Below are 113086 nucleotides of genomic sequence, written 5' to 3'. Positions count from 1 at the left end.
CGATGTTCATCACGCCACGGTTGCCCTGGCTGATCGTCATGATCAGGTCCGCCGGCTCGCGCGCCCCGGCGGTCAGGTGCGGGCCGAACGCGTCCTCGACGATGCCGGCGTCGAAGCCGCTCCAGGTCACGGGCAACATCACGGCCTGCACGCGTACGCTCTGCGCGCCGTCGCCGTAGGTCAGCCCGTCGAGCTGCAACGCGGACGCGCCGGACGGGTTGGACCGCCGGATCTCCCCGTTCAGCTGGTACGGGTCGAAGCCGCTCACCAGCACCCGCTTCACCCCGGGCCCGAAGGTCGTCGAGGAGACGCCGCGGGAGGCGTACTCGTAGGTCCGCAGCAGCGCGGCGCGGCCGGCGTCGTCGAGCGGGAACCGGGGCTGCCACTGGCGGAGGTCGCGGGTGCCCATCAGCCGGGTCCAGTAGAGCGGGCGGTCGTCGTACCGGTCGATCGTGCCCATGGTGATCCGGCCCTGGGCGCGGGCGACCGCCGTCTCCCACAGCCGCGCGCCGTGGCGTCGCAGGACGCGTTCCGCCGCGGCGGAAGTGCGCACCCGGCACAGCTCCGCGCGCAGCCGGTCCGGATACGCGCCGAAGCCGCCGGCCTCGACCAGCTCGTACGGCACCCGCGTGCCGCCGGGCAGCGCGGGCGTCTCGATCCGCCCCTCCTCGTACGTGACGGGCGCGGCGCGGTCGTAGCAGTCCGCCGGCGCGGTGGCCGAGGCCGCCTGCGGGACGCCGAGGAACGTGGCGCAGACGGCGATCACGGTGAACAGGCGCAAGGGGATACCCGCCTTCGTCGGATGACATCGACGGACGCCACTATATCGGTCAATCCAGGAGACCGTTGTAGTCCGCGATGGTCAGCGGGCCGTCGGCCAGGGAACCGTCCGCGCGGGGCACGCCCAGCGGCTCGCCGGCGGACTCGAAGGACACCGTGCCCACCTCGGTCTGGCTGGTCAGCGTGCACACGATCTGGCCGAAGGCGAGCACCTCGTCGCTGCGGACCAGCTCGTCCGGACGGTCGCCGATGGTGATCGTGGCGCGGCGGCCGGACAGCCGCAGGCCGGTCACCGTCATCGTGGTCACGGCGCTGGTCAGGCCGTCCCGGCGTTCCTCCGCGGTCGGGCCGGCGAGCAGCGCGTCGAGCTGCTGGCGCGGGCCGAGCGGCGCCGGCACCCGCCGGGGCACCCGCACCAGGCGGCCGTCGCGGACCATGAACAGCCGCAGCACGGCCGAACCGGCGCCCACCGGGGCCGGTTCCCCGGAGGTGCCCAGGCGCCCCGGCGTCTCGATGTCGCGGGGTTCGTCGTCCAGGGTGATGCCGCAGCCGGCCGGGCCGAGCGCGAGCCCGAGCGCCAGGAGCAGGAGGATCAACCGCCTCACGGGGCGCACCCCGGCAGCTCGACCAGGAACCTGGCCCCGCCGCCCGGACGGTCCAGCACGGTGGCGGTGCCGCCGTGCGCCGCCGCGTGCTGGGCCACCAGCGCCAGGCCCAGGCCGGCGCCGGCCGAGTCGGCGCGCGCCCCGGCGGAGCGGCCGCGCACGAACCGGCCGAAGATCACCTGCTTGTCGTCCGGGCTGACCCCGGGTCCCTCGTCGTCCACCTCGATCCGGCCCACGCCGTCCACCAGCGCCAGCCGCACCGCCACCGCACCGCCGCCGTACGCCTGCGCGTTGTCGAGCAGATTGCCGAGCAGCTGGCTCACCCGGCGCCGGTCCACCAGCCACGGCCCGGCCCCGTCGCCGCCGACGATGCCCTCGGGCACCTGCCGGTCGCGGCACACCTGGCGGGCCAGCGCGGGCACGTCCACCGCCGCGCGGGCCGCCGGGCGGTCGCCGCGGGACAGCTCCAGCAGGTCGTCGACGAGCTTCTGGAACCGGGCGATCTCGTCGGTGACCAGGCCCGCCGCGGTCGCCGTCCGGTCGTCGAGCCGGTCCCGCCGGCGCTCCAGCACGCTCGCGGCGGCGGCCAGGGTCTGCAGCGGGGAGCGCAGCTCGTGGCTCACGTCCGCGGCGAACCGGCGGTCGCGTTCCACCCGCGCGGACAGCTCGTCGACCATGTGGTTGAACGAGGTCGTCAGGCGCGCGAGATCCGGCTCCGCGGCCGGGTCGAGGCGGTACTTCGACGCCCCGCCGGCGATCTCCTGCGCCGCGTCGGCGACCCGGGTCAGCGGGCGCAGCACGTAGCGGCTCGCGTACCAGCCGAGCAGGGCGCCCAGGGCCGCGGTGCTCACCGCGACGGCGGTCAGTACGCCGGTGAGCACCCCGAGGGTGTGCTCCAGCTCCTGCATCGAGTCGACCTCGTAGAGGACGTCGCCGTCCGGCAGCGGCACCGCCACGACCAGGGTGGCCCGCCCGTCGGCGAGCACCCGCTGCACCGCCGGCACGCCCTCGGCCGCCCGCCGCTGCAGCGCCGCCGGGATGGCGTCGGTGACCCCGGTGTCGGCCTGCCGCGAATACCACTCGCCGTCGCGCTGCAGCACCGCGCGCCTGTTCTCGCCGGTGTCCAGCGCGCGTAGCAGACCGATGACCGTGTCCGGCTGCACGGCGGAACCGAGCCCGGAGCGGACCACCTCGGCGTCGTAGTACGCCGCGCGCACGGCGGTGCGCTCCCGCTCGTCCAGCAGCGACCGCCGGACCACCTGGAAGGAGACCAGGGCCATCGTCGCCGACAGGGCGAGGGCGCCGGCGGCGAAACCGGCGATGACGCGTACGCGAAGCCCGGCCCTTCTCATCTTTGCAGCTTGTAGCCCAGGCCGCGGACGGTGACCAGGTGCCGCGGCGCGCCCGAGTCGGCCTCGATCTTCTGCCGCAGGCGCCCCACGTGCACGTCGACCAGCCGCTCGTCGCCGGTGTCGTAGCCCCACACGCGCTGCAGCAGCTGCTGGCGCGACAGCACCCGGCCGGGATGCTCGGCCAGCTCGCACAGCAGCTGGAACTCCGTGCGCGTCACCGGCACCGGCCGCCCGTGCAGCCGCACCTCGCCGGCCTCGGGCGAGATCTCCAGGGCGCCGAAGCGCAGCACCGGCACCTCGTCGTCGGCGACGACCCGGGCGCGGCGCCGCAACGCGCGCAGCCGCGCGGTCAGCTCCTTCACGGCGACCGGCTTGACCAGGTAGTCGTCCGCGCCGGCCTCGAGCGCCTCGACGATGTCCTGGGTGTCGTCGCGGGCGCTGATCACCACGATCGGCACGTCGTCGGCGCGGCGCAGCTGGCGGATGCACTCGAAGCCGTCGATGCCGGGCAGCATGAGGTCGACCAGCACGGTGTCGGCGGGGCGGCTGCGCTGCGCGGCGAGGCCCTCCTCGGCGGTCGGGGCCCCGGTCGCCGCGTAACCCTCGTCCTCCAGCGCCAGCAGCAGCGACAGGCGGATCCGGTCGTCGTCCTCGATCACCAGTACGGCTGACATGCCCGCATTCTCCCCGCCGGGCGGGACCGGCGGCGAGCTTCCGGGCGCCCGGCCGCGCAGATGTCACGGAACCGTCATACGGCCGCGGAACGGCTGCCACACCCGTCCGCGAGTCTGGCCGGGTGAGAACGGAGCATCCGGTCCCCGAGGCGACGGTCGTCGTCACCGAGGCGCTGGACGGCCCCGCCGTGGAACGCTGGCGTGACCGGCTGGCCGCCGCGGCCGCCGCCCGCCCGGCGCGCCTCGTGATCGACCTGCGCAGCAGCCCCCGGATCGACGCCGCGGCCATCGTCCTGCTGCTCCAGCTGCACCGGGAGATGATCCGCGCGGACGCGCGGCTCACCCTGCGGGCGCCGGTGGCACGGGTACGCAGAATGCTCGGCCTGGCCCGCGTCGACCACGTCCTCGAGGTGGAGGAGGCCCGATGACAGCCACCCCGGTCGAACTCGACGACCGCCCCGGCGCCACGGTGGTGCACGTCCGTGCCTGCCTCGACGCCGCCGTCGCGCCGGACCTGCGCGAGGCCCTCGCCGCGGCCGTACGGCGGCACCCGCACGTGGTGATCGACCTGGCCGGCGTGCACACCCTCGACGACACCGGCCTCGGTGTGCTGGTCCGCGCGCACCGCACCGCCCGCCGCGACGGGGGCGTGGTGTGCCTGGTGGCGCCGTCCCGGTTCGTGCTCACGGTGCTGCACACCATGCACGTCGACGGCCTGTTCCCGGTCTTCGACGACTGCGCCGAGGCCCTGGACTGGCTGCGGGCCGGCACACCGTACGCGAGGAGCTGACCCCCGTGTCCTTCGACGACGACTGGATCTCCCGCGAGGAGCCGTACGGCCTCGACGGCGAGGAGGACACGTTCTTCCGCCCCGGCCCGGAGGCCACGCTGCTGCGCGAGGCGGCGCTGGGCCTGGCCCGCGACCCGCAGGTCCGGTGCCGCGAGCTGGTGATCGAGGTCCAGAACAACGTCGTCATCATCGAGGGCTACGCGGAGTCGCCGGCCGCGAAGGAGGCGGCGGGCCGCCGGGTCTGGTCCACCCCCGGCGTGCGCGACGTCTGCAACCGCCTCATCGTGCGCTGACCGCCCCCAGGAAGTCGAGCAGCAACCCGTTGACCACGTCCGGCCGTTCGAGGCTCGGCAGGTGGCCCGCCCAGTCGAGCTCCACGTGCCGCGCCCGCGGCAGGAAGCCGGCGAGGTGGGCCGCGATCTCCCGGAAGTCGGCGAAGTCGTGGGCGCCCGACACGAGCAGGCTCCGGGCGGTGATCCGGGTCAGGTCGGCGTCGACCTCCAGCGCCGGGGGCTCGTCGGCGGCGGCGAGCTGCACGTCGAAGGCGTGACGCTGCATCAGGCGCAGCTTCGCGCGGGCCGCGTCGTCGGCGTACGGCCCCAGCCACGTCTTCACGTTGAGCTCGGTCGCACCCGCCACGTCGCCGGCGGCGAGCAGGGCGTCCTCGCGATCGCCGTACGCCCGCAGCTCGGCACCGGGCTCGTGGCCGGCCATCGCCGTGCACAGCAGCGCCAGGGCCGCCACGCGGTCCGGCCAGCGCGCGGCCACCTCCAGCGCGATGCGGCCCCCGCCGGAGGAGCCGACCACCGCCGCCTCCTCGACGGCGAGCAGGTCCAGCAGGTCCAGCACGTCCCGGGGTTCGTCGTACGGCCGCACGGGCATCGGCGTGTCACCGAACCCGGGCAGGTCGCACCGGACGACGAGGTGGCCGGCGTCGGCGAGCACGGGCACCTGCGGATCCCACATCCGCCGGTCGCAGGCGGTGGAGTGCAGGAGGAGAACGGCGGCGCCGTCCCCGGTCACGTCGTAGGCGATAGTCATGGCTCGATCCTGCTATGCCGGGAGTCACCGGCGGGGGTCCGGGGTCCACAGCTCGTGCAGGTATGGACTACGGTCAGTTGATCAGGACGCCGGTCGAGGAGGCTGGATGGCAGGTGCCGACGCCCAGTTGCAGGCGCTGCGGGCCCTGCACGCGGTGACCAAGCGGGTGTACGCCAGCCGGGACCTGACCGCGACCCTCGACGCCGTGGCCTGCGGCGTCGTCGAGGTCGCCGGCTTCGGCCTGGCCGCGGTCAACCTCGCCGAGTCCAATGGCGACTACACCACCGTCGCCGTGGCCGGCCACGACGACCTGCGCCGGGAGCTGCTCGGCAAGACCGGCTCCGCGGAGAACTGGCGGGAGCTGTTCCGGCGCGCCGAGCGGTGGGGCACCCTCTACTTCGTCGACCATCGCACCGGCGTCCCCGAGGATCTGTACGTGTGGACGCCGGACATCGAGGAGACCGACGACCCGGCGATGTGGCACCCGATGGACTGCCTCTTCGCGCCCCTGATGGCGCCGTCGGGGGAGTGGCTCGGGGTGCTCAGCGTGGACCTGCCCGAGGGGTTGCGCAAACCGGGGCCGCAGCAGCAGGAGATCCTGGCGCTGCTGGCCGAGCACGCCGCGATCGCGATCCAGCAGGCCCGCCTGCACTCGGAGCTCGAACGCAGCCGGGCCGAGGCGCAGTACGCGGCCACCCACGACGGACTGACCGGGCTGGCCAACCGCACCCTGCTGAAAAGTCGCGCCGAGGCGGCCGGGCGACAGCCGGGCCGGCAGGTCGCCGTGCTCGTCATCGACCTGGACGGCTTCAAGAAGGTCAACGACGCGGCCGGTCACGAGGCCGGCGACGAGGTCCTCCAGCTCGTCGCCGACCGGCTGCGCGCGCACCTGCCCGGCGCGGAGGTGATCGCGCGGACCGGCGGCGACGAGTTCGTGGCCGTCCTGACCGGAGTGGACCTGGCCGCCACCGTCGCGGGCACCGCCGGCCGGCTGCGGGCCGCGATCGCGGAGCCGATCCAGGGCGGGACCGGCGTGCACCGGGTCGGCGCGAGCGTCGGCTGGGCCCTCGGCGGCCCCGGCGACGATGTCGAGGCCCTGGTGGCCCGCGCCGACCACGCCATGTACCGGCAGAAGCGGCGGGCCGGCGTGGTGGCGTGACCTCCGGCCCGCCCGGCCAGTTGATCAACGTGTGCGCCGACTCTCCGCGATCCTCGCCCTGACCTGCCTGCTCGTCCCGCTCGCACCGGCACCGGCCGGCGCGACCGTACGGGACTCGGCGGCGTCCACGCCCGCCTTCAACTCGACCGTCTGGTCGCTGGCGTTCCGCGGGGACGTGATCTACGCCGGCGGCTCCTTCACCGAGGTGACGTTCCGCGGCCGGACGTACGTCCGCAAGCGGCTGGCCGCGTTCAGCGCCCGTACCGGAGCGGTCCTGGCCTGGAATCCCACGGCGAACGGCACGGTCCGGTCGCTGGCGGTGACCCGCACCGGCCGCCCCGCGGTGTACGCGGTGGGCGACTTCGACGAGATCGGCGGCGTGCGCCGCGACGCGGTGGCCCGGCTCGACGCGGTCACCGGCCGGGTCGCACCCTTCTCGCACCGCGTCTCCGGCACCGCGTCCACCCTGGCCGTCGGCGCCGGCCGGATCTACATCGGCGGCTCGTTCGGCGCCGTCGACGGCGTCACCCGGCGCAACCTCGCCGCGTTCTCGCACCGCACGGGCGCCCTCGACCGCGGCTTCCGGGCGGCCACCGACGGCCGGGTCCGCGCCCTGGCGGCCACCCGCACCCGCCTCTACGCGGGCGGCGACTTCCACCGGGTCGGCGGCACCGCCCAGGCCCGCCTCGCCGCGGTGACCACGGCGGCCGGGGTCCCGGTCCGCGCCTTCCGCCCCAAGGCACCCGCGTTCGTCATGGACATCGCCGTCTCACCCACCGGCATCTCCACGTCCACCGGCGGGCCGGGCGGCCGGGCGGTCGGCTACACCCCGGCGGGCGCCATCCGCTGGACCCACCTCTTCGACGGCGACGTGCACAACCTCGCGGTGCTGCGCGGCATCACGTACGTCGGCGGCCACTTCGACCGCGCCTGCCGCACGACCAGCACGATCGCCCAGCTCGGCTGCCCGGCCGGCTACGCGCCCCGGGTCAAGCTCGCGGCCCTCGACACCCACGGCCGCCTCACCGCCTGGAACCCCCGCGCCAACGGCACCTGGGGCGTCCAGGTCGTGACCGCCGACCCGGCCCGCGCCCGCATCGCGGCGGGCGGCGCCTTCACGGCGGTGGGCGGGCGTACGCGCAGCCGCCTCGCCCTGTTCACGACCCCGTAGCGGCCGCGAGCATGCTGCGGTAGGCGGCCGCGGGCGGGGCGGCCCGGAGCGCCCGGCCGGCCGCGTCCGGCGGCAGGCCGGGCCACCGCTCTCTCGTCCGGGTCCTCAGCCGGTCACCCGGTCGGCGGTCCGGCAGGTGTCGGCGCGGCAGGTCGTCAGGGCCTTCAGGGCCCGGTGCAGCTCCGCCAGCCGCTCCGGCGGCAGCTTCGCGGCGATGTTGCGCAGCTGGTGCGGGTCCACCCGCCGGTTGTAGAACTCCCGCGAGCCGTCGACGTACTCCACGTAGGTGTAGGCCGGGGTCCGCAGCGCCGCGTACGACGGCGGGTTGCCGCTGCCGGGGCGGGGGCGGTCCGGGTCGGTGGGGTCGGCGTCGGGGCCGTGGTGCTCGATGAGGGCGGCGGTGCGCCAGGGCGGCTCCGGGCCGGCGAACAGCGGTGTGAGGCTGCGGCCGTCGGCCTGCGGTGGGGCGGGGATTCCGGCGAGGTCGGCGAACGTGGGCCGCAGGTCGATGTTCTGCACGGGGGCGGCGACGGTCCGGCCCGCGCCGACGTTCGGGCCGGCGATCACGAGCGGCACGCGTACGTCCGTGTCGAAGGCCGTCTGTTTTCCGGGGTTGAGGCGGTACTCGCCGGTGTGGAAGCCGTTGTCCGAGGTGAACACCACGACGGTGTTGCCGGCGACGCCGGTCCTGGCCAGGGTCGCCTGCACGGCCGCGAGCAGCCGGTCCACCGATCGCACCGACTGTGCCCGCTTGCGGAAGGTGTCGTCGATCCGGGCGCGCTCGCCGGCGGTGAGCGGTTCCCGGTCCGCCAGCCACTTCGGCGGGTCGGCGGGCAGCGCGTCGAAGGCCGGCCCGCGGGGCGCGGTCAGGCCGGGGAAGGCGCCGGCATCGCGCGGTGCCGGGGTGTACGGCGAGTGCGGCGCGAACGTCGCCACCTCGAGCAGGAACGGCGTACGGGCGGCGGCCGACTCCTCGATGAACGCCGACGCCCGGGCGCTGAGCACGTCGGTCAGGTAGTCGCCGGGGGCGTGGCCGTAGCGGCGCACGACGTGGTTCTCGTTGAGCGTGTAGCCGAACTGCGCGTACCCGTTTCCCGCCACGTGCCAGTCGCTCCAGCCGGGCGGCACGTACGGCGCCGCGGTCCCCAGCGTGTTCGCCGGCTGATAGCGGTTGAGGTACTTGCCGAGCAGCGCCGTGCGGTAGCCGGCCTGCTGCAGGTCGGTGGCGAACGTCGAGTTCTCGTGGCCACGGCGGTGGAACAGCACGAAGCCGCCGTCGATCCCGTCGTTGGTGAAGATGCCGGTGCTGTGCGGGTACCGGCCGGTGAGCAGCGAGGCGCGCGACGGGCAGCACAGCGAGTTCGTGACCGTGGCGTTGGTGAACGTGGTGCCGCGGCGCTGCAGGGCGAGCACGTGCGGCATGAACCGGACCAGGTTCAGCGACAGGTCGTCGGTGAGCACCAGCACGATGTTCGGCCGGGCGTCGCCGGCGGGGGCGGAGGCCGACGGCCCGGACGGCCCGGGTGCGCGTGCGGGCGTGCAACCGGCGAGCAGGACAGCGGCGCAGAGGGCCCCGGCGAGGCGGCGGGTGAGTGCGGTCATCGTTGATCGCAACGACGGCACGCCGCCGGGGGTGGCGGGCTCAGCCGAGCTGTTCCACGGCCCGCAGCACCTCGAGCGCCCGCTCGTACGGGTGGAACCGCGCGTCCCCGCGCCGCGCCTGCCCGGCCAGCGTCAGGGCGATCCCGCGCAGGCCCGGCAGCGCCGCGAGGATCTCGCCGGCGTTCTCCGGGGTGAAGTCCAGCCCGGCCACCAGCGGGCGTTCGCGCGCCAGCCGGTCGAGGTCGGCGATCTGGAACTCGTCGTCGAACTCGGGCGCCTTGTCGCGCAGGAAGGCCCACGACTGCCTGTACTCGGGCAGCACGTCGGCGTGGAACAGGACGGCGTTGAGGTCAGGGGTGTCGTCGTACTCGCCGAAGATCCAGCCCGGGTCGTCGTCGTGCGCGATCTCGATGCCGCCGTACACGATGCCGACGCCGGCCCCGCTGAGCGCCTCCCGCACGTCGGCCGGGGGGATCGTGCCCACCAGCGGCTGCACCATGCCGGCCCGTACGGCGGTCACGGTCCGCAGCACCCGCTCCGGGTCCCGCCCGAGCTCCATGGCGACCACGAGCGTCGCGCGCGCCAGGGCGGCCCCGATCTCGGCGGCCTGCTCGACGGTGACCGTACGGTCGTCGGCGAACCGGGGGTCGGCACCGAGCGAGACCCCGACCAGGTCCGCGCCGAGCTCCTCGACCTCGGCCGCCTCCCGCGCCGAGCGCACCCGGTCAACCTTGATCAGCTTATTCGTCATAGCGAATGACATTCCCGCCCAGATCGTCGGCGCCCCGGAAGTCCCCGGGGATGACCCAGGTCTTGCCGGACGTGTTCGTGGAGATCTTCCAGTATGCCGAGCCCTCCGGGGTGTGCCGGCCGCCGCCCGGGTGCACCTGGATGTTCGTGATCTCGGGGTGGTTCCGGACGCGCACCTGCACGGCGTTGCCGGACGTGCCCCGCCGGGTGCTCTGCTCGACGGCGACGTCGTAGCCCGCGGCCCGGAACTGGGCGGCGATGTCCTCGGCCGACCGGCCCGCCACCGAGCGGGGATCGGCGGCGATGTTGTCGACGAAGGCCCGCGGCGAGCCGGGCTCCGGACCGGTCGCGGCCAGCTCGGGCGACTCCGTGCCCGGCGTCCGGTCGTCCCCGTGCCCCGGCGTCCCGCCGTCACCGGGCCGCGCCGGCCCGCCGTCGGCGCCGGGCGCACGCCCCTGGTTCGCCTCGCCGCTGATGGTCTCGTGGGCGGCCGACACGTTGCCGCTGCCGCCTCGCGGATGACCCGGCCGTCCCGGGGTGCCGTCGCCGCCGTCACCCCCGTTGCCGCCGCCGTCGCCGCCGTCACCCCCGTTGCCGCCGCCGCCGCTTCCGCCGCCGTGCGGCCTCGCCCCCGCCATCCGCCGGTCAGCCGTTCAACAGGCGGGTCAGGTTGGTGATGCTGGTGATCAGCGCCGTGGTGTACGTCAGGATGCGGCCGGCCCACTTCACCACCGCCGCGACGATCTGCTCGGCGATGATCGGGATGGTCACCACGAAGATGGCCTCGGCCGCCCAGACGATCACGCGGGCGACCAGGTCGGCGATGAGGTCGCGGACGATGTCGCGGGTGAACTGGACGATGTTGCCGGCGGCCTCGGTGGCGGCGGCCATCGCGGCGGCGACCGCGCCCAGCCCGCCGATCGCCTCTACGTTGTGGCCCATCATCGACACGTACGCGTTCGCCGCCCGCCCCTGCCAGTCGGGCAGGTCGCCGTTGAGGTGCCCGCCCAGGGCGGCGGCCATGTCGCTGAGCTCGGCGGCCATGTTGCGCCACGTGGCGGCGTGCGAGGCCACCACGTCGGGCATGCCGGCGAGCTCGTCGAGCACCGAGCGCAGCGGCTCGAAGTACTCCATCGCCCAGCCGAGCCCGTTGGCGAGCAGCGCGCTGAGCGGGTCCATCGCGGTGGCGACCACCTCGACCCCGAACGCGGCGCCGGCGAGCAGGTCGTCGACCCAGCCCTCGCTCTCGATCGCGCCGACCAGGCCCTGGAAGCTGTCGGCCAGCCCCGCCCCGGTCCACGGCTCCCGGGTGGAGACGACGCCGGCGACCAGCGAACCGTCGCTCATCGTCCGAGCCCCTCGCCGGCCCGGCGGACCGCCTGGGCCGCGCCCGCGTCGGTCTCCTCGTACGCGTCGGCGACCGAGGCCAGCTCGTCCGCGGCGATCGACAGGTTCTCCGCCACGTACGCGACCAGCTCGTCCTGCCGCTGGTGGCGCCCCTGCAGCACGGCCGGCAGCCAGCTGCAGAGCAGCCCGTACGCGCCGTCGCCGCCGGAGATGTGCGCGCTGGCCGCCCGTACGGCGTCGAACCGGGCCCGGACCGCCTCCAGGTTGCCGATGTGCCGGCGGATCTGCGCCGCGTCGACCAGGAACTCCTCGGCCACCGCGCTCACCACCCGTCCCGGTCGCGGGTCCCGGCCTCGCCGGCGCCCGCGGTCCGCAGCCGGTCGGCGACCTGCGCGGCCATCGCCCGGGCGGCGGGCGACTCGGTGCCGAGCGTCTCCGTGATGATCTCCTGCGCCCGGTCCGCGGTCTTGCGCCGCGCCTCGCGCATCGTCGCCATGATGGTGCGGGCCACGGTCTCGGGCTCGACCTGCTGGATGCGGCGGCCGAGCCGGATGTCGACCAGGGCGCCCTGCGCGTCGACCGTCACCTCGACCATCCGGTTGTCGTCGGCCGCGGTGACCCGCAGCTCCCCGAGGCGCTCGCTCATCGCCCGGGTGTCGGCGGCGAGCTGGTCGATCCGGCCCTTCCAGGCCGCCAGCCGGTCCAGCGCCTGTCCCGGCTCGAGCAGCGGCTCCGTGGCCCCCGCGCCCATCGGCTCGCTCATCTCGCCCCCGCGATGACTGGACGTTTTTCAGCGTGGCGAGGCCGACGCCGGCCGCCACCGGGCGACGGCCCGGCACCTCCGGGCCCGATGCCACGCGGAAAAATGTTCACTGTGGTCGATGGGCCATCATAGCGATGCCTCGCCCGCGCGCGGCCCGGAGATCAACTGTTCGTCGATTCCTCAGCCGGGCCGCCGCCGCGCCGATACGGTCACCGATACCGGTACATGATGAGGAGCAGCGGTGACGGCAGGTCTGAGACGGGTCCGGATCAGTACGCGACTGGTGGCCGCCATGGCGATCCTGCTCGCTCTGCTGGGCACGGTCGTGGCCATCGGCCTGTCGGCGATCGCCAACCAGGCGGCTGCCACCACCAAGGTGGCCGACTACGAGCGGACCACCCGGATGGCCATGCAGGTCAAGTTCCGGTCCGGCGACTTCAACGGCTGGCAGACCGCGTACGCGTTCGACGTGAGCCGGGGGGTCCCGGACGCCGCCGCCGACACGGCCGGCGCCCGCAAGAGCTTCCTCGCCTCGGTCGCGGCCTTCCGGTCCGAGGTCGCCGCCCTGCGCGAGGGCCGGCTCAGCGCCGAGGAGCGCACCCACCTGGACCGCATGGAGGCGGCCTTCGGCGAGTTCATGACCCTCGACCAGCGGATCGTCGAGGACTACCGCAGCGGCGACCGCGAGCGGCTGGCCCGCGCCGACGGGCTCGTCGCGGTCGACGAGATCAAGATCTTCAACACCATCGCCGCCGAGGTCGACGCGCTGACCGCCGGCATCGACGCCGACGCCGCCGCGGCGACCCGGGACGCCGACGCCGCGTCGGACCGGGCCTCGGCCGTGATGGTGCTGGTCGGGATCCTGACCGTGGTCGTCGGGGCGCTGTTCGCGTTCGTGCTGATCCGGTCGATCATCCGCCCGCTCGGCACGCTGAACGAGCGGCTCGCCGAGATCGCCGACGGCGACGGCGACCTGACCCAGCGCCTCGAGGAGGCCGGCCGGGACGAGATCACCGTGGCGGCGGGCGGCTTCAACCGCTTCGCCGGCCGCATGCAGGAGCTGGTCGCCGCGGTGGCCGCCAAGGCGCGCGAGGTGTCCTCGGCCGCCGACGAGCTCAGCGCGGTCAGCACCCAGCTCGCCGGGGCGCCGAGCAGACCAGCGCGCAGGCCGGCGTGGTCAGCGCCAGCGCCGAGGAGGTGTCGGCGATCGTCTCGTCGCTCGCCGCCTCGGCCGAGCAGATGAACGCCTCCATCGAGGAGATCTCCCGCAGCGCCACCCGCGCGACCGGCATCGCCGAGGGCGGGGTACGCGCGGCGGCCGAGGCCAACGACACGGTCGCGGCCCTGGGCGAGTCGTCGGCCGAGATCCAGACCGTGGTCAAGCTGATCACCGACATCGCCCACCAGACCAACCTGCTCGCGCTGAACGCCACCATCGAGGCGGCCCGGGCCGGCGAGCGGGGCCGCGGCTTCGCGGTGGTCGCCGACGAGGTGAAGCAGCTGGCCCAGCAGACCGCCGAGGCGACCGAGGAGATCGCCGGCAAGGTCGAGGCGATCCGGCTGGGCAGCGGCGCCGCGGCCGAGGCGATCGGGAAGATCTCCGGCGTGGTCGCGGAGATCAACGGCACCCAGGTCACCATCGCGTCGGCGATCGAGGAGCAGACCGCCACCACGCACGAGATGTCGCGCAACGTGGGGGAGACCGCGATCGGCGCCGGCGAGATCGCCTCCACCATCGTCGGGGTGGCCGAGACGGCCGGGCACGCCAGCGAGGGTGCCCGGACGACTCAGGCCACGGCGAGGAGCCTCGCGGCGGCGTCCGGCGAGCTGGACCGCCTCGTGTCCACCTTCCGTTACCTCGTGTCCACCTTCCGTTACTAGGCTCAGCGCCAGCTGTCACTCCAGGTGGCGGAGCACGGCGCCGCCGAGGGCGTGGTGCGGCTGCGGTTCGGGTCGCTCTCCCAGACCACGGCCGAGCCCTCCTTCTTGATGTACTTGTACTGCACCGCGGTGCCGCCCGGCAGGGACACGGTGGCCGTCCACACCGGGTACGACGCCGACGAGAGCGGGACCGCGGCGGCCGGGTTCCAGTTGCCCAGCGCCGCCGTGTTGCCGGTGACGAAGACGTTCTGACCCCAGGTCGTGGTCGCGGTCGCGGCGAAGGAGACCGCGGCGGACGGGCACCCGTCCGGGGTGGAGCCGGTGCCCCGGGCGCCCACGTGCAGCGCCAGCGCCGAGTTCGCCGCCACGGTGGCGGTCACCTGGCCGGCGGCGTTCACCGTGTACGCCGGCCCGGAACACGACCCTCCCGCGTGGTCCCCGGCCATCACGTCGCAGTAGGTGCCCGCGGGCAGCGACGTCTGGAACGTACGGGTGAGCGCCGACCCGGAGCGGTTGAAGGCCACGTACGCCGCGCTGCCCCGCCCGAAGCCGATCTGGTTCGAGCCGTTGCTCCACCAGTTGGTGACCGCGGCGCCCGAGGCGGCGTTGCGCAGCGCCACCATGTTGGCGGTGGTCCGCGCGCGGTGCTCGCACTGCCACCCGTTTCCGCAGCTCACCGCGGTGGTGGTGCCGTTGCCGGCGGCCGGCGGACCGGCCTCGGGGTTGCTGAAGGTGAAGCTCGACATGACCTGCGGGACACCGTACGGCCAGGCGATCATGAACGCCTCGGCGAGCGCGTACGGGGCGCCGTCCTTGTAGGTCAGCTTCGCCCGGCCGTTGCGCTGGGTGTCGTGGTTGTCCACGAACGCCACCGCGTCCGCCGACCCCAGGCGCATCCGGGCGGCCAGGCCGTCGAGCCCGGACAGGTTCCCGTCCCGGAAGGCGCCGCCGACCACGTCGCCGTAGCGGAACTCGGTGACGTCGCCGAGGCCCGCGTACTCCTCGGGGGTGGGCTCGCCGCTGCCGCCCTCGATGACCTCGGAGAACACGTACGGGTCGCCGGCGACGGGGTCGACGATCGCGGCGAGGTCGGCGGCGGGCAGGTGCTTCGCCGCGTCCACCCGGAAACCGTCCACCCCGAGGGACACCAGATCGTTCAGGTACGCCGTGAGCTTCCCGCGTACGTAGGACGATTCGGTCTTCAGGTCCGACAGGTCGACCAGTTCACAGTTCTGGATCTCCCAGCGGTCGCCCCAGTTGGCGATGTCGTCGTTGCCGTTGCGCCCGCAGTGGTGGAAGTCCCCGCTGCCGTAGGGCACCGCCGGGTACGCGTACTGCGAGTATCCGGAGCCCCCGCTGCCGTTGCCGGTCGACGCGCCCCCGGCCATGTGGTTGACCACCGCGTCCACGTAGATCTTCACCCCGGCGGCGTGGCACGCCCGCACCATGCCGGCGAACGCGGCCCGGTCGCCGCGGCGGGTGGTGAGCTGGTAGCTGACCGGCTGGTAGTCCTGCCACCACGGGTATCCCGCGGAGGGCAGGACGACGTGTTCCTGCGGCGGGGAGACCTGGACCCCGCCGAAGCCCTTGGGGCCGAGCACGGTGGTGCACTCGTTCGCGACCGACGACCACGGCCATTCGAAGAGGTGCACGATGACGTCCTTGGCGCCGGGCGAGGCGGGGGAGGCCTCGGCGCGGTCGCCCCGGTGGGCGGCGCCGACGGCCAGCAGGGCCGTCGCGAGCAGGGTGGTCGCCGCGGCGGCGACGACCGGTCGGATACGCATGGGAAGCCTCCAGGGGCGCGGGGAGCGGATGAAACTTCTTGCGCAAGTGGAGGAAAGTTAGCAGCGTGTTTCGAACCCGTAAAGAGAAGTCGTTCGATGCGGGTGCGTCTTTGGCCCGGGATGTCGGGTATCGCTTCCAGCCCGGATCGGGGACGTTATCGCCCGGTCGGCGGAAAGTGCAGCTCACGGCGGCGAGCCCGCTCCGAGGGGCCCGCAATAACTTTCAAAGATCAACTTAACGATCGGTTCAGGCGGCCGGAACCGTCAGGCTGTCCGGCCCGCGGTCGCTCTTGTTGATGGCCGTCGACCCCCGGACCACCAGCTCGGGCGGGAAGACGTACTCCGACCGGGGCGCGCCGTGCCCGTTGATCTCGTCCACGAGCTGCCGGATGGCCGCGTTGCCCATCGCCGCCACGGGCTGGCGCAGGGTGGTCAGCGGCGGGTCGGTGAACGCGATCAGCGGCGAGTCGTCGAAGCCCACCACCGACACGTCCCGCGGCACGGTGAGGCCGCGCCGCCGGGCCGCCCGGATCGCGCCCAGCGCCATCAGGTCGGAGCCGCACACGATGCCCGTGACGCCGCGCGCCAGGAGCTGCCCGGCCGCCACCTCGCCGCCCTCGACGCCGAACAGGGTCAGGGCCACCAGGTCGTCGAGCTCCCGGTCGGGCACGCCGAGCTCGCGGCGCATGGCCGTACGGTATCCGTCGAGCTTGCGCTGCACGTTGAGGAACCGGTCCGGGCCGGAGACGAAGCCGATCCGCCGGTGCCCGAGCGCGACCAGGTGGTTGACCGCCAGCTCGCCGGCCAGCCGGTCGTCGCACGAGATGAACGGGGCGTCCAGGCCCTCGGCGTACCCGTTGATCAGCACGACCGGCAGCGGGCGGTCCACCAGCCGCCGGTAGCGCTCGTGGTCGGCGGTGGTGTCGGCGTGCAGGCCGGAGACGAACACGATCCCGGAGACCTGCCGGTCCAGCAGCATCTCGACATACTCGTCCTCGGTGACGCCGCCCGGCGTCTGGGTGCACAGCACCGGGGTGAAGCCGGACTGCGACAGCGCCGACTCGATGGTCTGCGCGAAGGCCGGGAAGATCGGGTTCTCCAGCTCGGGGACGATGAGCCCGACGAGGCCCGCACTGCGTTTGCGGAGTCTTTCGGGCCGCTCGTAGCCGAGGACGTCGAGGGCGGTGAGCACCGCCTGCCGGGTGTCGGCGGACACGCCGGGCCGGTCGTTGAGCACCCGCGACACCGTCGCCTCGCTGACCTCGGCCTGGCGCGCGATGTCGGAGAGTCGTGCGCGCATGGCCGTCACTGTAGACCCTGAAATCCCTTACGAAAGCCTCGCAAAGAATTCCACCCTCCGAAACCCCTTGCTCGCCGGCTCCCCGCTGCTGATCGGCCCGATGACGGTGGCAGGCTTCCCGGTCGCTTCGCCCTCGCCCGCCCCGCCGCCCGGCCGACCGCGAGCCGGGCGCCGGGAAGCCGGGCGCCCGGGTGGCCCGAGCCGGGACGTGCCGCCTCCCGGTCAGCCGCCGATCAGCGTGCGGATGCGGTCCGCGCCCACCGCCAGCAGCAGCGTGGGCAGCCGCGGCCCGGTCTCCTTGCCGATCAGCAGCCGGTAGATCAGCACGAAGAACGACCGCTGCGCGACCTTCAGCTCCTGCGTCGGCTTCGTGTCCGGCGGGAGGCCCGCCATGACCTTCGGTACGCCGTAGACGAGCGTCGTCAGCCCCTCCAGCGACCAGTTGGCGTCGAGGCCCGCCGCCAGCAGCCGCAGGGATTCGCGCTGGTCGTCGTCGAGGGTGGCGAGGAGGTCCTTGTCCGGTTCGGTGCGGACCTGGGTGCGGGCGTCCGCCGCGAGTTGGGTGTTCACCCAGGTCTGGGCCTTGTCGAGGCGGGGGCGGACCTGGGCCAGATCGGTGACCGGGCGCTCCGGGTCGAGGTCGCGCAGGATCCGCAGGGTCTGCTCGTCGTGGCCGGTGGTGATGTCCACGATCGAGGCGAGGGTGCGGTAGGCGACCGGCAGGGGGGTGCGCGGCAGGGTGACCGTGGCCGTACGGACGGCACGGTCGTGGGCGGCCTCGTCGGCGGGGGCCGCGGTGCCGGCGGCGATCTTCGCCTCGAGGGCGTCCCACTCGTCGTACAGGCGCTGGATCTCCGCGTCGAAGGCCACCTTGAACGCCTGGTTCGGGCGGCGGCGGGCGTACATCCAGCGCAGCAGCGGCGCCTCCATGATGGCGAGGGCGTCCGCCGGGGTCGGGACCGCGCCGCGGGAGCTGGACATCTTGGCCATGCCGCTGATGCCGACGAACGCGTACATGGGGCCGATCGGCTGGGCGCCGCCGAAGATCTCGGTGACGATCTGGCCGCCGACGACGAACGACGAGCCGGGCGACGAGTGGTCGACGCCGGACGGCTCGAAGTGCACGCCCTCGTACGCCCACCGCATCGGCCAGTCGACCTTCCACACGAGCTTGCCGCGGTCGAACTCGCTGAGCAGCACGGTCTCGGTGAAGCCGTCGGCGCACACGTACGTCATCGCGGTCGTCGCGTCGTCGTACCCGGTGACCGTCGTGGTGTCCTTGCCGCACTGACCGCAGTACGGCCTGTACGGGTAGTAGCCGGTGCTCGCCGTACCGTCGTCCTCGTCCGCGGCGCCGGACCCCTCGGCGGCCTCGGCGGCGGCAGCGGCGTCGGCCGCGTCGAGCTTGGCGTTCTGCTTCGGCGCGGGGCCGGTGCGGCCCTTGGTGCGGTAGCGGTCCAGGATCGCGTCGATGCGGCCGCGCTCGCGCATGGCCAGCAGGATCTGTTCCCGGTACGCCCCCGACGTGTACATCTCCGTCTGCGAGATGCCCCGGTAGTCGACGCCGAGCTCGGCCAGCGAGTCGATCATCGCGGCCTTGAAGTGCTCGGCCCAGTTGGGGAAGCGGCTGCCGGGCGGGGCCGGGACCGCGGTCAGCGGCTTGCCGATGTGCTCGGCCCAGGACGCGTCGATGCCGGCCGGCACCTTGCGGAACCGGTCGTAGTCGTCCCACGAGATGAGGTGCACGACCTCGTGCCCGCGCCGGCGGATCTCGTCCGCGACCAGGTGCGGGGTCATCACCTCCCGCAGGTTGCCCAGGTGGATCGGCCCGGACGGGCTCAGCCCGGACGCGCACACCACCGGCTTGCCCGGCGAGCGGCGCTGCGCCTCGGCGATCACCTCGTCGGCGAACCGGCTCACCCAGTCGACGGCTGCTGCTGCTTCTGCCACGATCCCCAACTTCCGTCCTCGTACGCTCGGGCCCATTTTCCCGGACCGCCCGCAACGGCCTGCAGGCCGGGGTGGCCCGGGACGGCCGGCGGGCCGCTGACCCCGGACGGTGCTGCGGGGCCGGGGTCAGCGGACGCCGCTCATCAGCCGGCCGATCGGCCTGGCGGCGAGCGCGAGCGCCGCCCCGATCACGATCGCGACCAGGCCGAGAAGGCCGAAGTACGCGGCCTCGTGGGATTCGCTGTAGTAGTTCGCCAGGCTGCCGGAGGCGGCGGTGCCGAGGGCCACCGAGAGGAAGAAGAGCGCCACCATCTGGGTGTGGAAGGCGGCGGGCGCGAGCTTGGTCGACAACGACAGGCCGACCGGGGACAGCAGCAGCTCGGCGACGGTGAAGACGAGCAGGATGCCGGCCAGCGCGAGCAGCGGCGCGCTGTTCGGGCCGCCGCCGGCGAGCGGCAGGAAGAGCAGGAACGCGACGCCCATGATCACGGTTCCGGCGGCGAACTTGATCGGCGTGCCCGGCTGGCGGGGTCCGAGGCGGGTCCAGAGGGCGGCGAAGACGCCGGAGAGCACGATGATGAAGACCGGGTTGATCGACTGGACCCAGGAGACCGGCATCTCCCAGCCGAACAGGTCGCGGTCCAGGCGCTGGTCGGAGTAGATCGTCACCACCGTGAACTGCTGCTGGTACAGCGACCAGAAGACGGCGCTCGCCACGAACATCGGGATGAACGCGATCACCCGGCGGCGCTCCACCGCGGTGATCCTGCGGCTGCTGAGGATCACCACGAAGTACGCGACCGCCGCCAGGGCGCTCAGCACGATCACCACGTTCGACAGGTATCCGGCCCGTAGCACCCCGGTGACGGCCAGGACCACGACGACCGCGACCGCGGCCGCGGCGACCAGCGCGACCGGCAGGAGTTTCCGGCGCGGCAGGGGATTCGGTACGGCGCGAGCGTCGCCGGTGAGCCGCTTGCGGCCGAGCGCGTACTGGATCAGCCCGGCGGCCATGCCGAGCGCGGCGAGCCCGAAGCCCCAGTGGAAGCCCCACGACTTCTGCAGCAGGCCGGTGAGCAGCGGCCCGACCAGCGCGCCGAGGTTGATGCCGAGGTAGAACAGCGAGAACCCGGCGTCGCGCCGCTCGTCGTGCTCGTCGTACAGGGTGCCGACCAGGGAGGTGGCGTTGGCCTTCACGCCGCCGCTGCCGATCGCGATGAGGATCAGGCCGGCCGTGACACCGGCGAGACCCGGCAACACGGCGAGGCTCACGTGCCCCGCCATGACCAGGATCGCGCTGAGGAACAGCACCCGTTCCGGGCCGAGGAGGCGGTCGGCCGCCCAGGCACCGAGGATCGTCGATAGATAGACCGCGCCGCCGTACGCGCCTACGATGCTCGTCGCGGTCGCCTCGGACAGCCCGAGGCCGCCCTCGGCCGCGCCGTAGTAGAGATAGATGAGCAGGATTCCCTGCATGCCGTAGAAGGAGAACCTCTCCCACAGCTCGACGCCGAAGAGGTTCGCCAGCACCGGTGGCTGGCCGAAGAAGGTCCGGTCGCGGCGGGGAGCCTGCTGCGTCGTCATCAGAGGGGACTACCCGCGGTGCGGAGAGCGGTAAACGGCGTTCGCGCGTACGGAAGGCGACTCAAGGTTTCCTCAAGCCGGCCGGGCCGCGGTCGATGGTCCGGCGTGACGAACAGGCGGGACCTCGGGGATCGTGCGGCCGACGCGGCCGTCGCCGGCAGCGGTGTGCTGCTGGCGGCGTTCCTCGTCTGGTACGTCGGCGGGTGGGGCAGCGAGACCCTCCGCGTGTACGTCGCCGACGGCATCTACCCGCCCCTGGCCCTGCTCTTCACCGTGCTGGGCGTGCGGGTGGTACGCCGCGGCACCCGGGACGCCCGCACCCGGCTGGCCTGGCAGTTCATCACGGCCGCGTTCTTCTGCCAGCTGGTCGCGCACACGTCCTGGTTCGTCGAGGACGCCGTCCTGCACACGTACTCGTATCCGTCGTTCGCCGACTACGGGTTCCTGGCCTTCGTACCGTTGCTGTTCACCGGCCTGCTCCTGCTGCCCGGCACCCGCCGCACCCGGCGGGACCGGATCAAGCTCGCGCTCGATGCGCTGATCGTCGGGGCCAGCTCGTTCATGGTGCTCTGGTACCTGCTGCTCGGTCAGCTCGTGATGGGCGTGGACGCCTCGCCGGCGGAGATCGCGTACTCGGCCGCGCTACCGGTCGGGGACCTGCTGCTGGTGGTGGCGCTCGCGACGGTGCTGCTGCGGCGTTCCGCGACCGCACAGGTGCCGATCCGGCTGCTGGCCGCCGGCGTCGCGGCGTACGTCGTCGCGGACGTGTACTACGGCTACGTCCAGGTGCACGCCGGGTTCGTGGGCGGCACGTGGCCGGACCTGTTCTGGCTGACCGGCTGCTACCTGTTCACCCTGGCCGCGCACCGCCAGCACCGTTACGGCCGGGTCGGCGGTGAGCCGCTGCCGGGCCGTCGCGCCCCGATCAACTGGCTTCCGTACGGCGCCATCGCGCTCGCCTACGGCCTGCTCGGGCTCCTCGCCCGGGAGCAGGGCATGTACCCGTTCGGCGGCATGATCATCGGGGCGGTGCTGCTGACCGCGCTGGTCGTCGCCCGGCAGATGTACGCCGTACGGGAGAACCGCCAGCTCGCGATCACCGACGTGCTGACCGGGCTGGCCAACCGCACCCTGGTCACCGAGCGCCTGGCCGAGCTCGGCGCCCAGCCGCTGCGCGAGGGCCGGCACACCGCCGTGATGGTCATCGACCTGGACCACTTCAAGCCCATCAACGACCGGTACGGCCACGACGCCGGCGACGCCGTGCTCTCCGCGGTCGCCGCGTCGCTGCGCTCGGTGCTGCGCGCCGGGGACACCGCCGGGCGCCTCGGCGGCGACGAGTTCGCGGTCATCCTGCACAACCTGCCCGACCGGGCGGCCGCGGCGCGCATCGCCGAGCGGCTGGTGGACGCGCTGCGCACCCCGGTGATCTTCGGTCCGCACGTGGTCGGCGTCGAGGCCAGCATCGGCGTGGCGGTCCGCGACGATCTCACCCCCGAGGGCGAGACGCTGCTGCAGCACGCCGACACCGCCATGTACGCCGCCAAGCGCGCCGGCCGGGGCCGCTACGAGCTCTTCACCGCCGAGCTCGACACCCGCGCCCGCGACACCGAGCTGCGCCAGGCGATCGACGACGGCAACCTGGTCGTGCTCTACCAGCCGGCCGTCGACCTCTCCACCGGCCACGTCGTCGCCGTGGAGGCGCTGGTCCGCTGGCGGCACGCGGAGCGCGGCCTGCTCGCCCCGAGCGAGTTCATCGACCTCGCCGAGGAGACCGGCGCGATCGTGCCGCTGGGCGAGTGGGTGCTGCGCGAGGCGTGCCGCGAGGCCGCCCGCTGGCGCGACGCCGTCCCGGACACCGACCACCTGCGCCTGAGCGTGAACCTGTCGCCGAAGCAGGTGCAGCAGGCGACCCTGGTCGAGACGATCCGCAACATCCTCCGGGAGACCGGCTTCCCGGCGGACCGCCTCGTCCTCGAGCTGACCGAGACGGTCATCCTGGAGCCGGACGCGCACATCGTCGCCCGGCTCGAGAGCCTGCGCGACCTGGGCATCAGCATCGCCGTCGACGACTTCGGCACGGGCTACTCGGCGCTGAGCTACCTGCGCCGCCTCCCGGTCGACATCCTCAAGATCGACCGCTCGTTCGTCACCGGCATCGCCGACGACCCCCAGGCCCGTACGGTCGCCGAGGCGGTCGTCCGCCTGGGCATGGCCTTCCGGATGAACGTGGTGGCCGAGGGCATCGAAACGGCCGACCAGGCCCGCATCCTCGCGGCCATGGGCTGCGGCTTCGGCCAGGGCTTCCACTTCTGCGAACCCGTGCACGGCAGCACCGCGGCCCAGGCGCTGCGCCGCACCTTCCGCGGCGTCCTCACCGACGAGTAGCCCGCCTGTTTCGACGGGGCCGGCCGGGGAACGTACGGGACATGGCGCGCCCGATCTGGACCGGAGCCGACCAACGTGACGGACCTGCTCGAGGTGCTGCGGCGCAGCGTGGAGGCCGCGAAGAAACGTGCCTCCTGACCGCGCCGGCCGATCCGCAGACCCGCCGCGCCGCCGTCAGCCGATGCGGTAGCCCGAGCGGTGCACGGTGTGCACCACGGGCGGATCCCCGAGCTTCTTGCGCAGGTTCATCACCGTCACCCGCACCACGTGGGTGAACGGGTCGGTGTTCTCGTCCCAGGCCCGCTCGAGCAGCTCCTCCGCGCTGACCACCCGGCCGCGCGCGGCGAGCAGCACGTGCAGCACGGCGAACTCCTTGGTGGTCAGGTTCAGCGTCCGGCCGTCGCGGGTGGCTTCGTGCCGGGCCACGTCCAGCACGACGCCGTCCTGCTCGAGCACCGGCGGCACCGCGGGCGACGAGCGCCGGGCCAGGGCCTGCACCCGCGCGGCCAGCTCGGCGAAGGCGAACGGCTTGGTCAGGTAGTCGTCGGCGCCGAGGCCGAGACCGTCCACCCGGTCGCGCAGGCCGGCGGCGGCGGTCAGCAGCAGGACCCGGGTCTCCACCTCGTCGGTGCGGGCCACCCAGCGGCACACGTCGTCGCCGGTACGCCCCGGCATGTCGCGGTCGAGCACGGCCACGTCGTACGTGTTCACCCGGATCCGGTCGAGCGCCGTCTCACCGTCGTAGCAGACGTCCACCGCCATCGACAGGCGCCGCAGCCCCTGCGCGACCGTGTCCGCCAGAAGTCGCTCGTCGTCCGCCACCAGCACTCGCATCCGGCCAAGTCTGCCAGCCGGAAGTTAAGGGTGTCGTCAAGAAGCCCGGGCGGTCCACTCCGGCGCGGTGATCGCCCACAGCTGGGTGTCGTGCCGCACCCCCCGGTACGGGAACTCGCCGCGCAGCACCCCCTCCAGGGTGAATCCGAGCCGCCGGGCCACCGCGACGCTGGTCGCGTTGTCGGGGCGGCACCGCCACGCCGCCCGCCACAGGCCGCGCTCGGTCAGGGCCCAGTCGAGCAGGCGGGTGACCGCCCGGGTGATCAGGCCGCGTCCGGTGCCGGCGGGCTCCAGCCAGCAGCCGACCTCGCAACCGCCGGTGCCGGCGTCGAACCGGACGAACATGGTGCCGCCGACCAGCGTGCCGTCGAGCCAGATGCCGTACAGGCGGCCGGCGTCGCGGGCGGCGAGGTCGGCGTACCGCTGGAGGGTGGCCGTGGCGGAGGCGAGGTCGGTGCTGAGCCCGGCCCAGGGGATCCACGGATCGACGGACTCCCGCGCGCGGTCCATGTGCGCGAGGAACTCCGGCGCCTGCCAGGGCTCGAGCGGACGCAGCTCGGCGCCGCCGCCGAGGTCGATCACGAACATCCCCGGACCCTATCGTGATCACCTTCGCGGGGCCCGGTGGTCTAAGGTTGAATTCGGTACATCCAGGGCGGCCGATGGGCGCGAGCACCGCGGCCGGAAGGCTCCGAGTGCCCTATCGGAGGCGGGATGAGCGACAGCGAGCCCGACGCGGACATGGCCGTCCTCGTCGGCAAGGCGGCCGGTGGCGACGCCGCGGCCTGGGACGAGATCGTCAGGCGGTACAGCGGCCGGGTCTGGGCCGTCTGCCGGGTGCACCGGCTCTCTCCCGCCGACGCCGCCGACGTCTTCCAGCAGACCTGGCTGCGGGTCCTGGAGAACCTCGACTCGCTGCGCGACCCGGCGAAGTTCGGCGCCTGGATCGGCACCACCTGCCGCAACGAGGCGCTCGCGGCGATCCGGCGGGCCCGGCGCGCGCAGCCCGTCGACACCGCCTGGCTGCTCGACCGGCCCGGCGACCCGGACGACGATCCCGAGCTGCCGTTCCTGGTGGCCGACCGCGACGCCGAGCTGTGGCAGGCCTTCCGGCAGCTCAGCCGCCGTTGCCGGGACGTGCTGCGGGTGCTCGTGGTCGAGGCGGAGGGCGGCCGGCCGTCGTACGAGCTGGCCGCGGGGGCCCTGGGCATGCCGATCGGCAGCCTCGGCCCGACCCGCGGCCGGTGCCTCGGGCAGCTGCGCCGATTCCTGACAGAAGGTATCCAGGCGGCCGGCGGGGGTTCATGACAGTGATGAATCCACTACGCAACCGTATTTCCCGCCCCCTGAATCCCCGTCTGTATCCCCGCCGCCTGGAGGAACTGTCGTGAACGACGCGATCGAACCCACGGACGAACGGCTCCTCACCCGCCTCGGCGAGCTGTTCGGCCGGGCCGACCCGCCGCCGGCCGACGCGGTCGAGCTGGCCCGGCAGAGCTTCGTGCTGCGCACCCTCGACGCCGACCTCGCCGCCCTCGTCGAGGACTCGGAGGAGGCGACCGGCGACGCCGCGGTGCACCGGCAGGCGATGGCCGTCCGGGACCCCGGCACCGCGCCGCAGCCGCGCCAGCTGACCTTCCAGGTGATCGGCCCGCACGGCCGCGACGAGGTGGTCATCGCCGTGCAGGTCGAGTCCGTGGGCCCGCGGCGCCGGCTGACCGGCCACCTGGCGCCGCAGGGCCCCGCCCGGATCGAGGTGCGTCAGCCCGCGGTCCCGCAGCCCCGCCGGGTCGACGCCGACGGCCGGGGCCTGTTCGTCATCGACGACGTCCTGCCCGGTCCGATGAGCCTGACCTGCCGCCGGGCGGGGGTGGCCCCGGTGGCCACCCAGTGGACGCTCGTCTGACCGGTCCCGCTCAGAGCGGGGTGCCGGGCAGCACGTGGACCACCTTGCCGTAGCCCGGCTGGTCCGGCCGCGGCCCGATCAGCTGGGTGAAGGCGTTCCGCGGGGTCAGCGAGGCGTCGGCACCGCACAGGGCCGCGACCGCCGCGCTGATCTGCGGCGCGGCGAACGAGGTGCCGCTCCACGTCGCCCAGGCGTCCGGGCCGAACGTGATGTCGGCGCCCAGCCCGGTGTCGGGCGGCAGCACCCCCTGCACGTAGGTGGACACCACGCCGACGCCCACCGAGGAGCAGTCCAGCCAGGCGCCGTGGTTGGAGAACGCCGCCGGGCTCAGGTCGCTGTTCAGCGCCCCCACCGACACGACGCCCGGGAAGGCCGCCGGGAAGTGCGGCAGGTCCTGGCCGTCGTTGCCCGCGCTGGCCACGATCAGGGCCTTCGGGTACGTGTTGTGCACGTAGTCGACGGCCTCCTGCAGGGCCAGGGGCGGGACACCGTCCACCGCCGGCGCGCCGAACGACGCGTTGATGATGACGCGCTGCCCGGCCGCGTCGTCGGCGGCCTGGATCATCATGTCCGCCGCGGCCTCGTCGGTGCCGAGGCCGTCCGGGCCGGTGAAGCGGTAGACCCACACGTCGCAGTCCGGCGCGATCTGCCGCACGATGCCGGTCGCGAACGTGCCGTGCCCGCCGAACCAGTCGATGCGCTGCAGCGGCGCCACCACGTCCAGCGGGTCGGTGCCGCGGTTCTGCACCTGCTGGATCCAGTTGTCGGTGCGTACCTGGTCGGTGAGGCCGGTGTCGATGATGGCCACCCGCACCGGGGCGACGGCGCCGTTCGTGGCGAACGGCCGGGGCGCGACGGTGACCCCGGGGTACGAGCTTCCCTTGATCACGTACCCGAGCGGCACGATCATGTTGACGTTGGCCGTGACGCCCAGCCGGCGCAGCCGCTTCGCGTCGGTGCGCAGGCTCTCGAGGTCGCGCGGCTGATCGCTGGAGAACACCCGGGTCCGCTGGCCGCGGCTGCGTTCCCGGCGCTCCCGCCCCCGGTATCCGGCGAGCAGGGCGCCGAGCTGCGGGCGCTGCTCCGGCGTGGGGTCGACGACGATCTCGTTCTCGGCGACCAGGATCCGGCGATCGGTGTCGTCGGGCGCGAAGGCGAGGATCGGGCTGCCCGCGGCGCCGCGGCGGACCCGGATCCGCTCCACCACCTGGGGCTGCGCCTCCAGGAGGACGTCGACCTGCCGGCGGACGTCGGCCCGGTCGTGCGCGAGCTGCGCGGCGGAACGGGTGTCCGGAAATGGCCATTGTGAGGTGACGGTCATGGCTAACTCTCCCCTTCGATCGGTACGCTGTCGGCGACTTTCGCTCCCGTCACCCCGGGCGGTGCCAGGTGGACACGCAACTCTTGGACACTCAACACTCGGACACGGAGCTGCATCCGGAGGTGGGTCTCCGGGAGGAGGCCGACGCCGCGTACAGGAGAGTCACGCTAGATCCGGCCAGATACGCCGATGCGGCGGAAGTCACCCTCCGGCGCGCGCGGGCCGGCTCCGATGTCGAGGCCCTCGTCGCGGCCCTGCGCGCGGTGGGCTGGTCCCGGCACGTCGCGCTGGACAACGAGGGTGCGCGCGAGCTGCTCGACCAGGGCGTACGCCTGGCCCGCCGGCACGGCCTGGACCGCCGCCTCGGTGACCTGCTGGTCAGCCGCGCGGTCGCCCTGCACGAGCTCGGCCGCTACGACGCCGCGGCCCGCGACCTGCGGACGGCCGAGCCCCTCATCGACCCCGCCGACCGGCCCGAGCTGCGCCTGCAACTGGCCGTCCTCGATCACAACCGGGGCCGGATCGTGCCCGCCGCCCGGGCCTACCGCGACCTGCTGGACGATCCCGCGTGCCCGCCGATCGTGCTGGTGAAGGCCGCCAACAACCTGGCGCACGCGCAGACCCTGCTCGGCCGGCCGCACGAGGCGCTGGTCCACCTCGACCGGGCCGCGGTCCTCGCCGGCGACCTCGGGCCCCGGCTGACCGCCGTCATCGCGAACAGCCGCGCCTGGTCCAGCTTCCACGCCGGACGGCTGGCCGAGAGCGTCCGCCACTTCGAGGAGGCGGGGCGCCTGCACGCCGCCGCGGGGCTGCCGCTGGGCGAGCACCACGTGGAGTACGCCGACGTCCTGCGCGACCTGCGCCTGCTCGACGAGGCCATGGCGGCGGCCCGGTCGGCGGCGGCGGACTTCGAGCGGCACGGCGCCCGGCTGATGGCGGCCGAGGCGCGGCTGCGGGTGGCGCAGCTCGCGCTGGAGCTCGGCGATCCGGAGACCGCCGGCACCGAGGCGGCCTCGGCCGTCCAGGATTTCCGTCGCCAGCGCCGCCCGGCGTGGGCCGCCCGGGCCACCGTCGCCGAGGCCGAGGCGCTCGCCGCCCGCGACGGCTACTCGCCGGCCGTCCTGCGCCGGCTGCGCCGGGCCGCCGCCACGCTGGAGGGGCAGGGGCTGCGGGCCGAGGCGGCGTACGGGCACCTCGCGGCCGGGCGCGCCGCGCTGGCCCTGCACCGCCCGGTGGCCGCCCGCACCGAACTGACCGCGGTGGGCCGGCTCGCCGAGGGGCAGTCGTTGCTCGTACGCCTGCGCGGGCACATCGCGCGGGCCCTGCTGGCCGAGGCGGAGCAGTCCGGCGACGTGCTGCGGGAGTGCGTACGCGGCCTGCGCGACCTCGCCCGCCACCGGGCCGCCCTGCCGTCGCTGGAGCTGCGGGTGCTGGCCTCCGGGCACGGTGCCGAGCTGGGCGAGGTGGGCCTGCGCCGGTTGCTGCCCACCGGCACCCCGGGCAGCATCCTGGAGTGGCTCGAACGCACCCGGGCGGCGGCGCTGCTGCGCGTCCAGCCGCCCGCGTCCGGTGTGGACGACGACGTCGTCGCGTTGCGCGGCATCGCCCAGGAGCTCCGCGTGGCCCGGCTGGAACGCGGCGAGGAACCGGCCGCGCTGCTGGCCCGGCAGAGCACCCTGGAGGCGCGTATCCGGCGCCGCTCCTGGACGAGCGACGACCCGGCGGGGGAGGCGGCCCCGGTCAGCGGTGCCGCCCTGCGCCGCGCCCTCGACGGCGAATGGCTCCTCGAGTACGCGGTGATCGCCGACCGGGTGCTCGCCGTCGTGGTCGAGGCGAAGCGCACCCGGATCGTGGAGCTGGGCCCGCTGGAGCCGATCCGGCAGGAGGCCGGCGCGCTCATGTTCGGGCTGCGGCGCCTGCTGCACGGCACGAAGTTCTCGTCGGTGGCGCACGGCGCGGCCCGCGACGCCGTGGACGCGCTCACCCGGCTGCTGATCGCGCCGATCGGCGTCCCGGCGGACGTCCCGCTCGTGGTGGTGCCGTCCGCGCACTTCCTCGGCATGCCGTGGTCCGCGCTGCACCGGGCGCCGGTCTCCGTGTCGCCCTCGGCGGGGCTGTGGGCGCGTGCCCGCCGTACCCCGGTCAAGGGCCCGTCGGACGACGCCGGCCGCGCCCGGGTCGCGGTGGTGGCGGGACCGGATCTGGCCGGCGCCCTGGCCGAGGCGGACGCGGTGGCGGCCCTGCACCCCGGCGCCCGCACGCTGGTGCCGCCGGACAGCACGGTGGACGCGACGATCGACCTGATCAAGGACGCGGACCTGGCCCACCTGGCGTGCCACGGCCTCTTCCGCTCGGACAGCCCGCTGTTCTCCGCCCTCGAGCTCAGCGACGGCCGGCTCACCCTCTACGAGATGCTGACCCGCGGCGTGGCACCGCACCGCATCGTCCTGGCCTCCTGCAACTCGGGCGCCCAGCGCTCGTACGGCGGCAACGAGGTCCTCGGCTTCGTCGGCGCGATGATGTCGCACGGCAGCGCGGGCATCACGGCCACGGACCTGCCGATCCCTGACGGGGCCTGCGCGGGCTGCATGGCGGTCCTGCACGACCGGATCAGCCACGGCGACTCCCTGGCCACGGCGGTCTGGCACGCCCGCCAGGCGCTCGCGGACGGCGGCCCGGAGGAGTACGTGGCCTGGTGCGGCCTCACCGCCTACGGCCCCGGCTGACCACCGTGCCGACCCGCCCGGCCCGGCGGGCGGGCTCAGCGGCCGTTGTTGCCGAAGGCGATGCTGAGGATCGCGTGGGCCACCCAGATCGCCTGGGCCTTGTTGTCGTAGGGGCCGACGCGCAGCTCCACCGCCTTGTCGCCGAACAGGGCGCGCACGGTCCAGGCGTCCGGGTGCCGGTCGTCCTCGCGGCTGTGGTTGACGATCACCTGGGTGGCGGCGCGCACGTTCACCGCCGACCACTTCTCCTCGCCGGACGGCCAGGCGCGGAACCAGCCCGGGGCGATGGCGACGACCTCCTTGTTCGCCTCGCGCAGCGCCCATTCCAGCTCCTCCGGCACCGGCGGTTCCGGCACTGCGTGCGTCATGGCGCTCATCCCGACCTCGCTCCTGTACGGAACGCAATAATAAGGGCATTCCGGGCCGCCCGAGCCCCGGTCGCGGATGGTCGTGGGCCCGGTCCGCCTGCGCCGCCTGCTCGACACGGGGCCGCTGGTGCTGGTGTGTTCTTCCGGCACGGTGATCCGCCGGAGTGCGACGCGGCGCTTCGGGCGTGGGACACAGCAGCCCGGAGACACCGGCGCGCCGGGCCCCGGCCGCGCTCAGGGCTTGCGGCCGACCCCGGCCCAGACGTTGACCTCGTTGTGCGCGAACTGCGGGTCACCCGGCTGCGGGCGCCACTCGCTCGCCGGCACCACGCCCGGCTCGACCAGCTCGAGGTCGTCGAAGAGCGCCGCCACCTCGTCGCGGGGGCGGGTCCACACGTCCGACTTGCCCTCCTCGACCATCCGCTGGTAGAGGGCCTGCTGCTCCGGCGTACCGAAATCCGAGGTGGCGTGGGTCGCGACCAGGTAGCTGCCGGACGGCAGCTCGTCGAGCAGGCGGCGGACGATCGGGCGGGCCGCGCCGTGGCCGTGGACGAAGTGCAGGACGGCGATGAGCATGAGACCGATCGGCCGGTCGAAGTCGAGGGTCCCGCGCAGCGTCGGGTCGGCCAGGATGCTCTCCGGGTCGCGCAGGTCCGCCTCGATGTAGGCGGTCCGTCCCTCCGGGCTGGTGGTCAGCAGCGCCCGGGCGTGGGTCATGACCAGCGGGTCGTTGTCGACGTACACGATGCGGCTCTCGGGGGCGACCGCCTGGGCGACCTCGTGGGTGTTGTCCGCGGTGGGCAGGCCGGTGCCGATGTCGAGGAACTGCCGGATGCCGGCCTCGGCGGCGAGGAAGCGGGTGGCGCGCTGCAGCAGGGCACGGTTGGCCAGCGCTCCCTTGCGGACGTTCGGGAACGCCGCCTCGAGCTCGTCGCCGGACGCCCGGTCGGCGGCGAAGTTGTCCTTGCCGCCGAGCCAGTAGTTGTAGCGGCGGGCCGGATGGGGCACCGAGCTGTCGATGCCGGATCTGCCGGTCTCCGTGCCGTTCCTGCCGATGCCGTCCATGGCACAACCCCTTCGCGACCCCGACCGTCCGCGACCATCATCGCAGGCGCCCCGGGGCCGGAAATCATGACCCACGACACCCGGACGCCGGGCGTCCTACGTGGCCTCCCGCCGTGCCGTGCGGGGGCCGCCGGGGGAGTGCGGCAGGGGCAGGACCGCCGCGCCGCCCGGGGCACCGAGGGCCACCGAGGACTCGGCCGTCGCCCCGAACAGGTCCAGGACGCCGGTCACCCGCAGGACGGTGCGGACCACGCCGCGCGCGTTGACGATCTGCGGGCTCTTGCCGGCCTCCTGGGCCCGGAGCAGCCCGTCGAGCAGCGCCCCGATCGCCTCGGAGTCCAGCAAGACCGTGCCGTGCAGGTCGACGACGACCCGCGGCGCGCCGTTGTCGTGCACCGCGTCGTAGAGCTCGCGCCGCAGCTCGTACCGGGCCTCGGCGTCGATCTCGCCGAAGAGCCGCAGGCAGACCTCCCGCCCGCCGTCGATCATGACGCGCGCTATCTCGAAGTGCACCGGCGGCCGCATGACACCCTTTGTACCAATGCGGGCCCGGCCCTTCCCCCGATCGGGCGACGCGCGGCGGCCCGCGGATCTTGCGCGGACCGGGCCCGGATCAGCAGGCTTACCCGGTGACCACCTCGCCGGACGGTGCGATGCGGGACCGGACCCCGTGGGGGCGCCGGCTGGCGCTGCCGCTGCGGGCGTTCCTGCGTACGGAGGCGGGCAGCGCCGGGGTTCTCGTGGCCGCGATCGCCGCCGCGCTGCTCTGGGCCAACGTCGACGCCGCCTCGTACGAGTCGGTGTGGCACACCGTGCTGTCCGTGCGGCTGGGCCCGTACGCCATCGCCGAGGACCTGCGTACGTGGGTGAACAGCGGCCTGATGACCCTGTTCTTCCTCGTCGTCGGGCTGGAGGCGCGGCGCGAGTTCGACCTCGGCGACCTGCGCGAGCGGCGCCGGTTCGTGCTGCCCTGCCTCGCCGGGCTGGCCGGCATGCTGCTGCCGGTCCTGATCTACCTGGCGGTCACCCGCGGCGGCCCCGGCGCGCATGGCTGGGGCGTCGCCATGTCGACCGACACCGCGCTGGCCCTCGGCGTGCTCGCCCTGCTCGGCCGCGGCGTCCCCGATCGGGTACGCGTCTTCCTGCTCACCGTGTTCGTGGTGGACGACCTGGTCGCGCTGGTCGTCATCGCCGTGGTGTACAGCGAGGACATCGAGATGATGCCGCTCGCCGTGGCGGTGGCGGCGTTCGCGGTGTGGCTGCTGCTGCGGTTCCTCGGCGTACGCCGGGCCGCCGTCTACGCCGCGGTCGGCCTGGTGCTGTGGGCGGCGATGCTGGCCAGCGGCGTGGACCCTGTGGTGGCCGGGCTCGCCATGGGGCTCACCGCCGTCGCGTACCTGCCGGCCCGGGAGAACCTCGAGACGGCCAGCGGGCTGTTCAAGCTGTTCCGGGAGCAGCCCACGCCGGAGATCGCCCGTTCGGCCGCGATCGGGGTGCTGCGGACCCTGTCTCCCAACGACCGGCTGCAGCGGATGTTCCACCCCTGGTCGAGCTACGTCATCGTGCCGCTGTTCGGGCTGGCCAACGCCGGGATCGTCCTCGACGGCGGGTTCCTGGCGCGGGCGTACACGTCGCCGGTGACCTGGGGGGTGATCGCCGGCTATCTGGTCGGCAAGCCGCTCGCCGTGGTGGCTACGGCGGCGGCGCTGACCCGGCTCAGCGGGGGCCGGATCCGTCCGCCGGTCGGCTGGGCGGCGGTGCTGGGCAGCGGCACCATCGCCGGCGTCGCGTTCACCGTCTCGCTGCTCATCGCCGCGCTGGCGTTCGAGGGGCCCGAGCTGGCCGAGGCGAAGATCGGTGTGCTGTCGGCCGCCCTGGCCGCCGCGGTGCTGACCGCGGTCGTGTTCCGGTCGGCGGCGCTGCTGCCGGCCGCCCGGCGGGCCCGGGCGCTGCTCGGCGACACCGAGGAACTCGTCGACCTGATCCCCGCCGTCGACCCGGAGCGCGACCACTGCCGCGGCCCGGAGGACGCCTCGGTCACCGTCGTGGAGTACGGCGACTTCCAGTGCCCGTACTGCGGCCAGGCGGAGCCGGCGGTGCGGGAGCTGCTCGCCGACGCCGACCTGCGCTACGTCTGGCGGCACCTGCCGCTCACCGACGTCCACCCGCAGGCGCAGCTCGCGGCCGAGGCGGCCGAGGCGGCAGCGGCCCAGGGCAGATTCTGGGAGCTGCACGACCTGATGCTCGGCCACCAGGACCGGCTGCGCGTCGTGGACCTGCTGCGCTACGCCGACGAGCTCGGCCTGGACACCGACCGGTTCCACGAGGACCTGTCGGGGCACGCGTACCGGGACCGGGTGGCCGGCGACGTCGACTCGGCGGACCTCAGCGGCGTCTCGGGCACGCCGTCGTTCTTCGTCAACGGACGGCGGCACTACGGTGCGTACGACATAGCGACCCTCAAACGGGCGGTGAAGGTCGCCCGGGAGCGGGCCGGCATCGGCGCCGGGCGCGGGTGAGGACGCCCGCCCTGAAGTATTTGCGGACAGCGACTATTCTGGCCGACCGTGACCTTCACCCGGGCGCGTGCCCTCATTCTCGTCGGTGTCCTCGCCGTGGCGGCGATCGTCGTCGTGCTCGTGGCGGTCGTCCGTGACAGCCAGGCGGGCGCCTCGGCCTCCGGTTGCCCCGAGGGCGCTCCGGTCGCCCACCTGAAGCTGCCCAAGGGGCCGAAGGAGGTCACCGTCAAGGTCCTCAACGGCACCAAGACCCCCGGCCGGGCCAAGGACATCAGCGCGGAGTTCGCCAACCGCGAGTTCAAGGTGCAGAAGTCGGCCGAGAACAAGAAGCGCTTCGACGGCGTCGCGGTGCTCCGGTACGGCCCCGAAGCCGTCGGCGCCGCCCAGCTCGTGCAGGCGTACTTCCTCGGCGAGGGCACCCGGGCGTACGAGCCGAAGCGCAAGGGCGCGGTGGTCGACGTGGTGATCGGCGCGCGGTTCCGTCAGCTCGGCACGACCACCGAGGTCAAGCAGTCGCTCGGCCTGCTCGGCGAGGCCACCCTGCCGCCGGGCGCCTGCGAGGCGAAGGCCTGAGCTACGGGCGTACCGGATGGAAGCCGTAGGGAAGCTCCAGCCGGTGCGCGCGCAGCAGGTCCTCGTCCGCGAGGATGTCGGTGGTCGGCCCGTCGGCCGCGATGCGGCCGCCGTCGAGGATCACCGACCGGGCGCAGAGCTGCATCGCGTACGGAAGATCGTGGGTGACCATCAACACGGTGACCGGCAGGCCCTCCAGGATCTCGGCCAGCTCGCGCCGGCTGGCCGGGTCCAGGTTGGACGACGGCTCGTCCAGCACCAGCAGCTGCGGGCGCATCGCGAGCACGGTGGCCACGGCGACCCGCCGGCGCTGCCCGAACGACAGGTGGTGCGGCACCTGATCGCGGTGCTCCGCCATGCCGACCGCGGCGAGCGCCTCGTCGACCCGCTCCGCCAGCTCGGCGCCGCGCAGCCCGAGGTTCGCCGGCCCGAACGCCACGTCCTCGGCCACCGTGGGCATGAACAGCTGGTCGTCGGGGTCCTGGAAGACGATCCCGACCCGGCGGCGGATCTCGGCCAGCCGCGACCGGTCGCCCGCGTCGACGCGCAGGCCGCCCACCTCCACGGTGCCCGCGCCGCCGTGCAGCACCCCGTTGAGGTGCAGCACCAGCGTCGTCTTGCCGGCGCCGTTGGGCCCGAGCAGGGCGACGCGCTCACCCTCCGCGACGGCCAGGTCGACACCCCGCAGGGCCACACTGCCGTCCGGGTACGCGTACGTCAGCCCGGCGATCCGCAGGCTCATCCCAGCACCGCCGCGAGCGCGATGGCGGCGGCGGACGCGGGCAGCACGGCCGACTGGGCCCACTGCGCGGCGCTCGCACCCCCGCCCTCGGGCCGGGGCAGCCGCCCGTCGTAGCCGCGCGACACCATCGCCAGATACACCCTCTCGCCCCGTTCGTACGCCCGCAGGAACAGCGACCCCACGCTGACCGCGAACGCCTTCACCTGCCACAGGAACCTCGGATCGTAGCCCCGCGACAGCCGGGCGATCCGCATCCGCCGCGCGTCGTCGGCGAGGATGTCGAGATAGCGCAGCATGAACGTGGCGATCTGGGTGAACACGGCCGGGCAGCGCAGCCGGTCCAGCCCCAGGATCAGGTCGCGCATCGTCGTGGAGGCGGCCAGCAGCAGCGAGGCGAGCACCCCGAGCGTCCCCTTGGCGACGATGTTCCACGCGCCGTAGAGGCCGTCCACCGACAGCGACATCCCCAGCCAGGTGATCCGCTCCCCGTGACCGGCGAACGGCAGCGCGACGGCGAGCAGCACGAACGGCAGCTCGATGGTGGCACGCTTGGCGAGCCACAGCGCCGGCACCCGCGCCGCCGCCGCGACCGCCGCCAGCAGCAGGGCATAACCACCGAAAGCCCAGATTTCCGTACGCGGGGTAGCCACGACGACGACGGTGAACAGCAGGGTGGCGAGGATCTTGACCTGGGGCGGGAGGCGGTGCACCGGGCTGGGCCGGTCGAGGTGCAGGGGGTGGGCGTGGCCGGCACCCACTAGACCCCGGCCTCCCGCGCCGCCCCGCTCTCCCGGCCGGCTGTGCTCTCCCGGCCGGCTGTGCTCTCCCAGTCGGCCGCGCTCTTCCTGCCGGCTGCGCTCTTCCTGCCGGTCGCACTCTCCCGGCCGGTGTCGCCTTCCGGGGCCGTCCTGCTGTCCGGGCCGTTCCGGTTCTCGGGGCCGTCCGGGCCGGCGGGGGAGCCGGGGCCCCGGCCTCCCGGCGCGGGGCGGCGGCGGGCCAGCCAGAAGACTCCCGCGCCGATGCCGAACGTGACCAGCACACCGAGCACGCCGGACAATCCGGTCGACAGGGCGCCGTCGCCGAGGCCGCGGATGCCGTAGCCGGCCAGCGGGCTCCCCTCGAGCTGATGCTCCCGCTCCTGCTGCAGCATGCACGTCCCGCCGGTGATCTCGTCGTCCGGGCCGAACGTGCAACCCTGCCGCGCGGTCGCGTCGAGCCCGTCCGGGCTGCCCGAGGCGAAGTTGCTGACCACCCCGGCGAGCAGCAGCGCCACCAGCAGCCCGCCGGCCAGGAACCAGCCGAGCCGCCGCGTCACGCGACACCCCCGGCGACCGGCACCGGCACGATCGCCGGCTGCGTGCGGAACCGTCGCAGGGCATAGACCAGATCCGGGCGTACGCGGGCCACGGTCGCGACGGTCGTGGCGGCGATCAGCCCCTCCCCGACGCCGATGAGGGTGTGCACCCCGGCCATCGTCCCGGCGATCGTGGCGAGCGACAGCTCCGTCGTCCCCCCGAGCCAGTACTCGAACACGAACGCCTGCGAGGCGACCACCACCCCGACGACCGACCCGACGAACGCGGTGGCGCCCACCCCACCCGGTGTCTTCGGCAACACCCGCATGAGCCCGGCGACCAGCAGATATCCGGCCGCGGTGCCGACCAGCGCCATGTTCGTGATGTTCAGCCCGAGGGCGGTGAGCCCACCGTCGGCGAACAACAGGCACTGCACGATGAGCACGGTCGACACGCACAACGCACCGACCCACGGCCCGACCAGCACGACGGCCAGCGTGCCGCCGAGAAGGTGACCGGAGACACCGGGCAGCACCTGGAAGTTGAGCATCTGCACGGCAAAGATGAAGGCGGCGACGAGGCCCGCCATCGGCGCCAGCCGGTCGTCGAGATCGATACGCGCCCGCCACACACAGAACGCCAGGGCGATCACGGCAACCGCGGCGAAGAGAGCCGACACCGGACCATCCACGATCCCGTTGGCGATGTGCATCGCCACTGTCTCCATGAAGCCTCCCCAGGTCCGGCACCTACGCGGCCCAGCATATTGGGCACGTGATGCTGTTGCATAGCATTGGCAACTAGCTCACAGTGGCAGCGCTCCGGCCGCGCCGCCCACTCGGGCCGCCCCGCTTACTCCGGCCGCGCCGCCCACCCTGCCGCGCTGCCCGCGCCGCCCGCGCCGGCCGCCCCGGCCGCTCCGCCCGCCCTGCCGCTCCGCCCACATCGCCCCGCGCTGCCCACTCCCGCCCTGCGCCGCCTGCCTCGCCCTCCGCTGTGCGCCCGGCCTGCGTCGGCTCGCCCAGGCCTGCGTCGCCCGCCCGGCGCGGGCTGTGTCGCCCCTGGCCTGCGTCGCCCGCCCCGGCCTGCCTCGCCCGCTCTCGGCCTGAGCCGCCCTCTCGGCCCGAGCCGCCCCCTTTCGGCTTGGGCTGCTCGCCTCGGCCTGCGCTGCCTGGGCCGGCAAAGCGTCATGCCCGCCCGGCGTGGCCGGACGGGCATGAGGGACGTGCTGCGCCCGGCGTGGCCGGGCGGTCGGTCAGAGTGCGGCCAGGGCGCGGGCGCGGTCCGGCCAGGTGCTGAGGCTCGGCGCGGGACGCATGCCGGCGCCGGTGATCGCGGCCTTCAGGGTGGCCACGTCCGCGGCGGCGAGCTGCTCGAAGGTGGTGATACCCCCGGCGGCCAGGGCCATCGCCATCTTGGGGCCGATCCCGGCGATCTTGGTGAGGTCGTCCGGCTCGTGCGCCGCGGCGACCTCGGGCGAACCGGCCTGCGCCGGAACCGAGGCCACCGACGCCGGCTCGGCGGCAGCGACGGGCTCGGCGGCAGCGACGGGCTCAGCGGCAGCGACGGGCTCGGCGGCGACGGGCTCGACCGCGGCGGCGACGGGCGAAGCGGCGGCGGACGAAGCAGCGGGCTCGACCTCGGCGGCGGGCGAAGCAGCGTCAGCGGGCGAAGCGGCGGCGACCGGCTCCACCGCGGGCTCGGCAGCACCGGCGGGCTCGGCGGCGGTGCTCAGGCCGGAGACGGACGGCTCGGTGATGACCGGCTCGGTGTAGGCCGGCTCGGTGTAGGCCGGTTCCGGGTCGATGGCGGCCGGCTCGGGGTCGGGGACGACGATCGGTTCGGCCTTCGACACGGAGGCCGGCTCCGGGTCCACGTCGGACGGCAGCGGCTCCGGGGTGCGGTCGGCCGTGAAGGTGACCGGCTCGGGCGCGGACGTCGCCGGGGTGAGGGGCTCCGGCGCGACCGGCTCGGTGCTGACGGCGACCGGCTCGGCCGCGACCGAGACCGGGGTCGGCTCCGCGGCGACCGAGATCGGCGTGGGCTCGGGGCGCGCGGCCGGGACCGGCGTCTCCTCCTCGGCGGCCTGCGCGGGCTCGGCGGGTTCCGGGTCGGGCGAGGCGGCCACGGCCGGTGCGGACTCCGGAGCGGCGTCCTCCGCGGCGGGCCCGGCGGCTTCGGGCCCGGTGGCGATGGGGGCGGCGGGCGCGGCGGGCGCGGCGTTCGCGCGGGCCTGCTGGGCGGCGATTTGGCGTCCCCGTAGCAGCCAACCGGCGAGCACACCGACCACGAGCCCGGCTACGAGGGAGAGGAACGATGCCACGACTTGCCTCCGGAAGGCTTCAGGTGCAGATGTAGCGCGCATCATAGGGGAGTGCCCGCCGGGCGCCGCACCCGAACCGCCGTCTATCCCGCTCTACGCGCGCCGGACCGGGGCGGCGGCGGCCAGAAAGCCCGCTTTCACCAGCGTGCGGCTCCACGGCCGGACCAGTTCGGCGAGCCGCTCGCAGCCCTCGGCGCCGAGCACTTCGTAGGCCGGCGCCGCCAGCCGATCGGTCTCGGTCTCGAGCCGTTCCCGCAACGCCCGGCCCTCGTCGCTCAGCTCGGCCTTCACCGTGCGCCCCACCCCACCCGACGAGAGCACCCCCGCACCCGCACCGGAGCCGCCCGCACCGGAGCCGCCCGCACCGGAGCCGCCCGCACCGGAGCCGCCCGCACCCGACCCACCCGCATCCGACCCACCCGCACCCGGCGCGGGCGCGAGCAGCCCGCGCGAACGCAGATTCTCCGTCTCCGCGGCCCATTCCTCGTGGCTCCACCCCCGGCTGGCCCGCAGGAAACCCCCGTCCGCCTTGCCCGAGGCGGTGTGCAGGATGATCGCCTGGAGCCCGCTGACCTCGGCGAGCAGCAGCGCCGCCACGTGCCCGTCGCCGCGGAACTCGCGGAGCAGCGTCTGGGCGTGCCACAGCACCAGATGCGGTTCGTCCGGCCAGTCCAGTTCGGCGTGGGCGGCGTACAGGGCCCGGCCGGCCGGGTGCTCGGCCGCCGACTCGGCCGCGCGCCGGGCCAGCCGGGCCGCCTCGGCCATCTCGTCGCTGCGTACGGTATCGCCGAGGCCGCGGATCAGGGCCGCGTCCGCCGCTGCCAGCCGGGCCCCGATCGCGGCCTGCGGGGTCGTCGTCTCCCAGACCGCGGGCAGGAAGCGCGCGACCAGCCCGGGCTTGAAGTTGTAGAACGTGGCCACGACCGGTCCCGGGCCGACGGGGCCGAAGACCCCGCCGCGGGCCGCGAAGTAGCCGGCCCGCGCGGAGATGCCCAGCGCCTCGAAGTTCTCGGTGCCCTCGGGGACGAAGTAGACCATCGAGTGCAGGGGTTCGGCGAGCCGCCAGGCCTCGCGCGCGACAAGCGGGTCGAGCGTCGTCATGCCCCGCATCCTGTCATTACCGGCCGGTAGGTGCGACGGTCAGCGCCGACAATCCGGCCACGGCGTCCACATCGACGCGGTTCGCCGTGTCGCCCCACGCGCGGGGCGTGAAGATCTGGCCGGCCGCGACGCCCTGATGCGTACGCCCGTCCAGCACGACCTGCCCCGCACCGTGACCGACCCGCACCCGCACCGGCGCGGCCCCGGCGGTCCGCACGTCGAACAGGTCGACGCCGCCGGACATCCGTACGCTCAGGGTCCCGTCCGGTTCGGGAAGCGTGAGCCGGATCCGCCCCGCCCCGCCGCTCAGGTCCACCCCGCCGACCCGAGCGCCACTGAGGTCGATGGTGCTCAGCTCGGCGCCGCCCCCGACCCGCAGATCCCACCGCACCCGTGTGCTGAGCGCGACGTCGACCGCCTCGGGACTGCCGTCGAGCCGCACCTGGATGCGCCCGTCCCGCTCATCGGCGCGGGGCACGGCCGGTCCGGCGGGCGTACTGATCCGATAGAGGTCGTCGCCCAGGTCGGCGGTGCGCAGCGTCACGGTCCGGGCCCCATCGATCAGATCGAGAACGGCAGCCGTCCGCCCACCGAGCGCCGCCGTCGCCGTGTGCCCCGGCCCGCTGCCGTCCCGGCCGCTCCCCGGTGCGATGCCGCCGGGAGCCGCGCCGCCCGGCCCGCCGCCACCGGGCGCGGTGCCGCCGGTCGCCGCGCCGTCCGGCCCGCCGTCACCGGGCGCGGTACCGCCCGCCGCCGCGGGTGGCGCCCATCGCCGCCCGTCGCCCGGCTCGCCCCCGTCCCGCCCGAGCGCGACGACGCTCACCCCGGTCAACAGCAGGGCCGCCGCGGCGATCCCCGCTCCGATCAGCCACCGCCGGCCGGGTGCCGGCCCGAGCTCCTTTTCCGGTACGCCCACACCAGCAGTCCCCGCCCCAGCCCCGTCCGCCTGCCCGGACACCTCGGCGGCCACACCCGGTCGTCCCGCTGACCCACCCTCCCCGCCGGCGCCCCACCGCTCCCCGAACCCGGACCCCACCACCGCAAACCCCCCGGTGTCCGACATGCCCCCAAGCCCGATAGCGTCCAGCCCGCCGACCTCCTCCCAAGCAAACCCCGCACCGTCCCCACCGCCCCCCTCAAAGCCCGCCGCCTCGAATTCCGCCCTCTCGAAGCCCGCCGCTTGGACGCCCGCCGCTTGGACGTCCCCCGCCTCGAAGCTTTCCGCTTGGTGGCCCGCCGGCTGGAGGTCCGCCGCTTGGAGGCCCGCCGCTTGGAGGCCGGCCGGCTCGAAGCCCGCAGGCTCGAAGCCCGCCGAGCCGCCGTCGTGCCCGCCCATCGGGCCGGAGTGCGGCGATTCCATGGCGCCGGGGTGCGGCGATTCGACGGCGCCGGGGTGCGGCGATTCGACGGCGCCGGGGTGCGGCGATTCGACGGCGCCGGGGTGCGGCGATTCCATGGCGCCGGGGTGCGGCGATTCCATGGCGCCGGGGTGCGGCGATTCCGCGGCGCCGGAGGTCGGCGAGTCCGCAGGGCCGGCGTGCTGCGGGTCGCCGTCGGGGCCGGGGGCGTCCGGACCGGGCACTGCCTCGGGGCCCTCGCGGGGGGTGAGGGCCAGCGACAGGGCGGCGCGGGCCAGCGTCGGCCCGGTCCAGGGGTGTTCCGCGAGCATCGCCTCCGTGACCGCCGGCAGTTCGACGGTCGGTTCCTCCCCGGGGAGCGGGGCGTCGGGGGCGGGCCAGTCGGGCGGCGTCGTCCGGCCGGCTTGCGGGTCGTGGGTTCCCTGCATGGTGTTCCCTCCCTGTCGATGCCGGGAGGGGGTACGTGCCGCAGCGCCCCGCGGATCGGATCCGGGGCAAGAATTCGGGCCGCGGCACAACGGCGCGAGGCCGCGGCACAGCGGAGCGCGAGGCCGCGGCACAACGGCGCGCGAGGCCCGGCACAACGGCGCGCGAGGGCCACGGGGTCCTCGCGCGCCGCGATCACGGGGAAGGTGCCGCACCCGCCGCCAGGAACGCCGGGAACGCCGCCGGGAACGCCGGGAACGCCGCCGGTGACGCCGCCGCACCCGCCGCCAGGAACGCCGGGAACGCCGGGAACGCCGGGAACGCCGGGAAGGCCGCCGCACCCGCCGCCGGTCAGGCCTCCGCCGGGATCAGGCTCCTGCCGGTCTCCGGGTCGAAGACGTGCATCTTCGCGCTGTCGTACCAGAGCCGGGCCGGGCGCCCGCGCCGGACGTCGGCGGAGGCGTCCAGCCGGGCCGTGATCAGCACGCCGTCGCTGTGCAGGTCGTTGCCGGTGTCCTTGGCGAGGTCGTCGAGGTCGCGGGAGCGGGCCCCCTCGCCCTTCATGGTGAAGTACGCGTACACGTCCGACCCCATCGCCTCGACGATGTCGATCGGGGCGTCGAACGTCGCGCCCGGTTTGTCGCCGACGAGCGCGGCGTCCTCGAAGTGTTCCGGGCGGATGCCGACGATCACGTCGCCGCTCGTGGTCTTCGCGGCGTCGAGGGCCTGGCGTACCCGGTCGGGCAGGGGCGCCGAGCCCAGCGCCGTGACGACCGTGCCGTCGCCCTTGAGCTGGCCGGGGAGGAAGTTCATCGACGGGCTGCCGATGAAGCCGGCCACGAAGAGGTTGGCCGGGCGGGCGTACAGATGGGCGGGTGAACCGACCTGTTGCACGACGCCGCCGCGCATGACCACGACCCGGTCGCCGAGGGTCATCGCCTCGGTCTGGTCGTGGGTGACGTAGAGGGTGGTGGTGCCCAGCGTCTTCTGGATGCGGGCGATCTGGGTCCGCATCTGCACGCGCAGCTTGGCGTCCAGGTTGGAGAGCGGCTCATCCATGAGGAACGCCTTGGGCTGCCGGACGATGGCCCGGCCCATGGCCACCCGCTGGCGCTGGCCGCCGGAGAGGTTCGACGGCTTGCGGTCGAGGTGCTGGCTGAGTTCCAGCATCTCGGCCGCCTCCGACACCTTCTGCCGGATGGTGGCCTTGTCCAGCCCGGCGAGCCGCAGCGGGAAGCCCATGTTCTCGGCGACGGTCATGTGCGGGTACAGCGCGTACGACTGGAACACCATGGCGATGTCCCGGTCCTTCGGCGCCTTGTCGTTGACGACCTGCCCGTCGATGATCAGCTTGCCGGCGGTGATGTCCTCCAGGCCCGCCACCATGTTGAGGGTCGTCGACTTGCCGCACCCGGACGGGCCGACCAGGATGATGAATTCGCCGTCGGCGATCTCCAGGTTGAAGTCGTCCACGGCAAGGGCGCCGTCGGGGTAGCGCTTCACGACATGGTCCAGAACGATCTCGGCCACTTCAGCTCCTCTGCTGTGTCGAGTTCCGGTGGGTGTGCTGAGGTGGCGGGTCAGCCCTTGACGGCGCCCGAGGTCAGGCCGGCGACGATCCGCCGCTGGAAGATCAGCACGAAGAGGACGATCGGGATGGTGATGACCACCGCGGCGGCCGCGATCGGGCCGGTCGGCTTCTCGAAGGTGGTGGCGCCGGTGAAGTAGCTCATCGCGGCCGGCACGGTCCGGGCCGAGGAGGTCGAGGTGAGCGACAGGGCGAACAGGAAGTCGTTCCAGCAGGAGATGAAGACCAGGATGGCCGTAGTGAACACGCCGGGCATCGCCAGCGGGGTGATGACCCGCCGGAACGCCTGGTACGGCGTGGCCCCGTCCATCTTCGCCGCCTTCTCCAGGTCCCACGGGATCTCGCGGAAGAAGGCGGAGAGCGTGTAGATCGCCAGCGGCAGGGCGAAGGCGATGTACGGGATGATCAGGCCGGCCCAGGTGTCGAACAGGCCCAGCGCCGTCTCGATCTTGAACAGCGGCGTGACGAGCGCGATCTGCGGGAACATCGAGACGAGCAGCGCCGTCGCGACGATCGCGCGCTTGCCGGGGAAGTCGAGGCGGGCGATCGCGTACGCGGCCATGGTGCCGAACACGATGGCGATCAGGGTCGCGATGATGCAGATGCCGATCGAGTTCATCAGCGCCCGGAGGAAGTCCGAGTTGGAGAAGATCGCCGAGTAGCTGTCGTCCGTCGGCGAGGTCGGGAAGTAGTTGCCGTCGTTGAGGGTCGCGTCGTCCTTCAGCGAGAGCGAGACGATCCAGATCACCGGCACGAACGCGTACAGGAGGACGACGATGTTGACGCCCCACCACATCAGCTTGCGGTTGGTGGTCTCCGGCTGCATGACTACCGCCTCCCTTCCACGTCCGACCCGGGCGCCGCCGTGCCGAAGAGTTTGATGAACAAGAAGGCGATGATGCCGGTGGTCAGGAAGATGAGCACCGACATCGCCGACCCGATGCCGAGGTTGAGCCCGCGGATCAGGTTGCTGTAGGCGACCATCGACACGGAGCTGGTGCCGTTCGATCCGCTGGTCAGCACGAAGATGTTGTCGAAGACCCGGAACGCGTCCAGGGTGCGGAACAGCAGCGCCACGAGGATGGCCGGCTTGATCAACGGTACGGTCACCGTCCAGAACCGCTTCCACGCGCTCGCGCCGTCCATCGAGGCGGCCTTCAGCAGGTCCTCGGGCACCAGGGCCAGGCCCGCCATCAGCAGCAGGGCCATGAACGGGACGGTCTTCCACACCTCGGCCAGGATGATGATCCAGATCGACGGCCAGAACTGGGTGAGCGGTGCCGAGTCGCCGCTGGCCAGCCAGCCCAGGCCCTGGGTCCAGGCGAAGCGCCAGGAGAACGCCGCGACGACCGTGACGATCGCGTACGGCACCAGCGCCGACGTCCGGACCAGGCCGCGCCCGACGATCGTGCGGTGCATGACGATCGCGAGCAGCATGCCCAGCACCAGCTCGAGGGTCGCCCCGATCACGGTGATGAGCATGGTGACGCCGAACGCCTTCCACCAGATCGGGCTCGACAGCACGGTCACGTAGTTGTCGAGGAAGATGAACTCGTTCTGGTCCGGCTTGCGCAGGTCGGCCTTGTTCAGCGAGAGCCAGAAGGCGTACAGGATGGGGTAGGCGGCGACGGCGAGCATGATCGCGACGGCGGGCGCGACCAGCATCAGGCCCAGCTTGCGTTCGGCCCGCTTGGCGTCGGTGTGGCGCTGCCGGGCGATCTCGGCGGTGCCGTCGTCCATGCGGTCCTCGGCCGCCTGGGCGCCGGCGGCGGTCGGTGTGGCGGTCATGGCCGCACCTCCCGGCCATGCCCTCCTGGCCCTTGCTTCGCTGCGGTGCAGTCGGTCATGGCACTATCCCCTTGCCCTCGATCGCATCCTTGATGGAGTCCCGCAGCTCGTCGGCCGCGGCCTGGGGGTTGATGGACTGCGGCGGCGACAGCGTGGTCGAGACGATCGTCGAGATGTTCTGGTAGACCGGCGACACCGGCCGCGGCACGGCCGCCTGCAGCTCGGCCTTCATGACGTCGGCCATCGGGTACGCCTTCTGGAATTCCGGCGTCTCGAAGACGGTGGCGAGGGCCGGCACGTCACCGGCGTCGAGGGCGGCGCTGAGGGCGTTCTTCTCGTCGCGCAGGCACATCGCCGCCTCGAACGCCTCGGCCGGGTGCTTGCTGTAGCTGCTGATGGCGTAGTTCATCCCGCCGAGCGTCACCTTCGGCGGCCCGCCGTCGATCGACGGGTAGGGCGCGTATCCCAGGTCGTTGACCAGGTCGGGGTTTGCCTCGCGCATGGCGCTGAGCACGTACGGCCAGTTGAGCGAGAACGCCGACCGCCCGGCCTGGAGGTCGGCGAAGACCTCGGGCTCCTGGGCGTTGGACAGCGACGCGCTGGTGACGCCCGAGGTGGCGAGCTTCTTCAGCAGGGTCAGCGCCTGCACCGTCTTGTCGTCGATCGTCGGCGCCGAGCTGTCCTCGTTCACCAGGGTGCCGCCGGCGGCGGTGATCAGGTTGTTGACGTTGACCACGTAGCCCTCGTACTGGGCCGCGGTGAGGCCGATCTCGTACGGTTTGCCCTCGGCCTTGAGTCGCTGGGCCATCGTGATCATCTCGTCGAACGTCTTCGGCGGCGTCGGCACCAGGGACTTGCGATACCACAGGAGCTGCACGTTCGTCGTACGCGGAACGCCGTAGAGCTTGTCCTTCCAGGTCGCGGTGTCGATCGGCGGCTGCAGGGTGTCCTTGGTGGCCTGGGCCTTCTGCTCGCCGGTCAGCTCGCGGATCCACTTCGCCTCGGCGAACTCGGCGGTCCACGTGACGTCCATGCCGAGCAGGTCCATGCCGTCGTCCTTGGCGGCGAGCCGCCGGACGAACTGGTCGCGCTGCCCGTCGGCGTCGCTCGGCAGTAGGTTGCCGACGATGGTGTACCGGCCTCCGGCCCGGTCGTTGCAGTCCTTGAGGATCTTGTCGAAGCCGGTGCCGCTGGCGCCGCCGTACAGGTTGACGACCGTGCCGCCGGGGCCGCTGGAACAGGCCGTGAGCGGGGATAACAGCGCCGCGACGCCGATCGCCGCCGCCCATCGTGACGGCCTTCGAGCCGCCCCGGTCCGCCGTTGAATCATCAGCGATCCTCCGTCCGGGTGAACAGTCGCAGGGTATGGCGCAGATCACAGCTGCCTCCCGAGACTGTCACGGTTCCCGGTGATCCGCGAGTCGGAAACCCCTGCGGGACAAGGAAATCTGCCGGTCCCGCCGGTTATGCACTCCTGCAACCCATATCGCGCCGGATCGCGCCCGGGACCGGAGGTCTACGCTCCCCGTGTGGACGACCTGGCCGACCGGCTCACGGCGCTGACCTTCGGCGGCCTCACCCGCGACCAGGTGACGGCCCTGCTGATCGACACGGTCGCCGCCTGGGGCGAGGAACACGGCTGGCGCGTCTACCGGCGGGCACCCAGCGTCGTCACCCTCCCGCCACCCCTGGACCGCCAGCACTCCGTCCTGGACGTGGCCATCGCCCGCCCCGGCGCCGCACCCCTGGTCGTCGAGGTCGACCACACGGACCGCCGGCGTACGGTCGAGAAGCTCCTCGCCGAGGCGGAGGAGGGCCGCATCCCGTTCTGGGTCCGCTGGGGCCCGGGCCGGATAGCCGAGGCGCCGCCCCCCATCCACGTCATCCCGCTGCGGGTGACCCGCCACCAGGGCCGCTTCTCCCGCAGCGACCTGGCCGCCCCGGAACACTCACCCCTGCCGCCGGGCATGGCCGAGGCGGCGGAGCTGCCCTTGCCCCCGGAGTAGCCGGGCGCCGCGCGGCGACATGTCCGGCGCCGGGCCGGGCTTTCGTGGGCGGTCGGGTCTCGGGCGGCCGGACTCTCCGTGCGGGCCGGGCTTTCGTGCGTGCGGCCCGGGCTTTCGTGCGTGCGGGCCGGGCTTCGTGCGTGCGGGCCGGCTTCGTGTGCGCGGGTCGAGCTTTCCGTGCGGGCGGGCCGGGCTTTCCGTGCGGGCGGGCTTTCGTGCGGGCGGGCTTTCGTGGGGGGCCGGGCCTTCGTGCGTGGGGTTCAGGCGCGGGTGCGGCCCTTGAGGTGCCGGCCGAGGGCGCGGGCGATCTCGCGGTCGGCGTCGCGCTGGGCGATCGCCTGGCGCTTGTCGTACTCGCGCTTGCCCTTGGCCAGTGCCAGCTCGACCTTGGCCCACCCGTCGTTGAAGTACAGCGACAGCGGCACGAGGGCGATGCCCGGCTCGCGCAGCTTGTCGAGGATGCGGGCGATCTCCACCCGGTGCAGCAGCAGCTTGCGGGTGCGACGGGGCGCGTGGTTGGTCCACGAGCCGAACCCGTACTCGGCGATGTGCAGGTTGTAGAGCATGATCTCGCCCTCGTGCTCCTGGGCGAAGGCGTCCACGATCGACGCGTACCCGGCGCGCAGCGACTTGACCTCGGTGCCCGCCAGCACGAGCCCGGCCTCGTACGTCTTGAGAACCGCATAGTCGTGCCGCGCCTTACGGTTGGACGCGATGACCTTGCGACCGGTCTCCCTGGGCGTGGCCGCCTCCTGACTTCAGCCCGTACCCGCCGGGCGCCGAACCTGACCCCGCCAGCCTACGTGCCCCACCACCCCACCCACCCGCTCGCCTCGCGCCCCACCCGCAAGGCCCGCCCGGCTCGCGCCCATGCGCCAGGCCTGCGCGTCCGGCCCGGGCCTGCGCGTCCGGCCCGGGCCTGCGCGTCCGGCCCGGGTCCGCCGCGCCCCGCCCGGGTCGCGGGCCGTTCTCCCGCTTGCGTCACCCCGACGCGCGCCGGGACGGGTGCTCGGCTCGCGGGGTGGGGGTGTTGCCGTGAAGATGGACGCGACAGCCGCCGAGAGGACGTACCGATGATCTTCATTACCGCGAAGTTCGCCATCAGGCCGGAGTATGCCGAGCAGTGGCCGGAGATCGCCGGCCCGTTCACCCAGGCCACCCGCGCCGAGCCGGGCTGCCTGTGGTTCGACTGGTACCGCAGCCTGGACGATCCGCACGAGTATGCGCTGGTCGAGGCGTTCCGCGACGCCGAGGCGGGCGCGGCGCACGTGAACTCGGCGCACTTCCGGCAGGCTCAGCGGGATCTGCCCCGGCACCTGCGGTCCACGCCGCGGATCATCAGCCAGAACGTGGATCAGGACGACTGGTCCGAGCTCGGGGAGCTGGCGGTGCGGACCGGCTGAGATCCGCTGTCGGGGCGTCCGCCGCGGCGGTAGACAGCGGCGGTGGGCAAGGCATCGGAGCTCCCCGAGCTGCTGCGCCTGATCGACGACAGGCCGGCCCGCTGAAGCTCGACGGCGACCGGAGCCTCTTCGGCCGGCTCGTGGAATGGGATCCCGAGCGGTAGGCGCACAAGGGACGAGAAGGGCTTGACGCGGCGATATCGCGGGGGGAAAGTTGGGAGCGCTCCCAACTTCCACGTGCCGGGCGCCGCCGATTTCGGGGCAGCCCGCTGGGGGACCGGAGGCGACCGGGAGGAGAGGGCCCGCCGCCGTCGGTCAGGGTGCGGACGGCGGCCGGGAGGAGAGGACCCGGCCGCCGTCCCCCACTCACCAACGCCCCGGAGCGGGGCCCGCCGACGCGCGGCATCCGCCGTCAGCGCTGGGTGCCGGGTCATCGACGCGCGGCATCCGCCGTCAGCGCTGGGTGCCGGGTCGGCGACGCGCGGCATCTGCCGTCAGCGCTCGGCCCCGGAGGTCGCTCACGCCCGGCGCTCGCTCGTCAGGGCCGCCGCGCCCAGCCCGCGCAGTGAAGCGTCCAGCACCACGGCCGTATGCGCCGTCGCCACCTCCCCGCCCAGCCGCCGGACGGCCGCCGACACCTGCATCAGGCAGCCCGGATTCGCCGTCACCAGCAGCTCCGCTCCCGTTCCCAGCACCGCTCGGGCCTTGCGTTCGCCCAGCTCGGCGGCCGGTTCCGGGTGCAGGACGTTCCACACCCCCGCCGATCCGCAGCAGATCTCCGGGTCGGCGATCTCCTTCACCGTCAGCCCGGGGATGCCGGCGAGCAGGGTGCGGGGCTGCGCGCGGACGCCCTGGGCGTGGGCGAGGTGGCAGGCGTCGTGGTAGGCCACCGTCAGGGGCAGCGGGTGACGCTCCGCCGCCGGGCCGAGCTCGACCAGGATCTCCGAGAGGTCGCGGACCCGGGCGGCGAAGGCGGCGGCGGGTCCGGCGTACGCGGGGTCGTCGCGCAGCAGGTCGGCGTACTCCTTCATCGACGAGCCGCAGCCGGCCGCGTTGACGACGATGTGGTCGACGCCGGCGCGGGCGAACGTGTCGATGAGCCGCCGGGCGAAGCGCTGCGCCTCCGGCAACCGTCCGTTGTGGACGCTCAGCGCGCCGCAGCAGCCCTGCCCCGGCGGGACGACCACGTCGCAGCCCTCGGCCGCGAGGACCCGGATGGTGGCCGAGTTGACGTCCGGGAAGAACGCGCTCTGCACGCAGCCGGTGAGCACGCCGACCACCGCGCGCCGGGTCCCGGCCGCGGGCACCAGCCGGGGCGGTCGTGGCACCGCGCGCAGCCTGGGCGTCAGCGCCTCGAGCGTCGCCAGCGTGGGTCCCAGCCGGCGCGCCAGGCCACTGCGGGCGATCAACCCCCGCAAACCGCTGCTTTCGTACGCCCGGAGCGGCCCGCGCAGCAACCTCAGCCGTCTCGGGTACGGGAACAGCGCGAAGATCGCCGCCCGCAGGGCCCGCTCCCGGGGCGTACGGTCGAACCTGCGCTCGACCTGCGCCCGGGTGTCCTCGATGAGCCGGTCGTAGCGGACGCCGGACGGGCACGCGGTCACGCAGGCCATGCAGCCGAGGCACCGGTCGTAGTGGCGCACCGCCGAGCCGGTGAGCGGCTCGCCGTCCAGTCCCGCCTTCATCAGGTGGATCCGGCCCCGGGGCGAGTCCGCCTCCTCGCCCCACAGCACGTACGTCGGGCAGGTGGTGAGGCAGAAGCCGCAGTGCACGCAGTCGCCGGCGAGTTCCCGGCTGGGCGGCCGATCGTCGTCGAAGGCCGGGGTGCCGGCGACGGGCCCGAGGACGTCCCGCGGCGGTTCGTGCGCTCCGGCTCCGGCCATCAGATGCCTCCCACGAAACGGCCGGGGGCGAAGCGGTGCCCCGGATCGAACCGGTCCTTCACCCGGCGCATGAGGTCGAGGCCGGGCACCGGCCCCCACATGTCGACGGCGTCCCGGACCTCCGGCGGTGCGGTCAGCACGACGGCGTGCCCGCCGGCCCGGACCGCCGCGGCGCGCAGCAGCTCGACCGTGCGGGGAACGTCGCCGGTGGGGGCGGCGTACAGGACGCCGGCGCCCGCCGAACCGCGGACCGGGACCTCCGGCGCCGCCGCGAGCAGCTCCGGCACCCGGGACAGTGCCGCCGTGAGCTTCACGCCGGTGCCGCCCGGCGCCCACGGATACGCGCCCCACCAGGGCGGGAGGTCGCCGGTCGTGCCGCCGAGCACCTTCTCCAGCCGGGCCGCCCGCTCGCGTACGCCCTCGGCCGTGCCCTCCAGCAGCACCGCGATCGTGGCCGGACCGGGTCCGGGGCGGTCGAGCTCGACGGCGCTCGGCACCACCTGCTCGGCGCGGATCGCCGCCAGCAGCGGGCCCACCTCGGGACCGTCCGCCTCGCGCAGCACCACGGCGCCGGCCGGGGCGACCGGGTGCAGGCGGAACGCGCATTCGGTGATCAGCCCGAGGGTGCCGTACGCGCCGGTGAAGAGCTTGCCCAGGTCGTACCCGGCGACGTTCTTGACGACCTTGCCGCCGGAGCGGGTGACCGTGCCGTCGGGCCGGACCACCGTCATGCCGATCACCAGGTCCCGGGCCGTGCCGTGCAGCAGGCGCCGCGGCCCGCTGGTGTTGGCGGCCAGCGCGCCGCCGACGGTGGCGCCGGGCAGCGGGGACTCGAGGGCGAGTCGCTGCGGGCCGAAGTCCAGCGCGGCCAGGGCAGTGCCGGCGCGCACGACCGTGATGAGGTCGCCGGCCGCGTGCTCGACCACGCCGGTCAGCCGGTGCGTGTCGACGATGAGGTCGAGCCGGCGCGGCGGCAGGCCCCACTCCAGCTTCGTGCCGCCGCCGCGGATCACCACGGCCAGCTCGTCGGCCGCGGCGGCGCCCAGCACCTCCGCGGCCTCCCCGGTGGAGGCGGGCGCGGCGACGTAGCGGGCCGGTACGCCCGCCACGTGGTCGTCGCTGCCCGCCGTACGCCGGCGCATCAGAAGATCTCCGCCGCGGCCGGCGGGTCGGTCGCCGCGTGCCGCCGGGGCACCTCGCCGCACAGCCGCGGGGTGGGGAAGACCTTGCCGGGGTTGGCCAGCCCGGCCGGGTCGAACGCGCACCGCAGCAGGTGCATGGTCTCCAGGTCGTCGCCGGTGAACATCCGCGGCATGTACTTCGCCTTGTCGGTGCCGACGCCGTGCTCACCGGTGATCGAGCCGCCGTACTCGATGCAGAGGTCGATGATCGCGCCGGACACCGTCTCGGCGCGGTCCGTCTCGCCGTCGGTGGCGGCGTCGAAGAGCACCAGCGGGTGCAGGTTGCCGTCGCCGGCGTGGAAGACGTTCGCCACCCGGACGCCGTGGGCGCGGGACACCTCGCCGATGCGGCGCAGCACCTCGGGCAGCGCGGTCCGCGGGATCACGCCGTCCTGCACGATGTAGTCGGGGCTGATCCGGCCGACCGCGGCGAACGCCGACTTGCGGCCCTTCCAGAACAGCGCCCGCTCGGCCTCGTCGCCGGCGATCCGCAGCTCGAACGCGCCGTTCTCCTCGCACATCGCCGTGACCTGCGCGAACTGGGCGGCGACCTCGGCGGCGGGGCCGTCGAGCTCGACGATCAGCACCGCCCCGGCGCCCCGCGGATAACCGCAGGCCACGGCCGCCTCGGCGGCCTCGATCGCGAGCGCGTCCATCATCTCGATCGCCGCCGGCACCACGCCGGCGGCGATGATCGCGGAGGTGGCGGCGCCGGCCTCGTCGGTGGTCGGGAAGGCGGCGAGCAGCGTACGCACGGACTCGGGCAGCCGGGTCAGGCGTACGGTGACCCGCGTCGCGATGCCCAGCGTCCCCTCCGACCCGACGAACGCGCCGAGCAGGTCGTAGCCGGGGGTGTCGGGTGCCCGGCCGCCGAGCTCGACGAGGTCGCCGTCCGGGGTGACGATCTGCGCGCCGAGCACGTGGTTGGCCGTGAAGCCGTACTTGAGGCAGTGCGCGCCGCCGGAATTCTCCGCGACGTTGCCGCCGATCGAGCAGATCTGCTGGCTCGACGGGTCCGGGGCGTAGTAGTAGCCGTGCGCCGCGGCCGCCTTCGTGACGTGCAGGTTGATGACTCCGGGCTCGACGACGGCCCGCTCGTCCCGCGGCGCGAGCTCCACGATGTCGCGCATCTTCGACGTCACCACGAGCACGCCCTCGGCGTGGGGGAGTGCCCCGCCGGACAGCCCGGTGCCCGACCCGCGCGCGACGAACGGGACCCCGGCCCGGGCGCAGGCCCGCACGGTCAGGGCGCATTCCCGGGCGTCGCGCGGCAGGACCACCAGGCCGGGGACGACGCGGTGGTGGGCCAGCCCGTCGCACTCGTACGTCCGCAGCTCCTGGCGGTCGGTGACCACCCGGTCCGCGCCCAGCGTGGCCCGCAGCGCGGCGGTCACTTCCTCGAGCGGAGTCATCGGCGGCCTCCCTGAACGCCAACCTAGCCCGGCCGTGGCCGCCCGTCGAGCACCATTGATCCACGTCATTGTTGAAACAATTAGTTCATCTACGCACGTCAATGGTCCCGTAATGTCTCGGGCGTCTGGGGAGACCCTCCATACCGAATCCAGGAGGCATGCGTGCGCATACGCAGACGGTCCGCCGTCGCCGGAATCCTCGCCGCTACCACCATCATCGCGAGCGCGCCGCTGGGCGCGAGCGCGGCCCCCGCCGACCCGTCGCCCGCCGTGGCCACGCCGCTGACCGGCGAACACCTCGACGACGACTACTCCTTCGTCGACAACCGCGGCGGCAGCGCCGCCCCCTCCTCCGCCCAGCGCTCGCTGGTGCGCGACGACAACCTCGTGGCCCGCTGGAACAGGCTCGGCACGCCCGCCTCCGTCACCCCCGTGCGGGGCCGGCTCGCCACCGGGCTCAAGGGCGACGCCGAGGCCGTCGCCCGCGGCTACCTGCGGAACAGCACCGGCCTCTTCGCGCTCCGCGCCGCCGCCGTCGACGACCTCGAGACGGTCGCCACCACCAGGGTCGGCGCCGGCACGGTCGTGCTGCTGCGCCAGCGGTACGGCGGCCTGCCCGCGGCCCATGACGGCCTGGTGGCGGTCGCGGTCAAGGGCGGCGACGTCCTGCGCGTCACCTCCTCGCTGAGCCCGCGCACCGCCCGGCCCGCCGCGGCCCGCCTCAAGGCCGCCGACGCGCTCGCCGCCGCCCTCGCCGACGCCGGCATCGCCCGCGACCGGCTGGCCGACTCGCGGGTGCGGCAGGTGGCCGTGCCCATGCCCGGCGCCGACCCGCGCGCCGCGTACGAGGTCGTGGTCATGTCCTCCGACGCGGACCACCCGCTGGCCTACACCACGTATGTCGACGCGATCGACGGCAAGGTGCTGCTGCGCGAGAACCTGGTCAACTTCGCCGAGGACGACCCGCACTGGAAGGTCTTCCCGGCCACCCCGCCGGCGAACGGCGCGGACACCCGCCAGACCTGGTGCGCCACGACCGCCACCGGCTGCTCGCGGCAGGTCCTCGACCCGGCCACCGGCAAGCCGTGGGACGTCGACGCCGCCACCGGCGCCCCGACGTTCACCACGACCGGCAACTCGGCGGAGTCCGTACGGCTGTGGGGCAACGGCACCCCGGCGCTGCCCGCCACCCCGAGATCCGACCGGGAGTACGTATACCCGTTCACCAACCAGTGGAACACCAGCAAGTGCGACCCGAACACGCTGACCTCGCCCGAGCAGGCGGACGTCGACGCGGCCACGGCCAACCTGTTCGCCATGCACAACCGGATGCACGACTGGTCGTACAAGCTGGGCTTCACCGAGGCGACGTGGAACCTGCAGAAGGTCAACACGACGCCGTACGGCAAGGGCGCCGACGCCGAGCGGGGCAACGCCCAGCAGGGCGCGGCCACCGCGACCACCCGCAACAACGCCAACCAGGCCACCCCGCCGGACGGCATGCAGCCGACCACGAACATGTACATGTGGCAGCCGTTCGCCGGGGCCGCGTACCCGCCGTGCGTCGACGGTGACTTCGACATGACGGTCATCGGCCACGAGTACACGCACGCGATCAGCAACCGCATGATCGCCGGTCCGGACAGCGGCATCAGCTCGACCCAGGGCGGCGCCATGGGCGAGAGCTGGTCCGACCTGACGGCGATGGAGTACCTGTTCGAGAGCGGCTACACCCCGCGGGGCAACACGCCGTACGTCACCGGCGGCTACGTCACCGGCGACCTCGTGACCGGCATCCGCAACTACGACATGAGCAACAGCCCGCTCAACTACTCCGACTACGGCTATGACCGGGGCTCGGCGGTGCACTCCGACGGCGAGATCTGGAGCGCGACGAACTTCGACGTACGCCGGGCGCTGATCTCCCGCTACGGCTCGGGCACCCGCGCCCAGCAGGAGAGCTGCGCGGCGGGCACCACGCCGGCCACCGAGTGCCCGGGCAACCGGCGCTGGATCCAGCTGGTGTTCGACTCGTACCTGCTCGCGGCCACCGGCTCGATCAGCATGCTCGACATGCGCGACAACATGATCACGGCGGACGCCCTGCGCTTCGACGGCGCGAACGCCGACCTGCTCTGGAATACGTTCGCCGCCCGCGGCATGGGCGCCGGCGCCACCAGCGGCCCGTCGGACGCCGACCCGGTGCCCAGCTTCGCGTCGCCGTACGTGGAGAACTCGGAGGTCACGTTCAAGGCCCTGGGCGAGGCGGCCGGCAAGCCCGTACGCCTCTACGTCGGCGACTACGACTTCGGCGCGGTGCCGATCGCCGACACCGACCCGTCGACGGCGCTGCCGGAGACGGTGACGCTGGCCCCGGGCACGTACCGGTTCCTGGCCATCGGCGCGGGCTTCGGCCACAAGCGCTTCACCCAGACCCTGTACCCCGGGGTGACCGGCCAGATCGGCGTGGTCATGCCCGCGAACCTGGCCTCGCCGGCCTCCGGAGCCACCATCACCGGCGACGGCACCAACCCGGCCCGCCTCACCGACGAGGCGGAGGGAACGGTCTGGACGGCCACCTCCACCGGCGGCGTAGCGGGCCGCCAGGTCACGGTGGACCTCCCGTCCACCGCGGCGAAGCTCGTCTCCCGCGTCCAGCTCAGCGCCTTCCCGGGCGCCGGCGCGGCAACCTCGGTCATGTACAGCACGGTCCGCCAATTCGAGATCCTCACCTGCAACGCGGCCACCGGAGCCGACTGCGCCACCGACGCGGGCTTCAAGGTCGCCTACACCAGCCCGGCCAACGCCTTCGACACCGGCCAGTTCCGCCCCAAGGTCCCCAACCTGATCCTCAAGTCCTTCCCGGTACGCCCCACCCTCGCCACCCACGTCCGCCTCCGCATCCTCACCAACCAATGCACAGGCAACCCCCTCTACGCCGGCGAACAGGACAACGACCCCCGAGCCGCAACCGACTGCACCACCAACGCCCCCGCCGCCAACTCAGCGGTAGCGGCGGAGTTCCAGATCTTCAGCAGCTGACGCCCATGGGGGTACGCGCCCAGCCAGGCCGCGTACCCCCACCCCGCCCAGCCACCCGGACCGGCCCACCCGCCCCCTGAGATCACCGCCGGCCCCGGCGGAGACGCCGGTCCGATGTCCCTGCCGACGCCCAGCCCGGCGCGTCGTCCGCCCGCGGTAGTGCGGCTGGTCAGGTGCGCGCTGGTGTGCGGTGCGCCCTCGTGTGCGGTGCGCCCTCGTGTGCGGTGCGCCCTCGCGTGCCGCGCGCCCCTGTGCCCGCCCGTGGGTTCACCGCGTGCCCGCTGGTTTACCTCACCTCACCTCACCTCCCCTCGCCTCGCGCGCCCGCCGTTCACTGCGCCCGCCGTTCACTGCGCCCGCCGTTCACTGCGCCCGCCGTTCACTGCGCCCGCCGTTCACTGCGCCCGCCGTTCACTGCGCCCGCCGTTCACTGCGCCCGCCGTTCACTGCGCCCGCCGTTCACTGCGCCCGCCGTTCACTGCGCCCGCCGTTCACCGCGCCCGCGCGGCCTACTGCGCCCGCGCGCCCATCGCGCGTTCATTTGTCCCGTGCCCTATGCCGTCGGCGTGCCTGGCCCTGCTCAGGTGGCCGGCCCGGCCGTCTTCCGGTCCGCGTGGGCGCTCCGGTCCGCCCGCGTGCTGCTGGGCCCGCGCCCGCAGGGCCAGCTTGAAGCCATTGAGCCTTCTTCCGGCAGGCGGCTTGGCGCGGCGTTCCCGGTTTCCCAGGCGAACGCCTACGCTGTCTCGTTCCTTTCCTGAATCAATTTCGGGAGGAGCTCTGGTGAGCGAATAGGACGACATTTCGAATTCGTCAACCTCCGGGCCAGTGATGATGAAGACACGGCATTTCCGGCCGCCGAAAGGTGGCACATTTCCGAGCGGCCACCGCTGGTGGTGGGAACCCGGACTGCTGGTGGTGACGCCTGCTGTAACGCCTTCGCCGGCCCATCCCGAGAGCGCGCCGCTTCGCATCACTGGCGCTGGCGGTGGTGGCGGTGGTGGTGGCAGTGGCGGTGGTGGTGCGCCCGCGCTGGCTGCTGGTAGTCGCGGCGGTGCGCCCGCGCTGGCTGCTGGTAGTGGCGGTGGTGGTGGCGGTGCGACCGTGCTGGCCACTGGTAGTGGCGTGGCCGCCTCAGTGGTCGGCGCGGATCCTCCTCCGGCTGTCAGTGACGGCGCAAGCATCCCGATGGTCGGCGCTGGTGACGATGGGTTTTCCACGATCGGCGATCGTGGTTCGAGCGGCCTGGTGGCGGGTGGTGCAAGCGGCTTGGCGGTGGCTGGTGGAGGTGGTGTCCGGCTTGCGCTGGGTGGAGGCGGCGTGTGGCTTGTGGTGGGTGGAGGTGGTGTCCGGCTTGTGGTGGGTGGGGGCGGTGTCTGGCTTGTGGTGGGTGGGGGCGGTGGCGCTTGGCTCGGGGTGGCTGCTTGGGACGGTCGATACGGGTCGGAGGGGTGGCGGTCGTCGTGGGGGGATGGCGGGTGGGTGGCGCGCTCGGTGAGGTGGCGTAGGCGGGTGGCGTGGCGGCGGGTGAGGCCCCAGGCTCGGTGTTTTTCGTGGGTGCGGCGGAAGGATTCGCTGCATGGTGAATGGTTGCGCGAGGCTGTACGGTCGCGCATTTCGGCCAGCTGGGAGGTGGTGAACAACTGGAGCTGCCGCACCCCGTTATTGTGCCCCTTGCGCGATGCTCAGGCCGTACCCGATTCGTTTTTGATCATGCCATTCTTGGGGAGATCTTTACGGGAGGTCGTGCGATTTGACGGAGGTTTGAAACAGTTCGGTGGGGCCTTGCTCGTCGGTGGGAGGATCGCTGGCATGGGTGCTGATCTGAACCGGTCGCTGGCCGGTGCCGTTGCTGCTCCGGCCGCTCGTCTGGTGCTGCCGAGTGGGCGCCTCATCGCCGCGGAGCCGGGCATGGGGTTTCCCGTCGGGGAGGCGGAGCGGTATGCGTTCGATGAGACCGTGGAGCCCGGCGACTACCTCGTCGAGGTGGTGACTCGGGACGGGGAGGTGGTCGCGGGCCGGGTGGTCGTGCGGCCGGAACCGGTCGTGGAGTGGCGGCCGGGGCGGCGGAGCGGCGAGGACTACGTGTATCCGGTCGACGGGGGCACCGGGGGGTTCGGCTCGCCCGAGGTGTTCGAGGCGTTGCACGACGATGAGGCGCGTGAGGACCTGATCGCCGACCTGTCGTTCGATGGCGACGAGCCTGCGGCCACCTATACGGACCCGGACAGCGGTGCGAACCTGGTCGCGTTCGGTCTGGGTTCGGACGGCCGGTACCTCACCTGGGTCGGCTACACCGCTGCCGGCGAGATCGCCTGCTACCTGACGGACTTCGGCGACCTGGAGCAGCGCTGGTCGTAGCCGGCGGTTGAGGGCGGAGGTGGCGGGCTGCAGGGCCGGGGGTCGCTGGCGAGCCGCCGGGCGAAGGGACGCGGGGGCGCAGCGTCGACGGTTACGGGGGCCGGTGGAATGACTCGCCGAAGCGGCTGGGGTGGGCGCTGACTTGTCGGCTGGGGTCGGACGCCCGTCGGGGGAGGCGCAGCGGCGGGGCGCCTCCTGGGGGCCGCGGCGGCTGCCGGCCGCCGGGCGTTGGACATCGGCGTTGGGCGTGGGGAAGGTTTCGCTAGAGGCGGTTGATGGTCGCCAGCCAGGCCGGGGCGCCGTGGTCGTCGTGGAATCTTGTGCGGATCCGTTCCGCGGCGATGGTCGTCAGGTGCCAGCCGGCGCCGGGGTGGAAGGTTGCCGTCAGATCGGCTCGGGTGACCGGGTGGGGGCCCGTGCCGGGGCCCTCGTCGCTGAAGCACAGGACGTAGAGGGTGGCGCCGGGTCCGGTCACGCGGGCCAGGCTGGCGGCGTACGTCGTTCGCTCGGCGGTGTCGCAGGTGTGGAACATGCCCGAGTCGAGGACCGTGTCGAAGGTACGGTCGAGCCGCTCGAGACGGAACGCGTCGACGGCGGTGAACTCGGCTACGAGTCCGAGTTCGGTGGCCTTGGCGCGGGCCGTGGCCAGGGCGGTCCCGGCCACGTCGACGCCCACGACCGCCAGTCCCGGCGCGGCGAGGTGCAGGGCGTTGTCGCCGGTTCCGCAGCCGGAATCCAGGACCGCGCCCGTGAACCCGCCGGCGGCGGCGAGGCGCACTACCGCGGGTTGTGGGCCGCCGATGTCCCAGGGCGCGGGGCCGTCGTGGTACGACGCGTCCCATGGCCGGCCCGTTCTGCGCTCATGGCTGGTCGGCGGGCGGTCACCGAACTGGTGGCCGGGCGGGGGCTGCTGTCGCTCGGACGTCATCGGTCCTTTCTACCTCTGCCGCGAGGGCCGCGCTGCCCGGCCGCGATCCCGGCGGCCGGGAAAGAAGGGCTGCGGCGAGGAGGGAGCGGCGGCGGGTAGAGCCGGGGGCGGGTGGAGCGGTGGTGGGTGGGGCGGTGGTGGGTGGAGCGGTCCGGGCGCTGAGGCGGTGATTGGGGCGGTGGCGGGTAGAGCGGGGCAGGGCGCTGAGGCGGTCGGTGGAGCGGTCCGGGCGCTGAGGTGGCGGGTGGAGCCGGTGGTGGGTGGAGCGGGGCAGGGCGCTGAGGTGGCGGGTGGAGCGCTGGCGGGTGGAGCGGCGCAGGGCAGTGAGGCGGCCGGCCGGGCGGTGGTCGTAGGCGGGCGGGAGCGGCCGCACCGAGAGAGCGCCGAGCGGGCCGGCCGGCCGTCAGCGGTCGAGGGCTTCGAGCGCCGTTCGGGCCTGGCCGAGGGGATCCGGGCCGAGGGGTCTCAGCACCACCGTTGTTGCTCCCGCCTCGTGGAGGGCTGCCACGTGCTCCGGGATCTCGCTTGCCGGGCCGATGAGGGTGAAGAGGTCGGCGGGGGGTACGCCCATCCAGGCGGCCTGGCCGTTCACCATGTCGGCGGTTGTTCGGGTTGCTCGGGTGGGGTCGTCGTCGGTGTGGAGGAAGGCGAAGACGATCACTTCGTGGGCGGGGCGGTCGCCGGCGGCGCGGCCTCGGTTGATGTGGGTGAGGGCTTCCGTGAGGCGGCCGGGGCCGGTGCCCTCGGCCAGGATCGTGCCGTCCGCCGATCGGCCGGAGAGCTCCAGGGAGCGGGGGCGCACGACGCCGGTGACCAGGGGTGGCGGCTGGGTGGGCGGGTGGACCAGCGTCAGGCCGTCGATGGTGACCGTGCGGCCGTGCCGGGTGACCGTGCGGCCGTCGAGGAGGTCGCGGACGGCGTGCAGGGTCTCCTCGAGCAGGGCGAGTTTGGCGGGTGACTCGGCGCCGACCTTGCGCATCCATTCCGGCACGCCGTGGCCCAGGCCCGCGACCAGCCGGCCGGGATGCACCCGGGCCAGCGTGGCGAGCTCCATGGCCAGCAGGGCGGGGTTGCGCAGCGGGACCGGTGCGATGCCGATGCCCACGCGGAGCCGCTCGGTCGCCGCGAGGGCCAGGGCGGCGGCGCTCACCGAGCCGGCCCAGCCGAGGTCCTCGACCACCCACAGGTCGTCCGCGCCGGCCGCTTCGAGGTCGCGGGCGAAACCGGGGAGTTCCTCGGGGGCGCGCTCGCGATCGAACATGAAGCCGATCCGTACGGCCGAATCCTGATCAGTCACGCAGCGAGCCTAACCAGAAACCCGATGCGCCCGCTCCGCCATTGTGGACAACGCCGGCCGCGATGACGGTACGTCACATTCCCACTGCTCAATGGCACTTCACGGGGGTCTGACACCGCAACCGCCACGATGTCGGACCATGTCGATCTTGCGTACGCTCACGGCGGTGACGGCGGCCCTCGTCCTGGCAGGGTGTTCAGCCGGTGACGGAGCCGGCGACGAGGCCGGTCGCGGCGAGGCGGGACGCGCCGGGGGTGCCCCGTCGCACTCGGCCGCTCCCGGGCCGTCGGCGGGGGCGCCGTCCGGCACGAGACCCGACCGGCAGCACGACGGCTGGCGGGACTCCGACATTCCCGTGTTCGGGCCGGCCCCGGCGGCGGAGAAGATCGCGTTGCCGCCCGGCGGGAGCGTGCCCTATCTGCTGCGGATCCCGACGACCCAGAAGGTGGCGTTCCTGACCATCGACGACGGCTTCCTCAAGCATCCCGAGGCGCCGAAGCTGATCGCGGCTGCGCGCGTACCCGTGACATTGTTCCTGACCACCAATGCGATCAAGGACAATCCGGACTATTTCCGGCCGATGATCGCCGCCGGCGCGGTGGTGGAGTCGCACACGATCACGCACAACAACCTGCGGGGCAAGTCGTACGCGTTCCAGAAGCGCGAGATCTGTGGTTCCGCGGACCGGCTGGCGAAGTGGTACGACCGCCGCCCGGTGCTGTTCCGCCCGCCGTTCGGCAACAAGGACGCGACGACGCTGCGCGCGGCGCACGACTGCGGGATGAAGGCGGCCTTCATGTGGAAGGAGACCGTCCACAAGGGGAAGGTGCGCTACCAGGAGGGCAAGCGGGTCAAGCCGGGCGACATCATCCTCATGCACTTCCGCGAGGCGTTCGTGAAGGACTTCCTCTCCGCGCTGCGCGCCATCCACAAGGCCGGGTTGACCCCGGCCCTCCTCGAGGACTACATCTAGAACCGGCCCGCAAAAGCCAGCCGGTCCCGCAAAGCCAGCCGGTCCCGCAAAGCCAGCCGGTCCCGCAAAGCCAGCCGGCCGATCCGCAAGCCCGGCCGATCCGCAAGCCCGGCCGATCCGCAAGCCCGGCCGATCCGCAAGCCCGGCCGATCCGCAAGCCCGGCCGGGCGGCGGCGGGCGAGTGGCCTACGGCACGGGGCGCCGCATGGAATACGTGACGCCGTGGAGCCGGTGCGGCTCGTTGATGACGTGGATGGCGGCCCGGTCGTAGGCCTGCCAGCCGGCCGCGCCCGCGCGGTTGAGGTGGCGCAGGTCGTCGAAGCGTTCGTCGGTTCCCCAGCGCAGTACCCCGCCCGGGTGGTGGAACGTCGCCGTCCAGTCCATGAACCGGTCCGCGCCGAACGTGCCCGCGGCGCGGTATTCGAGGCGTGCGTACTCCCAATTGGTCACGGTGTTGATTATCTCCACGCAAGGCGGGGCCGCACGCCGTGGCGCGCGGCCCCGCGGAGGGGTGGCTGGGATCAGGCGACGCTGACCGCGGTCCAGGCGGCCGCCGTCGCGTTGTACTCGGCGCTGCCGGCGCCGTACAGGTCGCGGGCAGCGTTCAGGGTCGCCGTACGGGCCTGGGAGTAGTTGGTGTTGGAGGTCATGTAGGTCGTCAGCGCCTTGTAGAAGATGGCGCCGGCCTTGTCGTTGCCGATGCCGGCGACCGTGCTGCCGTCACAGGTCGGGCTGTTGTACGCGACACCGTTGATGGTGTGCGCGCCGCTGCCCACGGCGAGCAGGAAGAAGGCGTGGTTGCCGACGCCCGACGAGTAGTGCACGTCGAGGCTGCCGACCCGGCTGCTCCAGCACTTGGCCGAGGCGCCGTCCTTGGACGGGTCGTCCATGTAGCGCAGCGGGGTGTGGTCGAGCAGGATGGTCTCGCCGATCAGGTAGTCGGCGACGTCCTTGGCGTTGTTCGAGTGGAACTCGACCAGGGTGCCGAAGATGTCGCTCATCGACTCGTTGAGGCCGCCGGACTCTCCGCTGTAGACGAGGCCCGCCGTGCGCGACGTGACGCCGTGGGTCATCTCGTGGCCGCCGACGTCCAGCGAGGTGAACGGGCCGAAGGTGGTGCCGTCGCCATCACCGTAGATCATGCAGAAGCAGCTGTCGGACCAGCCGGCGTTGTTGTACCGGTTGCCGTAGTGCACCTTGTTGTAGCTGCCCTTGCCGTCGCCGGCGATGCCGGAGCGGCCGAACTTCTCCAGGTAGTAGTCCCAGGTCTCGGCCACGCTGTACTGCGCGTCCACGGCCACCGTCTGATCGTTGCTGAGCGTGCCCGTGCCCCAGACGTTGTCGGGGTCGGTGAAGATCTGGCCCTGGCCGATGCGCCGGTTGTTCATGTCGGTCGTGTAGGTGCCGCCCCGGACCGGGTCCTTGAGCTGGTACGTCGAGCCGGACTTGGTGGTGTCCAGCGGCACGGTGCCGACGTTGTAGCCGGTGCCGGAGCCCTCGACGGTCTGCACGTCGGCCCACTTGTCGACGACCTTGCCGGAGTGCGCGTCCACCAGCACGTGGGTGACGCCCTCCCCGCCGGCCGCGTCGGGCACCGTGATCACCGTGCGCCACACCAGCACCGGCGTGGCGGGCAGCGCGTCGACGGCGAGCGTGGTGGTGGCGCCGGGGGTGGCCTTGCCGCCGAGGGCCTTCGACGCCGCGCTGACCGCCTTGGCGGCGCTCAGGGTCGGCGTCGCGGCCAGCGTCAGCGGCGCGAGCTGGGTCTTGGTCACGGCGCTCAGCGCGCCGCTGGTGTCCAGGTGGGCGATCACGTCACCGCCGATGACCTGGAGTCCCCGGTACGCGCGGTGCATGTGGACGTGGCTCGCGCCGTTCTTCTCGACCAGCACGTTGCGCTTCGAGAACGTGTCCGCCGCACCGGCGGCGAAGGCCGCCTTGTGGCTGCCGACGGCGTTCTCGGCCCGGCTGACGGCGAGCGCCGGGGTGACCGGCTGCGGCTCGGCTGCCTGGGCTGCGGCGGGGGCGGCCAGCGCGGCCGAGGCGGCCAGTGTGGTCGCGGTGACGATGGCTCTGGTGCGCACCGTATCTCCTCTCGTGCCGGCCGGGTCGGGCCGGACTGAGATAGAGCTTCGTGAATTTCATTCGGAAGAGGAAGGCCTTCGTGTAACAACCGGATTACGAAGGTGGACATTTACGGACGTCGCTGGCGTGATCGTGCCCGCCGAGTCCTCAACCCTGCCCCTCCGGCGCCGATGAGTGCGGGCATGCAGTCGATACCGAGCGCCGGGATCCTCGGCACGGGCTCGTACGTGCCCGAGCACGAGGTCACCAACGAGGCCCTGGTGGAACGGGTCACCGACACCACCCCCGAATGGATCGCCCGCAAGACGCTGATCGAGGCCCGCCGGTTCGCCGCCCCCGACCAGGCCACCTCCGACCTGGCCGTACGCGCCGCGACCGCGGCCCTGGCGGACGCCGGCATCGGGGCCGACCGGGTCGACTACCTCATCGTCGCCACGTCGACCGGGGACTCGCCGCAGCCGCCGACCGCCTCGCTGGTGCAGCACGCCATCGGCGCGCACCGGGCGGCCTGCTTCGACATCAACGTCGTGTGCGCCGGCTTCGTCTTCGGGCTGGCCCTCGCGAACAGCCTGGTCACCGTGAAGCCGGACACGGTCGTGCTCGTGGTGGCGGCCGACGTCTACTCGCGCATCCTCGACTTCGACGACCGGCGTACGGCGATCCTGTTCGGTGACGGCGCCGGCGCGGCCGTCGTCGGTGCGGTGCCCTCGCCGTACGGAATCATCGATCTGGAACTGGTGACCCGCGGCGACGCGCACGAGCTGATCCACGTCAAGGCCGGCGGCAGCCGCCTGCCCGCCTCCGCCGAGACGGTCGCCGGCGGTGACCACTTCTTCCGCATGAACGGCCGTGGCGTCCGGGACTTCGTGCTGTCGGGCGTTCCGCCGGTGCTCGAGACGCTGCTCAAGCGCGCCGGCGTCACCGCCGACGAGATCGACCACTTCGTGCCGCACCAGGCCAACGGCGTCATGATCCAGGAGCTGGTGGACGCGGCGGGGCTGGCCTCGGCGCGTACCCACCTGGTCCTGGACCGCTACGGCAACACCGGCAGCGGCTCCGCGGCCGTCGCGCTCGACGCGGCGGCCCGGGCGGGCGCGCTCCACGACGGCGACCTGGTCCTGGTCGCCGGCTTCGGCGGCGGCATGTCGGTGGGCGCGGCCCTGATGCGCTGGTACGCCTCCTGAGCCCCCGAAGCCGCGCGGCCGGCCGGGGTGGAGAGCGGGCTGCCGGTCGGGGATAGGCCCGTCGACGGGTTGGGCGCGGCGGGCTGCCGGCGTGGCCGTATCGGTCCGGGAGCTGGTGGACGCGGCGGGCTGCCGGTCGAAGTAGGCCCGGCGGCGGGGTGGACGGGTGGGCTGCCGGTCGGGATAGCCCGGCGGCGGGGTGAACGCGGCGGGCTGCCGGTCGGGAGTGGCCCGTGGGCGGGGTGAACGGGCTGCCGGCCGGCCCGGCGCCGGATGTCCGGGCGGCCGGGCGGATGTCCCGGCGGCCGGGCGGCATGGGGTCAGCGGCCGCTCGGGGTGGACCAGTCCGGCAGCGCCGCCCCCGGCCGGCTGAAGGTCGCGAAGTCGGTCGTGTCGCGGAAGGCCGGGATTGCGTAGAGCTCCCGGGCGTACGCCCACAGGTGCGGGTACACGTGCAGACCCGGATTGATCGCGCGCCCGGCATTGGCGCCCACGTCGTAGCGGACCAGGGTGACCCAGAGCCGGATGTCCGCCTCGGTCAGGTCGTCGCCGAGCAGGTACCGGGAGCGGGACAGCCTGTCGTCGAGCCGCTCGAACGCCTCGAGGAGCGCGTCGCGGGCCGGGCCGGGAGCCGCGGCGGCCGCCCGCACGCCGTGGTTGACCGTGGGGCCGAGCCACCCGTCGAGTTCCTCGATGCTCCCGCGCAGGTGCTCCGGGTACGTGTCGGTCACCGGCGTCGCCAGGTGGCCGAAGCGGCTGGCCAGGTCGATGCCGATGCCGTGGGTGTCGTTGCTGACGAGGCGGGACGTGGCCCGGTCCCACAGCGCGGGCACCGACACGTGGCCGTCGAAGCCCTCCTCGGTCGCCTCGTACGCCTGGCGCAGCAGCATGAAGCCGTTGACGGGGTCGGGGCCGTACTGTTCGCGGAAGGCCCAGCCGCGGCCGTCGCGGTCGTCGTCCACGAAGGACATGCCGACGATGTCCTCGAGGCCGGCCAGCGCGCGGGTGATGGCGACGCGGTGCGACCACGGGCAGAACCAGCCGCCGTAGATGTGGTAGCGCGCCGGCTCCGCGGTGAACTCGCCGCCGGTGGTGATGCGTCCGGTGAAGCGCAGCAGGGGACCGGGCGTGCCGGGGATGCTGTACTCGCCGTAGGTGGCGGTGTCGACGGGCCCGGCGAACTGGGTGACGTGCGGCTGCTGCACCATGCCGAAACCCTACTTCCCAAGTAGGAGATCGGCAAGGGTGGTCACGCCGCTGCCGCCTGGGTCGCGGCCACCGCCATCGTGGACCAGCGCATCGCGGCCATGACCGTGCCGGACAGGTCCTCGCCCGCGTACGCCGCCGCGACCTCGCTCAGGTCCCCGCGCTCGTACGCGTTGACGACCCGCAGCACCTGCCCGAGCGCCCCGGTGCCGCGCTCCAGCGCCGCGGAGATCTCGATGTCGAGCGGCAGCTGGTGCGCGATCGCGGCCGGGCTCAGCCCGATCATCTGGGCGACCGCGGTGATCAGGCCCGCCATGAACGCGGCGTCGGACTTGGCGCCGAACGCGGAGGCCACGTTCTCGCAGAGCCGCGCGCGGGTGAGCGCGTCGGCCATCTGCACCTCCGTCGCCTCGGCCACGTCGTCGACGACCATCAGCATCGCCCACTGGCGGATGTGCGCGAGGCCGAGCATGACCACCGCCTGGCGTACGGACGAGACCCGGCTGGTCGCACCGACGGCGGCCGAGTTGCTCGCGCGCAGCACCCGCATGGTGAGGGCCGGGTCGCCGGCGATGATGGTCAGGATCTTCTCGATGTCGGCGTCCGCGGCGCTCAGCGCCCCGATCAGCTCCAGGCGGCGCAGCTTCGACGGGGTGAGGCTGGCCGCGGTCAGCACCTGCGGCCGGCTGAGCACGTAACCCTGGCGCAGTTCGAAGCCGTACCGGTTGCTGAGCGCGAGCTGCTCGCCGGTCTCCAGCCCCTCGGCGACGATCTTGATGTCGGGATACTGCCGGCAGGCCGTGACGATCTCGTCGAGGTGGCTGAGGTCGCCCTGGAGCAGGTCCAGCTTGACGAAGGAGGCGAGCGGGAGCAGCCGCTCGGCGCCGGAGCCCCAGACGAAGTCGTCCAGCGCGATGCGGTAGCCCTGGGCGACCAGCGCGGAGACGCCGGCGATCACCTCGTCGTCGACGTCGACGGTCTCGAGCACCTCGAGCACCACGTGGTCGGGGCCGAACGGCAGGGTCAGCTCGCCGGTGAGGAACTCCCGGGTCATGTTGATGAAGCAGGTGCGGTCGCCCACGACCTCGTCGATGCCGAACTCGGTGAACGCGTTGACGATGACCTGACTCGTCGCGTAGGTGTCGCGGCGGCCGGCCTCGATCGCGTCCATGCTGCCGCGGAACAGGAGCTCGTAGGCGACGACGTCGCCCGTCGCGTCGAAGATCGGCTGCCGGCCGACGTGCACGAGCTGTGTGCCCGGCAGCGGGAACGGCACCATGGGGTTCACGCCGTGACTCATCGGCGGCCGGGCGCGGATGTTGAGGCTTCTGCGAGCAGGGCGTAGAACAGGGGCACTTTCGGTGCGGTCGCGGGCAGCCGCCACCACCCCTGAGGCGTGCGTTCCATGTGGGGCCAGCGCGGCCAGGGCAGCTCGTCGCTCTCCCGCAGCGAGCGGATCCGCAGCCCGGCGCCGCTCAGCGCGGTGACCACCTCGCCGAGCCCGTGCGCCCACTCGTAGCTGGTCGTCGCCGCGGTGAGGGCCGGGCCGTCGGTGTAGGTGCGGGTCGCGTCGAGCTCGGCCGCACCCCGGCCGCCGATCATGTCGTTGCGCAGCAGCAGCTCCCGCTCCCGCGGGTCGCGAGGGACCAGCCCGAGCGAGGTCAGCGCCGGATGGAACTCCACCACGTACGCCAGGCCGCCCGGGCGCAGCAGGCCGGCCACCACCGCGGCCCAGCGGTCCAGGTCGGGCAGGTAGCACAGGGCGCCCTTGCCGGTGTAGACCACGTCGAACCGGCGGTCGCCGAGGGCCGCCGCGGCGTCGTAGACGTTGGCCCGCACGTACTCGACAGGGGCGTCGCGGGCCGCGGCGATGCGCCGGGCCTCGGCGACCGCGGCGCCGGACAGGTCGAGGCCGGTCACGCTGCGCGCGCCGCGCCGGGCGAACGCCACCGTCTCGGTGCCGAGGTGGCACTGCAGGTGCAGCACGTCCCGGCCGGTGAGGTCGCCGAGGTCGGCCCACTCGTACGCGGCGAACCAGTCCTCCGGGTCACGCCCCGCGACGTCGTAGAACGCGCTCGCCGCGTGGATCGGGGTGCGCTCGTCCCAGTTGGCCTCGATGCTCGCCATCCGGGCCCGGGTCGTGTCGTCGAACGTGTCCGTCATGCCGCCCCCCGTCGTCCCGGCCCGTCCTGCCCTCGAGTAAACCCGGGGGCGGGGGCGGCCGGTAGGGTTTGCGCTCTTACGGTCTTCTGACGGAACGCGTGTTCTGATCATGCAGCAGAAGCCACGTCCCGCCGGCCCGGGCGAAGACCAGACTCAGGACATAGTTCATCGCGTACGGCCGGCCGCCGGCGTCCACATCCTCGTAGGTGACCGCGTACGTGGCCACCCCGGTGTCGCCGGCCTCCGTGCACCGCAGCGGCTCGAGCTTCCACGACCAGTCGGGATCGGCGAACCACTCCCGGTGGAACGCGCCGACCTCCTCGCGGCCCGCGAGCAACCGCCCGTCCGGCGTGATTACGGCGACGTCGTCGTGCACGGTGGCCAGGAACGCCTCCGCGTCCCGGCCCGTGATCGTGGCGAGATGGTGCTCGAGTGCCTCGGCGAACTGCATGCAGCGGGTCCTTTCCCAGCAGGTCGATGCGCGCAGCATGGCACCCCCGGGGAGACCCCGGCACCCCATTTCCCCATCAGCCCGCCCCCGCCCGGGTAGCTGCCCCGAGAACGAGAGAACGCCTCCTAGCCGGCGAGCGTCTCCAGCACCTGCTGGCCGAACCGGGCCAGTTTGGTCTCGCCCACCCCGCCGACCGTCGAGAGTTCGGTGAGGGAGCCCGGCCGCAGCGCCGCGATCTGGCGCAGGGTCGCGTCGTGGAAGATCACGTAGGCCGGGACGCCCGCCTCCTTCGCCGCCGCCGCCCGCCAGGCGCGGAGGCGTTCGAAGGCCGCCGCGCCGGCCGGGTCGAGGTCGGTGGCGGGGGCGGCGCCGCCCGAGGACGCCCGGCGGGCCTTGGGCGCCCGGGTGCGCTCCGGCTCGCGGCGCATCATGACCTGGCGTTCCTTGCGCAGGACGGCGGTGCTGGCGTCGGTCAGGGTGAGCGTGCCGTACTCGCCCTCGACCGCGAGCAGGCCCTGGGCCAGGAGCTGCCGGACGACGCCGCGCCACTCCTGCTCGCGCAGGTCGGTGCCGATGCCGAAGACGGACAGCTCGTGGTGGCGGAACTGCTGGACCTTCTCGGTGGTTTTGCCGAGCAGGATGTCGATCGACTGGCCGGCGCCGAACTTCTGGCCGCGTTCGCGTTGCAGGCGCAGGACCGTGGACAGCAGCTTCTGGGCCGCGACCGTGCCGTCCCAGGACTCCGGCGGGGTCAGGCACGTGTCGCAGTTGCCGCAGGTGGGCTCGGCGGACTGGCCGAAGTAGGCGAGCAGCTGCGCGCGGCGGCACTGGACCGTCTCGCACAGGGCGAGCATCGCGTCGAGGTGGGCGGCCAGGTTGCGGCGGTGCGCCAGGTCGCCCTCGGAGGTCTCGATCATCTTGCGCTGCTGCACGACGTCCTGCAGGCCGTACGCGAGCCACGCGGTGGACGGCAGGCCGTCGCGCCCGGCGCGGCCCGTCTCCTGGTAGTAGCCCTCCACCGACTTGGGCAGGTCCAGGTGGGCCACGAAGCGCACGTCGGGCTTGTCGATGCCCATGCCGAAGGCGATGGTGGCCACCATGATCAGGCCGTCCTCGCGCAGGAACCGGCTCTGGTTGGCGGCGCGGGTCCGCGCGTCGAGCCCGGCATGGTACGGCAGCGCCGCGATGCCGTTCTGCACCAGGAACTCCGCGGTCCTGTCGACCGAGGCGCGGGACAGGCAGCAGACGATGCCCGCGTCGCCGGGGTGCTCGGTGCGCAGCAGGTCGAGCAGCTGCCGGCGCGGCTCGTTCTTGGCGACGATGCGGTACTGGATGTTGGGCCGGTCGAAGCTCGCGGTGAAGTGCCGCGCGCCGGTGAGGCCGAGCCGGGTCGCGATCTCCTCGCGGGTGGCGCTGGTGGCGGTCGCGGTCAGCGCGATGCGCGGCACCTGTGGCCACCGCTCGTGCAGCATCGACAGGTTGAGGTAGTCGGGGCGGAAGTCGTGGCCCCACTGGGAGACGCAGTGCGCCTCGTCGATGGCGAAGAGGGCGATCCGGCCCCGGTCGAGCAGCCGCTGGGTGGACGGCACGCCGAGCCCCTCGGGGGCGACGTAGAGCAGGTCGAGCTCGCCGGCGACGTACAGCTGCTCGGTGAGGCGCCGCTCCTCCGGGTCCTGCGTCGAGTTGAGGAAGCCGGCCCGGACCCCGAGCGTACGCAGCGCGTCGACCTGATCCTGCATCAGCGCGATGAGCGGCGAGATCACCACGCCGGTGCCCTCGCGCACCAGGGCGGGAATCTGGTAGCACAGCGACTTGCCGCCGCCGGTCGGCATGAGCACGAGGGCGTCGCCGCCGCCGATGACGTGCTCGATGATCTCGCGCTGCCCGCCGCGGAAGTCGGCGTAGCCGAAGACCCGGTTGAGCACGTCGTAGGCGGGCCCGGCGAGGGCGGGAGCGGAAGTCACCCCGGCGAGTTTAGTGACTCCCTCCGGAGCCGGGCCGTGGCCTGTGGACGAACCGGGGTCAATCGAAGTTCAGGCCACCCGTACGGGTACGCTTGAGCTCGAAGAAGTCCGGATAGTTCGCCAGCGCCACCGCGCCCTCGAAGACGCGGACGGCCTGCTCGCCGCGGGGGATGCTGGAGAGCACCGGGCCGAAGAACGCCACGCCGTCGATGTGCATGGTGGGCGTGCCGACGTCGTCGCCGACCGGGTCCATCCCCTCGTGGTGGCTCTTGCGCAGCGCGGCGTCGTACTCCTCGCTCCGCGCCGCCGCGGCGAGCTCCGCCGGCAGCCCGACCTCGGCGAGGGCCTCTTTCACCACCGCGTCGAGGTCCTTGTTGCCCTGGTTGTGGATGCGCGTGCCGAGCGCGGTGTAGAGCGGGCCGAGCACCTCGTCGCCGTGCTGCTGGGCGGCCGCGGTGACGACCCGTACGGTGCCGAGCGAACGGTCGATCAGCGCGCGGTAGTCCGGCGGGAGGTCACGGTTCTCGTTCAGCACGTACAGGCTCATCACGTGCCAGCGGAGGTCGATCTCGCGCTGCTTCTCGACCTCGAGGATCCAGCGGGACGTGATCCAGGCGAACGGGCACGCCGGATCGAAGTAGAAGTCGACAGTCGTCATGGCTCGACCTTAGGCGCCGGACTCGGGGGTGCGCTCCGGGAAGTCCCGGATGCGGGTGTGGTGTGTGTCCCACAAGGATCGAGCCATGCTGATGTTCCGAGCCCTCGCGGCGGTCCTGACGGCGGCGACCGTCCTCGCCGTGCCCGCGTCCGCGTCCGCGGGCCCGCCCCCGATCGACTGGCAGCCCTGCCGCACCTCCGCACCGCCGGGCGCCGAGTGCGCCTTCCTGGATCTGCCGGTGGACTGGTCCCGGCCGGACGGCGAGACCTTCCGCTTCGCGATCGCCCGCCGTGCCGCGGACCCCGCGACCCGGGTGGGCACCCTGATCTTCGGGCCGGGCGGGCCCGGCGACTCCGGCACCAAACGCATCATGACCGGCTCGAAGCGCTTCAGCGAGGAGCTGCAGCGCCGGTTCGACATCGCCAGCTTCGACCCGCGTGGCGTCGGCGGGAGCGCCCCGGTGCGCTGCGACCTGCCCGCCGTCACCGACCCGGTCATCGACGGGCCGGCCGCCTTCGCCGAGCGGATCGCCACCAACCGGGCGTACTGGGCGTCGTGCCGGACGGATCCGCCCTCCCTGATCTCCCACGCGGGGACCGCGGACACGGTCCGTGACCTCGATGCCCTGCGGGCGGCGCTTGGGGAGCGGCAGGTGACGTTCCACGGCAGCTCGTACGGCACCCTGCTGGGCGAGCTGTACGCCGAGCGCTACCCGTCGCACGTCCGCGCCCTCGTCCTGGAGAGCGCGATGGACCACAGCCAGGACGTCGGCGGCTTCCTGCGGACGCAGGGCTGGGCGCTGCAGGACTCCTTCGACGCGTTCGTGACCTGGTGCGAGCAGGCCGGAGACGCCTGTGCCGTGCATGATCCGGGCGCGCGGCAGGTGTGGCACGAGCTGGTGCGTGACGCCGGCCGCGGCGGAACCGGGCTGTCCGTCTGGCAGCTGCACGCCCTCCTGCACGCCCTGCTGTACGGCCCGAAATATACCGATCTGGCGGCGGCGCTGGCGGACCTGCGCGACGGCGAGCCGGTGCTGCCGGTCGCCGTGCCGACGCCGGTCGTCCCCGTGTTCTGCGCCGACTGGTCACTGACCGTGCGCGACTACGACGAGTACGCCCGGTTGGTCCGGCGCGCGGAGACCCGGGACCTGCGCTACTCGGCCGGGGCCCTGGCCGTGGCCCTGTGCCTGGGGTGGGAGCAGCCGGTGACGAGCCCGCAGCACCGGCTGCGCGTGCACACCCCGGTGCCGGTGCTGCAGATCAACGCCCGGCACGACCCGGCGACCGGCTACAACTGGGCCCTGTCCGTGGCCCGCCAGCTGGGGCGCTCCGGCGTGCTGCTGACGTACGCGGGCGCCGGGCACGGCTCCTACGGCAGCTCGGACTGCATGAGGACGGCGGTGGACGCGTACCTGATCGGCCTGACCGTGCCCCGGGAGGGCGGCGTCTGCCCGGTCACAGTCCCGGCAGGTTGAGGGTGTGCGCCGTGTGCGTGGCCTTCGTCGCGAGATAGCGCAGGTTGTCCGCGGACAGGTGCACCCCCGTCGGGATCCGCTCCTTGATCTCCACCCCGTACGCCTGGAGCTGGGCGGCCTTGTCCGGGTTGTTGCTCAGCAGCCGGATCTTGTCGGCGCCCAGGGCCAGCAGCATCTGCGCGGCCGCGGTGTAGTCCCGCTCGTCCTCACCGCGGCCCAGCGCCACGTTCGCCTCGTACGTGTCCAGCCCCGCCTCCTGCAGCGCGTACGCGTCGAGCTTCGCGTACAGCCCGATGCCGCGGCCCTCCTGGCGCAGGTAGAGCAGCAGCCCGCCGGCGACGGCGATCCGCTCGACCGCCTCGCGCAGTTGCGGGCCGCAGTCGCAGCGCTGGCTGCCGAAGACGTCGCCGGTGAGGCATTCGCTGTGCGGGCGCACCAGGGGGCTCTCGCCGAGCGAGCGCTCCCAGTCGCCCAGGCCCAGGGCGAGGTGCTCGCGGCCGTCGACCAGGCCGTCGAAGGTCAGCACGCGGGCGGTCGTGGCGTACCCGTCGGCGAAGCGCAGCGGGACGGTCACGCGGGTCCGTACCGTCGCTTGCGGGATGTCTCTCCAGGCCGGCGCGTCGGACATCGGGCCCCCATTTCGATCAGCGGTTTGCGGTTCCACCTGCGGGGTCACCGTCAGTCCCGGAACCGGTCGGACAGGGCGTAGCGCAGCAGCACCACGTCGCCGATCTGGCGCACCTCGATGAGGTCTGCGCGGCGGTGCGGGCTCCACGGGAACGTGCCGTCGCCGACGAAGCGCGGCGCCTTGGAGTCGCCCACGAAGAACGGCGCCACCACGAGCTGCAGCTCGTCGGCGAGGCCGGCGGTGAGGAACTGGGTGTGCACGGTGCCGCCGCCCTCGACCATGAGCCGGCCGACGCCGCGCCGGGCCAGGTCGCCGGTGACCCGGGCCAGGTCCAGCGGGTCGCCCGCGTCGACCACCGTGGCCAGGCCGCCGAGCCTGCGGCGGGCCGAGGGCACCGCCGGGCTCGCGCAGTAGACCAGCTTCTCGGCCTCGCCGAGGGTGAAGAACCGGGCCCGCGGGTCGAGGTCACAGGTGCCGGTGACGGTCACCTTGACCGGGTCGGGGCGCTCGCCGCGGGCGATCCGGGCCCGGCGGCGGGCCTCGTCGCGGACCAGCAGCCGGGGGTTGTCCTGGCGGACCGTGCCCGCGCCGACCAGGATCGCGTCGCAGCCGGCCCGGACCTCGTCCACCCGGTCGAAGTCGGCGTCGTTGGAGAGCAGCAGCCGCTCCTCGTCCGCGCTGTCGACATACCCGTCGATGGACATGCCACAGCTCAGCAGGACGTACGGCCGATCTTCCACCGCCCCAACATAATCCGCGCCGAGGGTGGCGGCACCTTCACGCACCGCTGCCGACCAGCTCCCGGACGGGCCTGACAACGGGACGCGCCGGAAGGATCTCCAGGATCACCGGTCCCGGGCGGGCCGGCGCCGCGACGGCGGCCCTCCTGGCCCGCGCCTTCGCGATCGCCCGTGCCGCGATGACGGCCAGGCCGGGCAGGGCCGCGACGAACGCGAACAGGCCGTAGACGACCGCGACGGTGAGTCCCTGGGCGGCGCTCAGGCCGGCGGCGCCGAACGCCCAGGCGGTGACGCCCTCGCGCGGCCCCCAGCCGCCCACGTTCACCGGCAGGGCCATGGAGAGCAGGGCGAGCAGCAGGAGCGGGGCCAGGCGCAGCACCGAGGTCTCGGAGCCGGCCGCGCGGGCCGCCACGACGAAGGTCGCCAGGTGGCCCGCGAGCACCACCGTGGAGGCGAGGACGATGCCGGGCCAGTTGCGGCGCGAGAGCAGCCCGGCGCGGATCTCGGTGACCGCCGTGCGGGCCGCCCGGGCCCACCGCGACGCCCCGCTGCGCAGCCGGCCGACGGCGACGATCAGCACGACCGCGATGCCGGCGGTGGCCGCGGCGGCCGTGGCGACGACCCGGCCGTGCTCCCTCAGGTGGGTCAACACCGGCGACGGTACGGTCAGCAGCACCGCGATCCCGACCGACACCAGCACGATCTGCCCGGCCGTACGCTCGAGCACCACCGCCCGTACGCTGCGCCCGACGTCGCCTTCCTCCCGGCCGTGCCGGACCGCCCGGTCGACGTCCCCGAGCACCCCGCCGGGCAGCGCCGCGTTGATGAACAGGGCCTTGTAGTAGTCGGCGATCGCGCCCCGCAGCGAGAGCCGCAGGCCGAGGCCGCGGGCCACGAGGCACCAGCGCCAGGCGCTGAACACCGTGGTGGTGACGCCGATCGCGAAGGCGGTGCCGAGGGTGGCCGCGTCGATCACCCGCAGCCCGTCGAGGAACGCCCCGGTGCCCAGGCGCCAGAGCAGCACGGCGAGGATGCCCACCCCGCCCAGCAGCCGCACCCACGCCCAGATCGATCGGTTCATTCCCCAGCCCCCTCCACGTCACCTTCTGCGACTAATACGTTCCGGTGGCGTCAGGTGGTTCAGTCTTTCTGCGCGAAGAGATCTTGATGCCCGACCGTTACCCGGAGCGCGCCGGCCTCGAGCTGGCCGAGCCGGGTCGCAAGGAAGTCGTCCGTGCGCAGCTCCGGGCGCTGATCGGCGGCCGCGGCGACCCAGCCGCGCAGCCACTCGGCGGTGAGCTCGGCGTGCGCGGGACCCAGCCGCCACGGGCTCGGCCGGGTGGTGACCGACGCCCCGGCCTTGGCGAACGCCTCCGCCGCGGCGCCGACCGCCTCGGGCCCGAGCAGCCGCCGTCCGCCGGTCTCGCGGCGCTGGTGCTCGTTGAAGGCGGCGGCCACCTCGGCGTCGAGCGGGTGCGGGGGATCGAACGTGACCTCGCCCACCACCGAGAGGGTGAACAGCGCGGGCGTTCCCGACGCGACGCAGACGTCGGCGAGGGCGGCCACCTCGTCGACGGTGAACAGGTCGAGCAGTGCCGAGCAGGTGACCAGGGACACGCCCTCGAGGTCGGCGGCGGTCAGGCCGGCGACGTCGCCCTCGGCCGTCTCCACGGTGACCGGGCTGCCGTCGGCCGCGGCGGCGGGGCCGTGCTGCGCGGCGTACGCGAGCAGCGCCGGGTCGCGGTCCTGCAGGATCCAGTGCTGCGGGCCGGGCAGCCGCGGGGCCAGCCACCGCGCCATCGAGCCGGTGCCGCAGCCGAGGTCCCGGACGACCGCGCCGGACCGGACCAGGGCGGGCAGGTCGGTGGCGCGGGCGGCCGCGTCCGCGGGCTCGCGCAGGGTCAGCCAGTCGGTGCTGAACTCTCCGGTCATGCGTGCAGTACCTCGCTCAGTCGTCGGATCGTCTCGTCCCAGCCGCGCAGGCCGGCGCGGCGGGCCCGGGCGGCGGCGCGCCGGGACTCCCGCAGGCCGGCGTCGGTCAGCCAGCTCCGCAGGGCCGTGGCCAGGGACTCTACGTCGCCGGGCGGCACCAGCCCACCCGGCACCGTGCCGTCAGGCGCCCGGCCGATCGCCTCCGGCACGCCCTCGACGCGGGTGCCGAGCACCGGGATGCCGCGGGCGAGGGCCTCGGTCACCACCATCCCGTACGTCTCCGCGAGGGAGGGGAGGACGAGCAGGTCGGCGGCGGCGTAGGTGGCGTCCAGGGCGGCGCCGGTGCGGGTGCCGGCGAAGCGCACCCGGTCGCCGGCGCGGGCGCGGACCCGGGCGGTGAAGTCCGGGTCCCGGTCGAGGGCGCCGACGCAGGTGCATTCCCAGTCCAGATCGCCGAGCGTACGCAGCGCCTCCACCAGCACGTCCTGCGCCTTGCGCGGGGTCACCGCCGCCACGCAGAGCAGCCGGCCGCCGGAGGCGCTGCCGGGGGTGAGCGGCGCCGGGTCCACGCCGGGCGGCGCCACGTGGACGCTGCCGGCGGACAGGTCGTGCAGGTGCTCGAGCCGCCGGGCGGCGCCGGAGCTGGTCGCCACCACGGCACGGGCCGCGTGCAGGGCCCGGCGCTCGCGGGCGGGCAGTTCCGGCGCGGCGCCCGTCTCGTCGCCGAGGGGAAGGTGGACCAGGACCACCGGGCGCAACCGCCGCGCCTCGGCCTCCACCACCCCGGGCGCCGCGCAGGCCACCAGGCCGTCCATCAGCACGGTCGCGCCGTCCGGCACCGCCCGCAGCGCCGCCGCCAGGCGCGCGGTGTCCCGCTCCGACGGGTACGGCCAGGGCGCCGCGACCGCGATCTCGTGCACCTCGCGGGTCGCGGCCAGGCCGGTCAGGACCCTGCGGTCGTACGTGTTGCCGCCGCTCGGCGCCGCCGGGTCGTCGATGTCGCCCGGCAGCACCGCGTGGAGCGCATCGGTCACAGGTCCCGCTCGTAGCTCGCCCAGGCGATGTGCGACTCGTGCAGGGTGACCGCGATGCCGGTGAGCCCGCCGGCGCCGGCGCCCAGCCCGCCGTCCGCCGCCTTGCCGGCCAGCCGGTCGGCGATCACCTTGGCCAGGAACTCGGTGGACGTGTTGACGCCCCGGAAGTCCGGCTCGTCGTCGAGGTTGCGGTAGCTCAGGGCGCCGCAGATGGCGTGCAGTTCCTGGCTCGCCAGGCCGATGTCGACCACGATGTTGTCCGCGTCCAGCTCGGGACGCTTGAACGTCGCGTCCACCACGAACGTGGCGCCGTGCAGCTTCTGGGCGGGTCCGAAGACCTCGCCGGAGAAGCTGTGGGCGATCATGATGTGATCACGGACGGTGACGCTGAACATTCACTCTCCTGTCGGGTAGGTGATGAGGTGGCACATCGCGGGCAGCTCGCCGGAGGCCAGCCGGGGCAGGACCGCGGGCAGCTCCGCGAAGTCCGAGCCGCCGGTGAGCAGGGTGTCGAACACCGGGTCGGCGAGCAGGTCGAGGGCGACGGCGAGGCGGTCGGCGTACGAGCGGCGCCCGCGGCGGGCCGGGGCGATCCCGCCGACCTGGCTGCTGCGGACGGTGAGGCGCCGGGAGTGGAAGAACTCGCCGAGGGGCACGCTGACCTCGCGGTCGCCGTACCAGCTCAGCTCGATGACCGTACCCTCGTCGGCGAGCAGTTCGAGCGAGCGGGTGAGCCCGGCGGAGGTGGCGCTGGCGTGCACGACCAGATCGCAGTCGCCGGTGGCGTCCGCGGGCAGCGCGAAGTCCACGCCGAGCGCCCCGGCGACCTCCTCGCGGGCCGGGTCGGCGTCCACCAGCTGCACCTTCGCGGCGGGGAAACGGGACAGGACCGCGGCGACGCTCGCGCCCACCATGCCCGCGCCCACCACGGCGATCCGGTCGCCGACCAGCGGCGCGGCGTCCCACAGCGCGTTGAGGGCGGTCTCGACGGTGCCGGCCAGCACCGCGCGGGAGGCGGGCACGGACGGCGGCACCACCGTGACCGCCGCGGCCGGCACGACGTAGTGCGTCTGGTGCGGATAGAGGCAGAAGACGATGCGGCCGAGCAGGTGCTCCGGGCCCTGCTCGACGACGCCGGCGTTGAGGTAGCCGTACTTCACCGGGGCCGGGAAGTCGCCCTCCTGGAACGGGGCGCGCATGGCCGCGTGCTGGCTCTGCGGCACGCCGCCGCGGAACACCAGCGTCTCGGTGCCGCGGCTGATCCCGGAGTGCAGGGTGCGGACCAGGACCTCGTCCGGTCCGGGCTCGGGCAGCACCACCGGCCGGATCTCGCCCGCGCCGGGTGCGGTCACCCAGAAGGCCCGCGCCGTACGTGTCACCTGATTTCTCCTCGGGGGTATGAACCGAACGCGCCGGGGAAGCGTGTTCAGGGGGGACTGCGGCAACCATACGCGTGATCCGATCTTGCGGATCCGGAGGCAGGGTGACTATGAGTATCGGCACGATGACGGCTCGTTCGGGACGGGGTCCGCTCGCGGGAGTGGCCGTGCAGCTCGTCCTCATGGCCGTCCTGGCGGCGACGACCGGCATGAGCGCCGCGGGGTGGCTCGCCGGTACGGCCTACGCGCTGGTGCTGTGCGCGCTGCTGCGTACGGGAATGCGCAAGGCGGGCATGAGCGCGATGGGCCCCGCCAACGCGGTGACCCTGGGCCGCGCCACCCTCGTCGGCGCCGTGACCGCCCTGGTCGTGACCTCGTTCGACCGCCCGGTGGCGCTGCCCGTCCTGGTGACGCTGGTCGGTGTGGCACTGGCCCTCGACGGCGTGGACGGCCAGGTCGCCCGCCGCACGAACAGCACGACGGCCCTCGGGGCGCGTTTCGACATGGAGGTCGACTCGTTCCTGGCACTGGTGCTCAGCGTCTTCGTGGCCAGCACCTTCGGCTGGTGGGCGCTCGCGATCGGGGTCTTCCGCTACGCGTTCTACGCGGCCACCTTCGTGGCGCCGTGGCTCACCGCGGCGCTGCCGCCCCGCTTCTCCCGCAAGGTCGTCGCCGCGGTCCAGGGCGTGGTCCTCGTGGTCGCCACGGCGAGCCTGCTGCCGGACGCGCTGATCGTCCTCGCGGCGGCGGGCGTCCTGGTCTCGCTGGTCTGGACCTTCGGCATCGACATCGCCTGGCTGTGGCGCGCCGAGCTCGGCCGCCGGGCGACGGTGGCCGCCGCGGCCCGCCGGGTCCCGGCCGCCCGCCGCGCCGCCCCGGCCGCCCCGGCCGCGGCCCTGGCCCGCACGGTCGCCCGCCCGGGGCGCACCCGCCGGGCCCGTCGCCCCGCCTCCGTCAGCGCCTGACGCCGGCGCGGTGGTGCACCGCGAGGCAGGCGGCGATCCCGAGGTAGGTGAGCAGCACGGCCAGCTGGGTGGCGCCCACCACGCTGTTCGCCTCGTACCAGCGCGGACCCTCGTCGGCCGGCGCCGGCGCGCTGTACAGCAGCCGGAGGCCGGTGGCGGTCCCGGCGACGCTCAGGACCAGGGCGGCGATCCGTGCCCCGGCGTTCGCGCGCAGGACGAGGACGGCCAGGGCCGCCAGGACCGCGGTCGCGGTGACGAGGCATGCGATGCCGAACGCCGTGGGCTCCGCGGACCGGCCGGCCAGATGGCCGGCGGCGGCGCCCGCGGACGCGCCCTCCCCGCTCAGCAGGTCGCCGTAGTACAGCGAGGTGCCGAGCGCGACCAGCATCAGGACGGCCTGGACGAGCAGCAGATATCCGGCCACGTTGAGGACGCGCGGGCGTACGGCGGCATCGCTGGTCCGGGATGCGAGAACACTCACTGCGGCTCCTGGGGTCGAGGACGGTCGGGTACTCGGCAAGACGACCGCGTCCGTCGATGCGATGCCCCGCGCCACGTGACCTGGGTCACACGGTGCTGTCCGCGATGAGGTCGAAGGCCTCCGGCACGCACGTGCTCCAGTAGGCGAAGTTGTGCCGGCCCTCCGCGTAGCTCCCGGCTGCTTTCGGTTCGGGCAGGGCGCGTTCCAGGGCCCGTACGTCCGGCAGCAGCCCGTCGTCCGTGCCGCACCACAGCCCGACCGGAGTGCCCCGCAGGGCTGCGGCCCGCGCGAACACCTCGTCGCCCGGATGCACCGCGGGGGAGAAGGCGGCCACCGCCCGGACGAACCCGGGGAACGTCTCGGCCAGCAGCAGCGAGCCGAAGCCGCCCATCGACCAGCCGCACACCGCGAGCCGGTCGGTCTCGAAGCCGCGCTCGGCGCACCACGCCGGGATCTCCTCGTGCACCATCCGCTGCGGGTCGTCCGCGCCGGACGGGCGCCAGGACAGCCGGCCGCCGGTCGCTCCGGCCAGCACGAACGGGCGGTTGCCGCGGCGTACCGAGTCGGTGAGCAGGCGGCCGAGGCCCAGGGCCGGGAAGTCGGCGGCGGTCTTCGACGCGCCGTGCAGGACCAGGCAGACGGGCAGGCCGCGGCCGTCGCCGTGGCCGTGCGGGACGGCGGTGTAGAAGTCGACCGTACGGCCCCGGGCCCGCGACGGGCGCTGCTCGAGACGCTCGTCGCCGAGGGGGACGTCGGGGATGACGGGGCGGGCGGCGTACCGGTCGCGGAGGTAGGCGCCGGTGGCCGCGACGGCCGCCGCCGCGCCGGCACCGGTCAGCAGGGTTCGTCGGTTCATCAGCCGATCAACGGTCCGCCGGGGCGGCGCGTGACGGCGGGACCGGGCGCGGGGTCAGGCCGGCGGCCGGCAGCCCGGCCCGGTGGCCTGGCCGCGGACGATCCGGTACGCCGAGATGTCGCCCTTCACGTACGCCCTCAGCTGGCCGATGCGCGCGGGGGTGCCGCCGTGCTCGGCGGCGTACGCGACGATCGCCTCGTCCACCGTGCGGCAGGTGACCTGCTGGGCCACCTTGAGCGTCGTCCCCGTCAGGGTGTCGGTATGGAACGCAGCGTAAGAGACACCGGAGATACTCACCGTAATTGCCGCGGCCATCGCGACCTCGCTCAGGTTCACCGGAAACTCCCGTACAGCCTCGCCCGACGGGGTGCCGGCGATCTCGCGGAGAAAGATACCCAGAGTGATGATCGACCCGCAAGATGGAGAGCGCATCACTCAATGTGATTAGGCGATCCGGCGGGTCCCCGGAGCGACACGGAGGGAATTACCGCCGAACCGGGGCGTAAGTCACGTTCGTACCTGTATGACGGTTTTATGGTTGAGTTGACGAGGCGGGAAAAGCAGATCATCGGGTGCATGGCGGCGGTGTGCCTGCTCTCCGGCACGGGAGCGGTCGTGCTGGGCGCCGCCGAGGACCGCGACGGCACTCCCGCGGCCCGGGAACGCACGGTCGTCGCGGGCGCCGAGGAGGCGCTGGGTGCGGCGGCGCGGCGCGGCCCGGCGGCCCGGCCCGTCCCGCCGGTGCAGCCCGCGCCGGCACCTCATGCGCCCGGGGCGGCGCCGTCCCGGATCCGGACGCTGACCCCGTGGACCCCGGTCACGACGGTGCCGGGAGGCGTCACCACGCCCGCGGGACCCGCACCGGTCCTCGCCGCGCCGCAGCGCACGACCGCCGCACCCCGCCCGCCCGCGGAGCACCCGCCGGTGCCGACCCCGGCGGCGACGACCACCCGGCCGGCCCCGCACCGGCCCACCACGCCGCCGGTCCGCCCGCCGGCGACCACCCCGGCCACGAAGCCCCCGGCCACCGAGCCCCCGGCCACGAAGCCCCCGGCGACGACGCCGCCGGCCACGACGCCCGCGACCACCCCGGCGACCACGCCCCCGCAGACCCCGGCGACCACGCCCGCGACGACCCCGGCGACGACGCCCGCGACCACCCCGGCCACCGTGGAACCGCCGGAGCCGACCCCGGCGAAGTCCGAGGGAGACGGCGCGGGCTTCCCGTGGGAGCCCGGCACCGGCGGGCTGCCCGGCCCCGACTCGGTGAGCTGGCCGCCCGCGGTCCCGGGGAACCCCTTCGGGTAGATCCGCGCGGGGTCATACGATCAGCGTCGGGAACACACCGGACGCACGGAGGGATGACATGAGCACCGAGACGCTGGAGTTCCAGGCCGAGGCGCGCCAGCTGTTGCAGCTGATGGTCCACTCGATCTACTCGAACAAGGACATCTTCCTGCGGGAGCTGGTCTCCAACGCCTCCGACGCCCTGGACAAGCGGCGCCTCGCCGGCCTCACCGACGACAGTCTGCGCGGCGAGGACCTGCACATCGAGATCGAGGCCGACAAGGAAGCCCGGACGCTGACCGTACGGGACAACGGCATCGGGATGTCCCGCGACGAGGTCGTCGGGCTCATCGGCACGATCGCCCGCTCCGGCACGGCGGAGATGCTGCGCCAGCTCAAGGAGAACAAGGAGTCGGCCGAGCTGATCGGCCAGTTCGGCGTCGGCTTCTACTCGACGTTCATGGTCGCCGACAGGGTCACCCTGGTCACCCGCAAGGCCGGGGAGGACACGGGTACGCGCTGGGAGTCGGCCGGCGAGGGCACGTACACGATCGAGGATCTCGCGGACGCGCCCGTCGGCACCGCCGTGACCGTCCACCTTCGCCCGAAGGACGAGGAGGACGCGCTCTACGACTACGCGGACGAGTGGAAGATCCGGGAGATCGTCAAGCGCTACTCCGACTTCATCTCGTTCCCGATCCGGCTGGTGCGCACCGAGGGTGAGCCGGACACGCTGAACTCGATGAAGGCGCTCTGGGCGCGGCCCCGCGCCGAGGTGAAGGACGAGGAGTACGCCGAGTTCTACCGCCACATCAGCCACGACTGGACCGACCCGCTCGAGACCATCAACCTCAAGGCCGAGGGCACCTTCGAGTACGAGGCGCTGCTGTTCATCCCGGCGCGCGCCCCGCACGACCTGTTCCAGCGCGACGGCCGCCGGGGCATCCAGCTCTACGTCAAGCGCGTGTTCATCATGGACGACAGCCGCGAGCTGATCCCCGACTACCTGCGCTTCGTCAAGGGTGTCGTGGACGCGGCCGACCTGTCGCTGAACATCTCCCGCGAGATCCTGCAGCAGGACCGGCACATCCAGCTGATCCGGCGCCGGCTCGCCAAGAAGGTCCTGTCCACCGTCAAGGACCTGATGACGAAGGACCCGGAGAAGTACCGCACCTTCTGGCGCGAGTTCGGCCGCGCGGTGAAGGAGGGCCTGCTCGGCGAGGCCGACGACCGCAAGGCCATCCTGGACGTCGCCTCGTTCTCCTCCACCGCCGGCGACGAGCCGACCACCCTGGCCGACTACGTCTCGCGGATGAAGGAGGGCCAGGAGGAGATCTACTTCATGACGGGGGAGAGCCGCGCCCAGGTCGAGAATTCCCCGCACATGGAGGCGTTCAAGGCCCAGGGGTACGAGGTCCTGCTGCTCACCGACCCGGTGGACGAGATCTGGGTCGACGCCGTCCCCGACTACGACGGCAGGAAGCTGCAGTCCATCGCCCGCGGCAACGTCGACCTGCCCTCCGACGAGAAGCCCTCGCAGGAGCGCACCGGCGAGTTCGCCCCGCTGCTGACCTGGCTCGGCGAGACCCTGGGCGACGTCAAGGAGGTGCGGCTCTCCACCCGGCTCACCACCTCGCCGGCCTGCCTGGTCAGCGACGCCGACGACATCAGCCCGACGCTGGAGAAGATGTACAAGGCGATGGGCCAGGACGTGCCGCCGGTCAAGCGCATCCTCGAGCTGAACCCGGAGCACCCGCTGGTCACCGGCCTGCGTGACGCGTACGCCGAGCGCGCCGCCGACCCGGCCCTGCCGGAGACCGCCGAGCTGCTGTACGGCACGGCGCTGCTCGCCGAGGGCGGGGACCTCGCCGACCCGGCCCGGTTCGCGAAGCTGCTCGCCGACCGCCTCGCCCGTACGGTCTGATCATCGGCCGCCGGGCCCGGCAGCGGGCCCGGCGGCTAGGGTCGGTCCATGACCGTCTCCTCCACCGAGATCCGCCTCGCCGCGCGCCCGCAGGGCTGGCCCGACGCGGCCACCTTCGCGACCGCCCGCACCGAGGTGCCGGACCCGGGCCCCGGCCAGCTCCTCGTGCGCAACCTGCTGATGAGCGTCGACCCCTACATGCGCGGCCGGATGGACGACCGCAAGTCGTACGTGCCGCCGTTCAAGCTGGGCGAGGCGCTCGACGGCGGCGCCGTGGGCGAGGTCGTGACCAGCGCCGCGGACGGCTTCGAGCCCGGCGACGTCGTCCTGCACGGCCTCGGCTGGCGCGAGTACGCGCTGGTCGGCGCGTCCTCGGCGGCGAAGGTCGACCCGTCGGTGGCGCCGCTGGGGGCGTACCTGGGGGTGCTGGGGATGACCGGGCTGACCGCGTACGCGGGGCTGCTGCGCTCGGCGGAGTTCAAGGCCGGTGACGTCGTCTTCGTCTCGAGCGCGGCCGGCGCCGTGGGTCAGGTCGCCGGGCAGCTCGCCCGCCTCAAGGGCGCGGCCCGGGTGATCGGCAGCGCCGGTTCCGCGGAGAAGGTGGCGTACGTCCGCGACGAGCTCGGCTTCGACGCGGCGTTCGACTACCACGACGGCCCCATCCGCGAGCAGCTGCGCACCGCCGCCCCGGACGGCATCGACGTGTACTTCGACAATGTCGGCGGCGACCACCTCGAGGCCGCGATCTCGGCGCTGAACGTGCACGGCCGCATCTGCGTGTGCGGCATGATCAGCGTCTACAACGCCACCGAGCCCACCCCGGCCCCGCGCAACCTCTCCCAGGTCATCGGCAAGCGCCTCACGCTGCGCGGCATGCTCGTCGGCGACCACCGGGACCTGCGCGACGAGTTCCTGCGCGACGTGGCCCCGGCGGTCGCCGACGGCAGCCTCCGCTACCGGGAGACGATCTTCGAGGGCCTGGAGTCGGCCCCGGAGGCCTTCCTCGCCATGCTCCGCGGCGGCGGCATCGGCAAGAACCTGGTCCGCATCGCCTGACGCACCCGGCCGGGCCGGGACGGCGGTGAACATCGCCGCCCCGGGCCCGTTGACGAGGTGTAGCCACGAGAGAAGAGGGTGATCTCCGCAGTGCCGACGATCTTCACGAAAATCATCGAGGGCGAGCTGCCCGGCCGGATCGTCTGGTCCGACGACCGGGTCGCGGCGTTCCTCACCATCGCGCCGCTCACGGCCGGCCACACCCTGGTCGTGCCGCGCGCCGAGGTGGACGAGTGGACGGACCTCGAGCCGGAGCTGGCCGCGCACCTGATGGCGGTGAGCCACCGGATCGGCGGCGTGCTCAAGCGGGCCTTCGACGCGCCCCGGGCCGGGCTGGTCATCGCCGGGTTCGAGGTGCCGCACGCGCACGTGCACGTCTTCCCGGCGTACGAGATGGCCGACTTCGACTTCGCCCGGGTGAACACGTCCGTGCCGGCCGAGGAGCTCGACGCCCACCACAAGCGCATCCTCGGCGCGCTGGACGCGACCCCCTAGGCCCGCAGGTCCCCGGTGCGGGCCGCGGCGACCGCCGAGACCAGGGCGATCGCCTCCGCGCCGGGGCCCGGTGGGAGGCGCCGGCCGTCGCGCAGCCGCAGGGCGACCCGGCCGCCGGCCGCCTCCCGCGCGCCGATCACCGCGACGTACGGCACCTTCCGCCCGGCGGCGTCCCGGATCCGCGCCCCGACCGAGCCGTCCGCGTGCACCTCGGCGCGCAGACCGGCGGCGATCGCGTCGCGGGCGAAGGCCTCCGCGGCCGGCAGCTGGCCGGCGGAGACCGGGACCACGGCCAGCTGGACCGGGGCGTACCAGACCGGGAAGGCGCCGCCGTGGGCCTCGATCAGGTGGGCGAAGAGCCGCTCGAACGAGCCGACCAGGCTGCGGTGCACCATCACCGGCCGGGCCCGGCCGCCGGAGGCGTCGGCGTACGACAGGTCGAAGCGGGCCGGCTGGTGGAAGTCGATCTGCACGGTGGCCAGGGTGGACTCGCGGCCCGCCGGGTCGGCGACCTGGACGTCGATCTTCGGGCCGTAGAACGCGGCCTCGCCGGGGGCCTCCTCGTACGGCACCGCGACCTCGTCGAGGGCCCGGCGCAGCAGCCGGCCGGCCCGCTCCCAGGCGTCGTCGTCGCCCGCGTACGCGCCGCCCTCTCCCCGCAGCGACAGCCGGTACGACGACGGCCGCACGCCGAGCGCGTCGTGGGCCCGGCGCATCAGGCGCAGCACGCCCGCCACCTCCTCGCCGGCCCGGTCGGCGGGGCAGAAGATGTGGCCGTCGTTGAGGGAGATCGCCCGGACCCGATGGAGGCCGCCCAGCACCCCGGACCGTTCCGCCCGGTACATGGTGCCCAGCTCGGCGATCCGCAGCGGCAGGTCCCGGTACGACCGCTGCCGTGACCCGAAGATCAGCGCGTGGTGCGGGCACAGGCTGGGCCGCAGCATCAGTGCCTCGCCGGCCGCCCCGGAGGGCAGGGGCGGGAACATGTCGCCGGCGAAGTGGGACCAGTGGCCGGACAGCTCGTACAACTGCTGTTTGCCCAAGGCGGGCGAGTACACGTGCCGGTAGCCGGCGCGGCGTTCGAGGTCGCGGACGTACGCCTCCACCTCGTGCCGGGCGGCGGCGCCCTCCGGCAGCCAGAACGGCAGGCCGGCGCCGATGAGCGGGTCGGAGTCGAAGACGTCGAGCTCGCGCCCGAGCCGGCGGTGGTCGATGATCATGATGGTGCCTCCCTGGGGTCGTGCCCGGGCGGACCCAGGAGCGCGAACGGCCCCGGGCATCGCGCCCGGGGCCGTGTCGTCACTGGCAGAAGGTCAGCGTGACGGTGCGCCGGGTCGTCCCGGCGTCGTCGTCACCGACCTGTGCTGCATGCGACCACGGTAGGCGGGCCCGCCCGGATCACGCGACCCGTTTTCGGCGACCGGGTCAGCCGCGCAGGGCCGCCAGCCACGAGCGCGGGCCCCGGTGCCGCACGCGGACGGCGGCGATGCTCACCGCGTACCGGAGGGCCTCGACGGTGTCGGCACCCTGCGCGACCGCGACGGTGAGCGCGCCGTGGAACGCGTCCCCGCCGCCGGCCGTGTCGACGGCGTCGGCCGGCGGCACCTCGATCTCGCCGGCCGCGTCGCCGGACCACCACCGCACCGGGCCCGGGCCGTGGGTGATCGCCCCGCGGCGCACGCCGAGGGCCCGCAGCGCCGCCTCGGCCGGCCGTTCGCCGGGTGGCCGGAAGGCCGCGGAGCAGGCGGCGAACCCGGCGTGCGGCAGGAGGTCCGCGAAGACCGGCCGCCAGCTGCCCGCGTCCAGCACGAGCGGCCGCCCGCTGCGCGCGGCGGCCCGGGCCAGCGCGGGATGATGCCCGTCGGCCAGCACGGCGTCCGCGGTGGACAGCACAGCATCCAGCCCTTCCGGTACGCCCACAGCCACGTCCCGCGCGTTGCGGCTCACGATCGTGCGCTGGCCGGTGCCGTCCAGCACGGTCACGGCGGAGACCGGCGGCGGGGCGGTGGCGTGCGGCCCGGCGTCGAGGAGGGTGACGCCGCAGTCGGCCAGGTCGGCGCGGATCAGGTCGCCGAGCGGGTGCGCCCCGACCGCGGTGACCAGGGTGACCTCGGCGCCGAGCGCGGCCGCGGTGACCGCCGCGTTGGTGGCCGGGCCGCCCGCCGCGACCTCGGTGGACAGCGCCTCGGCCTTCTCGTCCACGCCGGGAACCCGGTCGACGCGCTGCACCAGGTCCACGGTGGCCAGGCCCACGAAGACCAGCCGCACGGCGGTCAGTCGGCCAGGTTGGAGAAGAAGACGCCGATGTTGCGGAAGATCTCCGCGACGCCGTCACCGATGCCCTGCGCGATGTCCGCGGCGGGGCCCGGGCTGGTGCCGATGTAGTAGATGACCAGGACGAGCACGATCCAGCCGACGGCCTTCTTCATCGTCGGTCACCTCCTGCGGCGGTCGGACGAGCCGATCTCGGGCGTGATCGATGTGATGGTGGCACAGCGATGCCCCCGCGGCCTGCACCAACGCGCCGGGCCGCCCGCACGGGCATGGCGCACCTCACATTTCTGACAGCTTCTCGCTTTTGACAGCTACTCTCAATTCATGGCTACTTCCACTTCACGCTGGTGGGCGCTCGCCGCGCTCTCCCTCAGCACCATCGCGATCGGGCTCGACGGCACCGTGCTGTCCGTCGCCCTGCCGACGCTGGCCGGCGACCTGAACGCCTCGACCGGCGACCTCCAGTGGTTCACCACCTCCTACCTGCTCGTGCTCGCCGCCGCCCTGCTCCCGGCCGGCATGCTCGGCGACCGCTTCGGCCGCAAGCGCATGCTGCTGGGCGCCCTGGCGGTCTTCGGCATCGCGTCCGCCGCCTGCTCGTACGCGACCACCTCCGGCCAGCTGATCGGGGCCCGGGCGGCGCTCGGCCTCGGCGCGGCGGTGATCATGCCGCTCAGCTCGGCCGTGCTCACCGTGATCTTCGAACCGGCGGAGCGGACCCGGGCGCTGACCGTCTGGATCACCGCCAACACCCTCGGCATCCCGCTCGGCCCGCTGGTCGGCGGCTGGCTGCTCGACCACTTCTGGTGGGGCTCGGTCTTCCTGATCAACCTGCCGCTGGTCGTCGTCGGCATCGTCGCCGTGGCGCTGTGGGTGCCGGAGTCGCACGGTGACCGCACCCGGCGCTTCGACCCGGCCGGCATCGTCCTGTCGGCGGTGGGACTGGTCGTCACGACGTACGGGATCATCGAGGCCGGCGAACGCGGCTGGAGCGACCCCCGATCGCTGGTGACGGTCGCCGCGGGCGTCGCCGTGATGGCCGCCTTCGTGCTGTGGCAGCGGCGCGCCCAGGCGCCGCTGGTCGACCTGGCGCTGTTCCGTTCCCGCGCCTTCACCTGGGGCTCGATCCTCGCCACGGTGGCCAGCTTCGCCATGTTCGGCCTGCTCTTCGCCCTCCCGCTGTTCTACCAGGCGGTCCGCGGCAACGACGCGTTCGGCACCGGCCTGCGGCTGCTGCCGGTCATCGGCGGCCTCATGGTCGGCGCGCGCCTCGCCGGGCGCCTCGAACCGAAGCTCGGCGCGAAGGCCGTCGTCACGGCCGGCCTGGTGATGATCGCGGGCAGCCTGTTCGCGGGCACCGCCACCGGCCCCGGCACCGGGTACGGCTTCGTCGCCGCCTGGATCACGGTGACCGGCGTCGGGCTGGGCTTCACGATGCCGCCCGCGATGAACGCCGCCCTCGGCGCGCTGTCCAAGGAGCGCAGCGGCGTCGGCTCGGGGCTGATCCAGGCCATGCGCCAGGTCGGCAGCGCGATCGGGGTGGCGGTGCTCGGCACGGTGCTCAACTCCGCGTACCGCGACGGCATCGACGGCTCCGGGCTGCCGGCCGCCGCCCGGGAGAGCGTCTCGGCGGGGATGTCGGTCGCCGCGAGGCTCGGAGATCCCGCGGCCGCGGCGGTGGTCCGCTCCGCCTTCACCGACGGCATGGGCGCGGCCCTGCTGGTCGCCGGCGTGATCGCGGTCGCCGGCGCGATCCTGTCCGTGGCCTTCCTGCCCGGGCGCCCGGCGGCCCCGGCGAACCCGGAAGAGGTCACCCTGCCGCCCGTTTCCCCGCAGGCGGCGGCAGAATCGACGGTATGACGTCGCCGGGACTACGGGAACGCAAGAAGGCCAGGACGCGGGCCGCGATCCGCGAGCACGCGCTGCGGCTCTTCGAGGCCCAGGGGTACGCCGCCACGACGGTCGATCAGATCGCCGAGGCGGCGGACGTCTCCCCGAGCACGTTCTTCCGGTACTACCCCACCAAGGAGGACCTGGTCCTCACCGACGACTACGACCCGCTGCTGCTCGAGGCGGTCCGCGGCCAGCCCGCCGGCCTGCACCCGATCGAGGCGATCCGCCGCAGCATCCGGCAGGTGTACACCGCCATCCCGCCGCAGGAGTGGGCCGCGGAACAGCGCCGCCAGCGCATCCTCCAGTCGGTGGACGACCTCCGCGCCCGCTACCTGCGCCAGTATTCCGAGGCCATCGCCATGCTGGCCACGGTCGTCGCCGAACGCGCCGGCCTGCCCCCGGAGGACTTCCGCGCCCGCGTCCTCGCCGGCGCGGTCATGGGGGCGGCGCTGGCCTCCCTGCCGGGCTCGGGCCCGTACGAGACGCGCGACTTCGAGGTCCTGGACCGGGCCCTCGACCTGCTCCAGGCGGGTCTGCCCCTCACCGGCGAGGAGCAGGCCCCGCCGGAGCAGGACTAGCGCGCTCCGCGGGACCGCGGGGATCGGCGATGAGCCGGGTCAGCCGAGGGCTTCGCGGGCCGCCTCGAGGATGCGTTCCGAGAGGGGGGTGCCCTTCGTGGCGCGGGCCAGCATCACGGCGCCCACCATCGTGGCGATGGCGGCGAGGTCCTCGCCGCCGTCCTCGCGGGCCATCCAGCGGGCGAACTGCTCCACGCCGTGCGCGTACGGTTCGCGGGCCGGGCCCTGCGGGTCCTCGCGGCCGATGTCGGGGCCGAGGGCGGCGGCCGGGCAGCCGGTGCCGGGGTCGTCGCGGTGGGCCGGGGACAGGTACGTCTCGAGCAGCGCGTTGCGGGCCGCCGCGCGGTCGCCGGGGTGGTCGTGGTCGTGGGTGGCCAGGCGGGCGCCCTGGTCGCCGAACGCGCGGCCGGTGGCCTCGGCGACGAGGGCCTCCTTGGAGGCGAACTGCTTGTAGAAGCCGCCGTGGGTCAGGCCGGCCTCGGCCATCAGGTCCGCCACGCTGACGGCCTGGACGCCCCGTTCCCGGAAGAGGCGGGCCGCCGTACGGACCACCCGGTCCCGGTTCTCCTGGGCCTGTGCCTGCGATACGCGCGCCATCCCACCATTATATGACGTCCGTCATCTAACCTTGCCGAGGTTAGATGACGCCCATAATCTAAACGCATGGACATCGAGAACTCCGTCGCCCTCGTCACCGGGGCCAACCGCGGTCTCGGCCGCATCTTCGCCGCTCAGCTCGCCGGGCGCGGCGCCAAGGTGTACGCCACCGCCCGGCGCCCCGAGGCGATCGACCTGCCCGGCGTCGTGCCGCTGCGGCTGGACGTCACCGATCCCGCGTCGGTGGCGCGGGCCGCCGCCGTGGCGCAGGACGCCACCTTCGTCATCAACAACGCCGGGTCCAGCACGGGCGCCGCCCTGCTCGACGGCGACCCCGAGCGGATCCGGCTCGAGATGGAGACCCACTACTTCGGCACCCTCGGCGTGACGCGGGCGTTCGCCCCGATCATCGAGCGCAACGGCGGCGGGGCGTTCCTCAACGTGCTGTCGGTGCTGTCCTGGTACCACCCCGCCGGGGCGGGGGCGTACAGCGCGGCCAAGGCGGCCGGGTGGGCGCTCACCGACGCCGTACGCGAGCAGCTCGCGCCGCGCGGCATCCTCGTCGCGGCGCTGCACGTCGGCTACATGGACACGGACATGGCCGCGCACGTACCGGCCGATCGCAAGGTCGACCCGGCCGGCGTGGCGGCGCTGGCGCTCGACGCCGTGGCGAAGGGCGAGACGGAGATCCTGGCCGATGAGCTGACCCGTACGGTCAAACGGAATCTTGCCCCGGCGAGCTGAACCCGTTCGAGGCTCAAGGTCGGATAGCCTCCGGATGCAGTCCGGACACGGTTCGACTTCTCTCGATCGGGGTAGGGCTCGACCATGACAGCGCACGCTGATCCCGTGCTGGCGGCGGAGGCCATCACCTCCGCCGGAACCGGCCAACTTGTCCTCGCCGCGGTGCTCGGTATCGCCGTGGTCATCCTGCTGATCGCATGGGCGAAATGGCATCCGTTCCTCGCCCTCGTCCTCGGCGCGGCCGCGCTCGGGATCGTCGCCGGCGCGGCCCCCGTCGACACCGTGCACTCCTTCACCACGGGCGTCGGCAGCACCGCCGGCAACGTCGGCCTGCTGATCGCGCTCGGTTCGATGATCGGGGCGCTGCTGGCCGAGTCCGGCGGCGCCGACGGCATCGTCGCGACCATCGTCCGGAAGTTCTCCGGCACGGCCCTGCCGTGGGCGATGGCCGGCGTCGCCGCGCTCATCGGCCTGCCGCTGTTCTTCGAGGTCGGCGTCGTGCTGCTGGTGCCGATCGTGCTGCTGGTCGCCCAGCGTACGGACGTGCCCCTGCTCAAGATCGGCATCCCGGCGCTGGCCGGCCTGTCGGTGCTGCACGGCCTCGTCCCGCCGCACCCGGGGCCGCTGGTGGCCATCGCCAACCTCAATGCCGACCTGGGCCTGACGCTGGCGTTCGGGCTCATCTGCGCGGTGCCCACGGTGCTGGTGGCCGGCCCGATCTTCGGCAACTTCATCGCCAAGCGGGTGCCGGTCGCCGTGCCCGCCACCGCGGTCCTGGCCGGGGCCGGCCGCGCCGCGGAGCGTCCCGCCGCCGGCCCGGCCGGCGGTCAGGACTTCGTCGACCGCGACGACCTCGCCAACGCGGGCACCGAGGAGCCGGACAAGCTCGTCGACTCCGACCTGCCCGCGTCCCGCCGCAACCCCGGGTTCTGGCCCGCGGTGCTCACCGTGCTGCTGCCGATCGTGCTGATGCTGCTGCGCGCCATCGCGGAACTGGCCCTGGACGAGGGCACCGGCCTGCGGAAGACGTTCGAGGTGCTCGGCGAGCCGGTCGTGGCGCTGCTCTTCGGCGTGCTGCTCGCCATGTGGACCCTGGGCAAGCGGGCTGGCTTCGACCGGGCGCAGACCTCGGCCGTCATCGGCGGCTCACTGCCGCCGATCGCCGGCATCCTGCTCATCGTCGCCGCGGGCGGCGGCTTCAAACAGGTGCTCGTCGACGCCGGCGTGGGCAACGTGGTCGCCGACGCCGCCAAGGACGCCAACATCTCGGCGCTGCTGCTCGGCTTCCTCGTCGCGGTCGGCATCCGGATCGCCACCGGCTCCGCCACCGTCGCCACGATCACCGCCGCCGGCATCGTCGCGCCGCTGGCCGGCACCCTGGACAAGCCCGAGGTGTCGCTGCTGGCCCTGGCGATCGGCTGCGGCTCGCTGTTCTTCTCGCACGTCAACGACGCCGGCTTCTGGCTGGTGAAGGAATACTTCGGGATGACCGTCGGGCAGACCATCAAGACGTGGTCGGTGATGGAGACGGTCATCTCCGTGGTCGGCTTCGCCTGCGTGCTGATCCTCGACATCTTCGTCTGACACGCGCGGCCGTGCCCCCGGGTGTGGGGGCACGGCCGCCGCGCCGGCTCAGCCGTTCTGCTCGTCGCGCCACGCCGGCCAGTCGCTAGCGGGGCGCGATCGTACTTCGGGCCGCCGACGCCGAGCGTCACCAGCGAAACGCCCTGCCCCCGCATCCCGGCGGCCTCGCCGGCGCGTCGCCGCCGTCGGGCAGCACGCCGGAGACCTCGATCCCGCAGAAGTCGCCGGACTTCGGAGCCGTACTCCCGGTAGTCCTTCTCGAACCACGGGCCAGTTCGTCATGATCCGGAGCCTGGCCCGGTCCGCCCCGGCCGGCACGCCGCGGCGCCGGTGCGTGTTTCCCAAGGTCATCACAGGTTCGGGCCGCACACTGGTGACCATGCGGAGACGGACACTGTTGCTCGGGCTGGCGGGTGCCGCCGGCGCCGGGAGCCTGGCCGCCTGCACGGCGGACACCGGCACCGGCACCGGGACCGGCACCGGGACCGGGACCGGGACGGCCGGGGCGACCAGCGCTCCGGCCTCGGCGGCGCCGATCCTGGCCTCGACCACCGCGTCGTCGCTGGCGCCGCGGAGCGTCACGATGCCGTACGTGCCGCCGCCCGGCCGGGCGCCCGCCTCGGCCTTCCCGGTGGGCCGCCGCACGCTGGAGCTCAGCCGCGGCGAGCGGGCCCTGCCCACCACGGTCTGGTATCCGGCGACCGGCACGGCGGCGGGCACCCCGGCGCCGGCCGACGAGGCCGCCGCGGCGACCGGGCGGTTCCCCCTCGTGCTGTTCAGCCACGGGCTCACCGCCCAGCCGCGCGACTACGAGCCGATGCTGGCCCGCTGGGCGCAGGCCGGGTTCGTGGTGGCCGCTCCCACGTACCCGAGGACCTCGTACGGCGCCGCCGACCTCGACCCGGCGGACATCGTCAACCAGCCCGCTGACGCCTCACATGTCATCGGCGCGCTGCTCGCCCCGGGCGGGCCGGCCGCCGCGATGATCGATCCGGCGCGGACGGCGGCGGCCGGGCACTCCGCCGGCGGCATCACCACCGCCGGGCTGTTCAGCGCCCACCGCGACGAGCGGCTGAAGGCCGGGATCGTGCTCGCCGGCACCGACTTCCAGGGCACGCCGTTCACCGGCCCGGCGGCGGCCATGCTGTTCGTGCACGGCCGCCGGGACGAGACGGTCACGTACCGGGCGGGGCACACGGTCTTCTCGGCCGTACCGTGGTCGCGGGCCATGCTGTCGATCACCGAGGGCGGGCACGTCACCGGGAGCGCCGACTTCGAGGCCACCACCGGCACCGCGACCGAGTTCCTGCGCTGGGCCCTGTACGGCGACGCCGCCGCGAAGGCCCGCCTGCCGGAGGCGGCCGCGGCCGGTGGGGTGGCGACCCTCGACAATCAGCTCTGACCCAGAGCCGAGCATCGGGAGCCGTCTTGCCGCACGAGCTGTACGAGACCATCCACCGCCGCCGCGACGTCCGCGGCGAGTTCACCGGCGCGCCGATCCCGGACGAGGTGCTCGAGCGGATCCTCACGGCGGCGCACGCGGCCCCCAGCGTGGGCCTCTCGCAGCCGTGGGACTTCGTGCTGGTGCGCGATCCGCGGCTGCGCCGGCAGTTCCGGGACCACGTCGAGACCGAGCGCCGGGTGTTCGCGGACCGGCTCGAGGGCGAGGCGGCGGAGCGGTTCTCCCGGATCAAGATCGACGGTGTGATGGAGTCCACTCTTTCGGTTGTCGTCACCTACGACGCCGATCGGGGCGGCCCCGCGGTGCTCGGCCGGCACGCGATCGCCGACGCCGGCCTGTACTCGGTGTGCCTCGCCATCGAGAACCTGTGGCTCGCGGCGACCGCCGAGGGGCTCGGTGTGGGCTGGGTCTCGTTCTACCGGGAGGACTATCTGCGCAGCCTGCTGGGCATACCGGAGGGCGTGCGCCCGGTGGCGTGGCTGTGCCTGGGCCCGGTCACCCACCTGGAGCGCGTACCGGATCTGGAACGGCACGGGTGGCGCCGGCGGCGTCCCCTGGAGTCCGTTCTGCACGCAGACAAATGGGGCAACCCTCGAGAGGCGGTGCTGGATCTCCGTGGCTAATCTGGGTCGGGTGACGTTCTGGACCCGAAAACGCGATCGCTCCTTCTTCGCCAACACCAGTTCGCTGGTGATCTGCGGCCTGCTGGCCGGTGTGGTGGTGGCCGCGGCCTCCTTCCCCGCCGTCGCCATGTCGGGGCTGGCGGCGAAGGCGGGCTCGCAGGGGTTCGCCGAGCTGCCGAGCGAGCTCGAGCACCAGTCGGCGCCCCAGGTCACGCGCATCTTCGCATCGGACGGCAAGACCCAGATCGCGGTCATGTACGACGAGTTCCGCAGCGACGTGCCGCTGAAGGACATCTCGAAGAACATGCAGAACGCGATCGTCGCCGCCGAGGACCACCAGTTCTACGAGCACAACGGCGTCGACCTCAAGGGTGTCGCCCGGGCGCTGGTGAACAACAAGAACGGCGGCGGCAAGCAGGGCGCCTCCACGCTGACGATGCAGGCCGTCCGGATGATGCTGGCGTACTCGGCGAAGACGCCGCAGCAGGCCATCGACGCCACGAAGGACACGCCGGAGCGCAAGCTCAGCGAGATGAAGTACGCCATGCAGCTCGAGAAGGAGCTGACCAAGCAGCAGATCCTCGAGCGCTACCTGAACATGGCCCCGTTCGGCAACGGCGCGTACGGCGTCTACGCCGGCAGCCAGGTCTACTTCAAGAAGAAGCCGAAGGACCTCACCGTCCCCGAGGCCGCGCTGCTGGCCGGCATGGTGAAGGCGCCCACGTCGTTCGACCCGACGACGCCGTCCGGCTATCCGCAGGCGCTGGACCGGCGCAACTACATCATCGACAACATGCAGGAGCTGAAGTACATCACCCCGGAGGAGGCCAAGAAGGCCAAGGCGGTCAAGCTCGGGCGGACCACCAACCGGCCCGGCAACGGCTGCGTGTCGGTGGCGAAGAACAACTGGGGCTTCTTCTGCGACTACTTCTACCGCTGGTGGCTGGGCCAGAAGGAGTTCGGCGCGACCACGTACGACCGTGAGCGCCAGCTCAAGAGCGGTGGCTACCGGGTGGTCACCTCGCTCGACGTCGACGCGCAGGCGGCGGCCCGCAAGGAGATCTCGGACCGGATCAGCGACAAGAACCGCAACGCGCTGCTGCTGGCCGGGGTGGAGCCGGGGACCGGCCGGGTCCGCGCCCTCGCCGCCAACCGCAAGTTCAAGCTGGACAGCGCGACGAATCCGAAGAACAAGCTGAGCTCGAACCCGGACCTGGCCAGGAAGGGCATCCGCGGCACCTACCCGAACACCACCAACCCGATCATCACCGGTGGCGGCGACATCAACGGCTACCAGGCCGGCTCGGTGTTCAAGGCGTTCACCATGGTGGCGGCGCTCGAGAACGGCATGGAGCTGGATCACCAGATCACGTCCGGCTCGACGTACAAGTCGGGTTACATCATCGACCCGAGGTCGCCGGCGGCCTGCCCGGGCACCCACTTCTACTGCCCGTCCAACGCCTCGAAGAGCGAGCAGGGCACCTTCAACATGTGGACCGGCTTCGGCAAGTCGGTGAACACGTATTTCGTGCCGCTGCAGGAGCAGGTCGGCGCGGAGAAGGTGGTCGCCGTGGCGAAGCGCTTCGGGGTCCAGTTCCGCGCCAAGGGCGACGCCGACATCGCGAACGACCCGCAGGGTGCCCACGAGTGGGCGTCCTTCACGCTCGGTGTCACCGCGTCGACCCCGCTGGACATCGCCAACGCGTACGCGGTCCTGGCCGCCGACGGCATGTACTGCAAGCCGACGCCGATCCAGCGGATCACGTCGGCGGACGGCACCAAGATCAGCGCAGGCCAGCCGGACTGCACCCGGGCGACCAGCAAGGAGGTGGCCCGCAAGGCGCTCGACGCGGCCCGCTGCCCGGTCGGCGACCAGGCCCAGCTCGGCAACTGCAACGGTGCCACCGAGCGCAACGCCCGCTCGGCGGTGGGTCACCCGATCTTCGGCAAGACGGGTACGTCCGACGCCGAGAAGACCGCGTCGCTCGTGGTCGGCACCACGTCGTTCGTCGTCGCCGGCTATCTGGTGAACCCCGACTGGGCCGAGCACAAGGACCGCATGTCGCACGGCATCGTCAATCCGGCGGTCTACCGCACGGTGGCCGACTACATGGAGGGCAAGCCGGAGGAGCAGTTCAAGAAACCGGGGGAGTGACCCCGGCCGGACCCCGCGATCCCGTCGTCTCCACCCCGGAGGCGGCGGGATCGTTTGCGTCCGCGGCACCTGAAACTTCCGGCGTGGTTCCGGCCCCGCTTGCGCCTGCCGAACTGCACTTCGAGGTAATCTACGGCTTGCGTCGTGCTCGGGGGGAGAGGCAGACTGCGGATGCCGTCCGGAACGCTTCCGGAAGTTTCGGCGAGGCAGGAGGAATCATGGCCGTGCTGCACCCGGTCGATCAGCGCCGGTGGACCGACACCGCCCTTTCGCCCGGTGAGCGGGCCGACGCGCTGCTGGCGGCGATGAGCCTGGAGGAGAAGGTCGCTCAGCTCGGCAGCGTGTGGAAGGGCTTCGCGGTGGAGGCCACCGGCGACGTCGCCCCGATGCAGGAGGTCTTCGCGGCCGGGTCCCGGCCGTTCGACGACGCCGTGCGGTACGGCCTCGGCCAGCTCACCCGGGTCTTCGGCACCCGCCCGGTCACCGTCGAGGAGGGCCGCGCCCGGGTCGTCGAGCTCCAGCGCGCGGTGATGAGCGGCAGCCGCTTCGGCATCCCGGCGATCGTCCACGAGGAGTGCCTCACCGGCTTCACCACGCTGGGCGCGACGGTCTACCCGACGTCGCTCGCCTGGGCCGCCACGTTCGACCCCGCGCTGGTCGAGCGGATGTCCGCGGCGATCGGCGCCGACATGCGCGCGGTCGGGGTGCAGCAGGGCCTGTCGCCCGTGCTCGACGTGGTCCGCGACTACCGCTGGGGGCGGGTCGAGGAGACCATGGGCGAGGACCCGTACCTGGTGGCCATGCTCGGCTCGGCGTACGTCCGCGGCCTCGAGCAGCAGGGCATCGTCGCCACCCTCAAGCACTTCGTCGGCTACTCCGCGTCGCGTGCCGCCCGCAACCACGCCCCGGTCGCGATGGGCCCGCGCGAGCTGCGCGAGATCATGCTGGTCCCGTTCGAGACCGCGATCCGCTCCGGCGGCGCCCGCTCGGTCATGAACTCGTACACCGACATCGACGGCGTTCCGGTCGGCGCCGACCCCGCCCTGCTCACCGGGGTTCTGCGCGACGAGTGGGGCTTCGAGGGCACGGTCGTCTCCGACTACTGGTCCGTGCCCTTCCTCGAGTCCATGCACCGCGTCGCCGCGTCACCGGCCGAGGCGGGCGCGCTCGCCCTGGCCGCCGGGATCGACGTCGAGCTCCCGGACGCGATCGGCTTCCACGACGGCCTGATCGAGCTCGTGCGGGCCGGCCGCGTACCCGAGGAGCTGGTCGACCGGGCGGCCCGCCGGGTGCTGCGGCAGAAGGCCGAGCTCGGCCTGCTCGACCCGGACTGGACCCCCGAGGCGTCCGTCGCCGCGGGCGACGGCATCGACTTCGACTCGCCGGGCAACCGGGCCATCGCCCGCGAGCTCGCCGAGGCGTCGATCGTGCTGCTCGCCAACGACTCCGGCGTGCTGCCGCTCGGTGCCGGCACCGCCCCGCGCCGGGTCGCCGTCGTGGGACCCTGCGCCGACGACCCGCAGGCGTTCATGGGCTGCTACTCCTACCCCAACCACATCCTCGGCGAGTTCCCCGAGTACGGGCTCGGCCTGGTCGCGGACTCGCTGTGGACGGCCCTGCGCGCCGAACTGCCGGACGACACCCTGACCTACGAGGCCGGCTGCCCGGTGCGCGACGAGGACCGGTCCGGCTTCGCCGCCGCGGTCGCCGCCGCCCGGGACGCCGACGTCTGCATCGCGGTGGTCGGCGACCGGGCCGCGCTCTTCGGCCGGGGTACGTCCGGCGAGGGCTGCGACGCCCCCGACCTCGCGCTGCCGGGAGTGCAGGGCGAACTCGTCAGGGAATTGCTGGAGACCGGTACGCCGGTGATCGTCGTGGTGGTCTCGGGCCGCCCGTACGCGCTCGGCGACTACGAGGGAGCCGCGGCGATGGTGCAGGCGTTCATGCCCGGCGAGGAGGGCGGCGCGGCGATCGCGGGCGTCCTCTCCGGCCGGGTCAACCCCAGCGGCAAGCTGCCGGTCCAGGTGCCGCGGCTGCCGGGTGGCCAGCCGGGCACGTACCTCCAGCCCCCGCTCGGGGTGAACAGCGAGGGGGTCAGCAACCTCGACCCGACCCCGATGTTCGGCTTCGGCCACGGCCGCTCGTACACCACGTACGAGTACGACGACCTGGTGGTCAGCGACCCGGAGATCCCCACCGACGGCACGGTCACGGTGTCCGTACGGGTGCGCAACACCGGCCCGCGCGACGGCGCCGAGATCGTCCAGCTCTACCTGCACGACGTGCAGGCCGAGGTCACCCGGCCGTTGCTGCAGCTCGCCGGCTTCGCCCGGGTGCCGCTGGCCGCGGGGACGGCGGCGCGCGTGACCTTCACCGTGCACGCCGACCGGACCGCGTTCGTCGGCCGGGACCTGCGCCGGGTCGTGGATCCGGGCCTGGTCGAGATCCACGTCGGACGCTCGGCGACCGACCTGCCGTGCGGCGCGACGGTCCGCCTCACGGGGGAGCGGCGGGAGGTCGGCCCGGAGCGTGTCCTGCACACCCCGGTCGTCGTCGAACCCGCCTGAGGCGGTCGCGACTCGTCGTGACCCGCGGCTTCTCTCCCTGCCGCGGGTCACGACGCCGTCCGCCGGCGGACGGTGGGACGCTACTTGGCCAGGCGGCCGAGCTCGGCGATGGCCTGGGCGGCCCTGATGTACTTGTTGCCGGCCAGGTCCCCGATGGTCTTGATGTTGAACGCCTTCTGCAGCGCCTCGCCGTCGGCCTCGCTCACGCCGGACAGGGCGGACACCGGCGCGTCGGCCAGGTCCGCGAGGGAGGTCGACTCGTAGGCCTTGTCGAGGAGGGCGTCGAGGTTCACGGAGATCGGCATGCGGGGGGTCCTTTCACGAAACGGCCGTGCCGGGCGGGCCGCCCGGCACCCTCTGGGATTTTGCCGTTCGCGGGCCTGTCGAACCTGCGGCCTGATCCCGCACGTCAGGGTGAACGTCAGCCGTGCGCGGGGCGGTATCCGACCTCCGGCCGGCCCGGGCCGCCGTAGCGGGGGCTGCGCAGCACCCGTCCCGAGTCCGCCAGGTGCTCGAGGTAGCGCCGCGCCGTGACCCGGGACGCCCCGATCCGGGCCGCCACCTCGGCCGCCGACAGGCCCGCCGGGGCGTCCGTCTCGCGCAGGGCGGCGAGCACCAGGTCGAGGGTGTGCGCGTCGAGGCCCTTGGGAAGGGCGTCCTGCGGGGTCGCGCGCAGGGTCGAGATGACCCGGTCGATCTCGTGCTGCGCCGCCACCTCGACGGCGCCGAGGAACTGGCTGCGGTAGCGGGCGTAGCGGTCGAGCTTGTCGCGGAACGCCGCGAACGTGAACGGCTTCAGCAGGTAGTGGGTGACGCCGAGGGCCACCGCCTGGCGGACCATGGTGATGTCGCGGGCCGAGGTCACCGCGAGCACGTCGGTGCCGCTGCCCGCCGCGCGCAGGGCCCGGGCGATCTCCAGCCCGTGCTTGTCGGGCAGGTTCAGGTCCAGCAGCACGAGGTCCACCGAGCCGGCGCGCAGCGCCGCCATCGCGTCGCGGGCCGTGTGGGCCACCCCGGCGACCTCGAAACCCCCGACCTTCTCCGTGTACGCCCGGTGCGCCTCGGCGATCAGCGGCTCGTCGTCGACCACGAGCACCCGGATGGCGGTCATGACGGCACCGGCAGGCGTACGGTCAGCACCGCACCGCCCGTGGCGGCGGCCGGGGTGACGGCGTAGCTGCCGCCGTACCGTTCGGCCACCTGCCGGACCAGGGACAGGCCGACGCCGCGCCCCTCGCCGTGCTTGGTGGTCCAGCCGCGCCGGAAGGCGGCGGCGGCCTGGTCCGGGGTCAGCCCCGGACCGGTGTCGGTGACCTTGACCAGCACCTCGGTGTCCTCCTGCCGGACCAGGACGCGGACCCGGCGCGGCGGCCCGGCGTCCGCGACGGCTTCCAGGGCGTTGTCGACCAGGTTGCCGACCACGGTGAGCAGGTCGCGCACCGGCACCGGCTCGCCGTCGACCCGGGAGTCGTCGTCGACGGTGAGTTCCACGCCGCGCTCGCTGGCCTGCGCGGACTTGCCGAGCAGCAGCGCCGCCAGGGCCGGTTCGTGCAGGGCGCCGACCACCTGGTCGGTGAGCTCCTGGGCCAGGGCGAGCTCCTCGGTGGCGAGGCGGATGGCGTCGTCGGTGCGGCCGAGCTCGACCATGGTCAGCACGGTGTGCAGCCGGTTGGCGGCCTCGTGCGCCTGCGCCTGCAGCGCCTGGGTGAGGCCGCGTACCGAATCGAGCTCGCCGGTCAGCGCGCGTAGCTCGGTGTGGTCGCGCAGTGTCAGGACGGTGCCCAGCGCGCGGCCCTCGAAGCGGGTCTCGCGCTGGCTGGCGACCAGGACCCGGTCGCCGGCCAGGACCGGCTCGTCCACGGTGGAGCGGCGCGAGGCGATCAGCTCGGCGGCCTCCGGCGGCAGGTCCAGCGCGGCGGCGGGGCCGTCGGCCGGGGCGTCCTCGGGCACGCCGAGCAGCCGCCGCCCCTCGTCGTTGATCAGCGCCACCTTGCCGTCCCGGTCGACCACCACGAGTCCCTCGCGCACCGAGTGCAGGACCGCGTCGTAGTACTCGTACATGCGGGTCATCTCGGCCGGTCCGAGGCCGTGCGTCTGACGCCGGAGCCGCCGGCTCAGCAGCCACGCCCCGGCCGCGGCCAGCAGCAGCGCGACCGCCGTCGCCGCGGCCACCGCCGGCATCTGGCGCAGCAGGCCGCGGTTGATCGAGTCGGTGGTGATGCCGACCGACACCAGCCCGACGATCCGGCCGTCGCCGGCGCGCACCGGGACGACCGTGCGCACGGATTCGCCGAGGCTCCCGCGGTACTGCTCGACGACCGTACCGCCGGCGAGCGCGCCCGCGATCGAGCCGGCGAACTTCTGGCCGATCAGCTCGGGCCGGGGATGGGTGTACCGGGTGCGGTCGGGTGCCATCACCACGATGAAGTCCGTGCCGGTCGCCGTGCGGGTGGCCTCCGCGTACGGCTGGAGCACCGCCGACGGGTCCGGGGCGTCCAGCGCGGCGGCGGTCGCGGGGGAGCGTGCGATGGCCTGGGCCACCCCCGTCACCTCCTCGATCGCGGCGTGGCGCGCGTCGCGGCGGGCGAGCAGGAACGCGCCGGCCGTACCGCTCGCGACCAGCAGCGTCACGACCAGCACCTGCAACGCGAACAGCTGGCCCGCGATGCTCCAGCGCCGGCTCATGATTCTCCCCTCGGACAGCCAGTGTTTCCGGCGGGCCCCGCCGCGTTTCCTCCCGGTGAACAGAATGAACGCAATGGTGCCTGCCGATGAGACGCAGACCACAGTCTGCGGCATGGACACCGAGACCGTCCCGCCGCCCAGGCGGGACCGCACGCACTACCTCTATCTGGCGGTGATCGTCGCCGTCCTGCTCGGCATCGCCGTCGGTTTCCTTTTCCCGGACTTCGCCGTCGAGCTCAAGCCGATCGGTTCGGGCTTCGTCAACCTCATCCGCATGATGATCAGCCCGGTCATCTTCTGCACCATCGTGCTGGGCGTCGGCTCGATCAGCCAGGCCGCCAAGGTCGGCAAGGTCGGCGGCCTCGCCCTCGGCTACTTCCTCGCCATGTCCACCGTGGCGCTCGCCATCGGCCTGGTGGTCGGCAACCTCGTCCACCCGGGCTCGGGCCTGGACCTCAGCGCGGAGGTGGCGAAGGCCGGGCAGGGCGCGGTCGGCGACACGGCGTCCGAGGGTACGGCCGACTTCCTGCTGGGCATCATCCCGACCTCGCTGCTCTCGGCGCTCACCGACGGTGAGGTGCTCCAGACGCTGCTGGTGGCGCTGCTGGTCGGCTTCGCGTGCCAGTCGATGGGCCGGCGCGGCGAGCCCGTGCTGCGGGCCGTCGCCGTCATCCAGCGGCTGGTCTTCAAGGTGCTGGCGATGATCATGTGGCTCGCCCCGATCGGCGCGTTCGGCGCGATCGCGGCGGTGGTCGGCGCGACCGGCGTCGACGCGCTGAAGAGCCTGGCGCAGATCATGCTCGGCTTCTACGCCACCTGCGCGATCTTCGTCTTCGTGGTGCTCGGGGTGCTGCTCTGGGCCGTCGCCCGGATCAACATCCTGTCCCTGCTGCGCTACCTCGGCCGGGAGTTCCTGCTGATCGTCTCGACGTCGTCGTCGGAGTCGGCGCTGCCGCGCCTCATCGCCAAGATGGAGCACTTCGGGGTGAGCAAGCCGGTCGTCGGCATCACGGTGCCGACGGGCTACTCCTTCAACCTCGACGGTACGGCCATCTACCTGACCATGGCGTCGCTGTTCATCGCCGAGGCCATGGGCGACCCGCTGTCCGTCGGGGAGCAGATCTCGCTGCTGCTCTTCATGGTCGTGGCGTCGAAGGGCGCCGCGGGCGTCACCGGCGCCGGCCTGGCGACGCTGGCGGGCGGCCTGCAGAGCCACCGTCCGGAGCTGCTCGACGGGGTCGGCCTGATCGTCGGCATCGACCGCTTCATGTCCGAGGCGCGGGCGCTGACCAACTTCGCCGGCAACGCGGTCGCCACGGTGCTGATCGGCACCTGGACCCGCGAGTTCGACCGGGAGCGGGCGCTGACCGTGCTGGCCGGCCAGGACCCGTTCGACGAGTCCACGATGCTCGACGACCACGGCGACGCCCCGGCGTCCGCGTCGGACGGCGGCGACAGCACCGCGCACCGCCCGGCTTCCGTTCCTTCACCCTGACGCACGCGAGCGGGCCGTGAACGCCCCTCGGACGGCCCGCTCGCGTCGTCGCCTGCTCCACCCTGCCGCGCCTTAACCCGACTGCCCCCGGCGCGGCGGGGTGGTCCTACTTGCCGAAGCCCGCGGTGAGACCGCTGAGCAGCTGGCGTCGGCCGATCGCGTACATGAGCAGGATCGGCAGGGCCGTCAGCACCACGGACGCCAGCACCGCCGGCACGTTGACGCTGTACTGGCCCTGGAAGCTCCAGAGGGCCAGCGGCAGCGTCCGCTGCGTCGGGCTCTGGGTGAGCACCAGCGGCAGCAGGAAGTTGTTCCAGGTGAGCAGGCCCTGGTAGATCGTCACCGTCATCAGGGCCGGCCGGGTGAGCGGGAACGCCAGGGACCACAGCGTGCGCCACTCGGTGGCACCGTCCATCCGCATCGACTCGAAGAGCTCCTTCGGCACGTCGCGGATGAAGTTGGTGAGCACCAGCACCGACAGCGGGATGGCGAACGCGATCGAGGGCAGGATGATCGCACCCAGCGTGTCGTACATCTTCAGCCGGATGATGATCAGGTACACCGGGATGATCACCGCTTGCAGCGGGATGGCCAGGCCCATCAGGAACAGCGAGTTGGTGTAGCGCAGGAACCGCTGCCCGGTGCCGCGCACGATCGCGTACGAGGCCATGAACGAGATGACCACCGCCGGGATGACCGCACCCACGGTGACGATCGTCGTGTTGAGGAAGTACCGGGCGAAGTCGGACTCGATCACCAGCCGGTAGTTCTCGAGCGTCGGCTCGCTCGGCGGGACCATCGGGTTCTGCGAGAAGTAGTTGCTCGAGGTCTTGAAGCTGGTGATGACGATCCAGTAGATCGGCACCATCACGATCAGCAGCCAGACCCAGCCGAACGACCCGCCGATCCAGTTGCGCTGGGTCCAGCGCCGGGACCCGCGGCGGAGGGTCGCCTCCGGTTCCGGCGACGGATCGGCGGTGCGGGCGTGTGTCGTCAGCGTCGCCATCTCAGGCCCCTTCCAGCTGGCTCTCGTCGCCCCGCCCGCCGAGCCGCCGGAGCAGCAGGGCGAGGCCGAGCCCGACCAGGACCAGGATCACCGCGATCACGCTGGCCGGTCCCATCAGGTTGGCCTGGAAGCCGCGCTTGTACATGTCGAGCGCCAGCGCCCGGGTGGCATCGCCGGGGCCGCCGGCGGTGAGGACGAAGATGAGGTCGAAGAACGTCAGCGAACCGACCACCATCAGCGTCGACGACGTGATGATCGTGTACTTGAGCTGCGGCAGGGTGATGCTGAAGAACTTGCGCAGCCGGCCCGCGCCGTCGATCTCCGCCGCCTCGTACATCGACGTGGGGATCTGGCGTACGCCGCCCTGGTAGATCAGCGAGTGGAACGGGATGAACTGCCAGGAGACCACGAAGATCACGACGCCCATGGCGAGCTTGCTCTCACCGAGCCAGTCCTGCCGGAGCAGCTCGATGCCGAGGCCCTCGCCGAGACCGAAGTTCGGGTCGAGCAGCGCCTTGAAGGTGATCGCCAGCGCGGCCGAGCTGAGCAGCAGCGGGATGAAGTACAGGATCGCCAGGAACTCGCGGTAGCGCTGCCGGCCGGCGAGGAAGACGCCGATCAGCAGGCTCAGGGGGGTCTGCGCCAGCCAGGAGAGGGCCATGATCAGGAACGTCACCCAGAGGGCGTGCGGCAGGCCGGGGTCCGACAGGACCGACCGCCAGCTGGTCAGGCCGGAGGGCTGGATCTCACCGATGCCGTCCCAGGTGGTGAAACTGAGGAACAGCACGCCCAGCAGCGGGACGACCCCGAACGCGAGGAACATCGCGAGGGCCGGCACCGCCATCCAGGCGACGGGAGCGTTGCTCCGCCCGCCGTTCGTGGTGGGCCGCACCCCTACCGGGGGCGGAGCAAGCGCCGTCATTTGCCGATGACCCCGTTCATGTTCGTGATGAACTGGTCCGGGCTGATGCCGCCGGACTTCTGGAAGAACTTGGCGATGTTGTCCAGGAGGGCCTCGGCCGCGGTCGGGCTGAGCGCCTGGTCCCAGGACTGCGCGAAGTTCTTCGCGTTGGCGGACGTGTCGTAGATGAACTTCAGGAAGTCGGCGTCCTTCGAGGAGGCGAACGACGACTCAGTGCCCTTGACGATCGGGATGTTGCCCGAGTCGATCCATTCCTTGACCTCGGCGTCGTTGAGCACGGTGTCCTTGAAGAACTTCTTCGCGGTCTCCTTCTGCTCGGCGGTGGCCTTGGAGGAGATCGAGTAGTACTGGCCGGGGTTGCCGACCGTGCTGCTCGGGTCGCCCTTGCCGCCCGTGACGACCGGGAAGTTCATGTAGCCGAGCTTGCCGGACTTCACGAAGTCGCCGCCGTCGTTGGACATGCTGCCGTAGGTCCAGGCGCCGTGCAGCATCATCGCGGCCCGGCCACGGTAGAGCAGGGCCTGGTCGGCGTTGGAGTCGGCGGTGATCGTGGCGTAGCCCTTGACGAAGCCGTCGGCGTCGATGAGCTGGCGCAGCTTGGTCAGGGCCTCCTTGGCGGCCGGGTGCGACCAGGCGTTGGCCTTGCCCTCGAAGATGGCCTGGAAGACCTCGCTGCCGCCGATGCGGTCGAAGAGGAACTCCATCCACATCATGTTCGTCCACCGCGACTGGCCGCCCAGAGAGAAGGGCGCGATGCCCTTGCCGTTGAACAGGGTGACCAGGTTCATCACGTCGTCCCAGGTCTCCGGCGCCTTGGCGCCGTTCTTCTCGAAGACCTCCTTGTTGTAGTACAGGACGATCGGCGCGACGGTCTCGGCCGGCATCGCGTAGATCTTGCCGTTGATCGTGGCGGGGCCGAACGCGGTCGGGAAGAGCCGGTCCTTGACCGCGGCGTTCTGGCCGAACCAGTCGGTCAGGTCCTCGACCTGACCGGCCTCGACGTAGCTCTTGAGGCCGCCGCCGCCCCAGCCCCAGATGATGGTGGGGGCCTGGCCGGCGCCGATGGCGGTCTTGATCCGGGTCTTGTACGCGTCGTTCTGGAACGTCGTCGCCGTGATCTTGGCGTCCGGGTTCGCCTGGTTGAACCGGTCCACCGCGTGCTGGCGGATGCCCTCGCCGGGCTGACCGGTCAGGAACCAGTAGCTGGCCGATCCGGCCTTGCTGCCGCCCCCGGAGGTGCCCGGTCCTTCACTGCCGCACGCGGCGAGCGCCGCGGCGGCGCCCGCTCCGACGCCCAGGTTGAGGAAGTTCCGACGGGATATCATGCTGCGCTCCACGCTTGTCTCCATACTCGAGTGCCGCGATGCCGCGGCGGGCCGTTCCCTGCCACCGGAAGTTTCGAGAGAAGCTCGTAAGTTATCGAGATTTCTCGTTAACGTAGGGTTTCAAGGGTGGTGTGTCAAGGGTCTCAAAGGCCTTCCTCCCGGAACATAAAACGCGACGCCAGCACGGGTGGGATCGCTCCCATGCGGCATTGCGGCCAGGTCACGTTCAGGTCTCTGTCAGGCGTCGGTCCGCGCCCGTAACTTTCGGAAAACCGCGGTGCTGTCACGCAGGACCAACTCCGTTGACAGTTCCACCCTAGGGGCATTCACCCGTTCACCTTGGGCGAGTCGCAAGACTGTCCTCGCAGCGAGACCTCCCATCTCGGCGAGCGGCTGGCGCACGGTCGTCAGCGGGGGTGACGACCAGCGGGATTCCGGCAGGTCGTCGAAGCCGATCACGCTGACGTCGTCGGGCACCCGCAGGCCCCGGCGGCGCGCCGCCTCGTACACGCCGAAGGCCATCTGGTCGCTGGCGGTGAAGATGGCGGTCGGCGGGTCGGGGCGGGCCAGCAGCTCGGCGCCGCGGACGTACCCGGACTCGTGGTAGAAGTCGCCCTGCCGGATCAGGTCCTCGTCGATCCGCAGGCCGGCCGCCTCGAGCCCGGCGCGGTAGCCGTCGAACCGGGCCCGGCTGCACATCACGTGCCGCGGTCCGGCGATGAAGCCGATCCGGCGGTGCCCCAGCCGGGCCAGGTGCTCGGTGGCGCTGAGCCCGCCGGCCCAGTTGGTGGCCCCGATGGTCGGCACCCCGGCGTCGGAGTTGCCCACCGGGTCGACGACCACCACCGGGATGCCGAGGCGGGTCAGCTCGGTGGAGACGGTCGCGGTCAGCTCGGAGTTGACGAAGATGACCCCGGCCGAGGAGCGGACCCGCAGGTTCTGCAGCCACTGCCGGGTGGCGAGCGGGCGCCGGTGCACCGCCGAGACGACGGTGCCCACCCCGCACGCGTGCGCGACCTCCTCGACGCCGCGCAGCAGTTCCACCGCCCAGGGGCTGTCGAGGTCGTTGAAGACGAGGTCGACCAGGCCGGTGCGCCCGTTCTGCTGCCGGGAGTTGCGACGCCGGTACCCGTGCTGCTGGAGCAGCTGCTCGACCCGGGCGCGGGTCTGGGCCGACACGTCGGAGTGCCCGTTGAGGACCCGCGAGACGGTCGGTACGGACACCCCGGCCGCCCGCGCGATCGTGGAGATGGTGACGCGCCGGTTGTCGTCCATGGTCACCTCCCGGCCGGGCGGGGGTCGTCGCGGCGGATGACGGTGGGGAACGCCGTCGGAGTCTTGATCATCGTTGATGTCCTCACGGGCGGTGGCTCCGAAAGTTACGAGACTTTCCGTTACGTGCCCGGAACATAGGCCAGGAAAGTGGCGATGGTCAACGGGCAACAAAGTGGACCAATGACGGGCTGGAATCGCTGATCAAGGACGCTGCATCGCAGGTCGGGGGCGGCCTTGACCGGACTTGGATGGACGTCTATGTTGCGGGAAGTTGCCAGGCGATTTCCGAAACTTCCGAGCGTTCCGCCGCTCAAGGAGGCCGCATGTCCGCGCCCGTCACCGGTGGCCGTCATTCCCGCCGGACGATCCTCGCCCTCGCCGCCGGAGCCGCGGGTGCGGCCGGCGTCGCCGCCACCCCGGGCGCCGCCGACGCCCACGAGACGCCCGGTGAGGGCTGGACCGGCAGCTGGGCGGCGGTGCCCACCACCGTCCCGCCCGGCGACCCCACCGTCCTGTCCGCGCGGACCGTCCGGCACGTCGTGCACCTCAGCCTCGGCGGGGACCGGTTGCGGGTGCGCCTCACCAACGAGTTCGGCACCGCGCCGCTGGTCGTCGGCGAGGTCCGGGTCGCGCGGCGGCTCGGCTCCGGAGCCGCCACCACGACCGTGCCCGGCACCGACCGGCGGGTCACCTTCGGCGGGCGCGGCGCGGTGACCGTGCCGGCGGGGGCGCCGATGGTCAGCGACCCGGTGGCGCTGCGCGTACCGGACGGGTCGGACCTGACGGTGAGCATCTACCTGCCGGGGCCCACGCCGGTCACCACGCTCGCCGCCTTCGCGTTCCAGGAGAACGTGGTGGCGGACGGCAACGTCACCGCCGCCGCCCGGCTCACCCCGGTCGCCACCGTGACCCAGAACCTGTTCCTCTCCGGCGTCAGCGTGCGCCGCCACGCGCCGGCGATCGTGGCGTTCGGCGACTCGATCACGAACGGGGCCAACACGCGGACCAACGCGAACCATCGGTGGCCCGACCTGCTCGCCGCCCGGCTGCGCGGGGCCGGGCTCGACCGCGGGGTGGTCAACCTCGGCGTCTCGGGCAACCGGCTGCTGCACGACCCCGATCCGCCCGCCGGCAGCGATGCCGTGGCGTACGCGGCGTACTTCGGGCAGAGCGGCCTGCGCCGCTTCGACCGCGACGTGCTCGCCCAGCCCGGCGCGCGGCACCTGATCGTGCTGCTCGGCATCAACGACCTGGGCCATCCGGGCACCACCGCGCCGGCCTCCGAGACGGTCACGGCGGCCGACCTGATCGGCGGCCACCGCCAGCTCATCGCCCGCGCCCGCCAGGCCGGGATGCGGGTCCACGGCGGCACGATCCTGCCCTGCCAGGGCGACACGTTCGGCTTCTTCAGCCCGGAGAACGAGCGCAAGCGCCGCGAGGTCAACCGCTGGATCCGGGAGGGCGGCGAGTACGACGGCATCGCCGACTTCGACGCGGTCATGCGGGACCCGGCCCAGCCCCTGCGGCTGAACCCGGCGTACGACAGCGGGGACCACCTGCATCCCAACGACACCGGCATGGCGGTCATGGCGGCTGCCGTCCCGCTGCGCTTCTTCCGCGGGCACGCGTCATGAGGCCGCTGCTCGCCCTCGCCGCGCTCGCGCTGCCCCTGCTGGTGGCGCCCCCGGCGGCCGCGGCCCCGGTCGTCGCGGCCGGCCGGACCGACGGCTACGTGTCCACCCACCCGGGGCCCGGACGGTTCCCGATCGCCGAGCGCGGCCGGGCCGCCCCGGTCGTGGTCGACCCGGGCGACCACGCCGGCGTCATCCGGGTCGCCGACGACCTGCGCGCCGACCTCCGTACGGTGACCGGCGTCCTGCCCGGCAGCGCGCCCGCCGGACGCGACCCGATCATCCTGGGCACCGTCGGCAAGAGCCCGCTCATCGACCGGATGGTCGCGGCGGGCCGGCTCGACGTGCGGGGCCTCGCCGGCAGGTGGGAGACCACGGTCGAGCAGATCGTGGACCACCCGCTGCCGGGCGTACGCCGGGCGTTCGTGATCGCCGGCAGCGACCAGCGCGGCACGATCTACGGCGCGTACGACCTGTCGAAGCGGATCGGCGTGAGCCCGTGGCACTTCTGGGACGACGTGCCGGTACGCCACCACGACGCGCTCTACGCCCTGCCCGGGCGGCACACCCAGGGCACGCCCGCGGTGAAGTACCGGGGCTTCTTCATCAACGACGAGAACCCGGCGACCGGCACGTGGGCGCCGGGGTACTTCGGGCCGGGCAAGGCCCCCGGCTACCCGAACGGGCTGAACGCGGCGTACTACGCCAAGGTCTTCGAGACCATGCTGCGGCTGCGCGCCAACTACCTGTGGCCGGCCGTGTGGGGGCGCGCGTTCGCGGAGGACGACCCGCAGAACCACGCCACCGCCTCCTTCTACGGCGTCGTCATGGGCACCTCGCACGAGGCGCCGATGATGCGCGGCATCGAGGAGTGGAACCGGCACCCCACCGGCACAGGGGAGTGGAGCTTCCGGCGCAACCCCGACGCGATCAAGGCGTACTGGCGGGACGGCGCGGAACGGATGGCGCGGGAGAGGATCGAGGGGGTCGTCACGCTCGGCATGCGCGGCAACGGCGACGTGAGCCTGCCCGACGGCGACGGCATCGACCTGATGAGCTCGATCATCGACACCCAGCGGCAGATCCTGCGCGACACCGGGCTGATCGGCGCCCCGCAGGTGCAGACCCTCTACAAGGAGGTGCAGCGTTACTGGGACCAGGGATACCGCCCGCCGGACGACGTCACGGTCGTGTTCTGCGACGACAACTGGGGCAACATGCGCAAGTTCCCGGACGCGTCGCTGCCCCCGCGCGGCGGCGGGTACGGCATGTACTACCACTTCGACTACGTCGGCGGCGGCCGCAACTACAAGTGGGTCGACACGGTCAACCTCACCAACACCTGGGAGCAGTTGCACCGGGCGTACACGTCGGGGATCGACCGGCTCTGGATGGTCAACGTGGGTGACCTGAAGAACGAGGAGGAACCGACGCAGTTCTTCCTCGACTACGCCTGGAACCCGGCCGCGATCCCGCTGCACGGGATCGGGGAGTGGGAGCGCGGCTACGCGGCGCAGAACTTCGGGGCCGAGCTGGCGCCGGCGATCGCGGACCTGCTCGGCGACTACGGCTACCTCCAGTCGCGCCGCAAGCCGGAGCTGCTCAACCGCCGGATCACCCTCGACCCCACCACCCGGGAGATCCGCTACGACGACCAGGCCAGCCCGTTCAGCCTCACCGACTACGGCGAGCTGGACCGGGTCACCGCCCAGTGGCAGGCCCTCGGCGCGCGCGCCGACCGGCTCCGCGCCCGGGTGCCCGCCGCCTGGCAGGACGCCTTCTACCAGCTCGTCTTCTATCAGGTGAAGGCCACGGCCAACCTGTACGCGCTGCGCCGCGCCGAGTTCACCAACATCCTGTACGCCGCCCAGGGCCGCGCCGTGGCCAACGAGCTGGCCCGCGAGGCGGAGGAACGCTTCGCCGAGGACCAGGCGATGAGCGCGTATTACAACACCGGGCTCGCCGGCGGCAAATGGCGGAACTGGCAGCTGCAACCCAAGATCGGGTACGGCAACGTGGAGCGGTACGGCCCCAACGCCCCCTGGCAGCAGCCGGAGAAGGACAACGTGGCGCTGCCCGACGAGATCTACCCGTACCTGAAGCGGGTGGAGGTGCCGGCCGCGGCGGGGATGGGCGTGGCGCTCGACGGCGGGGACCCGCGGGTGCTGCCGGAGTTCAGCCCGTACCAGGCGCAGGAGGCGCAGTACCTCGACGTGTTCAACACGGGTGCGGCGCCGTTCGCGTACCGGATCAGCGCGGCCCGGCCGTGGGTCCGGATCACCCCGGCCGCCGGGCGGGTCACCGGGCAGGTCCGGGCCACCGTCCGCGTCGACTGGTCGCGGGCCCCGGCCGGGGTGACCCGGGTGCCGATCACGGTGACCGGGGCGGGACGCACGGTGGTCGTGGAGGCGCCGGTGCGCAAGCCGGTGCTGCGGCCGTACGGCTTCGTCGAGGCCAACGGGTACGTCGCCATGGAGGCGCCGCACTACACCCGCAAGGTCGGCGACTGGCGGGTGCTGCCCCGCATCGGCAAGACCGGCGACGGCCTGACGGCGCTGAGCGGGCCCGGCTCCCGGCTCGAGTACGCGATGACCCTGACCACCACCGGCCCGGTCCGGGTCTCCGCGGTGCTGTCGCCGCGCAACGGCACCCTGCCGGTGCCGGGGCTGCGCTACGCGATCTCGGTCGACGACCAGCCCGCGCAGACGGTCGACGTCATCGCGGCGACCGGCGCCAACGACACCACGATGAACCGGCAGTGGGAGCGCAACACCTCCGACAACGTCACCGTCACCACGACCACCCACGTCATCGACCGGCCGGGACGGCACACGCTGGTCTTCCGTACGGTCGACCCGACGGTGATCCTGCAACGGCTCGTCGTGGACACCGGCGGCGTGAAGTACAGCTACCTCGGCCCGCCGGAGAGCCGGCGGTACGGGGCATGACCACGGCCGTGGCCCTGCTGGCA

General features: G+C 73.2%; 102 protein-coding genes and 2 pseudogenes (2 of these 104 cut by a window edge). 37 read left to right on the top strand and 67 right to left on the bottom strand.

The window, feature by feature from the left end:
• The 4 genes in view from CLV70_RS02505 to CLV70_RS02490 are tightly spaced (at most 49 nt apart) and all read right to left on the bottom strand, a layout consistent with a single transcriptional unit that may run on beyond the window.
• A protein-coding gene (locus CLV70_RS02505; RefSeq protein WP_106124651.1) for a hypothetical protein crosses the window boundary here: on the bottom strand, positions 1-781 show its 5' portion. The gene continues 497 nt to the left of window position 1, outside the view; the window shows 781 of its 1278 coding nt (coding positions 1-781); the start codon lies at positions 779-781; its stop codon lies beyond the left edge, outside the window.
• A 49-nt stretch (positions 782-830) separates the two neighbouring features.
• Positions 831-1376 carry a GerMN domain-containing protein gene (locus CLV70_RS02500; protein ID WP_106125010.1) on the bottom strand — a complete coding sequence of 182 codons (546 nt, stop codon included), beginning with the start codon at positions 1374-1376 and terminating at the stop codon, positions 831-833.
• A gap of 5 nt (positions 1377-1381) precedes the next feature.
• Entirely contained in the window at positions 1382-2737 is a 1356-nt protein-coding gene (locus tag CLV70_RS02495) for a sensor histidine kinase (protein ID WP_106124650.1), read from the bottom strand.
• Entirely contained in the window at positions 2734-3411 is a 678-nt protein-coding gene (locus CLV70_RS02490; protein ID WP_106124649.1) for a response regulator transcription factor, read from the bottom strand. Before CLV70_RS02490 ends, CLV70_RS02495 begins: the two co-directional genes overlap by 4 nt.
• A gap of 122 nt (positions 3412-3533) precedes the next feature.
• On the opposite strand from CLV70_RS02490, the gene CLV70_RS02485 reads away from it, so the two are divergent.
• Genes CLV70_RS02485 through CLV70_RS02475 form a run of 3 tightly spaced genes read left to right on the top strand, consistent with a single transcriptional unit; the run spans position 3534 to position 4494 of the window.
• Positions 3534-3839 (top strand): STAS domain-containing protein, encoded by a 306-nt coding sequence (locus tag CLV70_RS02485; RefSeq protein WP_158277682.1) that lies wholly within the window; start codon positions 3534-3536, stop codon positions 3837-3839.
• Positions 3836-4201, top strand: a complete 366-nt coding sequence (locus CLV70_RS02480; RefSeq protein WP_106124647.1) for an STAS domain-containing protein — start codon at positions 3836-3838, stop codon at positions 4199-4201. The genes CLV70_RS02485 and CLV70_RS02480 overlap by 4 nt, the downstream gene beginning before the upstream one ends.
• Positions 4202-4206: 5 nt before the next feature.
• Positions 4207-4494: a BON domain-containing protein gene (locus CLV70_RS02475; protein WP_158277681.1), complete on the top strand. Its 288-nt coding sequence runs from the start codon at positions 4207-4209 to the stop codon at positions 4492-4494.
• Here the strand turns inward: CLV70_RS02475 and CLV70_RS02470 are convergent.
• Complete coding sequence (locus CLV70_RS02470) at positions 4481-5242, bottom strand: alpha/beta fold hydrolase (protein WP_106124645.1); 762 nt, start codon at positions 5240-5242, stop codon at positions 4481-4483. The genes CLV70_RS02475 and CLV70_RS02470 overlap by 14 nt on opposite strands.
• 106 nt (positions 5243-5348) lie before the next feature.
• On the opposite strand from CLV70_RS02470, the gene CLV70_RS02465 reads away from it, so the two are divergent.
• The gene (locus CLV70_RS02465; protein ID WP_146163929.1) at positions 5349-6401 is read left to right on the top strand and encodes a diguanylate cyclase domain-containing protein; all 1053 of its coding nucleotides are present in this window, start codon (positions 5349-5351) and stop codon (positions 6399-6401) included.
• 31 nt (positions 6402-6432) lie between these two features.
• Positions 6433-7572 carry a hypothetical protein gene (locus CLV70_RS02460; RefSeq protein ID WP_106124643.1) on the top strand — a complete coding sequence of 380 codons (1140 nt, stop codon included), beginning with the start codon at positions 6433-6435 and terminating at the stop codon, positions 7570-7572.
• Positions 7573-7677: 105 nt separating this feature from the next.
• On the opposite strand, the gene CLV70_RS02455 is transcribed toward CLV70_RS02460, so the two are convergent.
• Genes CLV70_RS02455 through CLV70_RS02430 form a run of 6 tightly spaced genes read right to left on the bottom strand, consistent with a single transcriptional unit; the run spans position 7678 to position 12034 of the window.
• Positions 7678-9174, bottom strand: coding sequence for a sulfatase family protein (locus tag CLV70_RS02455; RefSeq protein WP_106124642.1), 1497 nt, complete (start codon positions 9172-9174; stop codon positions 7678-7680).
• 40 nt (positions 9175-9214) lie between these two features.
• A complete protein-coding gene (locus CLV70_RS39555; RefSeq protein WP_158277680.1) occupies positions 9215-9925 on the bottom strand; it encodes a beta/alpha barrel domain-containing protein in 711 nt (236 codons plus the stop codon).
• Entirely contained in the window at positions 9915-10562 is a 648-nt protein-coding gene (locus tag CLV70_RS02445) for a hypothetical protein (protein WP_106124641.1), read from the bottom strand. The genes CLV70_RS39555 and CLV70_RS02445 overlap by 11 nt, the downstream gene beginning before the upstream one ends.
• 7 nt (positions 10563-10569) lie before the next feature.
• Positions 10570-11271, bottom strand: coding sequence for a WXG100 family type VII secretion target (locus tag CLV70_RS02440; RefSeq protein ID WP_106124640.1), 702 nt, complete (start codon positions 11269-11271; stop codon positions 10570-10572).
• The gene (locus CLV70_RS02435) at positions 11268-11597 is read right to left on the bottom strand and encodes a hypothetical protein (protein ID WP_211303605.1); all 330 of its coding nucleotides are present in this window, start codon (positions 11595-11597) and stop codon (positions 11268-11270) included. The genes CLV70_RS02440 and CLV70_RS02435 overlap by 4 nt, the downstream gene beginning before the upstream one ends.
• A complete protein-coding gene (locus tag CLV70_RS02430) occupies positions 11594-12034 on the bottom strand; it encodes a YbaB/EbfC family nucleoid-associated protein (RefSeq protein WP_211303604.1) in 441 nt (146 codons plus the stop codon). The genes CLV70_RS02435 and CLV70_RS02430 overlap by 4 nt, the downstream gene beginning before the upstream one ends.
• Positions 12035-12275: 241 nt before the next feature.
• Here CLV70_RS02430 and CLV70_RS02425 point away from each other — a divergent pair, with 241 nt between their 5' ends.
• Positions 12276-13277, top strand: coding sequence for a HAMP domain-containing protein (locus CLV70_RS02425; RefSeq protein WP_146163928.1), 1002 nt, complete (start codon positions 12276-12278; stop codon positions 13275-13277).
• The gene (locus tag CLV70_RS02420) at positions 13208-13915 is read left to right on the top strand and encodes a methyl-accepting chemotaxis protein (RefSeq protein WP_106124638.1); all 708 of its coding nucleotides are present in this window, start codon (positions 13208-13210) and stop codon (positions 13913-13915) included. The genes CLV70_RS02425 and CLV70_RS02420 overlap by 70 nt, the downstream gene beginning before the upstream one ends.
• Positions 13916-13917: 2 nt before the next feature.
• On the opposite strand, the gene CLV70_RS02415 is transcribed toward CLV70_RS02420, so the two are convergent.
• The 4 genes from CLV70_RS02415 to CLV70_RS02400 all read right to left on the bottom strand — a co-directional run bounded on the left by CLV70_RS02415 (position 13918) and on the right by CLV70_RS02400 (position 20533).
• Complete coding sequence (locus tag CLV70_RS02415) at positions 13918-15699, bottom strand: carbohydrate-binding module family 20 domain-containing protein (RefSeq protein WP_106124637.1); 1782 nt, start codon at positions 15697-15699, stop codon at positions 13918-13920.
• Positions 15700-15946: 247 nt separating this feature from the next.
• Entirely contained in the window at positions 15947-16999 is a 1053-nt protein-coding gene (locus tag CLV70_RS02410; RefSeq protein WP_106124636.1) for a LacI family DNA-binding transcriptional regulator, read from the bottom strand.
• A gap of 222 nt (positions 17000-17221) precedes the next feature.
• On the bottom strand, positions 17222-18949 hold the full coding sequence (gene lysS, locus CLV70_RS02405) for a lysine--tRNA ligase (protein ID WP_245907965.1): 1728 nt from the start codon (positions 18947-18949) through the stop codon (positions 17222-17224).
• 126 nt (positions 18950-19075) lie between these two features.
• Entirely contained in the window at positions 19076-20533 is a 1458-nt protein-coding gene (locus CLV70_RS02400) for a peptide MFS transporter (RefSeq protein WP_106124634.1), read from the bottom strand.
• 105 nt (positions 20534-20638) lie between these two features.
• Between CLV70_RS02400 and CLV70_RS02395 the strand changes: the two genes are divergently transcribed.
• Positions 20639-22921 (top strand): putative bifunctional diguanylate cyclase/phosphodiesterase, encoded by a 2283-nt coding sequence (locus CLV70_RS02395; protein ID WP_106124633.1) that lies wholly within the window; start codon positions 20639-20641, stop codon positions 22919-22921.
• A gap of 174 nt (positions 22922-23095) precedes the next feature.
• On the opposite strand, the gene CLV70_RS02390 is transcribed toward CLV70_RS02395, so the two are convergent.
• Together CLV70_RS02390 and CLV70_RS02385 are read right to left on the bottom strand one after the other, a co-directional pair.
• Entirely contained in the window at positions 23096-23755 is a 660-nt protein-coding gene (locus CLV70_RS02390) for a response regulator transcription factor (RefSeq protein ID WP_106124632.1), read from the bottom strand.
• Between the two features lie 36 nt (positions 23756-23791).
• Positions 23792-24343, bottom strand: a complete 552-nt coding sequence (locus tag CLV70_RS02385) for a GNAT family N-acetyltransferase (RefSeq protein ID WP_106124631.1) — start codon at positions 24341-24343, stop codon at positions 23792-23794.
• Between the two features lie 126 nt (positions 24344-24469).
• Here CLV70_RS02385 and CLV70_RS02380 point away from each other — a divergent pair, with 126 nt between their 5' ends.
• Together CLV70_RS02380 and CLV70_RS02375 are read left to right on the top strand one after the other, a co-directional pair.
• A complete protein-coding gene (locus tag CLV70_RS02380) occupies positions 24470-25063 on the top strand; it encodes an RNA polymerase sigma factor (RefSeq protein ID WP_106124630.1) in 594 nt (197 codons plus the stop codon).
• A gap of 79 nt (positions 25064-25142) precedes the next feature.
• A complete protein-coding gene (locus CLV70_RS02375) occupies positions 25143-25661 on the top strand; it encodes a hypothetical protein (protein ID WP_106124629.1) in 519 nt (172 codons plus the stop codon).
• 10 nt (positions 25662-25671) lie between these two features.
• On the opposite strand, the gene CLV70_RS02370 is transcribed toward CLV70_RS02375, so the two are convergent.
• A complete protein-coding gene (locus CLV70_RS02370) occupies positions 25672-26982 on the bottom strand; it encodes a S8 family peptidase (protein WP_106124628.1) in 1311 nt (436 codons plus the stop codon).
• A gap of 83 nt (positions 26983-27065) precedes the next feature.
• Here CLV70_RS02370 and CLV70_RS02365 point away from each other — a divergent pair, with 83 nt between their 5' ends.
• Positions 27066-29708 (top strand): CHAT domain-containing protein, encoded by a 2643-nt coding sequence (locus tag CLV70_RS02365; RefSeq protein WP_245907964.1) that lies wholly within the window; start codon positions 27066-27068, stop codon positions 29706-29708.
• A 35-nt stretch (positions 29709-29743) separates the two neighbouring features.
• Here CLV70_RS02365 and CLV70_RS02360 read toward each other — a convergent pair whose 3' ends face one another.
• The 3 genes from CLV70_RS02360 to CLV70_RS02350 all read right to left on the bottom strand — a co-directional run bounded on the left by CLV70_RS02360 (position 29744) and on the right by CLV70_RS02350 (position 31666).
• Positions 29744-30076 (bottom strand): hypothetical protein, encoded by a 333-nt coding sequence (locus tag CLV70_RS02360; RefSeq protein WP_106125006.1) that lies wholly within the window; start codon positions 30074-30076, stop codon positions 29744-29746.
• Between the two features lie 234 nt (positions 30077-30310).
• The gene (locus CLV70_RS02355; protein ID WP_106124627.1) at positions 30311-31141 is read right to left on the bottom strand and encodes an SAM-dependent methyltransferase; all 831 of its coding nucleotides are present in this window, start codon (positions 31139-31141) and stop codon (positions 30311-30313) included.
• 96 nt (positions 31142-31237) lie between these two features.
• Positions 31238-31666 (bottom strand): STAS domain-containing protein, encoded by a 429-nt coding sequence (locus tag CLV70_RS02350; protein ID WP_211303602.1) that lies wholly within the window; start codon positions 31664-31666, stop codon positions 31238-31240.
• A 128-nt stretch (positions 31667-31794) separates the two neighbouring features.
• On the opposite strand from CLV70_RS02350, the gene nhaA reads away from it, so the two are divergent.
• On the top strand, positions 31795-33660 hold the full coding sequence (gene nhaA / locus CLV70_RS02345; RefSeq protein WP_106125004.1) for a Na+/H+ antiporter NhaA: 1866 nt from the start codon (positions 31795-31797) through the stop codon (positions 33658-33660).
• 48 nt (positions 33661-33708) lie between these two features.
• Positions 33709-34233, top strand: a complete 525-nt coding sequence (locus CLV70_RS02340) for a LytR C-terminal domain-containing protein (RefSeq protein ID WP_106124626.1) — start codon at positions 33709-33711, stop codon at positions 34231-34233.
• Between the two features lies 1 nt (position 34234).
• Here CLV70_RS02340 and CLV70_RS02335 read toward each other — a convergent pair whose 3' ends face one another.
• The 11 genes and pseudogenes from CLV70_RS02335 to CLV70_RS02285 all read right to left on the bottom strand — a co-directional run bounded on the left by CLV70_RS02335 (position 34235) and on the right by CLV70_RS02285 (position 46184).
• Entirely contained in the window at positions 34235-34975 is a 741-nt protein-coding gene (locus tag CLV70_RS02335) for an energy-coupling factor ABC transporter ATP-binding protein (RefSeq protein WP_106124625.1), read from the bottom strand.
• Positions 34972-35733 carry a cobalt ECF transporter T component CbiQ gene (gene cbiQ / locus CLV70_RS02330; RefSeq protein WP_106124624.1) on the bottom strand — a complete coding sequence of 254 codons (762 nt, stop codon included), beginning with the start codon at positions 35731-35733 and terminating at the stop codon, positions 34972-34974. The genes CLV70_RS02335 and cbiQ overlap by 4 nt, the downstream gene beginning before the upstream one ends.
• Before the next feature lie 185 nt (positions 35734-35918).
• Positions 35919-36290: pseudogene (locus CLV70_RS40720) on the bottom strand (PDGLE domain-containing protein); the annotation flags it as partial.
• Entirely contained in the window at positions 36287-36997 is a 711-nt protein-coding gene (locus CLV70_RS02320; RefSeq protein ID WP_106124623.1) for an energy-coupling factor ABC transporter permease, read from the bottom strand. The gene CLV70_RS02320 and the pseudogene CLV70_RS40720, both read right to left, overlap by 4 nt.
• Before the next feature lie 528 nt (positions 36998-37525).
• Positions 37526-38593, bottom strand: a complete 1068-nt coding sequence (locus CLV70_RS02315; RefSeq protein WP_106124622.1) for a helix-hairpin-helix domain-containing protein — start codon at positions 38591-38593, stop codon at positions 37526-37528.
• 93 nt (positions 38594-38686) lie between these two features.
• Entirely contained in the window at positions 38687-39694 is a 1008-nt protein-coding gene (locus tag CLV70_RS02310) for an SCO6745 family protein (protein WP_106124621.1), read from the bottom strand.
• A gap of 16 nt (positions 39695-39710) precedes the next feature.
• On the bottom strand, positions 39711-41480 hold the full coding sequence (locus CLV70_RS02305) for a hypothetical protein (protein ID WP_106124620.1): 1770 nt from the start codon (positions 41478-41480) through the stop codon (positions 39711-39713).
• A gap of 349 nt (positions 41481-41829) precedes the next feature.
• Complete coding sequence (locus tag CLV70_RS02300; RefSeq protein WP_106124619.1) at positions 41830-43008, bottom strand: ABC transporter ATP-binding protein; 1179 nt, start codon at positions 43006-43008, stop codon at positions 41830-41832.
• A gap of 50 nt (positions 43009-43058) precedes the next feature.
• Positions 43059-43892 (bottom strand): carbohydrate ABC transporter permease, encoded by an 834-nt coding sequence (locus CLV70_RS02295; protein ID WP_106124618.1) that lies wholly within the window; start codon positions 43890-43892, stop codon positions 43059-43061.
• A 2-nt stretch (positions 43893-43894) separates the two neighbouring features.
• Positions 43895-44806, bottom strand: coding sequence for a carbohydrate ABC transporter permease (locus CLV70_RS02290; protein ID WP_245908014.1), 912 nt, complete (start codon positions 44804-44806; stop codon positions 43895-43897).
• A gap of 103 nt (positions 44807-44909) precedes the next feature.
• A complete protein-coding gene (locus CLV70_RS02285; protein ID WP_106124616.1) occupies positions 44910-46184 on the bottom strand; it encodes an ABC transporter substrate-binding protein in 1275 nt (424 codons plus the stop codon).
• Positions 46185-46383: 199 nt separating this feature from the next.
• On the opposite strand from CLV70_RS02285, the gene CLV70_RS02280 reads away from it, so the two are divergent.
• Entirely contained in the window at positions 46384-46860 is a 477-nt protein-coding gene (locus tag CLV70_RS02280; protein WP_106124615.1) for a hypothetical protein, read from the top strand.
• 260 nt (positions 46861-47120) lie between these two features.
• Here CLV70_RS02280 and smpB read toward each other — a convergent pair.
• Positions 47121-47597: pseudogene (gene smpB / locus CLV70_RS02275) on the bottom strand (SsrA-binding protein SmpB); the annotation flags it as partial.
• 336 nt (positions 47598-47933) lie between these two features.
• Here smpB and CLV70_RS02270 point away from each other — a divergent pair.
• A complete protein-coding gene (locus CLV70_RS02270; RefSeq protein ID WP_106124613.1) occupies positions 47934-48263 on the top strand; it encodes a putative quinol monooxygenase in 330 nt (109 codons plus the stop codon).
• 518 nt (positions 48264-48781) lie between these two features.
• Here the strand turns inward: CLV70_RS02270 and CLV70_RS02265 are convergent.
• Genes CLV70_RS02265 through CLV70_RS02255 form a run of 3 tightly spaced genes read right to left on the bottom strand, consistent with a single transcriptional unit; the run spans position 48782 to position 52739 of the window.
• Positions 48782-50146, bottom strand: a complete 1365-nt coding sequence (locus tag CLV70_RS02265) for a (Fe-S)-binding protein (RefSeq protein WP_106124612.1) — start codon at positions 50144-50146, stop codon at positions 48782-48784.
• Positions 50146-51288, bottom strand: coding sequence for an FAD-binding oxidoreductase (locus tag CLV70_RS02260; protein ID WP_106124611.1), 1143 nt, complete (start codon positions 51286-51288; stop codon positions 50146-50148). Before CLV70_RS02260 ends, CLV70_RS02265 begins: the two co-directional genes overlap by 1 nt.
• Positions 51288-52739, bottom strand: a complete 1452-nt coding sequence (locus CLV70_RS02255) for an FAD-linked oxidase C-terminal domain-containing protein (protein ID WP_106124610.1) — start codon at positions 52737-52739, stop codon at positions 51288-51290. Before CLV70_RS02255 ends, CLV70_RS02260 begins: the two co-directional genes overlap by 1 nt.
• A gap of 162 nt (positions 52740-52901) precedes the next feature.
• Here CLV70_RS02255 and CLV70_RS02250 point away from each other — a divergent pair, with 162 nt between their 5' ends.
• Positions 52902-55781, top strand: coding sequence for a M36 family metallopeptidase (locus CLV70_RS02250; protein ID WP_106124609.1), 2880 nt, complete (start codon positions 52902-52904; stop codon positions 55779-55781).
• A 1809-nt stretch (positions 55782-57590) separates the two neighbouring features.
• Complete coding sequence (locus tag CLV70_RS02240; protein WP_106125003.1) at positions 57591-58139, top strand: DUF4241 domain-containing protein; 549 nt, start codon at positions 57591-57593, stop codon at positions 58137-58139.
• A 262-nt stretch (positions 58140-58401) separates the two neighbouring features.
• On the opposite strand, the gene CLV70_RS02235 is transcribed toward CLV70_RS02240, so the two are convergent.
• Together CLV70_RS02235 and CLV70_RS02230 are read right to left on the bottom strand one after the other, a co-directional pair.
• Positions 58402-59067, bottom strand: a complete 666-nt coding sequence (locus CLV70_RS02235) for a class I SAM-dependent methyltransferase (RefSeq protein WP_106124608.1) — start codon at positions 59065-59067, stop codon at positions 58402-58404.
• A 403-nt stretch (positions 59068-59470) separates the two neighbouring features.
• Positions 59471-60364: an LLM class flavin-dependent oxidoreductase gene (locus CLV70_RS02230; protein ID WP_245907963.1), complete on the bottom strand. Its 894-nt coding sequence runs from the start codon at positions 60362-60364 to the stop codon at positions 59471-59473.
• Between the two features lie 139 nt (positions 60365-60503).
• On the opposite strand from CLV70_RS02230, the gene CLV70_RS02225 reads away from it, so the two are divergent.
• Complete coding sequence (locus tag CLV70_RS02225; RefSeq protein ID WP_106124607.1) at positions 60504-61337, top strand: polysaccharide deacetylase family protein; 834 nt, start codon at positions 60504-60506, stop codon at positions 61335-61337.
• Between the two features lie 186 nt (positions 61338-61523).
• Here the strand turns inward: CLV70_RS02225 and CLV70_RS02220 are convergent, their stop codons facing one another.
• Together CLV70_RS02220 and CLV70_RS02215 are read right to left on the bottom strand one after the other, a co-directional pair.
• On the bottom strand, positions 61524-61787 hold the full coding sequence (locus tag CLV70_RS02220; protein ID WP_106124606.1) for a hypothetical protein: 264 nt from the start codon (positions 61785-61787) through the stop codon (positions 61524-61526).
• Between the two features lie 71 nt (positions 61788-61858).
• On the bottom strand, positions 61859-63421 hold the full coding sequence (locus CLV70_RS02215) for a M4 family metallopeptidase (protein ID WP_106124605.1): 1563 nt from the start codon (positions 63419-63421) through the stop codon (positions 61859-61861).
• 183 nt (positions 63422-63604) lie between these two features.
• On the opposite strand from CLV70_RS02215, the gene CLV70_RS02210 reads away from it, so the two are divergent.
• Positions 63605-64606 (top strand): 3-oxoacyl-ACP synthase III family protein, encoded by a 1002-nt coding sequence (locus tag CLV70_RS02210; RefSeq protein WP_106124604.1) that lies wholly within the window; start codon positions 63605-63607, stop codon positions 64604-64606.
• 320 nt (positions 64607-64926) lie between these two features.
• Here CLV70_RS02210 and CLV70_RS02205 read toward each other — a convergent pair whose 3' ends face one another.
• The 6 genes from CLV70_RS02205 to CLV70_RS02180 form a co-directional block, all read right to left on the bottom strand.
• The gene (locus CLV70_RS02205; protein ID WP_106124603.1) at positions 64927-65814 is read right to left on the bottom strand and encodes a glutathione S-transferase C-terminal domain-containing protein; all 888 of its coding nucleotides are present in this window, start codon (positions 65812-65814) and stop codon (positions 64927-64929) included.
• A 41-nt stretch (positions 65815-65855) separates the two neighbouring features.
• The gene (locus tag CLV70_RS02200) at positions 65856-67091 is read right to left on the bottom strand and encodes an EAL and HDOD domain-containing protein (protein WP_106124602.1); all 1236 of its coding nucleotides are present in this window, start codon (positions 67089-67091) and stop codon (positions 65856-65858) included.
• 17 nt (positions 67092-67108) lie between these two features.
• Positions 67109-67975, bottom strand: a complete 867-nt coding sequence (locus tag CLV70_RS02195; RefSeq protein ID WP_106124601.1) for a class I SAM-dependent methyltransferase — start codon at positions 67973-67975, stop codon at positions 67109-67111.
• Between the two features lie 76 nt (positions 67976-68051).
• Positions 68052-68426 (bottom strand): YybH family protein, encoded by a 375-nt coding sequence (locus CLV70_RS02190; RefSeq protein WP_106124600.1) that lies wholly within the window; start codon positions 68424-68426, stop codon positions 68052-68054.
• 125 nt (positions 68427-68551) lie between these two features.
• Positions 68552-70390, bottom strand: a complete 1839-nt coding sequence (gene recQ / locus CLV70_RS02185) for a DNA helicase RecQ (protein ID WP_106124599.1) — start codon at positions 70388-70390, stop codon at positions 68552-68554.
• A gap of 58 nt (positions 70391-70448) precedes the next feature.
• Entirely contained in the window at positions 70449-71048 is a 600-nt protein-coding gene (locus tag CLV70_RS02180) for a mycothiol-dependent nitroreductase Rv2466c family protein (RefSeq protein WP_106124598.1), read from the bottom strand.
• Positions 71049-71133: 85 nt separating this feature from the next.
• Between CLV70_RS02180 and CLV70_RS02175 the strand changes: the two genes are divergently transcribed.
• Positions 71134-72522 (top strand): alpha/beta hydrolase, encoded by a 1389-nt coding sequence (locus CLV70_RS02175; RefSeq protein ID WP_245907962.1) that lies wholly within the window; start codon positions 71134-71136, stop codon positions 72520-72522.
• Here CLV70_RS02175 and CLV70_RS02170 read toward each other — a convergent pair.
• From CLV70_RS02170 to CLV70_RS02140, 7 genes are read right to left on the bottom strand one after another with little or no spacing between them, the layout of a single operon-like run.
• The gene (locus tag CLV70_RS02170; RefSeq protein WP_106124597.1) at positions 72503-73150 is read right to left on the bottom strand and encodes a GTP cyclohydrolase II; all 648 of its coding nucleotides are present in this window, start codon (positions 73148-73150) and stop codon (positions 72503-72505) included. The two genes, CLV70_RS02175 and CLV70_RS02170, sit on opposite strands and share 20 nt — an antisense overlap.
• Before the next feature lie 50 nt (positions 73151-73200).
• Positions 73201-73890 (bottom strand): RibD family protein, encoded by a 690-nt coding sequence (locus CLV70_RS02165; protein WP_106124596.1) that lies wholly within the window; start codon positions 73888-73890, stop codon positions 73201-73203.
• Positions 73891-73927: 37 nt separating this feature from the next.
• Positions 73928-74971 carry a lysylphosphatidylglycerol synthase transmembrane domain-containing protein gene (locus CLV70_RS02160; RefSeq protein WP_106124595.1) on the bottom strand — a complete coding sequence of 348 codons (1044 nt, stop codon included), beginning with the start codon at positions 74969-74971 and terminating at the stop codon, positions 73928-73930.
• Between the two features lie 59 nt (positions 74972-75030).
• A complete protein-coding gene (locus tag CLV70_RS02155; RefSeq protein ID WP_106124594.1) occupies positions 75031-75822 on the bottom strand; it encodes a class I SAM-dependent methyltransferase in 792 nt (263 codons plus the stop codon).
• Positions 75819-76856 carry a glycosyltransferase family 4 protein gene (locus CLV70_RS02150; RefSeq protein WP_106124593.1) on the bottom strand — a complete coding sequence of 346 codons (1038 nt, stop codon included), beginning with the start codon at positions 76854-76856 and terminating at the stop codon, positions 75819-75821. The genes CLV70_RS02155 and CLV70_RS02150 overlap by 4 nt, the downstream gene beginning before the upstream one ends.
• Positions 76853-77251 carry a 6-pyruvoyl trahydropterin synthase family protein gene (locus CLV70_RS02145; protein WP_106124592.1) on the bottom strand — a complete coding sequence of 133 codons (399 nt, stop codon included), beginning with the start codon at positions 77249-77251 and terminating at the stop codon, positions 76853-76855. Before CLV70_RS02145 ends, CLV70_RS02150 begins: the two co-directional genes overlap by 4 nt.
• Positions 77252-78235 carry a zinc-dependent alcohol dehydrogenase gene (locus tag CLV70_RS02140; RefSeq protein WP_106124591.1) on the bottom strand — a complete coding sequence of 328 codons (984 nt, stop codon included), beginning with the start codon at positions 78233-78235 and terminating at the stop codon, positions 77252-77254. It lies immediately after the preceding gene.
• Between the two features lie 167 nt (positions 78236-78402).
• Here CLV70_RS02140 and CLV70_RS02135 point away from each other — a divergent pair, with 167 nt between their 5' ends.
• A complete protein-coding gene (locus CLV70_RS02135) occupies positions 78403-79200 on the top strand; it encodes a CDP-alcohol phosphatidyltransferase family protein (protein WP_342750346.1) in 798 nt (265 codons plus the stop codon).
• Here CLV70_RS02135 and CLV70_RS02130 read toward each other — a convergent pair.
• From CLV70_RS02130 to CLV70_RS02120, 3 genes are all read right to left on the bottom strand, one after another.
• Complete coding sequence (locus CLV70_RS02130; protein WP_146163926.1) at positions 79190-79681, bottom strand: hypothetical protein; 492 nt, start codon at positions 79679-79681, stop codon at positions 79190-79192. The genes CLV70_RS02135 and CLV70_RS02130 overlap by 11 nt on opposite strands.
• Positions 79682-79766: 85 nt before the next feature.
• Entirely contained in the window at positions 79767-80537 is a 771-nt protein-coding gene (locus CLV70_RS02125; protein ID WP_106124589.1) for an alpha/beta hydrolase, read from the bottom strand.
• 54 nt (positions 80538-80591) lie between these two features.
• On the bottom strand, positions 80592-80873 hold the full coding sequence (locus tag CLV70_RS02120) for a hypothetical protein (protein WP_245907961.1): 282 nt from the start codon (positions 80871-80873) through the stop codon (positions 80592-80594).
• Between the two features lie 207 nt (positions 80874-81080).
• On the opposite strand from CLV70_RS02120, the gene CLV70_RS02115 reads away from it, so the two are divergent.
• The 4 genes from CLV70_RS02115 (at position 81081) to CLV70_RS02100 (ending at position 85299) form a co-directional block, all read left to right on the top strand.
• Complete coding sequence (locus CLV70_RS02115; RefSeq protein WP_146163925.1) at positions 81081-81845, top strand: hypothetical protein; 765 nt, start codon at positions 81081-81083, stop codon at positions 81843-81845.
• 58 nt (positions 81846-81903) lie between these two features.
• On the top strand, positions 81904-83748 hold the full coding sequence (htpG, locus tag CLV70_RS02110) for a molecular chaperone HtpG (protein WP_106124587.1): 1845 nt from the start codon (positions 81904-81906) through the stop codon (positions 83746-83748).
• Between the two features lie 48 nt (positions 83749-83796).
• Positions 83797-84804, top strand: coding sequence for an NADP-dependent oxidoreductase (locus CLV70_RS02105; protein WP_106124586.1), 1008 nt, complete (start codon positions 83797-83799; stop codon positions 84802-84804).
• A 90-nt stretch (positions 84805-84894) separates the two neighbouring features.
• Positions 84895-85299 (top strand): HIT family protein, encoded by a 405-nt coding sequence (locus CLV70_RS02100; protein WP_106124585.1) that lies wholly within the window; start codon positions 84895-84897, stop codon positions 85297-85299.
• Here the strand turns inward: CLV70_RS02100 and thrS are convergent.
• From thrS to CLV70_RS40065, 3 genes are all read right to left on the bottom strand, one after another.
• Complete coding sequence (thrS, locus tag CLV70_RS02095) at positions 85296-86516, bottom strand: threonine--tRNA ligase (RefSeq protein WP_106124998.1); 1221 nt, start codon at positions 86514-86516, stop codon at positions 85296-85298. The genes CLV70_RS02100 and thrS overlap by 4 nt on opposite strands.
• A gap of 208 nt (positions 86517-86724) precedes the next feature.
• Complete coding sequence (locus CLV70_RS02090) at positions 86725-87567, bottom strand: PfkB family carbohydrate kinase (RefSeq protein WP_106124584.1); 843 nt, start codon at positions 87565-87567, stop codon at positions 86725-86727.
• Between the two features lie 5 nt (positions 87568-87572).
• The gene (locus CLV70_RS40065; RefSeq protein WP_170148558.1) at positions 87573-87728 is read right to left on the bottom strand and encodes a hypothetical protein; all 156 of its coding nucleotides are present in this window, start codon (positions 87726-87728) and stop codon (positions 87573-87575) included.
• A gap of 169 nt (positions 87729-87897) precedes the next feature.
• Between CLV70_RS40065 and CLV70_RS02085 the strand changes: the two genes are divergently transcribed.
• Positions 87898-89433: a DHA2 family efflux MFS transporter permease subunit gene (locus tag CLV70_RS02085; RefSeq protein ID WP_106124583.1), complete on the top strand. Its 1536-nt coding sequence runs from the start codon at positions 87898-87900 to the stop codon at positions 89431-89433.
• Positions 89430-90044: an acyl-CoA-like ligand-binding transcription factor gene (locus CLV70_RS02080; RefSeq protein WP_106124582.1), complete on the top strand. Its 615-nt coding sequence runs from the start codon at positions 89430-89432 to the stop codon at positions 90042-90044. The genes CLV70_RS02085 and CLV70_RS02080 overlap by 4 nt, the downstream gene beginning before the upstream one ends.
• 39 nt (positions 90045-90083) lie before the next feature.
• Here CLV70_RS02080 and CLV70_RS02075 read toward each other — a convergent pair whose 3' ends face one another.
• Positions 90084-90641 (bottom strand): TetR/AcrR family transcriptional regulator, encoded by a 558-nt coding sequence (locus tag CLV70_RS02075; protein ID WP_106124581.1) that lies wholly within the window; start codon positions 90639-90641, stop codon positions 90084-90086.
• Positions 90642-90707: 66 nt separating this feature from the next.
• On the opposite strand from CLV70_RS02075, the gene CLV70_RS02070 reads away from it, so the two are divergent.
• The 6 genes from CLV70_RS02070 (at position 90708) to CLV70_RS02045 (ending at position 99776) form a co-directional block, all read left to right on the top strand.
• Positions 90708-91385, top strand: coding sequence for an SDR family oxidoreductase (locus tag CLV70_RS02070; protein WP_106124580.1), 678 nt, complete (start codon positions 90708-90710; stop codon positions 91383-91385).
• Between the two features lie 84 nt (positions 91386-91469).
• Positions 91470-92969, top strand: a complete 1500-nt coding sequence (locus CLV70_RS02065; RefSeq protein ID WP_106124579.1) for a GntP family permease — start codon at positions 91470-91472, stop codon at positions 92967-92969.
• Positions 92970-93348: 379 nt separating this feature from the next.
• A complete protein-coding gene (locus CLV70_RS02060) occupies positions 93349-94371 on the top strand; it encodes an alpha/beta hydrolase family protein (protein ID WP_158277679.1) in 1023 nt (340 codons plus the stop codon).
• Between the two features lie 26 nt (positions 94372-94397).
• Positions 94398-95054, top strand: a complete 657-nt coding sequence (bluB, locus tag CLV70_RS02055; protein ID WP_106124577.1) for a 5,6-dimethylbenzimidazole synthase — start codon at positions 94398-94400, stop codon at positions 95052-95054.
• A gap of 10 nt (positions 95055-95064) precedes the next feature.
• Positions 95065-97209: a transglycosylase domain-containing protein gene (locus CLV70_RS02050; protein ID WP_106124576.1), complete on the top strand. Its 2145-nt coding sequence runs from the start codon at positions 95065-95067 to the stop codon at positions 97207-97209.
• Between the two features lie 218 nt (positions 97210-97427).
• Positions 97428-99776: a beta-glucosidase family protein gene (locus CLV70_RS02045; RefSeq protein ID WP_106124575.1), complete on the top strand. Its 2349-nt coding sequence runs from the start codon at positions 97428-97430 to the stop codon at positions 99774-99776.
• 80 nt (positions 99777-99856) lie between these two features.
• Here the strand turns inward: CLV70_RS02045 and CLV70_RS02040 are convergent, their stop codons facing one another.
• The 3 genes from CLV70_RS02040 to CLV70_RS02030 form a co-directional block, all read right to left on the bottom strand.
• Positions 99857-100081, bottom strand: coding sequence for a hypothetical protein (locus CLV70_RS02040; RefSeq protein WP_106124574.1), 225 nt, complete (start codon positions 100079-100081; stop codon positions 99857-99859).
• A gap of 116 nt (positions 100082-100197) precedes the next feature.
• A complete protein-coding gene (locus CLV70_RS02035) occupies positions 100198-100887 on the bottom strand; it encodes a response regulator (RefSeq protein WP_106124573.1) in 690 nt (229 codons plus the stop codon).
• On the bottom strand, positions 100884-102461 hold the full coding sequence (locus CLV70_RS02030) for a sensor histidine kinase (protein ID WP_106124572.1): 1578 nt from the start codon (positions 102459-102461) through the stop codon (positions 100884-100886). The genes CLV70_RS02035 and CLV70_RS02030 overlap by 4 nt, the downstream gene beginning before the upstream one ends.
• A 112-nt stretch (positions 102462-102573) precedes the next feature.
• Between CLV70_RS02030 and CLV70_RS02025 the strand changes: the two genes are divergently transcribed.
• The gene (locus tag CLV70_RS02025; RefSeq protein ID WP_106124571.1) at positions 102574-103956 is read left to right on the top strand and encodes a cation:dicarboxylate symporter family transporter; all 1383 of its coding nucleotides are present in this window, start codon (positions 102574-102576) and stop codon (positions 103954-103956) included.
• Between the two features lie 106 nt (positions 103957-104062).
• On the opposite strand, the gene CLV70_RS02020 is transcribed toward CLV70_RS02025, so the two are convergent.
• The 4 genes from CLV70_RS02020 to CLV70_RS02005 form a co-directional block, all read right to left on the bottom strand.
• The gene (locus CLV70_RS02020; protein WP_106124570.1) at positions 104063-104962 is read right to left on the bottom strand and encodes a carbohydrate ABC transporter permease; all 900 of its coding nucleotides are present in this window, start codon (positions 104960-104962) and stop codon (positions 104063-104065) included.
• Position 104963: 1 nt separating this feature from the next.
• Positions 104964-105884 (bottom strand): carbohydrate ABC transporter permease, encoded by a 921-nt coding sequence (locus CLV70_RS02015; protein ID WP_106124569.1) that lies wholly within the window; start codon positions 105882-105884, stop codon positions 104964-104966.
• On the bottom strand, positions 105881-107209 hold the full coding sequence (locus CLV70_RS02010) for an extracellular solute-binding protein (RefSeq protein WP_245907960.1): 1329 nt from the start codon (positions 107207-107209) through the stop codon (positions 105881-105883). The genes CLV70_RS02015 and CLV70_RS02010 overlap by 4 nt, the downstream gene beginning before the upstream one ends.
• Positions 107210-107446: 237 nt before the next feature.
• A complete protein-coding gene (locus tag CLV70_RS02005) occupies positions 107447-108490 on the bottom strand; it encodes a LacI family DNA-binding transcriptional regulator (RefSeq protein ID WP_106124567.1) in 1044 nt (347 codons plus the stop codon).
• Between the two features lie 317 nt (positions 108491-108807).
• Here CLV70_RS02005 and CLV70_RS02000 point away from each other — a divergent pair, with 317 nt between their 5' ends.
• The 3 genes in view from CLV70_RS02000 to CLV70_RS01990 are tightly spaced (each overlapping or abutting the next) and all read left to right on the top strand, a layout consistent with a single transcriptional unit that may run on beyond the window.
• Entirely contained in the window at positions 108808-110118 is a 1311-nt protein-coding gene (locus tag CLV70_RS02000; RefSeq protein ID WP_106124566.1) for an SGNH/GDSL hydrolase family protein, read from the top strand.
• Positions 110115-113063 (top strand): glycosyl hydrolase 115 family protein, encoded by a 2949-nt coding sequence (locus tag CLV70_RS01995; RefSeq protein ID WP_106124565.1) that lies wholly within the window; start codon positions 110115-110117, stop codon positions 113061-113063. Before CLV70_RS02000 ends, CLV70_RS01995 begins: the two co-directional genes overlap by 4 nt.
• Positions 113060-113086 carry the 5' portion of a helix-turn-helix domain-containing protein gene (locus tag CLV70_RS01990; protein WP_106124564.1) on the top strand. 474 nt of this gene lie beyond the right edge of the window, so 27 of the gene's 501 nt are visible here — the first part of the coding sequence; its start codon is at positions 113060-113062; its stop codon lies off the right edge, out of view. The genes CLV70_RS01995 and CLV70_RS01990 overlap by 4 nt, the downstream gene beginning before the upstream one ends.

The organism is Pseudosporangium ferrugineum (assembly GCF_003002065.1).
Lineage (GTDB): Bacteria > Actinomycetota > Actinomycetes > Mycobacteriales > Micromonosporaceae > Actinoplanes > Actinoplanes ferrugineus_A.
The sequence above is the reverse complement of the archived record's forward strand: the minus strand, read 5'-3'. Positions and strand labels throughout refer to the sequence as shown.

What these genes read in the sequence shown, in the direction of transcription:
- htpG (WP_106124587.1), top strand. Translation starts at nt 81,904, where the DNA reads ATGAGCACCGAGACGCTGGAGTTCCAGGCCGAGGCGCGCCAGCTGTTG.
- CLV70_RS02175 (WP_245907962.1), top strand. Translation starts at nt 71,134, where the DNA reads ATGCTGATGTTCCGAGCCCTCGCGGCGGTCCTGACGGCGGCGACCGTC.
- CLV70_RS02400 (WP_106124634.1), bottom strand. Translation starts at nt 20,533, where the DNA reads ATGACGACGCAGCAGGCTCCCCGCCGCGACCGGACCTTCTTCGGCCAG.
- CLV70_RS02020 (WP_106124570.1), bottom strand. Translation starts at nt 104,962, where the DNA reads ATGGCGACGCTGACGACACACGCCCGCACCGCCGATCCGTCGCCGGAA.
- nhaA (WP_106125004.1), top strand. Translation starts at nt 31,795, where the DNA reads ATGCGGGACCGGACCCCGTGGGGGCGCCGGCTGGCGCTGCCGCTGCGG.
- CLV70_RS02445 (WP_106124641.1), bottom strand. Translation starts at nt 10,562, where the DNA reads ATGGCGGGGGCGAGGCCGCACGGCGGCGGAAGCGGCGGCGGCGGCAAC.
- CLV70_RS02085 (WP_106124583.1), top strand. Translation starts at nt 87,898, where the DNA reads ATGGCTACTTCCACTTCACGCTGGTGGGCGCTCGCCGCGCTCTCCCTC.
- CLV70_RS02235 (WP_106124608.1), bottom strand. Translation starts at nt 59,067, where the DNA reads ATGACGTCCGAGCGACAGCAGCCCCCGCCCGGCCACCAGTTCGGTGAC.
- CLV70_RS02060 (WP_158277679.1), top strand. Translation starts at nt 93,349, where the DNA reads ATGCGGAGACGGACACTGTTGCTCGGGCTGGCGGGTGCCGCCGGCGCC.
- CLV70_RS02000 (WP_106124566.1), top strand. Translation starts at nt 108,808, where the DNA reads ATGTCCGCGCCCGTCACCGGTGGCCGTCATTCCCGCCGGACGATCCTC.
- CLV70_RS01995 (WP_106124565.1), top strand. Translation starts at nt 110,115, where the DNA reads ATGAGGCCGCTGCTCGCCCTCGCCGCGCTCGCGCTGCCCCTGCTGGTG.
- CLV70_RS02025 (WP_106124571.1), top strand. Translation starts at nt 102,574, where the DNA reads ATGGACACCGAGACCGTCCCGCCGCCCAGGCGGGACCGCACGCACTAC.
- CLV70_RS02225 (WP_106124607.1), top strand. Translation starts at nt 60,504, where the DNA reads ATGTCGATCTTGCGTACGCTCACGGCGGTGACGGCGGCCCTCGTCCTG.
- CLV70_RS02105 (WP_106124586.1), top strand. Translation starts at nt 83,797, where the DNA reads ATGACCGTCTCCTCCACCGAGATCCGCCTCGCCGCGCGCCCGCAGGGC.
- CLV70_RS02265 (WP_106124612.1), bottom strand. Translation starts at nt 50,146, where the DNA reads ATGGCCGGAGCCGGAGCGCACGAACCGCCGCGGGACGTCCTCGGGCCC.
- CLV70_RS02210 (WP_106124604.1), top strand. Translation starts at nt 63,605, where the DNA reads ATGCAGTCGATACCGAGCGCCGGGATCCTCGGCACGGGCTCGTACGTG.
- CLV70_RS02410 (WP_106124636.1), bottom strand. Translation starts at nt 16,999, where the DNA reads ATGCGCGCACGACTCTCCGACATCGCGCGCCAGGCCGAGGTCAGCGAG.
- CLV70_RS02335 (WP_106124625.1), bottom strand. Translation starts at nt 34,975, where the DNA reads ATGAGCCTGCGGATCGCCGGGCTGACGTACGCGTACCCGGACGGCAGT.
- CLV70_RS02285 (WP_106124616.1), bottom strand. Translation starts at nt 46,184, where the DNA reads ATGATTCAACGGCGGACCGGGGCGGCTCGAAGGCCGTCACGATGGGCG.
- CLV70_RS40065 (WP_170148558.1), bottom strand. Translation starts at nt 87,728, where the DNA reads ATGAAGAAGGCCGTCGGCTGGATCGTGCTCGTCCTGGTCATCTACTAC.
- CLV70_RS39555 (WP_158277680.1), bottom strand. Translation starts at nt 9,925, where the DNA reads ATGACGAATAAGCTGATCAAGGTTGACCGGGTGCGCTCGGCGCGGGAG.
- CLV70_RS02070 (WP_106124580.1), top strand. Translation starts at nt 90,708, where the DNA reads ATGGACATCGAGAACTCCGTCGCCCTCGTCACCGGGGCCAACCGCGGT.
- CLV70_RS02380 (WP_106124630.1), top strand. Translation starts at nt 24,470, where the DNA reads ATGAGCGACAGCGAGCCCGACGCGGACATGGCCGTCCTCGTCGGCAAG.
- CLV70_RS02370 (WP_106124628.1), bottom strand. Translation starts at nt 26,982, where the DNA reads ATGACCGTCACCTCACAATGGCCATTTCCGGACACCCGTTCCGCCGCG.
- CLV70_RS02470 (WP_106124645.1), bottom strand. Translation starts at nt 5,242, where the DNA reads ATGACTATCGCCTACGACGTGACCGGGGACGGCGCCGCCGTTCTCCTC.
- CLV70_RS02385 (WP_106124631.1), bottom strand. Translation starts at nt 24,343, where the DNA reads ATGTTCGTGATCGACCTCGGCGGCGGCGCCGAGCTGCGTCCGCTCGAG.
- CLV70_RS02310 (WP_106124621.1), bottom strand. Translation starts at nt 39,694, where the DNA reads ATGACGACGCTCGACCCGCTTGTCGCGCGCGAGGCCTGGCGGCTCGCC.
- CLV70_RS02170 (WP_106124597.1), bottom strand. Translation starts at nt 73,150, where the DNA reads ATGTCCGACGCGCCGGCCTGGAGAGACATCCCGCAAGCGACGGTACGG.
- CLV70_RS02010 (WP_245907960.1), bottom strand. Translation starts at nt 107,209, where the DNA reads ATGATATCCCGTCGGAACTTCCTCAACCTGGGCGTCGGAGCGGGCGCC.
- CLV70_RS02305 (WP_106124620.1), bottom strand. Translation starts at nt 41,480, where the DNA reads ATGCAGGGAACCCACGACCCGCAAGCCGGCCGGACGACGCCGCCCGAC.
- CLV70_RS02350 (WP_211303602.1), bottom strand. Translation starts at nt 31,666, where the DNA reads ATGCGGCCGCCGGTGCACTTCGAGATAGCGCGCGTCATGATCGACGGC.
- CLV70_RS02080 (WP_106124582.1), top strand. Translation starts at nt 89,430, where the DNA reads ATGACGTCGCCGGGACTACGGGAACGCAAGAAGGCCAGGACGCGGGCC.
- CLV70_RS02015 (WP_106124569.1), bottom strand. Translation starts at nt 105,884, where the DNA reads ATGACGGCGCTTGCTCCGCCCCCGGTAGGGGTGCGGCCCACCACGAAC.
- CLV70_RS02360 (WP_106125006.1), bottom strand. Translation starts at nt 30,076, where the DNA reads ATGACGCACGCAGTGCCGGAACCGCCGGTGCCGGAGGAGCTGGAATGG.
- CLV70_RS02290 (WP_245908014.1), bottom strand. Translation starts at nt 44,806, where the DNA reads ATGGACGACGGCACCGCCGAGATCGCCCGGCAGCGCCACACCGACGCC.
- CLV70_RS02415 (WP_106124637.1), bottom strand. Translation starts at nt 15,699, where the DNA reads ATGCGTATCCGACCGGTCGTCGCCGCCGCGGCGACCACCCTGCTCGCG.
- CLV70_RS02030 (WP_106124572.1), bottom strand. Translation starts at nt 102,461, where the DNA reads ATGAGCCGGCGCTGGAGCATCGCGGGCCAGCTGTTCGCGTTGCAGGTG.
- CLV70_RS02160 (WP_106124595.1), bottom strand. Translation starts at nt 74,971, where the DNA reads ATGAACCGATCGATCTGGGCGTGGGTGCGGCTGCTGGGCGGGGTGGGC.
- CLV70_RS02125 (WP_106124589.1), bottom strand. Translation starts at nt 80,537, where the DNA reads ATGAACCGACGAACCCTGCTGACCGGTGCCGGCGCGGCGGCGGCCGTC.
- CLV70_RS02270 (WP_106124613.1), top strand. Translation starts at nt 47,934, where the DNA reads ATGATCTTCATTACCGCGAAGTTCGCCATCAGGCCGGAGTATGCCGAG.
- CLV70_RS02035 (WP_106124573.1), bottom strand. Translation starts at nt 100,887, where the DNA reads ATGACCGCCATCCGGGTGCTCGTGGTCGACGACGAGCCGCTGATCGCC.
- CLV70_RS02480 (WP_106124647.1), top strand. Translation starts at nt 3,836, where the DNA reads ATGACAGCCACCCCGGTCGAACTCGACGACCGCCCCGGCGCCACGGTG.
- CLV70_RS02180 (WP_106124598.1), bottom strand. Translation starts at nt 71,048, where the DNA reads ATGACGACTGTCGACTTCTACTTCGATCCGGCGTGCCCGTTCGCCTGG.
- CLV70_RS02390 (WP_106124632.1), bottom strand. Translation starts at nt 23,755, where the DNA reads ATGCGAGTGCTGGTGGCGGACGACGAGCGACTTCTGGCGGACACGGTC.
- CLV70_RS02155 (WP_106124594.1), bottom strand. Translation starts at nt 75,822, where the DNA reads ATGACCGGAGAGTTCAGCACCGACTGGCTGACCCTGCGCGAGCCCGCG.
- CLV70_RS02190 (WP_106124600.1), bottom strand. Translation starts at nt 68,426, where the DNA reads ATGCAGTTCGCCGAGGCACTCGAGCACCATCTCGCCACGATCACGGGC.
- CLV70_RS02200 (WP_106124602.1), bottom strand. Translation starts at nt 67,091, where the DNA reads ATGGTGCCGTTCCCGCTGCCGGGCACACAGCTCGTGCACGTCGGCCGG.
- CLV70_RS02040 (WP_106124574.1), bottom strand. Translation starts at nt 100,081, where the DNA reads ATGCCGATCTCCGTGAACCTCGACGCCCTCCTCGACAAGGCCTACGAG.
- CLV70_RS02320 (WP_106124623.1), bottom strand. Translation starts at nt 36,997, where the DNA reads ATGGAGACAGTGGCGATGCACATCGCCAACGGGATCGTGGATGGTCCG.
- CLV70_RS02045 (WP_106124575.1), top strand. Translation starts at nt 97,428, where the DNA reads ATGGCCGTGCTGCACCCGGTCGATCAGCGCCGGTGGACCGACACCGCC.
- CLV70_RS02440 (WP_106124640.1), bottom strand. Translation starts at nt 11,271, where the DNA reads ATGAGCGACGGTTCGCTGGTCGCCGGCGTCGTCTCCACCCGGGAGCCG.
- CLV70_RS02255 (WP_106124610.1), bottom strand. Translation starts at nt 52,739, where the DNA reads ATGACTCCGCTCGAGGAAGTGACCGCCGCGCTGCGGGCCACGCTGGGC.
- CLV70_RS02355 (WP_106124627.1), bottom strand. Translation starts at nt 31,141, where the DNA reads ATGGACGGCATCGGCAGGAACGGCACGGAGACCGGCAGATCCGGCATC.
- CLV70_RS02455 (WP_106124642.1), bottom strand. Translation starts at nt 9,174, where the DNA reads ATGACCGCACTCACCCGCCGCCTCGCCGGGGCCCTCTGCGCCGCTGTC.
- CLV70_RS02240 (WP_106125003.1), top strand. Translation starts at nt 57,591, where the DNA reads ATGGGTGCTGATCTGAACCGGTCGCTGGCCGGTGCCGTTGCTGCTCCG.
- CLV70_RS02490 (WP_106124649.1), bottom strand. Translation starts at nt 3,411, where the DNA reads ATGTCAGCCGTACTGGTGATCGAGGACGACGACCGGATCCGCCTGTCG.
- CLV70_RS02075 (WP_106124581.1), bottom strand. Translation starts at nt 90,641, where the DNA reads ATGGCGCGCGTATCGCAGGCACAGGCCCAGGAGAACCGGGACCGGGTG.
- CLV70_RS02205 (WP_106124603.1), bottom strand. Translation starts at nt 65,814, where the DNA reads ATGGTGCAGCAGCCGCACGTCACCCAGTTCGCCGGGCCCGTCGACACC.
- CLV70_RS02295 (WP_106124618.1), bottom strand. Translation starts at nt 43,892, where the DNA reads ATGCAGCCGGAGACCACCAACCGCAAGCTGATGTGGTGGGGCGTCAAC.
- CLV70_RS02465 (WP_146163929.1), top strand. Translation starts at nt 5,349, where the DNA reads ATGGCAGGTGCCGACGCCCAGTTGCAGGCGCTGCGGGCCCTGCACGCG.
- CLV70_RS02145 (WP_106124592.1), bottom strand. Translation starts at nt 77,251, where the DNA reads ATGTTCAGCGTCACCGTCCGTGATCACATCATGATCGCCCACAGCTTC.
- CLV70_RS02495 (WP_106124650.1), bottom strand. Translation starts at nt 2,737, where the DNA reads ATGAGAAGGGCCGGGCTTCGCGTACGCGTCATCGCCGGTTTCGCCGCC.
- CLV70_RS02260 (WP_106124611.1), bottom strand. Translation starts at nt 51,288, where the DNA reads ATGCGCCGGCGTACGGCGGGCAGCGACGACCACGTGGCGGGCGTACCG.
- CLV70_RS02195 (WP_106124601.1), bottom strand. Translation starts at nt 67,975, where the DNA reads ATGACGGACACGTTCGACGACACGACCCGGGCCCGGATGGCGAGCATC.
- CLV70_RS02430 (WP_211303604.1), bottom strand. Translation starts at nt 12,034, where the DNA reads ATGAGCGAGCCGATGGGCGCGGGGGCCACGGAGCCGCTGCTCGAGCCG.
- CLV70_RS02065 (WP_106124579.1), top strand. Translation starts at nt 91,470, where the DNA reads ATGACAGCGCACGCTGATCCCGTGCTGGCGGCGGAGGCCATCACCTCC.